Genomic DNA, 105,633 nt, shown 5'->3' on the forward strand with positions numbered 1-105,633 from the left:
GCCCGGTGACCTGTTTCCCCTCGCCGGGCGCGGAGGGAACCGACCCGGCGGGGTCCTACGCCGCTACCAAGGGCGGGAGCGCCGTCGTCCTGGGCAGCCCGGACCTGATCGCCAACGCCACTGTGACGGACGAGGGCAACGCTGCCCTTGCCCTGCGCTCGCTGGGCGCGGACGAAACCCTGGTGTGGTATCAGGCCGGGCCGCAGGACATCGCTGCCGCAGAGCGGCCCGCGGACCCCTTCGACTATCTGCCTCCCTGGGTTTATCCGCTGGGGGCCTGGCTGGTGCTGGTTGCCGGATTGGCCGCCTTCTGGCGCGGGCGCAGGCTCGGGCCGCTGGCCGAGGAACCGCTGCCCGTGGTGGTGCCCGCTGCGGAGACGGTTGAGGGCCGTGCCCGCCTCTATAGGGGCAGCAACGCCGTGAGCCATGCAGCGGCAAACCTGCGGGCAGCAGCCATGACGCGGATGGCAGCGCATCTGCGGCTGGGACCGGGGGCTGACGCCGACGCAGTAACAATGGCCGCAGCCTCCGCCACCGGCCGCAGTTATACCGCGGTCGACCACCTGCTCAACCAATCGATGCCGGGGACAAGCGCCGAACTGGTGCGCTGGACCTGGGACCTGCAAGACCTAGAGGAAGAAGCAACGTCATTATGAGCCAGCAGTACGAGCCCTACCCGGCGGCGCCCGCACCATCCCGGTCCTCAAACGGAGCCGCAGCCGCGCCGCCCCTGCCTCCGGGCGGCGACCCCGTCCGGGCCGCCCTGGCCCAGGTCCGCCGTGAAGTGGGCAAGGCGGTGGTGGGGCAGGACGCTGCCGTGACCGGCCTGATCATTGCCCTGCTGGCTCGGGGCCACGTGCTGCTGGAGGGTGTGCCCGGCGTGGCCAAGACACTCCTGGTCCGGGCCCTGTCCGAAGCGTTGAGCCTGGACACGAAACGGGTGCAGTTCACTCCTGACCTGATGCCCGGCGATGTCACCGGCTCGCTGATCTATGACAACCGCTCCTCCGGGTTCTCCTTCCGGGAAGGACCCGTTTTCACCAATATCCTGCTGGCAGACGAAATCAACCGCACGCCGCCAAAAACTCAGGCTTCCCTGCTGGAAGCCATGGAGGAGCGGCAAGTAACGGTGGACGGGACAACCCGTGCCCTGCCCGAACCGTTCATTGTCGCGGCTACGCAGAACCCCGTGGAGTACGAGGGGACCTACCCGCTCCCCGAGGCGCAGCTGGACCGTTTCCTGCTGAAAATGACGTTGGACCTGCCCGGGCGGGAGGATGAGATCGAAGTGATCCGCCGGCACAGCAGCGGCTTCGATCCGCGCAACCTTGCGGCCGCTGGTGTACGGCCCGTCGCATCGGCGCGGGACTTGGAACTGGCCCGCGAAGCCGTAGCCCGGGTGGCCGTGGCCCCGGAAGTCCTGGCCTACATAGTGGACGTGGTGCGTGCCACCCGGTCCGCGCCGTCCTTCCAGCTGGGCGTCTCCCCGCGCGGGGCCACAGCGCTGCTGAACACGGCACGTGCCTGGGCCTGGCTTTCGGAGCGTACATTCGTCACCCCTGACGATGTGAAGGCCCTGACCCTTCCGGCCCTGCGGCACCGGGTGGCGCTTCGGCCCGAAGCCCAAATGGACGGCGTCAGCGTTGACCAGGTGCTGGGAAGCATCCTGGCGACCGTCCCGGTACCCCGGTAACCGGGACTTCGGATGGCTGTTTCCGGACGGTTGGTCCTGCTGGCGTTTCTTGGCGCCGGTGCCGTAATCCTTTATCCCGGGACTGCGTCCATTCTCCTGTGGCTGCTCTTCCTTGCTGCCGCGGCAACCCTGGACCTGCTCCTGGCTGCCCCGGTGAAGTCCCTGCGGATAGACCGGCGGCTGCCGGACAGTGTGCGCCTGACCGAGGCGACGGTCGGCACCCTGGTGGTGCGCAACACCGCAGGACGGCCGCTGCGGGCGGTGATCCGGGATGCCTGGCAGCCCTCCGCCGGGGCGCGGGACCCCGAGCAGCGGCTGGCGGTCCCCGCGGGTGAGGCCCGCCGGATGGACGTGCATCTTCAGCCGGCTCGGCGGGGCGTGCTGACCAGCAGTTCCGTGGCAGTGCGCAGTTTCGGCCCGCTGGGACTGGCTGCCCGGCAGCGCACGCTTCCGGTGGCCGCGCAGTTGAGGGTGCTGCCGCCGTTCCGGTCCAAACGGCACCTGCCCTCCAAGCTGCGGCGGCTGCGCGAACTGGACGGCAACACCTCCGTCCAGCTGCGCGGGGCCGGCACGGAATTCGATTCCCTGCGCGAATACGTGCGCGGCGACGATGTCCGTTCCATCGACTGGCGCGCCACCGCCCGCAGGCGGGAAACCGTGGTGCGGACCTGGCGGCCGGAACGGGACCGCCGGGTGGTCATAGCCCTGGATACCTCCCGGACTTCGGCGGCCCGGATCGAGGACGAACCGCGGCTGGACACCGGCATCGAGGCATCGCTCCTGCTCGGCGTGCTGGCCGGCAGCAGCGGTGACCGCGTGGATTTCCTGGCCTTCGACCGCCGCATCCGGGCCAGGGTGGATTCGGGCGGCAAGGGAAATATGCTGAGCCGGCTGGCCACGGCCACCGCCCCGTTGACCCCCGAGCTCATCGAAGCGGACTTTTCCCTGCTCCCCGCTGCAGTGCAGCAGATCTCGGGCCGCCGCTCCCTGGTGGTGCTGATTACCGCCCTTGACTCGGGCGCATTGGAAGAGGGCCTGCTTCCGGTACTGCCCCGGCTGCTGGAGAAGCACGTGGTGGTGGTTGCCTCGGTCCGGGACCCCGGCCTGGACGAGCTGCGCAGGGCCGGCGGCACGACGTCGTCGGTGTTCCGCGCCGCTGCCGCCGAACGCGCGCTGCTGGACCGGGCTGCCATGGGGGAACAGCTGCGTTCAATGGGCGCCGAAGTGGTGGACGAACCGCCGCACGAGCTGCCGCCGAAACTCGCGGATATGTACATTCGGCTCAAGGCCGCCGGGAGGCTGTAAGAATTAAGCATGGTGTCCGTCTACCGCACCGTCCTGGGCTCCTCCTTCGAGCGGCTGCAACCCGAACTCCGGGAATATTTCGGCCTGCACGCAGGCTCCGGGTGGTTCGGTGAGGGCACCGGCGTGTTCAGCCGGGCGGGCTGCCCGCGGCGCTGGCTGCGGCCCCTGCTGCCGCTGGTCCCGGTGGCCAACGCCTTTTTCCCCGACTACGGGGAGGACATCCCCTTCACCATCCGCAACTACCCGCATCTGGACCCCTGGGGCCGGCCGGCACTGACCGCGGTGCGGACCTTCGGGTTTCCGGGCGTGCAGCGCATCTTTGAGGACACCACGGTGCTGACGGCGCCGGGGGTGCTGACGGACTATCTGGGCCGGCGCCGCAATATGGCTACGGACCTGCTGCTTCGGGTATCCGCAGACGGACACCTGCACATGGATTCACCGGGCAGCCGCCTGTTCCTCGGCCGGCTGCGCCTGCCCCTGCCGCACTTTGCCGGAGCGGATGCCCGGGTGGAGCAGTGGTGGGACCCCGCACAGCAGCACTTCCGGATCAGCGCCCGGGTGGTGCAGCGGCAGGTGGGTACGGTGTTCGAGTATGACGGCGCCTTCACCTACGCCTACCGGGAGTTCGACGGCGTGCTGCCGGCCGGCGCGGAACCGGACCGCTGGGAGCGCCGCACCTAGGGTTGCGCAATCCGGTATCCGGTTAGCCCTCTGCTGCCACCTGGTCCAGGGCTGAGGCTGTCTGCGTCAGCCGGGCCAGGACCTTGCGGGCAGCGTCCGGTGACAGGCCGGCCAGGTCCGCTGCCGGCAGCAGCCCCAGTGACGGCAGGTCCTTCACGGAGAGTCCGAGCTTGCGCCAGGGGCGCAGCACCTTTTCCGCCAGGGCCGTGACCTGGGGAAGCGGCGCTCCGGCAGGCGGGAGGGACAGCACGCCGAGCCATACCCGCTCTCCGTTTTCCACCGCCTCGGCGATGCCCTCCCAGTCCCGGGCGTCGAGCCCGTCGGTGACCAGGGCCGTACCCTGCACTCCGGCGCTGCGGGCCAGCTCGAACGGGGACTGGACACCGGAACGCAGCGGGCCCAACTCCCCGGCACGCGGCAGCGCCAGCACGGTGTCCGCCCCGGCAGCACCAATCGCCTCGCGCAGCTGCTGCCAGGCGGCGGCAACCTCCCCCGACGCCACGGAGCGCAGCGTGCGGTAGCCGCTGGCCGTGGGGATACCTCCGGCGAGGATGGCGGCGATCTCCGGTTCGTCCACCTGCACCGTGATGCGGGCCCCGGGCACGGACGAGGCGGCCCGGGAAATGTAGCTCCCGACTCCGGCCGCAAGTGACTGCGCCAGTTCCCGCCGCGCACCGGCGTCGGCAAGGGCCCGTTCGCCGTTATGCAGGTGCAGGTTCGCGGCCAGGGACAGCGGCCCCCGCAGGGAAATTTTCAGTGCGTGCCCCGGGGACTCCTCGGCACCGGCTACGTCGGCCAGCGCATTCAGGTCCTGGCCGAGCAGTGAGACCGCACGCCGGTGCTCCTTGCCCGGGCGTTCCACGAGGCGCCAGCCGTGCGGCTGGATGTCCGCGAAGAGGTCAACCAGCAGGGAGGCGGAACGCCCCACGGCCTCCGCTTCCGGGCCCCGCTGGGGCAGTTCCATCAGGAACGGGAGATGCGGATCCCCCAGCTCACCGCGGATAACCCGGCTGGATTCCACCGGATCGGTTCCCGGCCAGCCGCCGGCCGCGCTTGCGGTGACGGTGCCGTTGCGGGTTGGAGCTTGCTGCGCCGGCTGAATCTGCCCCTGCGGGGTCCTGTCCTGCTCAGGCATCGGTGGCACCCGCGGACGCAGAGCCGGACTCAGGGCCGGCCGCGGGCCCGGCGGGTCCGCCGTTGCGCGTCTGGGAGATGGCCTGATGGTGGCGGATGACCTCACGGATGATGAAGTTCAGGAACTTCTCCGCGAACGCCGGATCCAGGTGCGCATCTGCCGCCAGCCGGCGCAGCCGGGCAATCTGCGCCACTTCGCGTCCCGGGTCCGCCGGCGGCAGGTGGTGCTCGGCCTTGAGGTGGCCCACCCGCTGGGTGGCCTTGAACCGCTCGGCCAGCAGATACACCAAGGTGGCATCGATGTTGTCGATGCTGCTGCGCATGGCGAGGAGTTCGTCCATAACGTCCTGGGCGACTTTCCCGGAGAGGGAGCTTGCCCGCGGATCGAATTCTTCGTCCGGTGATTCAGGTCCTGTATGGCTCATTGGACCAGTTTAGGCGGCAACGCTTAACCCCCGCGGCACGTTACGTACGGCCGTGCTAGGAAACCGCGGCCGGATCCCACTCGAGGGACCGGGCCGAGTCGATGGTTGCCTGGCCCAGCACCCGCGTGCCCTGGTACAGAACCATGGACTGGCCGGGGGCCACCCCGCGCATCGGTTCGGTGAGCCGGACCACCAGTTCCCCGCGTACCGCGCCGGTCGCTTCATCGGCCACGTCTTCCATCCAGCCGGTGGCCGCGACGGGGTCGCCGTGGGCGCGGACCTGTACCGTGCAGTCGAACCGGGTGCGGGCGGCGATCTCGGGGATCGGCACACCGGCCCAGGAAATCTTGGTCCCGCGCATCTGGTCGATGTTCAGCAGCTGCTCCGGTCCGACGACAACCTTGTTTTCCTTGGGCCGGATCTCCAGCACGAAGCGCGGTTTGCCGTCCGCCGCCGGAGTGCCGAGCTTCAGGCCGCGGCGCTGGCCCACGGTGTAGGCGTTTGCGCCGGGGTGGGTGCCGAGCTTCTGGCCCGTTTCATCGACGATGTCGCCTTCGGACATGTCGATGCGCTCTTCGAGCCAGCCGCGGGTGTCGCCGTCGGGAATGAAGCAGATGTCGTGGCTGTCCGGCTTGTTGGCCACGGACAGGCCGCGGCGTTCGGCTTCGGCCCGCACTTCGGCCTTGGACGGGGTTTCCGCCAGGGGGAACATGCAGTGCCGCAGCTGCTCTTCGGTCAGCACGCCGAGCACATAGGACTGGTCCTTCGCCCAGTCCGCGGCGCGGTGCAGTTCCGGGTTGCCCTCCGTGTTGGTGATGACCTTGGCGTAGTGGCCGGTGCAGACGGCGTCGAAGCCCAGGGCCAGTGCCTTCTCCAGCAGCGCGGCGAACTTGATCCGTTCGTTGCAGCGCATGCAGGGATTGGGTGTGCGGCCGGCGGCGTATTCGGCCACGAAGTCGTCCACCACATCTTCCTTGAACCGCTCCGAGAAGTCCCACACGTAGTAGGGGATGCCCAGGATGTCGCAGGCCCGCCACGCGTCCCGGGAGTCCTCGATGGTGCAGCAGCCGCGGCTGCCGGTACGCAGGGTTCCCGGCATCCGGGACAGCGCCAGGTGGACACCGACGACGTCGTGCCCTGCCTCCACTGCCCGTGCCGCTGCCACAGCGGAGTCCACTCCGCCGCTCATTGCTGCCAAAACCTTCATGAAGTCAAACCTGTTCCTGCTGTCTGGATGCTGCTTACGTGTCCGGCCATCCCGGCCTTCTTGGCCCGCTCATATGCTTCGGGCAGTACCTGCAATAACGTGTCAACGTCTTCGGCCGTGGTTGTATGCCCGAGGCTGAACCGCTGCGCTCCGCGGGCCTCGGTTTCGCTCAGCCCCATGGCGAGCAACACATGCGAAGGCCGCGGCACCCCGGCAGTGCAGGCCGAGCCGGTGGAGGATTCCACGCCGGCCAGGTCCAGGAGGAAAAGCAGCGAGTCCCCCTCGCATCCAGGGAAGGTGAAGTGAGCGTTGCCCGGCAGCCGGCGCCCGCCGTCGTCGTCGCGCACACCGCGCAGCACGGCGTCCGGGATGGCCCGCTCGACGCCGGTGATGAGGTAGTTCCGCAGGGTGCGCAGGCGTTCAGTCTCGTCCCCCAGATGCTCGACGGCGTCTTGGGCTGCCGCCGCGAACGCCGCGACGCCGGCCGTGTCCAGGGTGCCCGAGCGAATGTCGCGCTCCTGTCCTCCCCCGTGCAGGACCGGTGTGAGCTTGACCGACCGGCCCACCACCAGTGCCCCGGTGCCTACCGGTCCGCCAATCTTGTGGGCGCTCAGCGCCATGGTGTCCAGCCCGGAGGCACGGAAATCCACGGGCACGGCGCCGAAGGCCTGGACCGCGTCGGAATGCACCGGCACACCGTATTCGTGCGCCAAGGCGGCAACGGTCCGCACATCCTGCACGGTGCCGACCTCGTTGTTGGCCCACATAAGCGTGAGCAGGGCGATGCTGTCGGCGTTGGCTTCGAGCTCCCGGCGGACTGCGTCAAGGGAAATAACGCCGTCACCGTCCACCGGGATCCATACCGGGACGGCACCTTCGTGCTTTTCCAGCCATTCCACGGTGTCGAGCACTGCGTGGTGTTCGATGCCGGAGACCAGGATCCGGGTGCGGGCCGGATCGGCGTCGCGGCGGGCCCAGAACAGGCCCTTCACGGCCAGGTTGTCCGCTTCGGTGCCGCCGGACGTAAAGATGATTTCGGAGGAGTGGCAGCCTGCGGCGGCAGCAAGGATCTCCCGCGATTCCTCCACCACCATCCGGGCGCGCCGGCCCGAACCGTGCAGGGACGAGGGATTGCCGCTGCGGCTGAGTTCTGAAGTGAGTGCGGCGAGGGCCGAAGCCGAAATCGGCGTGGTCGCCGCGTGATCTAGATACACAGGCACCAGCTAATTCTAGCCGCCATAGCGGTCAGCACCCATTCGGCGGGCTGGGATTTTCCTGAGGGTTGGCCCACAGGTGCCGCCGCGCGCGGCGGGCTTCGGGATATCATCCTGCCGTGCGGCCAACCCCAACACCCCCGCTGACTGTTCCCCCGGGCCCGCCCGCGGACCGGAACACGGTCCTTGCTCACCTGGCCCGGGTGCTCCTGGCGCTGCAGCCCTCCTCCCGGTTGCTGATGGCCTTTGACGGCGTTGACGGCGCCGGGAAGACCACTTTCGCCGACGAACTCGCTTCTGCCCTCCGCGCGTCCGGCGCAGCCGAACCCCGCCAGGTCCTGCGGGTGGGCCTTGATGATTTCCACAACGTGCGCGGGGTCCGCTACCGGCTCGGCCGCAGCTCACCGGACGGCTTCTGGCTCGATTCCTACAATCTGGGCCAGTTCAAGGAGTACGTGCTGGACCCCTTGACCAAGGGGGCGCCGGCATTCCGGGACCGCGGCCATGACCTCGAGACTGATGCGGTGCTGGACCCGGCTCCGGTGCCGGCAGCACCCAACGCCGTCGTCCTGGTTGACGGGATGTTCCTGCACCGGGACGAACTGCGGAACTTCTGGGACTGCTCCGTGTTCCTGGACGTACCGTTCACGGTGACCGCTGCCCGGCTGGCTGTACGCGACGGTTCACCCTCAGTGCACCCGCACCGCCCGGGCCGGGACCGGTACGTGGGCGGGCAGCAAAGGTACTTCGCCGCAGCGGATCCGGCCGCCCGGGCGTTTCTGGTGCTGGAGAACTCCTGCGAAAGGACGCTGCAGGTGATTGATCCGGCAAACGCGACGTACCGGGCGGGGAAACAGCCGGGCGGGGAAACAGCCGGGCGGGGAAACAGTCGGGGAAAGTGAACAGCAGCGGTCGGTAGAATTGCCGCACTGGACCCCGAACCGTGCCGAAAGGAACCGCCGTGAGCCCGTCAGGCCGGACACTCTATGAGGTCTTGGGCCTGCTGCCCGGGGCGTCAGCTGCTGAAATCAAGTCCGCCTACCGGAAGGCTGCCCGCCAGACGCACCCCGACCACGGCGGCGACAGCGAGCGCTTCGACCGGGTTGCCGGTGCATACCGGGTGCTTTCCGATCCGGTTCGGAAAGCCGCCTATGACCGGCAGCTGGGCAGTGCCGGCAGTGCCCCGGCACGCAGCAGCGCGGCACGAACGGGCCGGGCTGCCGGAGAGGCCGCTGCCCCCGGCGCCGCAGCCGGCAGGACGGCAGCAGCGGATCTGGACCTTCCTCCAGTGTTTGTCCCGGACTTCTCCCCGCAGAATCCGCCGCTCATCCCCCTGACCATGGCCGGGCAGCAGATCCACGGCGCTCCCCGCCGTCCCGGCTTCTTCTCCCGGCTCGGCTCCACCGGCAGCCGGTTCGACGCCGAGAACCTCACCATTGCGCTGCTGGACCGGGAGCTGCTGGACGAGTACCCCGCCGCGCGGCTGGTCAACGGGCTGCACATTCCCGACGCCGGGCCGCGGGGCGGGAACCTCGACGTCGGCCATGTGCTGCTGGGCGGCTACCGGATGGCGGTCCTGGGCTCGCTTATGGCCGCTCCCGGGAACTACCGGTGGGACGGACGGCATCTGCTGCACCGCGGACGGGAAGTGTCCACGCTGCGGCTCGCCGATACGGTGCGGACCATGCAGGCCCGCTTTCCCACCTGCAATGTCGCCGGCTGGCTGGTCCTCCACAGCCCCAACGGCAACCCGTTCGAGCCCATCATCGATTACCCGCCCACTTTGAGCAGGTCCGCGCCCGCCACCCTGCACACAGCCAACCCGGGCGGCCTGGTCCGGGAGCTCCGCCGGTTCTTCGCCGAAGGGCCGACGCCGAACACGGTCCAGCTGCCCGTGCTGGGCCCGCTCATTGACGCTTCGGCACGCTGAGCCGTGCGTCTGCCCGGCCGGTGCCGGGCTTAGGATGGAGCTGTGTTCCGCATCCTTTTCCACTCCCCTGAAATCCCGGGCAACACGGGAAACGCCATCCGCCTTGCCGCCATTACCGGCGCCGAACTCCACCTGGTGGAGCCGCTGGGCTTCAGCCTGGAGGACTCCAAGCTGCGCCGCGCCGGCCTGGACTACCACGACCTCGCCGTCCTCCACGTGCACAAAAGCCTCGAGGACGCCTGGGAAGCCCTCGCACCGGAGCGGGTCTATGCCTTCACTTCCGACGGCGATACGTCCTACACCGATATCGAGTATCGTGCCGGTGACGTGCTGATGTTCGGCCGCGAGTCGGTGGGACTATCAGATGAGGTAAAGAAGGACCCGCATGTCACCGCACGGGTACGGTTGCCCATGCTGCCGACGCTGCGGTCCCTGAACCTGGCAAATTCCGCATCCATTGCCGTTTACGAAGCCTGGCGCCAGCATGGCTTCGCCGGTGCCCAGCTCTAGCTAAGGACATATCCCATGCCTGCACGCCACATCGGCACTGCCTACGACGACGGCGCCGCGGACTTTGAGCGCCTCGCACCATCGCTGTGGAATCCCATGGGCAATGCGCTTGCGGCGGCTGCGGACATCAGCCTGGGCGACCGCGTCCTGGATGCGTGCTGCGGCAGCGGTGCCACCACCATCCCTGCCGCCCAGTTCGCCGGACCCGATGCGACCGTTGACGGTGTGGACCTCAGCGGAGAGCTGCTGGCCCTGAACCAGGCGAAGGCGGACACCCTGTCCCTGAACGGCGTGCGGCTTTTCAAGGCCGATGCCGCTGGATGGCAGTCCGGGGATCCCTACGACGCCGTCCTCTGCGCCTACGGGCTTTTCCTCCTGCCCCAGATGGACGCCGCTGCGGCCCACCTGGTTTCGCAGCTGCGCTCCGGCGGACGGTTTGCCCTCAGCGTGTGGCAGGAAGGCGCCGGGTCCCCCTTCAGCGAACTGCTGTGGAAGGCCTGCCTGCAGGAACGTCCGGAACTGGCGGATGCCCCGCAGCCGAAGACGGACAACCTCCGGCGGATCAACACGCCGGAGAAACTTTCGGCCTGGCTCGAGTCCCTCGGCCTCACCGACGTGGCGGTAACCCCCACGCAGGGACGGGTCCAGCTCAGCGGTTCGCTGGCGTGGTCCCTGGTCATGGGCAGCACCTTCCGCGAACTCCTGCCTTCCGCGCCGGACGCGGTGGAACGGGTGCGTACAAACTTCCTGGCCGAACTCGGTGAGGACTTCGAGCTGAACGCCGACACCCTGATCGCCACCGGCGTCCGCCCCTAAGAGGGGCTGGCCGGCCCGGAGGCTGGCCAGCCCGGAGGGGGCTGGCCGGCCCGGCAGCCGGTTTAGAACCCGGCGATCGTCTCGGGCGTATTGACGCCCACCACGTGGAAGACCTCGGCGCTGGAGCCCTCGGACATACCGTGGCGGCGTGCGTTGTCCTGCAGGAACCGGCGCACCGAGGCGTCCATGCCCTCAATGTCCGGGTGCTGGCTGGCATGCACCCGGATGGCGGCGAGCTTGGTGTCCACGGTGGCGCTGACATCCACGGCCCGGTTCTCCCGCTCACGCGGCGCACCGTAGAACCACAGCCACGGCACCTTGTACGCCTGAAGTCCCCGCTCGGCCAGTTCGGGATAGGCGAAGGGGTTCTCCGCCGCGGGATACACCGCCCGGGTCACTATTTCGCCGCAGGCGAGGTGGTCCGGATGGCTGGCCTGCAGGCGGTCCCAGTTCCGTTCCGGGTGCATTGCCAGCACTACGTCCGGCCGTACGCGGCGGATCTGCTCCACTGCCCGGGCGATCACCGAGTGGTTCACCTCCAGGTAGCCGTCCCGCTCCCCCAGGAACACCACGTCCTGGGCCCCCACTGCGCGGGCTGCGGCGCGCTGTTCCTCGCTGCGCAGCTCACTGACCCCGGTGCGGTCCGCGGGGTCGAATCCCCCGGCGTCCCCGGAGGTCATGATGCAGTACGTGATCCGGGCGCCGTCGGACGCCCAGCGGGCCAGCGTGCCGGCGGCACCGAAATCAATGTCATCCGGGTGGGCGGCGAAGGCCAGGACCCGGCCGGGCGTTGGGAACTGGTCCACGCTAGGCCCTGCGCTTCCGGATTTCCGCGGCCGCCTGCGGCAGGACCGAGAACACGTCGCCCACCACGCCGAAGTCGGCAATTTCGAAGACCGGCGCATCGGCGTCCTTGTTTACCGCCACAATTACCTGCGCTGTCTGCATGCCCGCCTTTTGCTGGATCGCCCCGGAAATGCCGGCGGAAATGTACAGCTGCGGAGACACGGTCTTGCCGGTCTGGCCCACCTGCGCGGAGTGCTCTATCCAGCCGGCATCCGTGGCAGCGCGGGACGCTCCCACGGCCCCGCCCAGCAAATCCGCAAGCTCTTCGACGGGACCGAAGTTCCCGTCCATGCCGCGGCCGCCTGCCACAATCACCCGCGCTTCGGCCAGTTCGGGCCGCCCGCTGACACGTTTGCCGGTACGCCCGGTCACCCGTGCCGCGGGGCCGGCCTCGGGAACCGGCAGCTCGATCCGGGCCGGTGCACCGGCTTCGACGGCGTCGGCGGGCTCAACGCTGTTGGCCTTCACCGTGATGATCGGCGTTCCGGCCTGCACCCGGCACGTGGAGGTCCAGGACCCGGCCAGCACCGACTTGGTGACGGCGAGATCGGGGGCAACGGCAACGGCGTCGGTAATCACGCCGGAGCCCAGTTTGATCCCGGTGCGAGCGGCAATTTCGCGGTCTTCGAAGGAATTGCCCAGCAGGATCGCGGCCGGCTGCTCCGCGGTGGCCGCTTCGGCAAGGAAGGCCGCCTTGGCGGCAACCAGGACGGTATCCAGGTCTCCGGCAGGCTCGTAAACCTTCCGTGCGCCGTGCGCAGCCAGCGCTTCCGCCAGTTCCGTCTCCAGCGGTCGGGCGGAGGCAACCACCGGTTCACCCACGCTGCCCGCAAGGGTCAGCAATTCGCGGGCGGCCCGCGGCAGGGGCGGGGCAGGGACATCTAGGAAAACGAGGACGGACGCCATGGGATGCGCTCCTTCGGGACGTGGGCGGCGGCGCGCGGGTAGCGCCGGTGCAAGGGTCGGGGGGTCTAGATCAGTTTCTGCGCGGCAAGGTAGTCCACCAGCTGCACGCCGGCCGATCCGTCGTCGGTAATGATGGTTCCCTGTGAACGGGGCGGCCGGGGTGCCGACGCGGCGACGGTGGTCCAGGCCCCGTCGCGGCCCACCTGGCCGGCCTCAATGCCCAAGTCTGCGAGGCTGAGCACCCGTACGGTCTTTTTCTTCGCGGCCATGATGCCCTTGAAGTTGGGGTAGCGCGGATCGTTGGCCTGGTCCGTCACCGAGACCAGCGCCGGCAGCGGCGCCTCGACCGTCTCAGTAAAGGAGTCGCCGTCGCGGCGGGCCTTGACGAGCGGGCCGTCAGCGCTGTCGGCTACCTCCAGCTCGGACGCGAAGGTTACCTGCGCCAGCTGAAGCCGTTCGGCCAGCTGCGCCGGCACCAGGGAAGTCTCACCGTCGGTGGATGCCATCCCGCTGATGACCAGGTCCACCGGCCCGTCTGCGTCGGCGATGGCGCGCACGGCCGCGGCGAGCGCGAGCGACGTCCCGGCGGCGTCGGAGCCGGCCAGGGCTTCGTCGGAGAGGTGGACGCCGGAGTAGGCACCGATCTGCAGGGATTTCTTGACGGCGTTGACGGCTGCCGCCGGCCCCATCGAGAGGGCAGTGACGCGGTTTCCTGCCGCTTCGCCGCCTCGTGCCTCGGCCAGCTGCAGGGCCGCTTCCAGCGCGTATTCGTCCAGCTCGGAAAGGATGCTCTCGGAGCGGTCCAGGGTGTGTCCCGGGCCGGTGAGGTGCCGGTCAAACTGTGCGTCGGGGACATGCTTTACCAAAACAACAATGTTCAGCGGACGGTTGGCTGCTTCCTGCATTCCGCGCCTTTCCGGTAGGAAATCGGTTCCCGGCGGCCGGGAATGCTCCCGCCGACGCGCGCCTTCCGGTGGGACGGCGCGATTAAAGCTAATCACACCATGCTCCCCGGATGCCCCCGGTACGAAGGAAGGACCGCCTCCGGGGATTTCCGGAAGCGGCCCTTCGCCCGCTGGAACGGTTAGCCGTCCCTGGAATTACTCGTGACGGGTTACTGCTCGGCGGAGTCGCCGAGCGTAACGTCGGTGCTGGCGGCCATTCCGTCGCGGGTGTAGTCAATGGTGACCTTGCCGCCCGCGGGCTGCATGCGGATGGCTGCAGTCAGTGACTGTGCATCCGTGACCGGCATACCGTTCACCGAGGTGACCACGTCGCCCTTCTTCAGGCCTGCCTTGGCGCCCGGGGACCCGGAGACAACGTCGGCCACATCTGCGCCTACCGTGAAGGTAGAGGAGGAGTTCGACGCCGTGGCCGGCTTCACGGACACACCGAGATAGCCGTGGGAGGCCGATCCGTTGTCGATGATTTCATCCGCGATGCGCTGGGCGTAAGTGATCGGAATCGCGAAGCCGACACCGATGCTGCCGCTCTCCTCCCCTGCGCTGCCCGAGGCCGCCGAGGCGATGGCGACGTTGACGCCGATCACCTCGCCGCTGGTGTTCACCAGTGCGCCTCCCGAGTTGCCGTGGTTAATAGCCGCATCCGTCTGGAGCACGTTCAGGAAGATCGAGCTTTCACCGGAGCTCTGGTCCTGCGAGGAACCATCCGGCGGAGCGAAACGGAAACCGTTGCCGTCATCTTCGGGCACCTGAGAAGAGTCCGAGTCCGACTCCGGAGCCGCGGAGGACTGGACGCTGATGGTGCGGTTGAGCGTGGAGACGATGCCGTCGGTGACGGTTCCGGCCAGGCCGAGCGGCGCACCGATGGCGATCACGGTGTCCCCGACGTTCAGTTTCTCCGAGTCCCCCAGTGCTGCCGGCGTCAGGTCCGTGGCGTCGACCTTGATGACTGCCAGGTCCGACACCGGGTCGGTTCCGACGACGGTCGCCTGCAGGACCCGGCCGTCCGAGGTCTGCACTTCCACCGTCGGGTCGGCGGCGGTACCGCCGAGGGTCACCACGTGGGTGTTGGTCAGGATGTGTCCCTCATTGTCCAGGATGATCCCGGAGCCCGTACCCGTGCTGCCTGATGCGGCAACCTCGATGGTCACCACGCTGGGTGAGGCCTTGACCGCTGCGGCGGTCACGGCGTTGACGCTGTCCTTGTTGTTGACGACAACGGTTTCGGACTGGCCGGTCTGCCCGGCGCCGTTCGAGTCGCCATCCATAAGGCTGTTGGCACCTACGGCGACGCCGCCGCCCAGGAGGCCCGCCAGCACCATGCCGGTCACCAGCGCTCCGGCGCCGAACTTCTTTGCCCGTCCCGGGTGTTCCTGCCCCGTTCCGGCCGGCGCCTGGAATGCCGTGCCTTCTGACCCGTCGGCAGGCGGTCCGTACGGGGAAGAGCCGTACGTTGCCCCGTACGTCGGTCCGGTACCCGGTTCGGCGGACGGCTGCCCGGTCCCCGGTTGTGCAGATCCCGGCTGCGCAGATCCTGGCTGCGCAGATCCTGAGTATGACGACGGCGGCGCCGGCGGCCGGGGAGGCAGGTGGCGCTCAGGGCCGTCGGTTCCCCCGTGTTGCTCAGTCATGTGGGTTTCCTTTCCAAATTCGGTGTACCCATGGTGTAGCCACAACGTTTACGTATCCACTATGACAGCGGATTCTGGGACCTGCGCGCATGATTGCTGGACATCTGCTGTGAAGATCCCGAATGCCGGTTCCGATATGCCGCGGCATCCCGCACCGGCACAACTCCACTGCAGCACCGACGAACCGGCAGGTCAGAGGGGGTGCGCAGCCACGGCAGCCGGGCGGAGCGCGGTGGACGGGGGTTAGGGCTGCCCCTAGAATCGGTACCAACGTCGAATCGGCAACAGGCAGTCGCAACAGCAGTCACAACACAGTCTGCGGTCGGCCTGCGCGACCCGCAACCAGCGGGCAATAACCAAAGGATGTTTTATGCGGTCACGGAACAGGTTGGGGGCCGTGTTCGGCCTGAGTGCGGTTGCGATCCTGTCCCCCGCGGCGGCGTCGGCGGCGTCCTCTGCCCTTGACCCGGCGTCGTCGTCCGTATCCTCCGTGGTTGCGCCTGCCGCAATGGTGCAGTCCGAATCCCCCGTCCGCATCCCGCCGGGAGAGGTTGTTGTGGACCCGGCCAATGTGCTGGGCGGCGAGGCGTCCAAGGTTGAACAGGCCATCAACGATGTGCAGCGCAGCACCGGCTACACGCTGTACGTGGTGTATGTGGACTCCTTCACCAGCCCCTCTGATCCCACGGCCTGGGCGCAGCAGGTAGTGGACGCCAAGGGGATGGGCAGCAAGGAAGCGCTCCTGAGCATCGCCACAGAGGACCGCAAGATCGAGGTCTCCACCGGAGACCAGAGTGTCCTGACCGAAGCCCGGCGCAACGCGATCCTGGCCGCAGCCACCGATCCCCTGCTCGGCTCCCGGGACATTTCCTCCTCCCAGTGGGCCACTGCCGCCCTCAACGCCACCGATTCCCTGGCAGACATAGCCCGCGGCGGCGACGGAGAAGTTGCTTCGTCCTCCGAATCCGGCGGCACCAGCGTGGCCCCCCTGGTAGTGGGCGGCGTCGTAGTGGCCGGCGGCGTGGGGACCGCACTGCTGCTGCGCAGCCGCCGGCGGAAATCGCCGGCGTCCGTTCCCGCTCAGCAGCAGGGACCGGCGGCTCCCGTGGATCCACTGGACACCATGAGCGTGCCTGACCTGCGCAAGCGGGCCGGCAGCCTGCTGGTCGCGGCCGACGACGCGATTAAGTCCAGTGAGCAGGAACTGGCCTTTGCGATGGCCGCGTACGGCGAAGACGCCGTCACCACCTTCTCCGAAGACCTGGCGGCCGCACGGAACCACATGGGTGAATCCTTCAAGCTGCAGCAGCAGCTGGATGACCACATCCCCGACACCGAGCAGCAGCAGCGGACCTGGCTCAAGGACATCATCCGCCGGTGCGAGGCCGTCAACGATTCACTCCAGGCGCACAAAGCGGAGTTCGACGAGCTGCGTGAACTGGAGAAGAACGCGCCCGCAGCGCTGGCCGCAGCACAGGCCGCGGCAGACCAGACCGCTTCCCGCCTCAGCACCTCTGCGGCAGCTTTGGACTCGCTGCGTGCCCGCTACGCGGCCTCCGCGGTGAACCAGGTCAGCGACAACATCGACCAGGCGAACGAGCGGCTCGCCTTCGTCTCCAGTGCTGCAGCCACGGCCAACGAAAAGCTCGGCGAGGGCGACACCTCCTCCGCGGTGGTTTCCGTGCGGGCCGCCGAAGAAGCCGTTCACCAGGCCAATGTGCTGCTCGACGCCATCGACAAGCGCGGACAGGAACTGGACGCCGCGCACCAGGAACTGCAGCGAGCGATTGCCGACGCCAACCAGGACCTCGCCCAGGCGGAAGCTTTTGCCGCCGGCGGCGGAAACCCGGGGCTTGCCGGACCTGTCGCAGGCGTGCGCGCCGCAGTGGATGCAGCCCGCCAGGCCATGGCAGCCGGCCCGGTTGATCCCGTGGATCTGCTCCGCCGGCTCGAAGCAGCCAACAGCCAGCTGGACGCCGCACTCGAGGGCATCCGGGACCGCCAGGAGCAGGAGCGCCGTGCACGGGATTCCCTGCAGCACGCCCTCATGGCCGCGCAGGCCCAGATTTCCGGAACGTCGGACTACATCCGTGCCCGCCGCGGCGGCGTGGGCAGCGAAGCGCGGACCCGGCTCGCCGAGGCCGAACGAAACCTGCAGCAGGCGGTAGCCCTGCAGGCGTCAGATCCAGTCAGCGCCCTCGCCTATGCCCAGCAGGCCAATGCGCTGGCGGCCCAGGCCGCAGATATGGCCCAGCAGGACGTTGACGGGTTTGACGGCGGGTTCGGCGGGGGCGGTTTAGGCGGCGGCTACGGCGGACGCGGGGGCAGCGGCCTGGGCGGCGCGGTCCTCGGCGGCATCCTGATCGACTCCATCCTGCGCGGCGGCTCCCACGGGGGCGGCTGGGGCGGCGGCGGATTCGGCGGCTTCGGCGGCGGAGGATTCGGCGGCGGCGGTTTTGGCGGCGGCGGAGGCTTCGGTTCCTCCGGAGGAAACTTCTAGCACTGCAGGGGCCAAAGCCCCGAAAGTACACCAAGATGTACCCGTAACGGTTTCATGGCGAACGCGGGCAATTCCGAACACAGCATATTGAAAGGCAGACACCGTGGTTAAGCAGTCAATTTTCGGACGTATCACCCAGTTGGCCAAGGCCAACATCAACGCGATCCTCGACCAGGCCGAGGACCCGCAGAAAATGCTCGACCAGATGGTGCGGGACTACAGCAACAACATCGCCGAAGCTGAAAGCGCCGTCGCCCAGACCATCGGCAACCTGCGGATGCTTCAGGACGATTACAACGAAGACATCCAGAACGCGCAGAACTGGGGCAACAAGGCCCTGGCCGCCTCCCGCAAGGCGGACGAATTCCGCGCTGCGGGAAACACCGTGGACGCCGAAAAGTTCGACAACCTTGCCAAGGTGGCCCTCCAGCGCCAGATCGCTTCCGAGAACGAGGCCAAGGGCGCCCAGCCGACCATCGCTTCCCAGGAAGAGATTGTCGAGCGGCTCAAGACCGGATTGAACCAGATGAAGGGCAAGCTGGACCAGCTCACCAGCAAGCGGGACGAGCTCATCGCCCGCGCCCGGAACGCCGCCGCGCAGACGCAGATGCACGACGCCATGAAGAGCATCGACGTTATGGACTCCACCTCCGAGGTGGGACGCTTCGAAGAGAAGATCCGCCGAGAAGAAGCCCGGGTCCGCGGTGCCAACGAACTGACCGCCTCCAGTCTGGACGCCCAGTTTGAAAGCCTGGAAGACCTCGGCGAGCAGACGGAGGTCGAGGCTCGCCTGGCCGCCCTGAAGTCCTCCGCGGGCACCAAGCAGTCCGCAATCGAGGAATAGCCCCACACGCACCTGCCGCTGCGGCAGCGGGCAGAAAGGGCGGACGCCTACCGGCGTCCGCCCTTTGCCGTCCGGGCACGCAGGGCACGGCGCCGCAGCACCTGCGGCAGCACCAGCCACAGCAGGGCCACCACCATCCCCACTGCCAGCGCCGCCACGGCACCGGCGGCTCCCGACAGCACGATGTCGAAGATCAAACCGATGGTCCCGACCAGGATCAGTCCCACCAGCACCAGCGTCCAGCGCAGCAGCATGTCCGAATTGTTGACCAGGGCGCGCTTGATCCGCTGCTGGAAAAAGGTCCGGTGCATAACCACCGTTGACATCAGCAGCGCCGTCACGAGCACGGAAAGCACAACCAGCGCAAGGTAGAGGCCGATCTGGATCCGGTTGAGGCCGGCGAAGCGCTGCTGGAACGGCAGCGTCAGCAGGAATCCGGTGAGGATCTGGATACCCGTCTGGAGCACCCGGAGTTCCTGCAGCAAATCGGTCCAGTTGCGGTCCAGTTTCTGCAGCATGGTCTCACCGCGGTCCGGATCACGCTCCACGGGTCGCTGTCCCATAGGTGGAAGTCTAGAACGCGGCGGGAGCGGATATAAGGAAAGTCCCCCGAGGTTCCTTGCGGATCCTCGAGGGACTTTCCTTTTGGTTGCGGGGGCAAGATTTGAACTTGCGACCTCTGGGTTATGAGCCCAGCGAGCTACCGAACTGCTCCACCCCGCGGCGTGATATCTAACTCTACCCGCCGCGGGGTCCGGGTGCAAACCGGCCGGATATGGCTGCCCGCCTAGTCGCCGCTGCCGCTGTCTGCAGCCGGTGCGCTGGCACCGTCGGTGGGAGCAGCGGGTGCTCCGCCGGCTTCGCCGCCGCTCTCCATCTGCTCCTGCGCCGCGGTGGCCCGGGTAATTGCGTCCTTCAGCCTTGCCTGCGCCTCGCCGTAGGCCGCGAAATCTCCGCGGCCCAGGGCGGACTGGCCGTCCTGGATGGCCTTGCCTGCATCAGACAGGGCGGTTGAGAGCTCCGACTGTGCCGTCACGTCGGTACCGGGTGTTTCCGGGGTGGCGCCCACGTTGCCGGAGTCGCCGGTGTCCGCACCGGAGTCTCCCCCGAAGATCTGGTTCAGCGCTTCGTCCAGGGTGGGAGCGAACCCGACCTTCTCACCGAAGTTGACCAGCACCCGCTGCAGTGTCGGATAGGACGACGCACCGGAGGACTGCACATAGACCGGCTGGACGTACAGGATGCCGTCGCCGACCGGCAGGGTGAGCAGGTTGCCGTTGATGACTTCCGAAGCACCCTGGCGGAGCAGGTTCAGTGCATTGGACACGGTGGGATCGGAGTTGAAGGTGTTCTGCGCCTGGCCCGGTCCGGGCACGGCTGTGTCCGTAGGCAGCGACAGCAGGCGGAGCTTTCCGTAGTTCTCGCTCTTCACGCCGGCTTCGCCTGTTCCCGCGTCCGCATCCGCGGAGAGGAAACCGTAGAGCACGTTCCGGGCCTCCCCGCTTTCGGTCACGAACGGAATGAACGGGGTCGTCAGCGAGAACGTGGCCTCATCCTGGCCCGGCATCTGCAGGGACAGGTAGTACGGCGGCTGCTTGACACTGGAGTTGCCGCCGGTAGGGTCGGAGGGCACGCTCCACGCGTCGTCGTTCTTGTAGAACGAGTCCGGGTCGGTCACGTGGTATTTGCCCAGCAGTTCACGCTGGACCTTGAACTGGTCCTCCGGGTAGCGGACGTGGGCCAGCAGATCAGCCGACATCTCGCTGTAGGGCTTCAGCGTGGACGGGAAAACGCTCTGCCAGGACTGCAGCAGGGGGTCCTGGTCATCCCATGCGTACAGGGTGACCGAGCCGTCGTAGGCGTCCACGGTGGCCTTGACGGCGTTGCGGATGTAGTTCACCTGCTCCTGCGGCAGCGCAGCTGCACCGGGGGTCAGCGAGTCGGTGGTGGCATCCTGCAGTTCCTGCTGCGTGGAGTACGGGAAGTACTTGCTGGTGGTGTAGCCGTCCACGATCCACTTCACGCGGCCGTCGATGACCGCCGGGTAGGCATTGCCGTCCACGGTCAGGTACGGAGCGACCTTTTCCACCCGCTCGCGGGGGTCGCGGTCGTAAAGGATCTGTGATTCGTCGTTGATGGCGTCGGATAGCAGCAGCTCGGTGGACTGGAACTTGATCGCGTAGACCAGCTGGTTGAAAAGGTTTCCGACGCTCGGGCCGCCCTCTCCGCTGAACGTGGTCTGCGATTCCTCTTCCGAGTTGCCGGTCTGCGGCCGGTCGATCTCCACCGGGTCGCTGCCCTCGGGGGCACCCACCACGGAGTACTGCGGAGAGTTCTCACCGAAGTAGATCCGCGGTTCGTAGGATCCGTCTTCCGTCAGCACACCGGTGGACGGTATGCCCGATTCCATGAAGCTGGGCTTGCCGTCGGCCTCGACGGTGGAGCCCCTGGCGGCCACCACGCCGTAACCGTGCGTGTAAAGGATGTGTTCATTGACCCAGCCGGTGGGCACACCGCCCACGTTGAGCTCACGGACCGCGATGACCGTGTCCTGGACTTCGCCGTCGATCTCGTAGCGATCCACATTCAGGGTCTGCGGGAACTGGTAGTACTGGCGGAACTGCTGCAGCTGGCTGAACGCGTCGGATACAACGTTCGGATCGAGCAGCCGGATGTTGGAGGTGGTGCCGGCATCCTGGGCCAGGGCACCGGCATTGGCATTGACCGTGGCGTCATAGGGAATGACCTCGGTGTCGGTCAATCCGTACGCTTCGCGGGTGAGGTCGATGTTGCGCTGGATGTACTCGCGTTCCAGGTTCAGCTCCGAGGGCTGGACCTGGTAGCGCTGGACAATCCAGGGGTAGATGCCGCCGGCCACGATGGCGGTGATGATCAGCATGGCGGTGCCGATGATCGGCAGCCGCCACCGGCCGATCACGGCGGAGAGGATGAACAGCACGGCAACGATGACCGAGGCGACGGCCAGGATGGCCTTGGTGGGGATAACGGCTTCGACGTCGGTGTAGAGCGCGCCGGTCCAGGTTCCGGAGGTGCTCAGCAGGGTGTCGTAGCGGTCCAGCCAGAAGTTCACGGCCTGCAGGATCAGGAACGCTGCGGCAATGATCGCCAGGTGCAGGCGCGCCGGGCGGCTCACGAAGACACCCTTTTCCTCCAGCCGGATGCCCCCGTACAGGTAATGGGTCAACAGCCCGGCGATGCCGGCAATCACCACCACGCTGATCAGGAAACCGACGAGGAACCCGATGAAGGGCAGGGTGTTCAGGTAGAAGCTGTAGTCCATGTTGAACTGCGGGTCGGTTTCCCCGAAGTCCTTGCGGTTGAAGAAGAGCAGTGCCTGCTGCCACATGGACATGGCCGCCGTGCCGGCGAACCCGCCCACCACAATGGGGATGCCGATCATCAGGAGCTTGCGGACCGGTTCAAGCTGGGCCTGGTACCGGTTCAGGTTGTCCTGCAGGGCGCTGTCCGGGGCATAGATGGGCCGCGATACATAGGCCACCCGGATACTGGTGAACACCCCGGCGGCCATTACGAGGAAAGCGGCGAGGAACATGCAGATCCGGGTCAGGTTCTCCTTGACGAAGACTTCCAGGTAACCCAACTGGTTGAACCACAGGACATTGGCATACACCTGGGAGAAGTACACGAAGCCAATGACGAGCACGGCCACAACAATCAGCGTGGCGATCAGCGGGCTGCGCCGCCGTCGCCTGCCGGTGGCAGTTGCTGCGCCGGGTCGGGAGAATGGGCCGTTTGGTCCGGAAGTCACAGTTACCTCATCGTTCGGTGCGTCGGCTCGCGGCCTCGCCGGGTTGCACCGGTGGGAGTGGTTCCGGGGGCATTTTCAACCCCTTTTCCCCGCCGGAAGGCCCTGAAGCCGTCCCTACTCATTCTGCCTTGGATTGTTCCCCGGCTGCCACTTCCTGCGGACTCCGATTCCAAGCTTGTCCCGATCGTAACGAGGCCGGGCCGGTCAGCTACCCGTTTACGCTACAAGCTGCACTGCGGCAGATCGGCCGGGTTAGTACCGGCCGCGAGTTTTTCGACGGCGTCCCTCGCCTCGTCCAGCGTGGACACCTTGACCACTGCCAGTCCTTCGGGGATGTGGTCCACCACCTCGGCGCAGTTCGCCTCCGGGGCCAGGAAGAATTCCGCACCCGCGTCCGAGGCGCCGATGAGCTTCTGGCGGATTCCGCCGATGGGCCCGACGTTGCCCGCAGCATCGATGGTTCCCGTACCGGCAAAGTGCCTGCCGCCGGTGAGCTGCTCCGGGGTGAGCCGGTCCACGATCCCCAAGGCGAACATCATGCCGGCGGACGGGCCGCCCACCCGGTCCATTCCCTCACCGATCCGCACCTCGAACGGAAAATCGAAGGTCGTCGCCAACTCGATTCCGAGCTGGTAGACGCCGGAGTCCGACTTTCGGGGCGTCAGCGTCTCCATGACCTCGGAGCCGCCGCGCCGGACCGTGACATCCACCGGTGACCCGCCGGCGTCGTTCAGCGCGGACCGGAGGGTGTCGATGCCGTCGACAGGCGTGTCCCCCACTGCCAGCACAGTGTCGCCGGCCTGCAGCACGCCCTCGGCGGGGGCACCCTCGACGACGGACCCCACGGAGAGCTCCTGGGTATACGGGATCTCCAACAGCGTCAGTGCTGCTGCCACGGCGGACTCCTGGGACGAGGTCATGGCAGCGGCGTTCTCTTCATCCACCTGCTCGCCGGTAGTTCCCGGCGCGTAGAGGAAATCGGCGGGGTACACGACGTCGTTGGTGTTCACCCAGCCCCCCAGGGCCTGGAAAATGCTGATGTTGGTGCTGGGACCGCCGGCCACGTAAACCGTGGTCAGGTCCAGCTCACCGTCAGTCGGGTAGCTGCGCTCCCCTTCGATTTGGATGATGTCCTTGCCGCCGGCGGTTCCGAGCGTGTTGAACGTGGGTCCCGGGGACTCCACCACGTACTGGGCCGGCAGGAGCAGCCCCGCCCCGCCGAGGACAAACGCGAGAACGCCCGAAACGAGGATGCCGCGGGACCGGGGCGAGCGCTTGGCCGGCACCGGCTTTCCGTCGCCCAGACCCTGGTAGGGGTAGACGGAGTAGCTGCCGTCAGGCTGCGGTGCCGGGGCGCCCGGTCCCTGCGGGCGGGAGTTACCCGTTCCGCCTCCCCCGTACCCCGCGCCGCTGCCGTCTTCATGTGTGGGGCGCAACTGTCCAACCTTTTCCTGCGTTTGTGCCGTGCATATAGCCGGACATGTGTGTGTGCCGTACGTGTCTGCGTACCCGCCTTGTGTTGCCGGGCACCACCCTGCAAGCCTACGCCCGCACCGCAAGCCGGGCGTGCAGCCGGGCTTTGCCTACAGCGAACGAAATACGGCCGTGCGGGACAGGCCTCGGGCACTGCCGGTAACGTAAAGGCAATATGGTCGGCTGCTGCCGGGCATCGTAAGCGTTATCCTCTTATCTCCTTCCACAGGACCGGTGGTATCCCATGAGTTCCAATCCTTCCGACCGCGGGGACAACCCCCAGGATCCGCTGTCCGAAATGCTTGCGCGCCTGTTCGGCGGCGGCGGTGCCGGCGGCATGGACCCCTCCGAGCTGGCCAAGGCAGCGGGACTTCCCTCTGATCCGAATGCCATGGCGATGATTTTCCAGCAGGTGCAGGCCATGTTCAGCACCCCCTCCGACGGTCCGGTGAACTGGCAGCTGGCCAAGGACAATGCACGCCGGGTGGCCGCGACCGGCAGTGATCCCTCCACCGGCCCCGCCGCGGCCCGCGAGGTCGACGAAGCCCTGCACCTGGCCGAGCTCTGGCTGGACCCGGCCACGGACTTCGCATCAACTGCCGCCCTCGGCCGGGCCTGGTCCCGCGCCGAATGGGTCGAGGCCACCATGGACTCATGGCGCCGCCTGACGGAACCGGTGGCCGTCAGCATTTCCGAAGCGCTATCCAACGCGATCACCACCCAGATGCCCGAGGAAATGAAGTCCATGATGGGCGGGGCGTCCTCCATGCTCGCGAACATGGGCGGGGCGATGTTCGGCATCCAGCTCGGCCAGGCCGTGGGTGCCCTGTCCAAGGAAGTGGTCAGCTCCACCGACATCGGCCTGCCGCTCGCCGCCGGGACCATGGCACTGCTGCCGGCCAACGTTGCCGCTTTCGGCGAGGGCCTGGACGTCCCCGACACGGAAATCCGGCTTTACCTCGCCGTCCGGGAAGCAGCCCACGCCCGGCTGTTTGCCCATGCTCCGTGGCTTGCCTCGCACCTCTTCGGTGCCATTGAAAGCTACGCCCGCGGCATCCACATCGACATTTCCAAGATCGAAGAAGCCGCCCGCGACATTGATCCCGCGAATCCCGAATCCATCCAGTCCGCCCTTTCCGGCGGGGTCTTCCAGCCGCAGCGCACACCCGCCCAGGACGCCGCCCTGGAACGGCTGGAGACGGCGCTGGCCCTGGTGGAAGGGTGGGTGGACGAAGTCACCGCCGCAGCCACCGCCAACCTGCCGTCCGCAGGAGCACTGCGGGAAATGATCCGCCGGCGCCGGGCCAGCGGCGGCCCGGCCGAGCACACCTTCGCTTCGCTGGTGGGCCTGGAGCTGCGTCCGCGGCGGCTGCGCGACGCAGCCGCCCTGTGGGCGCACCTCACCGAGGAACGCGGCATTGAAGGGCGCGACGCCGTTTGGCAGCATCCGGACCTGCTTCCCACCTCTGAGGACCTGGACGATCCCAAGGGCTTCAGCAAGCGGCGGGAACTACTCGAAGCGGCAGACTCCGACGTCGATGCGGCGTTGAAGCGCCTGCTGGAAGGCGGCTTCGATGAGCCCGCCGAAGATGCTGCTCCCGAAAACCCCGAAGAGAACGCTGCCGAAGACACCGGCGCCGACGGGAACGCTGCCGACGCGGGCCCTGCCGACGGCGATCCGGAAGAAGGCACCGAGGAGGACGGCAACCCGAAGCCGGGCTCCAACTAAAACCCCGGTCCCACTAAAACCGGGTTCCAACGGATCCCGGCTGGACCGGCAAGAGGACTGGTTCCGGCGGGCACAGCCCGCTGGCGCTAGTCCTCTTCCATTTCCCCCTTCAGCCCGCGGGCGCTGGCAAAGGCTGCTCCGGACAGGAACGCCTTGGCGGTTTCCGTTTGCGGGTACGTCTCCAGCAGCCGCCAGAACGCGGCTCCGTGCGAGGGCACAATCAGGTGTGCGAGTTCGTGCAGCAGCACATAGTCCACCACCCACTCCGGCATTCCCTGCAGCTTGTCCGACAGCCGGATGCTGCCCCGCGCCGGGGTCGCAGAACCCCAGCGGGAGTTCTGGTTGCTGACCCAGCGGACGGACTCGGGCCGGGCCTTCCCGGCCAGGTAGGTGCGGGACAGTTCCCCCGCCCGCGCCATCAGCCGGCTGTCGCTGGTCTGGGGAGTCGATTCCCGGGCCACGCGCTGTTCCAGCCGGGCAACCATGCGCTGAACCCATTCGGCTTCCTGCTCGCGGCTGAAGTGGGCCGGGATGGACACCAGCGCCACCCCGTCCCGGAAGACGGCGTTCACGGTCCGCTTGCGCCGCGCGGAACGCCGCACCTGGATGGGGATTCCCGAGCTGGTGGTAGCAGGGACGGACGCGCCGGCGGAAGGATGAGGCATATTTCCAGCCTAGACGGCGCCGGTGACGGTCCTGCACCTTGTGGATAACCGCCGGCGGCAAGCCGTCCCGTGCCAGCATGGTCAGCACCCCGCCCGCGGCGGGCCATGGACTGGACACATCAGGCCACACCGGGACACAAGGGAGCACAGCCATGCGGATCAATCCGGGAGTGCACGTATTGGAAGTATCGCCCGGTGCCAGGCAGCTGGGCATCGGCGCCGGATCGCTGCTGCTGCGCAACCTCCAAGACGCCGACGTCGCGTTCCTGGCGGCCCTGCGCAGCGGAGTCCCGGACGGCACGGAGCAGGATGCTGCGGCGGGTGTGTCACTTTCCGCGGAGCGGGCTGCGTCGCTGCTGGAGGTTTTGGAGCCGCTGCTCATTCCGCAGGAAACCACGGCCTCTCCCGTCCCTTCCCTGCGTTCGGAACGCCTGCAGCCGGATGCCCAGCGGCTGGCAGCGGCTTACGCCGCCAACGGGGAGGAATCGGTCCGCCGCCGTGCGGCGGCCACCGTGCTGGTCGAGGGCCTGGGGCGGACCGGTGCCCTCCTCGCCCGCACACTGGCTTCCGCCGGCGTCGGAACCCTGCTGTTGGCCGACCCGGCTGCCGTGGCCCCGACGGATGTGGGTGCGTCCTATGCGATGACGGATATCGGCATGAACCGCGCGGCAGCGGTCAAGCGCCACGTGTTCCGGATCGACCCCACCCTGCAGGTGCTGGTGCACTCCGGTATCCGGGTCCGCTCCGAGCCTGTGCCGGTGGATCTGGCGGTGACGGTCCAGGCGGCAGGCTTCGGTGCGGCAGGCGGCCGTCCGGCCGAGCCGACGGCGGCTGCCGACGGCATTCCCCGCTTGGTGGTCTCCGCGCAGGAGGACGGGTGGGATGTGGGTCCGCTGGTGGTTCCGGGGGCCACTGCATGCCTGGAATGCCTGGACCTGCACCGCGCGGACACCGACCCCGGCTGGTTCGCGGCCGCGGATGCCCTGGCCCGCCGCGCCGGGGGCCCGGCTGCCGGCACCGTCTTGGACTGCTCGGGTCCGGACGGCGAGGAGACCGCCGGATCCGTGCTGGCGGCAGGGACCGCGGCCACGGCGGCCCTGGTGTTCCTTGACGGGATTAACCGTCCGGCGCTGTATTCCGCTGTCCTGCAGGTGCGGGCCTCGGACGGCTACTCCCGGCTGCAGCAGCTGGATTACCACCCGGCCTGCGGATGCCGGCTACAGCACCGCCTGAACCGGGTGGCCTGACGGCCAGGAAGGGTTTTCGTCCAGCGGCGCCTATGATCCGGCGCTGGCCTCGAGTACCTTCAGCACCTCTTCGCCGTACTTTTCGAGTTTGGACGGGCCGACGCCGGGCAGCGTGGCCAGCCGGTTCAACGACGGCGGCCTGTCCTCGGCGATGGCAACCAGTGTCGCGTCGGTGAAAACGACGAACGCCGGGATGCCTGCTTCCGAGGCTGCCTCCCGCCGCCATTCGCGCAGCGCCTCGAATGTTGCTTCCTCATAGGTCACCGGGCAATCCGCACAGCGGCCCACCTTGCGTTCGGCACCGGTGTTCAGCAGGGCACCGCAGCTGCGGCACTTCGCCGGGCCGGTGACCTTGCGCCGGGCCTGCCGGGCCGGGCCGGCCGTCCGGCCTGCGTCGCGTTCGGTGCGCGGACGCAGCCCGTCCAGGAACCGGGACGGCTTCCGGTTGGCCCGTCCGCCCGGTGTACGGGCGGTAGACCAGGACAGGGCAAGGTGGACACGGGCACGGGTGATGCCGACGTACAGCAGACGCCGTTCCTCGTCCACGGCTTCGGGCGTATCAGCGAAGGAAATGGGCATCAGGCCCTCGCTCAGTCCGACCAGGAACACCGCGTCCCATTCCAGGCCCTTGGCCGAGTGCAGGGAAGCCAAGGTGACGCCCTGGACCCGAGGCGCGTGCTGCGCAGCTGCTCGTTCCTCAAGTTCGGCCACGAAGTCCTGGAGCGTGAAAATGGCCTCGGGGTCCCGGGTCCGGGTCACCTGCAGTTCTTCGGACAATGCCACCAGGGCGGCGAGTGATTCCCACCGCTCGCGCGTGGCCCCGCCGCCGGCCGGCGCCTCGGGGGTGTAGCCCAGCGACGCAAGGATGTCCTTCACCAGCTGCGGCACCGGTTCATTGCCGACGGAGCGTGACGCCGCGCGCAGCTGAAGCACGGCATCGCGGACCTCGCGGCGGGCAAAGAACCGCTCGCCGCCGCGCAGCTGGTAGCCGATGCCGGCCGAAGCCAGTGCCTGCTCGTAGGCCTGCGACTGCCCGTTGGTCCGGAACAGTACGGCGATCTCACTGGCCTGGACGCCCTCCTCCAGGAGAGCCTTGATGGACGACGCTACGTGCGCCGCTTCGGCTTCGTCGTCGGCGCATTCGGTGAACGTCGGTTCCGGTCCCGCCGGCCGCTGCGCCACCAGTTCCAGGGGCGTTGGCCACGGCGGCGCCGTGCGGTTGCGCTCCCCCTCGGCCGTCCGGGCCGCGAGGATCCGGTTGGCAAGGCCCACCACCTGCGGGGTGGAGCGGTAGTCACGGACGAGCTTGACGACGTCGGCGTCCGGGAACCGCTTGGTGAAGTCCAGCAGGTGCCGGGGTGTGGCGCCGGTGAAGGAGTAAATGGTCTGGCTTGAATCGCCCACCACGCACAGCTCGTCCCGGGCACCGAGCCACAGGTCCAGGAGGCGCTGCTGCAGCGGGGAGACGTCCTGGTACTCGTCCACCACGAAGTGGCGGTACTGGTCCCGTACCATGGCCGCCACCCGCTCATCCTCCTGCAGGATTCCCACCATGATGAGCAGGACATCCTCGAAGTCGATGATGTTGCGGTCCACCTTGACGTCTTCATAGGACTGGAAGATGCGCGAGATAGCGGTCAGGTCGAAGCCCGCCGGCGGCTCCCGGTCCGCTGCCGCACGGACGTAGCTGTCCGGGGTGAGCATGGACACCTTGGCCCATTCGATTTCGGCAGCGACGTCGCGGATGGCCGCGCGGTCCGTGGATAGCCGGAGGCGGCGGGCTGCCTCCGCGATGATCTGTGCCTTGTGGTCCAGCAGCCCGGGCATGGCACCGCCAACGGTGTGCGGCCAGAAGTACTGCAGCTGCTTCAGGGCCGCGGCGTGGAAGGTGCGGGCCTGGACACCGTTGGCGCCCAGGTCCCGCAGCCGGGTCCGCATTTCCGCCGCGGCGCGGGCAGTAAAGGTCACGGCCAGCACCTGCTGGGGTTTGTACACACCGGTGGCCACGCCGTACGCCATGCGGTGGGTGATGGCACGGGTCTTACCCGTGCCGGCGCCGGCCAAGACACACAGCGGGCCCGTCAGGGTGGTGGCGACTGCCCGCTGCTCGTCGTCGAGCCCGGACAGGATGAGTGCTTCGGGTGATTCGCTGCTCATGGGCGGGCGCCGGCCTCCGGTTCGGTTATGGTCCCGCCGTACCAGCGCTCGATCAGGTTCCGGGCAATGGAAATGGGGCCTGCAATGGTGATTTCTCCGCTGGACACTGCGGCTGCGAGTTCGGACCGGCTGAACCAGCGGACATCGGACATTTCCACACCGTCCGCCCGGGCAGCCGGGTTGGCGGTGCGGGCCGTGAAGCCCAGCATCAGTGAACAGGGGAAAGGCCACGGCTGGGAACCCAGGTACTGCGGGGAGTGGACAACCACCCCGGACTCCTCCTCCACCTCCCGGACCACGGCTGCTTCCAGCGACTCCCCCGGCTCCACGAATCCGGCCAGGGTGGAGTACCGGTTACCCGGCCACGCCGCGGCGGAGCCCAGCAGGATACGGTCCTGCTCATCGGTGACCGCCACGATGATGGCCGGATCGGTGCGCGGAAAGTGCGAGCTTCCGTCTTCGGGGCAGCGCCGGACCCAGCCGCCCTGCTCGGGCACGGTGGGCGCACCGCAGCGCGGGCAGTGGGTGTGCACTGCATGCCAGTTGGCAACTGCGGCAGCTTCAACGAACAGTCCCGCGTCCAGGGCCCCGAGTTCGGTGGCGGATTCGCGCAGGCTGGCCCAGGCTGCGCCGTCGACGGCGAACGCCGGATCGGGTTCCGGCAGCGTGACCAGCACGATGTCCGATCCCAGCGGCACCTGCGCGTCTTCCAAGGTGCGGCCCAGGTAGACGGGTGCGTCGCCGAAGCCGTCTGCCGGCGGGTCCAACAGCACCAGGGCGGAGTCCCGGACCAGGGCACGGCCCTTCGCAAAGTACATAACGCGGGTGGCGGCATCCGCCCGGATGGTCTCGAAAAGGTCGGGAGCGATCCGGCGCTCGGATCCGCGGTCCACCGCCGTCCGGGCCAGCGGTAACAGTCCAAGGGGGGAAACAAATGCTGCCGGTGCCGGAATACTCATACCACCTACCGTACTGACTCCCTCCCCCCAAACTGTAGTTGGCCCCCGGCCCCGGGGGCTGCTTGAGGTTTTCCTCACGGTTTGGACGACTCGCCGCCGCACTGCGGTTATTCAGGACACATCTGCCCATACGGTTGAAGATGTGAAACGGACCCCCATGGAATTGGCTGCAATGGCCAGCGCTGCCGTCCCAGGGCTGACCCCAACCGGCGTTGCCGGTTCCCCCGACGACGCCGCGGATTTTGACGCCGCGCTGCTCGTGGACGACGCCGGACGCAGGTGGCGGGTCCGCTCACCCAAGCACCTTGAAGCGAGCATGCGGCTGGAGACCGAGCTGCTGGTCCTGCGCACCTTCGTCCCTGCGGTCCGGGCCGAGCTGCCGTTTGTGCTGCCCTACGTGGCCGGAACCGTCCGCCAGGGTGAACTATGCACCTTCGTCTACTCCCACCTGCCCGGGGCTACCCGCAGCATCGATACGCTGATGACCTCCGGGCGTGCCGTAGCGGCGGAGATCGGCCGCGCCATGGCCGCCGTCCACGCTTTGCCACGGGAACTGGTCACCCGCGCCGACCTACCCAGCTACACCGCCAACGAATTCCGGCAGCGACGCCTGAACGAACTCGACCAGGCTGCCACCACCGGGCTGATTCCCTCAGTCCTGCTGCGGCGCTGGGAACATGCCCTGGAAGACGTGTCGCTGTGGCGGTTCAAGCCCACGGTGGTCCACGGGGACCTGCATGAAGACAACATCCTGCTGACCGGCGAGCGGGTCAGCGCCGTCACGGGCTGGACCGACCTCCGCGTGGGCGACCCGGCCGACGACTTTGCCTGGCTGATTGCCGCCAACGATCCGCGGTTCACCGAAACGGTCCACGGCGCGTACCTGGAGGCAAGCACCGATCCGGAGGATCCGCACCTGATCCGCCGCGCCGCGCTCTCTGCCGAATTCGCGCTGGCCCAATGGCTGGTCCGCGGTGTCGCGGCGGAAAACTCCACCATGGTGGATGAGGCCGTGGAAATGCTCGCCACCCTCGAGGAGGATGTGCTGGAGCAGGAAGCGGCGGACCAGCGGGCTGGCCAGTACCGTGCGGCAGCGGACGCCGTCCCCCGGACCGTCAACGTGCCCGTCGATGCTGATGCTCCCGCCGATGCTCGCGCGGCTGCCAAGCCTGACTCCGCCAAGGTTACTGTGGCTCCCATCGAGCCCGCCGGGGAGCAGGCCGATGGCACCGAAGACGGACCCGACGAGGGCACCGAGGCCGGAATTGAGGCTGCCGATACCGACGGTGACCGCCTTGCTGCAGACGACGACGAGACCCGAGCCTCCGGCAGTGCGCAGGGTCCGGGCCTGGCAGAAGTCATTGTGCTGCCGGCACGCGGCGCCGCAGTCCCGGCCGGGGACACGGACGCCGAAGCCGACGCGGGGAGCGAAGACTCCGAGGCCGCAACTGCGGAAGCGGAAGCGGAACCCGAGGCAGCAGAACCCGATGCACAGACGGAGGACGGTGCAGAGACGGCACCCGATGCAGAGGCCGCCGTCGATACTGCTCCGACCGGCGCCGACGGTGCAGGAACCGGGAGCGACACCGCTACCACCGCACTGCCTCTGATTCCGGTTCGGAAGCAGTAGCCCGCCTTCAGCCCGCAGCCCGAAGTGCCCCGCCGATTTCCGGCGGGGCACTTTCTGATCAGAACCCGGCTGACGGACGTTCGGCTGCCGCGCCGATGATCTGCTCCAGTTCGGCCTCGTCCGCCAGGTTGTAGGGCCGGATGACCTTGTCCGCCGCCACGTAGTAGAACGCGGCACTTACCTTTTCCAGGGGCACGCCCTTCAGCCGGGACCAGGCCAGCCGGTACACGGCAAGCTGTACCGCCCGAACATCGAGCTTGGCCGACGACGGCGGAGCGCCGGTCTTCCAGTCGATCAGGTCCCACGTGCCGTCGGCATCCTGGAAGACGGCGTCGATGCGGCCGCGCACGACGACGGCGTCCACCTTGGTCTCCACCGGCACCTCAATGTAGGCCGGGGTCCGCTGCGCCCACTCCGAGGACTCGAACGTGGCGATCATGTCCTCGAGCTGGTAGGCCTCGTCCACGTACGCATCCGCGGCCCCGGGATACTCATCGATGTCCAGCATGCCGCTGGTGCCGAAGAACTCTTCCACCCAGGCATGGAATGCCGTTCCCTTGCGCGCGGCCATGCCGGGCTGGCGGGGAACCGGGCGGCGCAGCTGCCGGGTCACCTCAGCCGGGTCGTCCTTCAGGTCCACCAGCATGGACGCCGAGATGTGGGCGGGCAGTTCCACCTGCACCACCTCATTTGGCGGGCGGTGCCGGGCAAGCAGCAGCTGCGTCTCCCGGCTCCAGCGTCCGGGCGCCTGTCCAGCCGGATCGTTCCCTGCGCCCTGTTGCTGTTGCTGTTGCTGTTGCGCGGCGCCTATAACGGCCTGCGCTGCCGCTTCCATCCGCTGCCGGCGGGAGCCCAGCGGATCCACCGGCCATACTGCGCGTTCAGCCTCGGCAAGGGCGGGATTCTCCGTGCCCTCTTCCTCTGGTGTGACCCAGCGTTCCAGGTGGTAGCCCGGCGCCCCCGCCTGTTCCAGTTCGTACAGGTCCTGGAGGTAGCGCGAGGGGCCCAGCGGCTTGGAGCGTCCGCCGCCCCAGGCGGAGGAGGTGCAGATCAGCACCGACTTGGCCCGGGTAAAGGCGACGTAGGCCAGCCGGCGCTCCTCCCGCTCGGCGTGGCCCTTGGCGTCTTCGCTGAAGAGCTTCTCGCTCTCCAGCCAGGACTTCTGGTCAACCTGTTCCCAGTCCCACTGCGGCAGGTCCAGGCTGTCGCCGCGCAGGGTCCACGGCACCGAGGAGTCGCCGCTGCTCCAGCGTGAATCCTTGTCGCTGGGGAAGGATGCTTCGTTCAGGCCCGGAACGGCCACAATGTCCCATTCCAGCCCCTTGGAGGCATGCACGGTCAGCAGCTGCACCGCTTCCCGGCTGGGTTCGAGCGGGGTCACGGGCAGGCCGTTTTCTTCGGTGTTCGCTGCTTCCAGCCAGGCCAGGAACGCGGCCAAATCCACCCGTTCCGAGGACGAGCTGAAGGTTGCTGCGGCGTCGATGAAGGCGTCCAGGTTGCGGCGGGATTCGTGCAGGGTGACGCCGGGCTTGGCTGCCACCTCGATGTCCAGCAGGATCCGGCGCTCCACTTCCCCGATCAGGGTGGTGAGGTCCTCCCCCACAAAGCCGCGCAGGTCCCGCAGCTCGTTGCGCAGCAGCGTCAGCCGGCGCAGTCCTTCCTCGGAGAGGGACCGGCCGGCATTGGACACCCAGCCCGGGCGCGGCAGGGAATCCACCGCTTCAACCAGGCTGCCGGCTTCCACCAGGTCCGCCTCGACCACCAGATCCGGCCCTTCGTCAGGTCCGTGGATGTCTGCTGCGTCCGCCACCCGGACTGCGCGTTCGCGGACCCGCACCAGGTGCCGGGACCAGTCGGCCAGGGCCATCAGGTCCGCCGGGCCCAGGCGCCAGCGGGCTCCGGCAAGGATGCGCAGCATGGAGTCCGAGCGTCCCGGGTCCCCCAGTACCCGCAGGACGGCCAAAAGATCCACCACTTCCGGTGTGGACAGCAGCCCGCCCAGGCCCACAATCTGGACCGGAATGCCACGCAGTTCCAGTTCCTTGCGGATGGGTTCGAACTGCTTCCGGCCCCGGCAGAGGACCGCGACGGTGGGCCACAGGACGTTGCGGCGGTCGTCGTACTCCGCCTTTTGCTGCCGGTGCTTGGCCACCAGTTCGGCTACGGCTTCGGCTTCGCCCAGGATCCGTTCCTGGCCGTGCCGGCCCGGTTCCACGGAAACGTCGCTGAGGTAGCGTCCGAGGTACACCTCGCCGAGGGGCGCGCTGGGCCGGGCCTGCAGCTCGGGAACATACGGCAGCCGCTGATGCTTGAGCCACGGGGCCACGCCGTTCAGCGGGGAGGACACGGTGTTGGCGGCTTCCAGCACGGAGGTGGCGTTGCGCCAGGCCACGGACAGGTTCGCCAGCGGCGCCAGCGCCCTCCCCTCCTGAGTGGTCAGCGGGAACTTCTCCCGGAAGGTGCCCAGCTGCCCGGCGGACGCGCCGCGGAATCCGTAAATGGACTGGTGCGGGTCTCCCACCGCCGTGACCGAACGCCCGTCGCCGAACAGCTTGGAAAACAGGACCATCTGCGCATGCGACGTGTCCTGGAATTCGTCCAGCAGCACCACTTTGTATTTGGCGCGTTCCATCTCCACGGCTTCCGGGATGGTGGACGCAATGCGGGCGGCCAGTTCCACCAGGTCGCCGAAGTCCAGCTGCCGGCGCTCGGCCTTGGCCTGCCGGTAGGCCTCCACCAGTTCGGTGACGGAAATGCGGGTACGCAGCCGGTTGAGCAGCTTCCGGGCCGCCTGGGTGGGTTCCTTGGGCTTGCCGAATTGGTACGGCAGCACGGAAACAGCGTCCACATGTGCCTGCAGTTCCGCCCGCACCTCGGCCGGGGTGCGCAGGTGTTCGGAGCATTCCCCGGCCATCTGCAGCACGGCCGAGACCAGGGTCGATTTGGCTGCGGTGAAGTGTTCGTAGTCCCCCGAGTACGCCTCCACCACTTCGTTGGCCAGCTGCCAGGACTGCGCGCCGCCAAGCATCACGGAATCACGTTCCACGCCTATCCGCAGGCCGTAGTCATTCACGATTCCGTTGGCGTAGGAGTGGTAGGTGGAAACAGTGGGTTCCATCCGCTCCTCGCCGCTCTCGTCCGGCTCGCCTCTCCCGCCCGCGCCGTCGAGCTGGCGGTACAGCATGTTCAGGCGCCCGCGGATCCGGGTGGCCAGCTCACCGGCGGCCTTGCGGGTGAAGGTCACCCCGAGGATCTGCTCGGGCCGGACCAGTCCGTTGGCAACGAGCCAGACGACCCGGTCCGCCATGGTTTTGGTTTTGCCCGACCCGGCACCGGCAATCACCAGCAGCGGTTCCAGCGGGCCCTCGATAATGCCGATCTGGTCTTCGGTGGGGTACTGCACCGGCGCGTGGGGTTCGGTATGCAGCAGCTCCGCCAAATCCCGGGCGGAGTAGCGGGGAGCCCCTCCCTCCGGCAGGGCGCCGCCCGGGCGCTCATTGGTTCCCGATACCTCGTCGGTTACGGAGGCACTCACTCGGTGACCTGCTTTCCTTCAGCGCAAAGTGGACAGATTTCGGGCAGCCGGCAGCCGTTGCCGCCAAAGCCGCTCCGGCCGGGATCATGGACAGTTTCGAAGAACGCGGCCGACATCAGCCGCGCTGCCTCGGCCACCATGTCCCGCGCCGTGGTGTCGTTCGGGTCCAGTGCCGGCTGCTCCTGCACGGATACTCCCTTGTTGGAGGTTCCCAGCTGCACGAGGGCCGCTCCTCCCGGTACCCGCGGGGCATCGGGCAGCGCCCCCTCGCGCACGGCTTCCTGGTAGGCCGCCAGCTGCGGGTGGCCCTGCAGGTCGTCCTTCTTGGGCGCCGATTTCCCCGTCTTCAGGTCGACAATGAACAGCCGTCCTTCAGCGTCGACTTCCAGGCGGTCGATCTGGCCGCGGAGCAGGGCAGTACGCACCGCGCCGTCGATTTCCACCGGCAGCTCCACCTGGAAGTCCTGCTCGACGGCAGCCAGCGAGCGGCCGCTGCGGCGCATGGTGATGACGTATTCGGCCAGTTTGCGGACCATGGATTCGGCCCGCTGGAGGTCCATCCGGCCTTGCCAGTTGTCCTTCATGCCCAGCGACGGCCAGCGCTTCTCCAATTCCGCCACATACTCGTTCCCAGTAGCGTCCGGCATGTCCTGGGCGATGGCATGCACCAGGGTTCCCAGCGAGCGGGCGAAATCCGTCGCCTGCTCGCCGCCGGCCGCGGAAACGAACCAGCTGAGGGGCGATTTCAGTACGGCGTCCACCTTGGAGGGCGAAACGGGGATGGCAGCTTCCGGAGGAAGGATGGGCGCTTCGGTGGACAAGGGCGCCAGCCCCCACCACTGGCGCGGATCCGCCGCCGGGACGGGCACCTCGTGGTTGAGCATGGTTCCCAGGTGATGCGCTGCTTCGGCAGCGCCGTCGGGGTCGATGTCCGGCTGCTGGACAAACCGGCGCAGCTCCGAGACCAGGGAACGCAGCGTGCTGGGGCGCAGCACCTCGGTGCGTTCACGTTTCTCGGCCCCGGGTTCCAGCGGCGCCACCAGGTCCAGGAACTGCGAGGGCTGCTCATCCTCGGAGGAGACAGCGGTGCAGATCAGGAGTTCACGGGCACGCGAAACGGCGGTGGAGAAGCTGCGCAGCTCGTCGAAGCGGATGGACTGCATCAGGGTCAGCGGGCTGCGGTGGGCACGGAAATTATCCCCGTGTTCCACTGCCGCGACCAGTTCGCCGCTGCCCAGCAGTTCACCGCGCAGCCGCAGGTTGGGCCACACATCCTGCTGGATGCCGGCAACAATCACTACGGGCCACTCCCGGCCCGCCGCACTGGCCGGTGTCAGCAGCTCCACGGCCTCGCGCCGCTGGGCGCGTGCGGCCAGGGTGTCCATGGGCAGTTCCGAACTGGTGAGGTAGTCCAGGAACTGCGCAGGGGTGGAACCGGGCAGCTGGTCCACATAGCGTTCGGCGGTCTGGAACAGGGCCATGATGGCGTCCAGGTCCCGGTCTGCCCGGGAGGCCGTGGGCCCGCCGGCCAGGGCGGCCTCGGCCCACTTCTTGGACCACCCGGAGGCGGACCACAGGGCCCACAGCACGGTTTCGGCAGTGGCGCCGGGTTCGACGGCGGCGCTGCGTCCGGCCGTGATCATGCCGGCAATGCGCTGGGCGGCCAGCCGCGCATCCCAGGTGAGCCCTGCCAGCGCGCGGCCCGACGCGGATTCCGGCTCCAGCAGCGATTCCACCAGCAGGGCGTCGCTGGTGCGTCCGCCGCCGGCACCAAGTTCTTCCCGGCGGAGCGCCTGCCGCAGGCGGCGGAGTTCCAGTGTGCTGGCACCACCGATGCGCGAGGTCAGCAGGGACACAGCGAGTTCGGGGGTGAGCAGGTCCGGGTCGAGGACGACGGCGTACGCGTCCAGCAGGGGCCGGACCGCGGCTTCGTCCCGCACGGCTTTTTCAGCCACCGGCACCTTGACCTCAATGCCCTGCCCGGTGAGGTACCGCTGCAGGGCGGCCAGCTGGCCGCCGGTCCGGACAATAACGGCGATGTCCTCCAGCGAGCGCCCGTGCAGCAGTTGCGCTTCAAGGATCCGCTGGGCCACGTAGCGCTGCTCGTGCATGGGCGAGTCCACCACGTGTGCCTCGGCGGCCGGAACTTCCGGGGCTGTCCCGCCCGTTTCAACTGCGCCCGTAACGGTGTCATCAGTAACCTCGTCACCCGGGTGGGCAGGGCCGGCAGCGTCAGCGGTGGCAGCAGTCCCCCGGTGCCGGGCATCGGCAACGGCGCTGCGGTAGGACGGCAGCCCGCCCACAACGGAGATGCGCGATGCAGTGCGCGTCCAAGCCCCGGCAAGCGGACCGGTCAGCCGGTGCGAGGTGGTCAGCACCCGGGTCTGCAGCCGGCCGCCGAACCGTTCGCCCAGCCGGCCGACCAGATCCGGCCGGGCCCCGCGGAAGCCCTGGACCACGGTGTCCGGGCAGGCTGCGGCGATGGAATCCCCCGTGCCGGCCAGCACGGCATAGAGGCTGTGGATGGCCGGGTTGGCTTCCTGCAGGTCATCCACCAGGACCAGCTGCTGGCGTTCTTGTTCCGCGGCCAGGAACTCCGGGTCGGAGCGCAGGATGTTCAGGGCGGAGGTGATGATGCCGGCCGGGTCGAAGGACTCGGGCATCCGCAGGTCCAGGACGTCCCGGTACTCGGCGTAGAGCGCAGCAGAGGCCACCCAGTCCGGCCGGCTGTGCCGCTCCCCCAGCTCCCGCAGCTCCCCGGCGGAGATCCCGTACTCGATGACCCGGTCGAACAGCTGCCGGATCTCCTGCCGGAAGCCCCGCGTGCCCAGGGCCAGGTCCAGGCCCTCGGGCCAGGGCAGCTGCGGGACGCCCTGCTCGCCGTGGCCGGCCAGCAGTTCCTTGATGATTACATCCTGTTCGGCACCGGAGAGCAGCTTGGGTGCACGGGTGATCCAGGGCAGCCGGCCCTCGGTCTTGGCCCGCCGGATAAGGTCGAAGGCATAGGACGCCCAGGTCCGGGCCGGCGCGGTACTCAGCGTGCCCTGCAGCCGGGCCGAGAGCGCGTCCCGCAGGGAGGCTGCGGCCAGCCGGGAGGGTGCCAGCAGCAGCATGCGGGAGGGATCCAGCCCGTCCCGTTCAATCCGGGCGACGGCGGCTTCCACGAGCACGGTGGACTTTCCGGTGCCGGGGGCGCCGAGGACCAGTACGGGCCCGCTGCCGGTCTGCAGGTCCACCACGGCCTGCTGGTCGGCGCTGAGCTGCGGCGCCTCTGCTGCCGCTGCCGCCGGTCCGACTAGTTGGAGTTCAACGCTCATGGTTCCACTTCATCATGTCCCGCTGACATTCCTGATATTGCGGTCCCGTCCGGTCCCGACGCGCCGCCGGCGTGCGGCGAGGGGTGCAGCGACATGTGCAGGGCCTGCACTGCCGCCCATTCCGCATCGTTGGGCTGCCAGCGGGCGGCACCGATCAACACGCGGTAACCGGCGCCGTCGTCGTCGGCAGTTCCGCGCACGGGCGTGCCCTCGCGCCGATAGTGTTCCCATGCCCGGGCCTCGTGGCACCGCGGCGGCTGCCCGGATGCGCGCAGCACCCGCCACCAGCACACTTCCGAGCCGCGGGCCGACAGTACGGCGCCCACCTGGCGCGGCCCTCCTGCGCCGAGCAGTTCGGCAATGTCACCGTAGGAGAGCACCTTTCCGGGCGGAATGAGATCCGCCACACCCAGCACGGCATCGGCATAGTCCCTGCGCATATCCGTAGCGTACCGAGCACCCGCACGCCCCGCGAATTCCGGGAATGTCACTGCCCGCCGGTAGGTTTGTTGCATGAACAGCTGGCATGAACTTCCCCGGGCGGCATTCGACCTGGAGACCACCGGACGGGACCCGCAGACCGCACGGATTGTTACCGCATCCATCATCCTGGTCAACGGCAGGGGCGAAACCCTGCAGCACCACGAGTGGCTGGCCTGCCCGGAAATCCCCATCCCCGAGGAAGCCGCCGCCATCCACGGCATCAGCAATGAACGGGCCCGCGCAGAAGGCGGAGACCCCGCGGCCGTCACGGCCGAGGTTGCCGATGTGCTGGCCGGCATGTTCGCCGCCGGCATTCCGGTGCTGGCGTTTAACGCCTGCTACGACTTCACCGTGCTGGCCCGCGAGTGTGAGCGGTTCGGGCTGGCCGTTCCGAATCCGGTACCGGTCATTGACCCGTACATCCTGGACAAGCAGGTGGACCGGTTCCGCCGCGGCAAGCGCACGCTCACGGCCATGGCCGAGCACTACGGCGTGGGTTTCGAGAACGCGCACACGTCCGCTGCCGACGTTGCCGCCACCTTGTCCGTCGCCGCGGTGATGGCGCAGAAGTACCCGGAGCTGCAGTGCGACGCCGTCACGCTCCACCAGGCGCAGGTCGGCTGGGCGGCCGGCCAGGCCGCCAGCTTCCAGGAATTCCTGCGGCGGCGGGAACCGGAAGCCGTGATCGACGGCAGCTGGCCGTTCCGTCCGGCCCCCGCATCCGCACCCCTGTCGGTCCTTGACCCGGCCTAGCGGGCGCCGTCACGGTTCTTCACAGGCGCCCGCCGTGGCGGGGCGCCGGTTGCCTACATGCCATACTGGATGTTGTGTTTGGCGCTGATGGCGCCCCAGGCGGACCGCGCTTCTGCGCGCACCTACCGTCTCGCGCCACGTGATTGGCAGACACCCTCCGCACGGCCGGCGTTTAGGCACGGCACGATTATGTGCCTTCCTCCACCATGCCCCCGGTCCGGCCGTTTACGCACATGACGAGGACCAATGATTACAGTTTCCGACCTCCGCAAGGTTTACCGGCAGGGAGAGCGCACCGTCACGGCCCTGGACGGAGTAAGCCTGCGCGTGCCGAAGGGCTCCATCCACGGCATCATCGGCCATTCCGGCGCCGGCAAGTCCACCCTGGTGCGGTGCCTGACGCTGCTTGACCGGCCGACGTCGGGCTCGGTCACCATTGACGGCCGCGAGCTCACCGCCGTGAAGGACTCCGAGATCCGCGCCGCCCGCCGCCGGATCGGCATGGTGTTCCAGCACGCAAACCTGATGGATTCCCGGACCGCGGCAGCGAACATCGCGCATCCGCTGGAACTGGTCGGAACCAAAAAAGCCGCCATTGAGGTGCGCGTCCAGGAGTTGCTGAAGCTCGTTGGGCTGGAGGGTTTTGCCGGCGCCTATCCCGCGCAGCTCTCCGGCGGCCAGAAACAGCGCGTTGGCATTGCCCGTGCCCTGGCCGCGGACCCGGATGTCCTGCTCTGCGACGAGCCGACGTCCGCCCTGGACCCGGCCACCACCGATGACATCCTGGACCTGATTTCCGACCTCACCCGCCGCCTGGACCTGACCGTGCTGATCATTACGCACGAGATGAACGTGGTGAAGCGGATCTGCGACTCGGTGTCACTGCTGGAAGCCGGACGAGTCGTGGAACACGGCCCGCTGCGCGAGGTCGCCTCCGACCTGCGCGGCCGCCTGGCCAAGCAGCTCATTCCGCTGCCGTCCACTCCCCCGAGCCCGGGCGGTCCCGTGCTGGAACTGCTCTTCACCGGGCAGACCACTTCGGACCCCGTCCTTTCGGCCCTCACCCGCCGGTTCGACACCGACGTCAATGTCCTGGCCGGCAGCGTCGAACTCCTGGCCGGCACCCGTTTCGGCCGCCTGCGCATCCAGCTGGATACCCACACAGATATGACCGCCGTCCATGAATACCTTGCCCTGCAGGGCGTCGCCGTGGAGGTGGCCGCATGAACTTCCTGACCGAACTGTTCGACAATCCCGGGATCACCAAAGCCCTTCCCGAAGCAGTGGTCGAAACCCTGCAGATGGTCGGCATCTCCGGCTTCTTTACGCTCCTGATCGGCCTGCCGCTCGGCGTTTTCCTGCACACCAGTGCGCCGGGCGGGCTGGCGCCCCTGCGCGTCATCAACCGCATTGTCAGTGACGTCATCGTGAACATCACCCGGTCGGTTCCGTTCGCCATCCTGATGGTCACCCTGATTCCGCTGGCCCGGCTCGTCACCGGCACCTCCATCGGCCCGGTGGCCGCCTCGGTGTCGCTGAGCATCGCCACCATCCCGTTCTTCGCGCGGCTGGTGGAAAACGCCTTGCGCGATGTGTCCGGCGGCAAGATCGATGCAGCCCTGGTGATGGGATCGACCAAAATGCAGGTCATCTCCAAAGTGCTGCTGCGTGAAGCCCTCCCGGGCCTCGTGGCTGCCCTGACCACCACGCTGGTGACCCTGGTGGGCTACTCCGCGATGGCCGGCATCATCGGCGGCGGCGGACTGGGCCGGCTGGCCTACAACTACGGCGTGCAGCGCTTCGACACCCAGGTCATGGTGGTCACCATCGTCATCATCGTGGCCCTGGTGCAGGTCATCCAGCTCGGCGGTGACTGGTTCTCCCGCCGGGTAGACCACCGGTCCGCTTCAGGCTCCGCACGACGGCGCCGCCCGGCTGCCGCGGTAACCGGCCTCGGGCCCGCCGCCACGCGCGCCGGCGGCGACCGCGAACAGACCAAGGTCTAGCCCCCAGTTTTCGGAAACGGTCTGACGGCCTGCCGAAGGACCGTTTCCGATTCTGCAGCCAGTAGCCGCTAGCTGCACAGCACCCGAACAGCGGAGTTCCGCCTCGGGTTACCCGAAAGGAACGCATTCGATGCGTAAAGCACTTACCCTCGTTGCCACCGGTGTGGCCACGGCTCTGGCGTTGACGGCTTGCGGTGGATCCGATTCCACCCCCAGCGCCGTGGAGAGCCTGGACCCCGCCAACCCGGTAACCCTCACCGTGGGTGCCAGCCCGGCACCGCACGCGCGGATCCTGGAATTTGTCCGTGACAACCTGGCCGAAGAAGCCGGGCTGGAGCTGGAAATCCAGGAGTTTGACGACTACATCACGCCGAACATCTCCTTGAACGACGGCGACAGCGACGTCAACTACTACCAGCACCTTCCCTACCTCGAGTCCCAGATGGAAAGCCAGGGCTACGAGTTCGAGCACGGTGCCGGCGTCCATGTGGAGCCGTACGCTGCGTTCTCCGAAAAGCACAAGGACGTCGCCTCCATTGAAGACGGTGCCCGTGTGATGGTCACCAACGATCCGTCCAACCAGGCCCGTGCCTTGAAGATGCTTGAAGAGGCCGGGCTGGTCGAGGACATCGCCGATGATTCCTCGGTGCTGACCCTGACCGATGAGCAGAACCCGAAGAAGCTGGATTTCCAGGAGAACCAGCCCGAACTGCTGGTCAATGACCTGGGCGATCCCACCGTGGACCTCGCGATCATCAACGGCAACTACATCCTGGAAGCCGGCCTGAGCACCGATGACGCGCTGGTGGTTGAATCCGTGGAGGACAACCCCTACGCCAACTTCCTGGTCTGGAAGGCCGGCGCCAGGGATGCCCGGATCGACAAGCTGGAAGAACTGCTGCATTCCCCCGAGGTGAAGGCCTTCATCGAAGAGACCTGGCCCAACGGCGACGTGACGCCCGCGTTCTAGCAGCAACGCGAAATATGCCCCGCACCGGTTCCGGTGCGGGGCATATTTTGTTTACTGCTGTTCCGGCTTCGCCCTGTTATTCCGGCTTTGCCTGCGCTGCAGCCTTCGCAGCGGCCGGCAGCGCCTCGTAGATCCGGTTCATCGCGGCGTCGTCGTGGGCGCCCGAGAGGAACCAGGCCTCGAACACGGACGGCGGCAGGTACACGCCGGCGTCGAGCATCGAGTGGAAGAACGGCCGGTAGCGGAAGGCTTCCTGCGCCTGGGCCTGCTCGTAGTTGTGCACGCCGGTGGCGGAGGTGCCGAACGCGACGCTGAACAGGCTGCCGGCCCGCTGGATGCTGTGGTCTACGCCGGCCTTGTCCAGCTCGGCGGACACCGCGGCGGAGAGCTCGGCGGAGCGGGCGTCCACGGTGGCATAGACCTCTGCGGTGGCGGCCTTCAGCGTGGCCACGCCGGCTGCCATGGCGATCGGGTTACCCGAGAGGGTGCCGGCCTGGTAGACCGGTCCCAGCGGCGCCAGGTAGTCCATGACGTCGGCGCGGCCGCCCAGTGCGGCCACAGGCATGCCGCCGCCGATGACCTTGCCGAAGGTGAACAGGTCCGGTGTCCAGCGCTCCGTTGTGCCGGCTGCGCCGCCGGTCAGGCCCCAGTAGCCCGCCGGCCCCGTGCGGAAGCCGGTGAGGACCTCATCCAGGATCAGCAGGGCGCCGTTTGCGGCGGTGATCCGGGACAGGGCGGCGTTGAAGCCCTCGTCCGGGGTGACCACGCCCATGTTGGCGGGAGCGGCTTCGGTGATGACCGCGGCAATATCCGTGCCGTGCTCGGCGAATGCCTTTTCGACGGCGGCAACGTCGTTGTACGGCAGCACCAGCGTTTCGGCGGCCGTGGCTTCGGTGACGCCGGCAGAGCCGGGCAGTGCCAGCGTGGCCAGGCCGGATCCGGCGGAGGCCAGCAGCCCGTCCAGGTGGCCGTGGTAGCAGCCGGCGAACTTGATAACCAGGTTCCGGCCGGTGTAGCCGCGGGCCAGCCGGATGGCGGTCATGGTGGCTTCGGTACCCGTGGAAACCATCCGCAGGCGCTTGACGGCGGGCACCCGGTCCATGACCAGCTGGGCCAGCTCGGCTTCAGCCGGGGTAGAGGCACCGAAGGACAGGCCCCGGTCCACCGCGGCGTGTACGGCGGCCAGCACATCCGGGTGGGAGTGGCCCACGAGGGCCGGACCCCACGAGCAGACCAGGTCCACGTACTCGCGGCCTTCGGAGTCCGTGATGTACGGGCCCTTGGCCGAAACCATGAACTTCGGCGTACCGCCCACGGAGCCGAACGCCCGGACCGGGGAGTTCACGCCGCCGGGCATCAGGGCCCGGGCACGGTCAAAGAGTGCTTCGTTGGACGAGGGTGATACAGGTGAGGACATTACTTGCTTTCCTTCAGCCAGGCCGCCAGCTCGGTGGCCCAGTAGGTGAGAATCATGTTCGCGCCGGCACGCTTGATGCCCAGCACGGACTCTTCGATGGCCCGGCGGCGGTCAATCCAGCCGTTGGCGGCGGCAGCTTCAATCATCGCGTACTCACCCGAAATCTGGTAAGCGCCCACCGGGACCGGCGACATGGCGGCGACGTCGGCCAGCACGTCCAAGTAGCTCATGGCCGGCTTCACCATCACCATGTCGGCACCTTCTTCAAGGTCCAGCTCCACCTCGAGGAGAGCTTCGCGGCGGTTCGAGGCGTCCATCTGGTAGGTGCGGCGGTCGCCCTGCAGCTGGGAGTCAACGGCCTCGCGGAACGGGCCGTAGAACGCCGAGGCGTACTTCGCAGCGTAGGCGAACAGGGACACATCCTGGTGCCCTGCCTCGTCCAGTGCCTGGCGGATGACGGCAATCTGGCCGTCCATCATGCCTGACGGGCCGAGCACGTGGGCACCGGCGCGGGCCTGCTCCACGGCCATCCGCCCGTAGATTTCCAGGGTGGTGTCATTGTCCACCACGCCGTTTTCATCCAGCACGCCGCAGTGTCCGTGGTCGGTGAATTCGTCCAGACATACATCGCTCATGATCACGAGCTCGTCGCCGACTTCCTCGCGCACGGCTGCGATGCCGCGGTTGAGGATGCCGTTGGGATCGGTGCCGGCGCTGCCGACGGCGTCACGCTCGGCCGGGATGCCGAAGAGCATGATGCCGCCCACGCCCAGCTCCACGGCTTCGGCGGCGGCCTTCTTCAGGGAATCCATGGTGTGCTGGACGACGCCGGGCATGGAGGTCAGCGGGTTGGGTTCAGTAATGCCCTCGCGGACGAAGGCGGGAAGGATCAGCTCGGCCGGATCCAGCCGGTATTCGGCAGTGAGGCGCCGCATGGCGGGGGTGGTGCGGAGCCGGCGGGGACGGTGCTGGGGGAAGCTCATAGAGGTAATCTGCCTTCCGGTAAAGAGAGGGAACTAGGTGGTAGGACCCGTAGACATAGCAACGGAGAGTGCCTGCGCTATTCCCGCCGGGGTCGGCTGCTTCGCCACAGCATGCGGGCCGGCGCCCAGCTCACGCATCCGTGCGGCAGTGCTCTCGCCGATGGCTACCAGCAGTGTTCCGGACGGGACGGGGGAACAGCGGCGGACAAAGCGGCGGGCGATGCTCGGGGAGGTCAGGACGACGGCGCGCTTCCCTGCCGGTGCGGACGCGGCGAACGCGTCGGGGTCCAGCAGGTCCGCTCCCTCGGCGGCGGGGGTGAAGCGGACGCCGGGGGCCGGGTAGTCCACGGTGCAGTAAGCGGTCACCGCCCGCACGTCCCAGCCGAGCGAGGTCAGCGCCTCGTTCAGGGACGGGTCCGCGATGTCCGCCTGGGGCAGCAGGACCCGCAGGTCTCCGCCCTCCGGATCGGAGCCGGACGGGTCCGGCCAGGACGCCGCCAGGCCGCGGGCGGACTGGTCCGCTTCCGGCATGAAGTCGATGTCGAAGCCGATCTCCTCCAGTGCCTGCCGGGTGCCGGCGCCCACCGCCGCAATCCGGGTGTCCGCGGGAACGACGGCGGCCGGGCTGATGCCCAGCGCGGCGCAGCGCCGGGTGACGGCCCGGACGGTGGTGACGGACGTGAACACCACCCACGCGAACCGCCCGGCCCGCAACGAGTTCAGCGCCCGGTCCAGCGCGGCGGTGTCCACCGGGAACTGGAAGTCGATCAGCGGCATCAGGGCCACCTTTGCCCCGCAGTCCTGCAGCTCCCGGACCATGGCCGAAGCCCGGTCCGGGGTGCGGGGAAGGACAACATTCAGTCCGGCGAGGTCCGGGCCGTGGTGTTTGGCTGCCATGTCAGCAGGTCCGGATGCGTTGCATCAGCTGGCAGGCAGGTCGGTGAGCGAGGCAGCTCCCGCCGCCAGCAGCTCCTCGGCCACCTGCACGCCCAGCGCACGGGCAGCATCTTCGGTCAGCTCTCCGGCGACGGCCGTCCGGCGCAGCAGCCGGGTGCCGTCGTCGCTGCAGACCACGGCCTCCAGCGTGATGCTTTCGCCGGCCACGCGGGCCAGCGCTCCCACGGGGGCCGTGCAGCCCGCTTCCAGGCGGCCGAGCATGGCTCGTTCGGCGGCCACGGTAAGGCGGCTGTCGCGGTGGTCGTAGGCTTCGAGGGCCTTCGCCAGCGCCCCGCCGTCGGCGTCCTCGTCCCGGCATTCCACGGCGAGTGCGCCCTGCCCGGGAGCGGGCAGCATGACGGCGGGATCGATGAATTCGGAGACCATGTTCAACCGGCCCAAGCGGGCCAGGCCGGCCGCGGCCAGGACGACGGCGTCAAGGTCGCCGGGGGCGCCTTCCACCAGGCCGGCTACCCGTCCCAGGCGGGTATCAACGTTTCCGCGGATATCCACAATCTCCAGGTCGGGGCGGGCTGCGCGCAGCTGGGCGGCGCGGCGCGGGGAGCCTGTGCCGACCTTCGACCCGGCCGGCAGCCCGGCCAGGGTCAGGCCGTCACGGGCACACAGGACGTCGCGGACATCCACGCGTTCGGGGATGGCAGCCAGGGCCAGTCCGGGGGCCGCCGCGGTCGGCAGGTCCTTGAGCGAGTGCACGGCGACGTCGCAGTCCCCGCGCAGCAACGACTCGCGCAACGCAGCAACGAACACGCCGGTGCCGCCGATCTGCGACAGTGCCGCACGGTTGACGTCGCCTTCGGTGCGGACCCGCACCAGTTCGACGCCGAAACCGCCCAGCGCTGCCAGGGATTCGGCCACGGTGGTGGTCTGCGTGACCGCCAGGGCGCTGCCGCGGGTACCGACCAGGACGGGCGAGTGTGCCACTACTGGATGCCCACGGTGGAATCGGCGCCGGCAATCGTCGGCTTCTCGCCGCGCAGGTTCGCGCAGCAGCCGGGACGGCAGACGTCGTACCAGGGACCGAGCTTGGTCATTGCGGGCCGCTCGGAGATGTTGTTCTCCACGGTGCGTTCCTCCACGAGGTCCACGAGGCCCGACACAAAGGTGTCGTGGATGCCGGGGGTCGGTGTGCGGTCAGCGGCCAGGCCCAGTTCCCGGCACGTGTCCATTGCTTCGGTGTCCAGGTCCCAGAGCACTTCCATGTGGTCGCTGACGAAACCGAGCGGAACAATGACGACTCCGTTGACGCCCTTGGCCGGAAGCTCGGCAATGGCGTCGTTGATGTCCGGTTCCAGCCAGGGAATGTGCGGGGCACCGGAGCGGGACTGGTAAACCAGCTGCCAGTCCATGCCGGCTGCTTCCGGAATCCGGTCGATGATGGCCCGGGCGTTGGCCAGGTGCTGGGCTACGTAGGCGCTGCCCTCTTCGAATTCGCGGTCGCGCGGTCCGGAAGCCTCGGCGTCCGCCGTGGGGATGGAATGGGTGGAGAAAAGGATTTCGATTTTCCCGTCCGTGATGCCCCGGGAGTCAAGCTCCGCACGGACCTTGGCCACGGATTCACGCACGCCTTCCACAAACGGCTCCACGAAACCGGGGTGGTCGAAGTACTGGCGGACCTTGTCCACCTGCAGCTTCTTGTCCAGCCCGGTCTTGAGCAGGTTCATGCCCAGGTCCTCGCGGTACTGGCGGCAGCTGGAGTAGGAGGAGTACACGCTGGTGGTGACCATCAGCAGGCGGCGGTAGCCGGCGGCGTAGGCGTCCTTGAGTACGTCTTCAATGTAGGGATCCCAGTTGCGGTTGCCCCACAGGACCGGCAGTTCGACACCGCGGCGGGCAAGTTCGCCCTCCAGCGCAGCCTTCAGGGCGCGGTTCTGTTCGTTGATGGGGCTGATGCCGCCGTTGGCCCGGTAGTGGGTGGCCACTTCCTCGAGCCGTTCATCGGGGATGCCGCGGCCGCGGGTGACGTTGCGCAGGAAGGGAATGACGTCTTCCTGGCCTTCCGGGCCGCCGAAGGAGGCGAGCAGGATGGCGTCATAGTGCTTCGGGGCCATGCGGCCGTTTTCGTCCACGCCCTCCAGCGGGTTGAACTCGGCGGGCTCGTTGGAAACGGCGGATGTCATTTGAGTACCTCGGCAACTTCGGCGGCCGGAATACGCCGGCCGGTATAGAACGGGACTTCTTCACGGACGTGGTTGCGCGCCTCGGTGGCGCGCAGGTGGCGCATCATGTCGACCAGGTCAACCAGGTTGGGAGCTTCGAGGCCCAGGATCCATTCCCAGTCGCCCAGCGCAAAGGAAGCGACGGTGTTGGCCAGGACCTGGGGGAATTCGCGGCCCAGCATGCCGTGGTCGCGCAGCATCTTGCCGCGTTCCTCGGCGGGCAGCTGGTACCACTCGTAGGAGCGTACAAACGGGTAGACGCAGATCCAGGCCTCCGGATCAATGCCGCGGGCAAAAGACGGCCAGTGGTTCTTGGAGAACTCGGCGTCGCGGTGCACGCCCATGGCGGACCAGGCGATCTCGGTGCCGGCGAACAGCTCGCTGCGGCGGACCTCGCGCAGCGCCGCCTGCAGTGCTTCCGGTGCACTGCCGTGCAGCCAGACCATCACATCGGCGTCCACGCGCATGGCGGAAACGTCGTACAGGCCGCGCAGCGTGACGTTGCCGGCACCCAGGCTCTCGGCAAGGGTTTCGAAGGCTTCAACGGCGCCGTCGGAAACGGGTGCTTTCGGGGTGGAGGACCGCTTGAAAACGGTCCAAAGGGTAAAGAACTGTTCTTCGCTGCCGGCGGCTTCGGCGGCGCTCGTTTCCATCGTCTCACTCATGATTAACAGTCTGCCCTTTGCAAATAGGTAAGTCGAAACAATGTACTTCTACAAGGCGTAGAAAGTGCTGAACATCACATCCGAAGCAGTGCCTGCGACAGGCCTGCCATCCGGGTGCGGGTGTCGGCCGTAACGGCGGCGAGTCCGGTGCCGGCCAGCCAGGCGCCGACGGCCTCCAATCCGGGGACCTCGGCTACGGCGGCCCGGACCCCTGCCACCCGGTCCTTGTGTCCCACGGCTGCCGAGGGCAGGGCGCCGACCCAGCGGACCACGTCCCAGCCCACCACGTCGTCGGTTCCGATGGTCACCTGCAGCAGGGCCGAGGCGTCCGCCACGGCTTGGCGGAACAGGTCTTCGTCGGCACGATCCACCTGCGAGGGGCCGGCTGCGGCATCGTCCGCGGACAGTGCCCGGCCGTAGGACAGGCGCATCACGTGCGTGCCCGGACCGGTGGATTCGGCCAGCCACTGCCACTTGGCGGTGGCGTGGGTCAACGCCTTGGCGTCCACGCCCTGGACTTCGCGCGCCACCAGGACGCCGGTGCCGCGCGGCATGGCATCCAGTTCCGGCAGGTCCACCACAAGGGTCACCAGCGCGACGCCGGGACCCGGGGAGGGTCGGTAGGCCGACACTTCCGGCAGTGCCTGGGACATCAAGTCCACTGCGGCGGGGCCGTCGGAAGCCACAACCACGGCGTCGGCGTCGAGCTCCTGCGTCCCTGATCCGTCAGTGACGCGCACCCGCCAGCCGGCGTCACCGCGGACCAGCGCCTCGGCGCGGGTTCCGGTGAGCAGGCGCACACCTGTTTTTTCCAGGTCCCGGACCAGGGCGTCGGTGAGCGTGCCCATGCCGCCTCGGAGCCCGGCCACGGCCGAACCGGCGGGAGCGGCGGCGCGCAGGGCACCGGCTGCTGCGGCAAGGGAACCGTGGCGGGCCACGGCGGCACGCAGTCCCGGCGCCACCGAATCAACGTCCAGCGCATCCGGATCGGAGGAATAAACGCCGCCCACCACGGGGGCAACCAGCCGGCGGAGCACTGCCTCCCCCATGCGGGTGCGGACCAGTTCGCCCAGGCTCATTGACTCCCGCCGGTTCAGGGAGCCAACCGGCAAAACCTTGTCCAGGGCGGCACGGGCCGCACCCACGCGTCCCAGGGCGTGGACAATGTCCGGGTCCCGCGGATCGGCGGGGATGCCCAGGATGCCGCTGGCAGGCATCCGCTGCGCTCCCGAGGGGAGGTCCTCCGCGGGCAGCTGCAGCCAGGAACCGCCGGGATTGGGCAGGACCACGGCGTCCGCCAGGCCCAGTTCATTGATCAGCTCCGGGACGGCGGTGGACCGGGTGGCGAATGATTCGGCGCCGCTGTCCAGGCGGATGCCGGCTACTTCGTGCCCGCCGACGCAGCCGCCAAACCGGTCCGCTGCTTCGAGAACCGTGACGCTGATCCCGGCACCGGCCAGGTCACGCGCCGCGATCAGGCCCGAGATGCCGCCGCCTATGACAACGGCCGAGCGACCGGCGGTGCCGGGCCGGGCAGCGGCTTTGCCGGACTTGTCCGGTTTGGCAAGGAAACGGTTGGGCATGGTTACGGCTCCACCGAATGAATCAGTTCAACCACCCGCGTCAGCACGGCGGCATCGGTTTCCGGCGGCACGCCGTGGCCCAGGTTGACCACGTGCCCCGGGGCGGAGGCACCGGCGGCGAGGACGTCGCGCACGTGCGCTTCGAGGATGGGCCAGGGGGCGCTGAGCAGTGCCGGATCAATGTTGCCCTGCAGCGGCGTCGTGCCCCCGAGCCGGCGGTTGGCTTCGTCCAGCGGCAGCCGGTAGTCCACGCCTAGCACGTCCACGCCGACGTCGCGCATGGCTACCAGCAGTTCCGAGGTGCCGGTACCGAAGTGCACCAGGGGTGCGCCGAGGCCGCGCACATGGTCCAGGGCGCGCGCCGAGGCGGGCGCCACATGTTTGACGTAGTCAGCCAGGCCCAGGGAACCGGCCCAGGAGTCGAAGAGCTGGCCGGCACTGGCACCGGCTTCAAGCTGCGCGCGCAGGAACATGCCCGAGGCGTCAGCCGCCCAGTTGGTCAGCGCCTGCCACGCAGCAGGGTCGGCGTGCATCATGGTGCGCGGGCCCAAGTGGTCCCGTGAGGGCTTGCCTTCCACCATGTAGGCGGCAAGGGTGAACGGGGCGCCGGCGAATCCGATCAGCGGCTTGCTGCCCAGTTCCGCGACGGTCAGCCGAACCGCTTCGCGGATGGGTTCCAGCGCCTCTTCGGTCAGCTTCGGCAGGGCGGCGACGTCGGCCGCAGTGCGCACGGGCGACCCGAGGACGGGTCCGACGCCGGGGACAATGTCCACGTCCACGCCGGCCAGCTTCAGCGGAATCACAATGTCGGAGAAGAAAATGCCGGCATCCACGTCGTGGCGGCGAACCGGCTGCAGGGTGATCTCCGCTGCCAGCTCCGGCCGCAGGCAGGATTCCAGCATGCCGATCCCCTGCCGGGCCTGCAGGTATTCAGGCAGGGACCGCCCGGCCTGACGCATGAACCATACCGGGCGGCGGCTCGGCTTGCCGCCGCGGTAGGCAGTGATCAGGGGGGAATCGGCCGTGCGGCCATCCTGCAGGGGATGAGTGGCGCTAAGAGTCATACCTTGATTCTCTCCAAAATCCGGGCCAATCGATAACCGGCACCTCCGAAGGACCGCCGGTGTCCCTTCTCACACCCTTAAAGCCCGGTTTCGGACCGGGCCGGTTAAGGGATCCTGCCGGGGGTGGCTACTATTGACCTACTGTGGTTCTACTTTCCCTCATTGCTACGCACACCGACGTAGACCTGGAAACTGTCGCCCGCCTTAGCGCCGGCGCATCCGAGGTCCCGTCTTCGCTGGTCGATTCCGGAACCGCCGTTACCGGCTCCGTTGTCCTCGCTACCTGCAACAGGTTGGAGGTGTATTGCGAGGCACCCTCGGAAGCCGACGTTGAAGCAGCCCGCTCCGCCGTCGTTGCGGAAATCAGCCGGCAGTCCGGCATGAGCGAGGACAAGGTGTCCCGCTCCTTCGCCACCAACACCGGCGAATCCGTGGCCCAGCACCTTTTCGCCGTAGGCGCCGGACTGGACTCTGCCGTGGTCGGGGAACGCGAAATCGCCGGACAGGTGCGCCGGGCCCTCATCGAGGCGCAGGAAAAAGGCACCGTCTCCGGCGGCCTGAGCAGGCTGTTCCAGACCGCTTCCCGCACTGCCAAGGACGTTGGCGCACTAACCGCCCTCGGCAAACGGGGGCTTTCCATTGTTTCCGTTGCCCTGGGCCTGGCCACGGACCTCTCCGAGGACACCGACTGGTCACGGAAGTCTGTGGTGGTCTTCGGCACCGGAGCCTACGCCGGAGCCACCATGGCCCTGCTCAAAGAGCGCGGCTGCACCGACATCAGCGTCTACTCCTCCTCCAACCGGGCCGAGTCCTTCGCAGCATCCCGCGGCGGCCGGCCGCTGACCCGCAAGTCGCTGCCCGCAGCGCTGGCGGGCGCCGACGTCGTCATCGGCTGCAGCGGCAGCGACAGCCAGGTCAGCGCCGAGGACGTACGCAAGGTCCGGGAAGCGGCCGGCAAGCCGCTGATCATCATCGACCTGGCCCTCACGCATGACTTCGATCCCGAGGTCCGCGAGATCGACGGCGTCGAACTCATCACCTTGGAGTCCGTCCGCCTGGCTGCTCCCGCGGAGCAGGTCGAGTCCCTCAAGCAGGCCTCCGCCATTGTGGCCGACGCCGCGCAGAACTTCTCCAAGCAGCAGCTCAGCCGTGAAATGGACTCGGCCATTGTGGCCCTGCGCCGGCATACCCTGGACGTACTGGATTCGGAGCTTGAAAAGGTCCGCGCCCAGCACGGCTGCACCGGTGCTGCCGAGGAAGTGGAGTTCGCCATGCGCCGCATGGTCAAGCAGCTGCTCCATGTCCCCACGGTCCGGGCACGGGAGCTGGCTGCCAGCGGCCAGCAGGAGGACTACATCCGGGGCCTCGAAGCCCTGTACGGCATCACTGTGGGCCGCGCCGACGCCGGGACCGGCAAGACCGACCCCAAGGCTGCAGAGCCTGAGGCCGCCGGCGGCGACGACACCGTGGAGCCCAAGTCCGCCTAGCACCATTCCGGCAGATGCCGGCTGCGCCTCAGTAGACCGGTTTTTCCGGCTCCACCCTGCGCACCCATTCCAGGATCCCGCCGCTGACGTTGTAGACCTCCGGGTAGCCCTCGCTGCGCAGGTAGGCGGCCACCTCCGCGGACCGTCCGCCGGACTTGCAGTGGATGTACAGCGGCCGCCCGTGCTCAGGCCGGATCTCCCCCGCCAGCACCGAGGCCCGCGGCGCCAGCCGGGCGCCGTTGATGCGTACAATCTCGTACTCCCCCGGTTCGCGCACGTCCAGCAGCTCGAAGTCCCGGAGCCCGGCGTTCCGCTCCGCCAGCAGCTCATGCAGCTCCGCCACATCCACCTCGGCGGCAGGGTCCGCCGGCTCCGGCGGCGCGATCCCGCAGAACGCCTGGTAATCGCCCAGCTCAGTGACCGGCGTTGCCGCCGGGTCCCGGCGCACCTTCAGCTCCCGCCAGCTCATGTCCAGGGCGTCGAAAACCAGGACCCGGCCCAGCAGGGTGCGGCCGGTGCCGGTGATCAGTTTGATGGCCTCGTTGGCCATGACCGACCCGATCTGCGCGCAGAGCACTCCCAGCACCCCCCCTTCCGCGCAGGAGGGTACCGAACCGGGCGGCGGAGCCTGCGGGAAGAGGTCCCGGTAGGTGGGACCGTGCGCGCCCCAGAACACGCTGACCTGCCCGTCGAAGCGCAGGATGGAGCCCCATACATAGGGCTTGCCCAGGATCTCGGCGGCGTCATTGACCAGGTAGCGGGTGGCGAAGTTGTCCGTACCGTCCACCACCAGGTCATAGCCGGCGAAAATGTCCAGCGCGTTGGAATTATCCAGGTGCTCCCGGTGCAGGATGACGCGCACCAGCGGGTTCAGCTCGGCAATGGCTGCCGCGGCGGATTCTGCCTTCGGCGTTCCGACGTCGGATACCCCGTGGATCACCTGGCGCTGCAGATTGGAAACGTCCACGACGTCGTCGTCCACGATGCCCAGGGTCCCCACGCCCGCGGCGGCCAGGTACAGCAGCACCGGCGAGCCCAGCCCGCCGGCCCCGACCACGAGCACCTTCGCGTTCTTCAACCGCCGCTGCGCGGGTGCCCCGAACCCGGGGATGATCAGGTGCCGGGAGTAGCGTTCGGTTTCTTCCCGGGTCAGTTCCCCGCCCGGCGCCGCCAGGGCCGGCAGCCGGCCCGCGGAGTGGGGCGTGCTTGCTATGGTCATGAAGTCCAATCTAAGCCACGGGTATGGCCGTTGGCCCTGTCGCCGCCAAGACCCGTGGGTAAACTAATGGTCATTGTCCGTGCAGCTTCAGTGCTCCGGAACTGTTGAGAGGTCCACCAGTGAGTAACCAAGCAGCCGGCAAACCGGTCCGACTCCCCAGGGAGGAACGCCGCCGGCAGCTGCTGAACGCAGCCCAGGAGGTGTTCGTCAGCAACGGCTTCCATGGTGCCGCCATGGACGAGATCGCCGAAGCGGCGCATGTGAGCAAACCCGTGCTGTACCAGCACTTTCCCGGCAAGCGCGAGCTGTACATGGCTCTGCTGGACAACCATTTGAACACCCTGACCGAGTTCCTGGACACCGCCTTGAAATCCACGACGGACAACAAGCTGCGCGTCCGGGAAACCATGCGTGCCTATTTCCGCTTCGTGGCCCAGGACAGCCAGGGGCACCGGATGGTTTTCGAGTCCGACCTGACCTCGGACGCAGAGGTCAGCGCCCGGATCGAGGAATTCAATGCGCGCTTCGCCAGCAGCATTGCCGGGGTGATTGCCGAAGACACCAAGCTTTCGCAGGTGGAGGCCACCTTGCTCGGGCGTGCCCTGGCCGGCATGGCGCAGGTGAGCGCCAGGTACTGGCTGGAAACCGACGGCGACTTGGACATCGATGCCGCGTCCGAGCTGGTTTACCGTTTAGCTTGGCGCGGAATCAGCCGGTTCCCCAAAGAGATCTAGAGTAGATTTCGAATTAGTTCTTAATCGTTAACAGGAGGCACCACGGTGGAAGTAAAAATCGGCATTCAGAACGTAGCCCGCGAAATTGTCTTCGAGTCCGGCCAGAGCGCCGATGAAGTTGCCGACGCCGTGGAGCAGTCCCTGGCCAGCGGCGCACTGCTGCGGCTCAAGGACGTCAAGGGCCGGCTCATCGTCGTTCCCGGCGCCTCCATCGGCTACGTGGAAATCGGTGCCGAGGAAGTACGCCGCGTCGGTTTCGGCGCCCTCTAACCCGCGTCCCCATGCTGAGCCTGATCCTCGTTACGCTGGTGGCCCTGGCCGCGGGCTTCGCTGTATGGGCTGCCGACCGGCACCGCGACCGGTACGGTGCCCTCCTGCTCCCCGGCATCTCCGTAGTTGCGTCCCTGCTGACGTGGCTGGGGCTGCAGGCTGCCGGCGCGGCGTCTTTCGAAGCTGACTGGTTGGGCTGGGCCGTTCCGGCGGCCGTAGCCGTCCTGGCTCCCATGGTTGCCGCCGTTCCCATCGGCCGCAGCCGCGGGGCCGCAGATGCATCGGAGACCGAACGCATCCTGCGGCTCTGACGCACGGTAGAACGCTTCAGCAAAACTTCCGCGGGAGGCGGCGCGATGCGCCGCCTCCCGCTGTGCTTGGTTCTCCGGGTTTTTTGGGTTGCGCCTCAGGCGGTCAGGCCGAGCAGGCTCATGCGCTTTGAGTGGTTGCGGGTCAGCTGGGCGGTAAGGCGCTTGATCTCGGCGTCGAGGACTTCCTGTCCCCCGCCGTCGACCAGCCCGGCCAGGAAGGCCCGCTCGATCGCCACGCGCTGTGCCTGGGTGAGTGCTTCGCCCACCAGGCGCCGCCCCCACAACGCCAGCCTCGAGGCCAGCCGGGGGTCATCCGCCAGCGCTTCCCGCAGCCGGGACAGGAGGATTTCGCCGGGCTGCTCGGTGGCCTTCAGGCCCTGGATCAGGCTGTTGGTCTCGGCGTCCAGGCGCGAGGCGGCGGCGGCGTAGAAATCGTCGGAGATGGCGTCGGTAACGTAGAACTTCATCAGCGACTCGTACCAGTCGGCGGGCCTGGTCCGGTCGTGGAAGGCATCCACGGAGGGCTGGAAAGGCCGCATGGCTGCTTCCGGGTCCACTCCCATGGCGCTCAGCCGCTCGCAGATCAGTTCGAAGTGTGCGTACTCGTGGACGGCCAGGCGTCCCAGCGTTGCCCTGTCATGCAGGGTGGGCGAGAACCGGGCGTCGGAGGACATGCGCTCAAAGGCCGAAAGCTGCCCGTAGGCGATGGCCCCGAACAGATCGGTCAGGAAGCGCTGATAGGTCTCGCCGGCGGCTGCCGGGCCGGAGGCAACCTCCGGCAGGTCCGAATGGTGCCCGTTAGTCATACCCGCCAGCGTACCTTCCCGCAGGTATCCCGGGCGCAGCGGCGGCGCCTGCACCGGCGCGGCATGCGCTGACGACCAGGGGGTGTGGGTAGACTGGGAGTGTAGTTATTGGATGCCCGGTCGTTTTTGAATCTTTGACCAGACCCGCAAACCCTACGCGATCTTGAATTTTCGGCCGCCGCCGTAGCCAACGGAGCACTAGGCGGCCCGCAGTTGTTAGCCCGCGATCGGCTTCCGCTGGACGCACCGCGTGCGTGCCATCCGCTCCGGGATGGGCTGTATCTATCAGCCACTCGTCGAGCCTGGTGCCCCGCGCTGCCTAAACTGAACGGTATTTAATTGAACACTGAACTTTCCCAGGCTGACGATCGTCACCTCACAGCTGATGACAGCACCGAAGAACTGAAGGTTGCCGACACTCTGGCCACCAAGGCCGAGGCGGCGGAAATTCCCGAACTGACCTTCGCCGACTTCGGCGTCCGCGCGGACATTGTGGAGTCCCTCGCGGATGCCGGCATCACCCACCCCTTCCCCATCCAGTCCATGACGCTGCCGGTTGCCCTCGGCGGCCACGACATCATCGGCCAGGCCAAAACCGGTACCGGCAAGACCCTCGGCTTCGGCATCCCGGCGCTGCAGCGCGTGGTGGCCCCCGGAGACGAGGGCTACGCAGACCTCGCCGTTCCCGGCGCCCCGCAGGCCCTGATTGTGGTTCCCACCCGCGAACTCGCGGTCCAGGTGGCCGGAGACCTGACCACTGCGGCCCGCCGCCGCGGCGCCCGCGTGGTCACCATCTACGGCGGCCGCGCCTACGAACCGCAGATCGAGGCCCTGGCAGCCGGCGTCGAAATCGTGGTCGGCACTCCCGGCCGCCTGATCGACCTCTACAACAAGAAGCAGCTCTCCTTGAAGAACGTGCGCATTGTTGTCCTGGACGAGGCCGACGAAATGCTGGACCTCGGCTTCCTGCCGGACGTGGAGACCCTGATGGCCGCCACCCCCGCAGTGCGCCAGACCCTGCTCTTCTCCGCCACCATGCCCGGCGCCGTCGTCTCCATGGCCCGCCGCTACATGACCAAGCCCACCCACATCCGCGCCGCTGATCCGGATGATGAAGGCCTGACGAAGAAGGACATCCGCCAGGTGGTCTACCGGGCCCACAACCTGGACAAGAGCGAAGTGGTGTCCCGCATCCTGCAGGCCCGCGGCCGCGGCCGGACCATCATCTTCACCAAGACCAAGCGCACCGCCGCCAAGCTTTCCGAAGAGCTCGTGGACCGCGGCTTCGCCGTGGCCGCCATGCACGGCGACCTGGGCCAGGGTGCCCGCGAGCAGGCCATGCGCGCCTTCCGCAACGAAAAGGTGGACGTGCTGGTGGCCACCGACGTCGCCGCCCGCGGCATCGACGTCGACGACGTGACCCACGTGATCAACTACCAGTGCCCCGAAGACGAGAAGACCTATCTGCACCGCGTGGGCCGCACCGGCCGCGCCGGCAACAAGGGCACGGCCGTCACGTTCGTGGACTGGGACGATGTCCCGCGCTGGGGCCTGATCAACAAGGCCCTGGGCATGGACCAGGCGGAGCCGGTGGAAACCTACTCCTCCTCGCCGCACCTGTACACGGACCTGGACATTCCCGAAGGCACCAAGGGACGCCTGCCGCGCAACAAGCGCACCCACGCCGGCATCGATGCCGAGAAGATCGAGGACCTCGGCGAAACAGGCAAGTCCGGCGGACGCGGTACCTCCCGCGAGGCTGACCGCGGACGCAGCCGGTCCCGCGAGGGTGGACGCAGCACCTCCGGCCGCAGCTCTGACCGTGCACGCAGCGGCGGCCAGCGTGAAGGATCCCAGCGCGAAGGATCCCAGCGCGGCGAGTCACGCTCCGGCGAGTCACGCAGCACCGAGTCCCGCAGCACCGACCGCGCCGCCGAGACGCGCACGGCCGAAGCACGCACAGCAGCACCGGCTGCCGAAGGCACCGCCGCGGACCGTCCGCGCCGCAGCCGGACGCGCCGCCGCAACGGCGAGGTAGTCGGCAACTCCAGCCCGGCCGCTGAATAGCCGAGCCGCAGCACGGCTATGAGCATCCCTTTGTGGACGCCGGACGGCGGGTCGCTGGTGGTTCACGCGGATAACGCGGAATTCCTGCCGACCCTGCCGGACGGCTCCTTCACGATGATTTACGTGGACCCGCCCTTCAACACGGGGCGGGCCCAGCGCCGGCAGCAGACCACCATGGTCCGCAGCATTGACGGCAGCGGGGACCGGGTCGGGTTCAAGGGCCGCAGCTACAGCACGGTCAAAGGGCTGCTTTCCAGCTACGACGACGCCTTCGAGGACTATTGGGCGTTCCTGGAGCCCCGGCTGGCCCAGGCGTGGCGGCTGCTGGCCGACGACGGCACGCTCTACGTGCACCTGGACTACCGCGAAGTGCATTACGCGAAGGTCATGCTGGACGCCTTGTTTGGCCGGGACTGCTTCCTCAACGAAATCATCTGGGCCTACGACTACGGCGGACGGGCGAAGAACCGCTGGCCGGCGAAGCACGACAACATCCTGGTCTACGTCAAGAACCCGGATAAGTACCATTTCGACAATGCCGAAGTGGACCGGGAACCGTACATGGCCCCGGGGCTGGTGACACCGGAAAAGGTGGCACTGGGCAAACTGCCCACCGACGTCTGGTGGCACACCATTGTGTCCCCCACCGGCCGGGAAAAAACCGGCTATCCCACGCAGAAACCGGAGGGCCTGCTGCGCCGCGCAGTAGCGGCCAGCAGCCGCGAAGGCGACTGGGTGCTGGACTTCTTTGCGGGGTCGGGCACCCTGGGCGCGGTGGCGGCCAAGCTGGGCCGCAGGTTCGTCTGCGTGGATGCCAACCCGCAGGCCATCGAGGTCATGGCCCGGCGCCTGGGCACCGCGGCCACGGTGGTTTCCGCCGAAACGGGCGAACCGCTGCCGGCCGCAGGGAACTAGCGCTGCCGCCGCCCGGGCCGTCAGCCGGGCAGATCCCCGACCAGGGCGCTGCCGGTTCCAAGTCCGGCGATCTGTGCCAGGACCGCGGGGTCGGTGGTGTTTTCCGCCAGCCGGTTCGGTTTGCCCGTGCCGTGGTAATCGCTGGATCCGGTGACGAGCAGGTTGTGGTCCTTCGCCAGCCGGCGCAGCCAGTCCCGCCCGGCCTCCGGATTGTCCCGGTGGTTGACCTCCACCCCCAGCAGGCCGGCGTCGATCATCTCGTGAAACGTTCCCTCCCCCACCACCCGGCCGCGGGAGGAAGCCACGGGATGCGCGAACACCGGCACACCGCCGGCCTGCCGCACCAGTTCCACGGCGCGCGCTGGATCCGGGGCGTAGTGCGCCACGAAGTACGGGGACCGGGCAGTCAGGATGCCGCTGAACGCCGCCGAGCGGTTGGGCACCACGCCGGCTGCCACCAGTGCGTCGGCAATGTGCGGACGCCCGATGGTCGCTCCCGGCGCCACCTGCTCCTGCACCGCATCCCAGTCGATGGGGAAATCCTCCGCCAGGCGCTTCACCATCAATTCGGCCCGGGACACCCGGGCCGCCCGTGAGCGGGCAATTTCCTCCAGCAGGCCTGGGTGGGCCGGATCATGCAGGTAGGACAGCACGTGGACGCTGATTCCCTCGCTGCTGCGGCAGGACACCTCCATGCCCGGCACCATGGTGATCCCCAGCTTCCGGGCCGCCGCCGCCGCCGGCTCCCAGCCCGCTGTCGTGTCATGGTCGGTCAGCGCGATGGCGTCCAGTCCCTCCCGCGCGGCCGCGGCCAGTACATCGGCCGGAGGTTCGGTGCCGTCGGACACGCTGGAGTGGGTGTGCAGGTCGATTCTCACGCTTACAATCTACGCCCTGCGCGCCTGGCTTCCGTCCGCGCGGACGGGGCACGTACGTGCGGGGTGTTTTGCCGCCCCGCGGGGCGGTGAGACCATGGAAGGGTGACTACAGACGCTAACGCCTTCCCCGAGAAGACAATGACAGAGAACACCCTGCCCGAGCCCTCCGAAGGCCAGCCGCTGGAGGACCGGGTCAACAACCGTTCCCAGCGGCCCTCCTCGGAGGCCTTCAAGAAGTTCATGTCCTCCGGCTGGGCCCCCGAATCCGGCGCCCTTCCCGAGCGCGACGCCGTCGCCGGGTTCGCAGCCCGCCGCCGCCGTGCGCTGTCCGAACGTTTCCCGGGCGAACGCCTGGTGATTCCGGCCGGCCCGCTGAAGGTCCGCTCCAATGACACGGACTACCGTTTCCGCGCGCACTCCGGCTTCGCGCACATGACCGGCCTGGGGCTGGACCGCGAGCCCGACGCCGTCCTGGTGATGGAACCGGTGGAAACCGGCACGGGCGACGACGGCGGCAACCACACTGCCGTCCTGTACTTCCGTCCGCTGGCCGGCACTGACAGTGACGAGTTCTACTCGAACGCCCGCTACGGTTCCTTCTGGATCGGGGACCGCCTTGGTCTTGAAGCGGTCAGCACCATGCTGGACCTGCCTACCCGGCACCTGGACGAGGCTGAAACCGCTATCACCCGCAACGTGGGCGACCCGCAGTTCGGCGGCATCTCCGTCCGCCTGCCGCGCGGCGTGGACGAAATGGTGGACGCGCTGGTGGACACCGTCCGCTACAACACCGCCCTGGACCCGGAGAACGCCGACCTCAGCGCCCTGGACGCACTGGACGGCGAGCTCACCGAGGCCCTCTCCGAACTGCGCCTGGTCAAGGACGAGTGGGAAATCGAGCAGATGAAGGCCGCCGTGGCGGCCACAGTCAACGGCTTCACCGAAGTGGTCAAGGCACTGCCCCGGGCCATCTCGCATCCGCGCGGGGAACGCGTGGTTGAGGGCGCCTTCTTTGCCCGCGCCCGCGAAGAGGGCAACGACCTCGGGTATGACACCATTGCCGCGGCCGGCAACAACGCCACGGTCCTGCACTGGATCCGCAACAACGGCGCCGTGAACGCCGGTGACATGCTGCTGCTCGACGGCGGCGTGGAAGCCGATAGCTTGTACACCGCCGATGTCACCCGCACCCTGCCGGTCAACGGCACGTACAGCGAGGTCCAGCGCAAGGTCTACCAGGCCGTCCTGGACGCCGCCGACGCCGGTTTCGCCGCCGCCAAGCCCGGCGCCAAGTTCCGCGACGTGCACGCTGCCTCCGTGAAGGTGCTGGCCGAGCGCCTGGATGCCTGGGGGCTGCTGCCCGTGCCGCTGGAGGAAGCACTGTCCCCCGAAGGCCAGCAGCACCGCCGGTGGATGCCGCACGGCGTTAGCCACCACCTGGGCATGGACGTGCACGACTGCGCGCAGGCCCGCGCCGAGCTCTACCTGGACGGCACCATCACCGAGGGCATGGTCTTCACCATTGAACCGGGCCTCTACTTCAAGGACACCGACCTTTCGGTTCCGGAGGAGTACCGCGGCATCGGCGTGCGGATCGAAGACGACATCCTCATCACCGCTGACGGTCCCGTGAACCTCAGTGACGCCCTGCCGCGCAACCCCGACGACGTCGAGGACTGGATGGCCGGCATCTACGCCGCCGAGTAGTTCATCCCGGAATAGTTTCGCCAACAGATAAGGCCCGCATCCGAAAGGATGCGGGCCTTATCTGTTGGCGGTGAGGTTACTGGCGCGGCTGGCCGCTGTCGCCGTTGCCCGGCTGCAGGGCGTGGCTGCCGGCCGGGTCCGGAGCCGTTCCGGGGTTCTCCTGCCCGTTTGGCCTTTGGCCGTTTGAAACCGGCCCGTTCGGGCGGCGAACGCCGTACTGCGGACGGCCGTCCGGAAGGTCGGGGAACTGGCCGCGCCGGGTGCTTCCACTGACCGGTTCCTGTTCACCCGCCGGCGCCTGGCCCGGCCTGTTCGGATCCGCCGGGGCGGAGTCTGAGGCAGGGCGCCCGTACGGGTTGGTCCAGCCGGAGGGGCGTTCCGGTGCCTGTCCGGTACCGCTTGCCGGCGGCCCGACCGGCGGCACGCCGGGCTGCTGCTGGTTGCGGGGTGCCTGCGGGTGGCCGGCCTGGCCCACCATGGGCAGCTGGTGCAGCAGGCGCCGGGCGTCGTTGGCCGCCTCCGGCGCCACAATCACGTCGTAGCTGGTGGCAATGACCTGGCTGGTGGACGTGAAGTCACGCCTTCCGCGCTGCAGGGCATAGGCCAACACCCCAAAGAGCAGCCAGAAGACGGCGCCCAGGGCCATGGAGGGAATCAGGGAGATGGCGGCGGCGCTGCCGCCGAAGAGCATCAGGGCCAGGCCAACAAACAGGCCGAACCAAGCGCCGGTGGCGGCGCTGGACAGGGCCACGCGCGGATAGCTCAGGCGGCCGGTGACGCGCTCCACGGATTTGAGCTCGTTTCCCACAATTGAAACCAGCTGCACCGGGAACTTGCTGTCCGCCAGGTAGTCAACCGCCTTTTGCGCGTCCAGGTAGGCCGTGTAGCGTCCCACCGTTTCGCCCTTGGGCAAGCTGCGGGCCGCTTCACGCGGAGGTGTGGCACCAAATAGGTTCGACATTGCTCCATTCTCGCGCATTCCGGCGCGGGACGGGGGAGGTATCGCTTGCAGTGAACGGGGCGCCGTCGTCGTACCTCTTAATACGCCGTTAGCTCCGGCTACAAAGTAGCCTTATATGGTGAGCACAAATCCTACCCGCGTCTTTATCGCCCGCCTGCTTGGCCTTGACGTTTTCGACCCCCTCGGAGACAGGCTCGGCCGGCTGCGCGATGCGGTCGTGCTCGACCGGGGTCCCGGCCGCCCGCCGCAGGCCGTGGGCATTGTGGTGGAAGTGCCGGGCAAAAAGCGTGTGTTCGTGCCCCTGACCCGCATTACCTCCATGGACCCCGGACAGATCATCTGCACCGGCCTGGTCAACCTCCGCCGCTTCGAGCAGCGCGGCGCGGAGATGCTGGTGGTCGGCGAGCTCTTCGACCGCCGCGTGGAACTGCGCGACGGCAGCGGAGCAGCCACCATCGAGGACATCGCCATTGAGCAGAACCGGGCCGGCGACTGGCACGTTTCCAACCTCTTTGTCCGCCGCGGCGGACAGGAATCGCGCCTGCGGCCCCTGCGCCGCCGCGGCGAGCAGATGATTGTGGACTGGAAGGACATCATCCACTGGGATACCTCCGGTCCGCAGGCTGCCACCTCCTTCGTCGCGCAGAACGATGACCTCAAGGCTGCCGACTTCGCCGACGCCCTGCATGAAATGAGCGGCAAGCGCCGCATCGAGGTCGCGAGCGAGCTGCAGGACGAACGCCTGGCGGACGTCCTGCAGGAACTGCCCGACGACGACCAGGTCCAGATCCTGCAATCCCTGGACGTGGAGCGCGCGGCGGATGTGCTCGAGGAGATGGACCCCGACGACGCCGCGGACCTGCTCAACGAGCTGCCCGAGGAGCAGAAGGAAGAGCTCCTGCAGCTGATGGAGCCCGAGGACGCCCGCGACGTGCGCCGGCTGCTGAACTATGAAGAGGACACAGCAGGCTCGCTGATGACTCCGGTCCCGGTCATCCTGCCGCCGGAGGCAACGGTGGCGGAAGCACTGGCGCACGTGCGCAGGGAGGAACTCACCCCTGCCCTCGCCTCCTCCATCTACGTTTGCCGGCCGCCGCTGGAAACGCCCACCGGCAAGTATCTGGGCGTTGTGCATATCCAGGCACTGCTGCGGTCGGCGCCGCCGGAGGCCCTGGGCAACATCCTGGACACGGACCTGGAACCGGTCCGGGACTACGCGAGCATCAGCGAGGTTTCGCGCATGCTGGCCACTTACAACTTGAACTCTCTGCCGGTCATCAATGACACCGGGCGCCTGGTCGGGGCGGTGACGGTGGACGACGTGCTCGACCACCTGCTGCCGGACGACTGGCGTGTTTCCGATGAGACCGGCCCGATAACGCAGCAGGGAAGGACAAATGGCTGAAAAGATCAAGTCGACAACCCGCGGCCTCGACACTCCCCGCACTGCACGCACCCGGTGGCTGCCGCGGCTGTCCCCGAACCCCGACGCGTTCGGCCATGCCACGGAGAACTTCGCCCGGTTTATGGGTACCCCGCAGTTCCTGGTCTACATGACGGTCTTTTGCCTGGTGTGGCTGGCCTGGAACACCTGGGGTCCGGAAGCTGCCCGCTTCGACAGCGCCGCGCTGGGCTTTACCGTGCTGACCCTGATGCTGTCCCTGCAGGCCTCCTACGCCGCACCGCTGCTGCTGCTGGCGCAGAACCGGCAGGATGACCGCGACCGTGTTTCGGTGCGCCAGGACCGGGAACGCGCCGAGCGCAACCTGATGGACACCGAGTACCTCACCCGGGAAATCGCGGAGCTTCGCATTGCACTGCGCGAGGTGGCCACCCGTGACTACGTCCGCTCCGAGATCCGCGGGCTGCTGGAAGAACTGCTGGAGGCCAATGACGACGACGGCGGAACCAACCGCCGCCGGCGCCGGTCCCCGGAGACGGCCGATGCCATGCCCAAACTGAATCCCGGCGGAAGGGAACACTAGCCCGTGCCCGTATCCGAACCGGCTTCCAACCTGGAAGCGCAGGTGCTCCGTGCCCTGGATACCGTCCAGGACCCGGAACTGCGCCGGCCCATCACCGAACTAGGCATGCTCAAGGGCGTCACAGTGGACCCGTCGGGCGCGGTCCGCGTCGAAGTGCTGTTGACCATCGCCGGCTGCCCGCTGCGCGGCACGATCACCACCGACGTCGAAAATGCGCTGGCGGCCGTGCCCGGTGTCAGCAGCGTGGCCGTCGGCCTGGACGTGATGACCCCTGAGCAGCGCAATGCGCTGAAGGACCGGCTGCGCGGAGGGGATCCGGTGCGGACCATTCCGTTCAACCGTCCCGGTTCGCTGACCCGCGTCTACGCCGTGGCCAGCGGCAAGGGCGGTGTCGGGAAGTCCAGCGTCACCGTGAACCTCGCCGCAGCCATGGCGGCCACCGGACTGCGGGTGGGGATTGTCGACGCCGACGTGCACGGCTTCTCCGTGCCCGGCCTGCTGGGCATTACCCGTCCGCCCACCCGCGTGGATGAAATGATCCTCCCCCCGGTGGCCTACGGCATCAAGACCATTTCCATCGGTATGTTCGTCGAAGGCAACCAGCCCGTGGCCTGGCGCGGGCCCATGCTGCACCGGGCGCTGGAGCAGTTCCTTACCGACGTGTACTTCGGTGACCTGGACGTGCTTTTCCTCGATCTTCCGCCGGGCACCGGCGACATTGCAATCTCCGTTGGCCAGCTGCTCCCGGACTCTGAGATCCTGCTGGTGACCACACCGCAGAGCGCCGCCGCCGACGTAGCCGAGCGTGCCGGCAGCGTGGCCAAGCAGACCGGGCAGAAGGTTGCCGGAGTGATTGAAAATATGTCCTGGCTGGCCCTGCCGGGCGGGGAACGCCTTGAGGTCTTCGGCTCCGGTGGGGGCGCCGCCGTCTCCGGACGGCTCACAGGCACCCTCGGCTACCCGGTACCGCTGCTGGGAAGCATCCCGCTCGACGTCGCCCTGCGGGAAGGCGGCGACGGCGGACGCCCGGTGGCCCTGGACGGGCTGGAAAGCCTGGCCGGTGATGACGCTGCGGCAGGCGGAACTGCTGCCGGCACCGCTGCGGCGGAACTGCGCCGGATTGCGCGGAACCTGGCGCACCGGCCGCGCGGACTGGCCGGACGGAACCTCGGGGTCAGCCCCGCGTAGGGGCGATCGCCGCAGGACTCAGGTGGCCTCGATGTCGAAGGGCGCCGGTTCTCCCGGCGCCAGGCGTTCGAGGGGTTTGACGGCCGGCGGGCGGGCAGCCGCCGGAACGGGTGCGGCACCGGAAGCAGAAGCCGGTGTCGGCGGCTGCGGTGCGGGGGCAGGCGCAGAACCCGCCCGGGCAGCCGGAGGCCGGCCCTTCGCGGCCTGCGCGGCGTCTTCGAAGTCATCCAGCAGCGCTTCCTTGATGATGCGCCGCGGGTCGTATTGCCGGGGATCCAGCTTCCGCCAGTCCACCTCGTCTATTTCCGGGCCAACCTCTTCGCGCAGCTGCTCGCGGGCACCGCTGGCCATCCGCCGGACTTCCCGGACCAGCCTGGCCAGCTGGGAGGCATATTCGGGCAGGCGTTCGGGGCCCAGTATCACTACGGCGAGTATCGCCAGGATAATGAACTCGTAACCGTTGATTCCTACCACTCTTGAAGACTACCTTTTCCCGGGATCAGCAAGCCACTTTCGGGCATCCTAGATGCTCCAGCCCGCACGGGCGAACACGGCAAGCCCGCGGGCAATGCGTTCCATCGGTTCCGCGCCTGCACCGGGCCGGGCCAGCCGGGAGGACTCCAGCAGGGACAGTTCTTCCACTGCCCGGGGCAGTGACTTCACCGGCATGGTGGATTCGAAAGTATAGGTAACGCTCCCGGCGGCGACGACGGTCTGCCCGGGGTGCTCGTCGGAGCTGAACACCGCGGGGCCTTTGTCCGATCCAAGCGCCGTGAAACCGTCGGCGGCCACGGAATGGCCGGTAAAGGCGTTGACCACCGGCTGCCGGTCCTCCTCCGGCAGCGGGTGCTGCTCCACCAGCCGAATCCGCTCACCGGCGCCCGCGAAGACCATTTCGACGGCGGGGTGGCCCTGCACCTGCAGCGAACGCGCCGATTCAAGTTCCAGCCCCAGGTCCGCCAGTTCAGGGCAGGACCATCCGTGGCCCCGCAGCGACTGCAGCTGGTCCGGGCTGAGGGCAGCGGATCCGGAACCGGTCACTTCCTCCCAACCGGCCGCCATGGCCGTGCGCGTGCCTGTCTCCGGCGGAACTTCCAGCACAGTGCCAGCCGCGTAGGCCCCGCCCAAAAGCATTGCCGCTGCTGCAGCAACGGCCACACCCGCAGCAACAGCATGGCTGCGGCGGTCCAGCGGCGCCCCTTGCCGCTGGCTTCCGGTGACGGCGCCGCCCGCGGTATTGGATCCGTTCCCGGGTTCCCCACCGGCCTCCTGGTCCGCGCGTTCGGCGGTGGCTGCCGCAGTACCGGCTATCCGGGCAGCAAGGTCCGGCCCCGCGGCGGGAACACGCAGGGCCCGCAGCCGGCTGCGCAGCCGGCGCTCTTCGGCTACTGCCGCGCGGCAGGACGCACAGCGGGCGAGATGGGCTTCCACGGCATGCTGCCGCTCCGGCGTCATTTCGGCATCAACGTAGTCCCGCAGATACCTGGTGGGGTGTCGCACGGGTCAGTTAGCTCCCGCAACGCGAGGCAGTTTCAGCCGTGGCCGGGACAGCGGACGCTGCCGCGGGTCCCGGTGTGAAAGCTTCTCCTTGAGCATGGCCCGTCCGCGGTGGATCCGGGAACGCACCGTGCCGAGCTTGACGTCCAGCACCTGCGCCACCTCGTCATAGGAGAGCCCTTCGAGGTCGCACAGCACTACGGCCGCCCGGAAGTCCGGCGGCAGTTCCTCCAGGGCGCGGGCAATGTCCACATCCAGGTTGTTGAATTCGAAGCTGCGCTCTGGGCCGGGACCGTTGCTGGGCAGCCGGCTCTGGGTTTCCTCGGTCATCCCGTCAAAGCGGATACGGCTGCGGCGCCGGGCCTGGTCCAGGAAAAGGTTGGTGGTGATGCGGTGCAGCCAGCCGTCCAGCGTGCCCGGCTGGAAGTTTGCCAGGGAACGGAAAACGCGGACGAAGACTTCCTGCGTCAGATCCTCGGCATCATGCTTGTTGCCGGTCAGCCGGTAGGCCAGCCGGTATACCTTGGCGGAGTGTGCCTCCACCACTTCCTCCCATGAGGGGCGCACCCAGTCCGCAGCCATGTCTGCGGCTGCCGCATCCGGCGTCGTTGCCATAGTCTTCCTCCTTCCTTCCAGCATGCTTGGACCTGCTCGTTACTGCGTGCATCGTGACTGTGCGTTGTGACTGCGTCTATTGTGCTTGCGTCTATGGTGCCTAGCCCCAAATACCACGCGGAGCACCGATTAACAATGTTTACGCACCAATCTGGGAGTTGGCTGTTAGCACGCATGAACTTCCCGCACAAGACGCTCCGGCAGCGTGTACGGGGTTCGGCTGCGCTTGGCCTTAAGCTTGTGGAAGCAGCACCCCCTCCGCACCAGTACCGAAAGTGAAAACATGCGCGCCGACAAGCAGACCAGTTGGTCCTACACGGAGGCCCTGCCTACCGAGGATGAGGTCCTGCTCCGCGCGCGTGAACGGTCCTATGAGCTCGGCGTCAGCGCGGTGTCCAGTGGCGTGGGAGCCGCGCTGACCGTATTGGCCGCCGCAAGCAAGGCGGCCACCGTAGTGGAAGTAGGCACCGGAGCCGGGGTGTCCGGGGTGTGCCTGCTGCGCGGCCTGGGCTCAAACGCTGTGCTCACCACCATTGATTCGGACGTGGACCACCTCCGCGCAGCGCGGGAAGCCTACGCCGAAGCGGGGATCCCGGGCAACCGGACCCGGACCATCTCGGGGCGGGCCGCGGAGGTCCTCCCCCGGCTCACGGACGCTGCGTATGACATGGTGTTTATCGACGCCGACAAGCCGTCCTTCCCCCTCTATGTGACCCAGGCCGTGCGCCTGCTCAAGCGCGGCGGGCTGCTGGTGGTCAATGACGCCCTGGACCACGGCAAGGTTGCCGACCCGGCGGTCCGCGAAGCAACCACCAACACCATGCGCAAGGTCGGCAAGGCCATCCGGGAAAACGAGGAGCTTGCCTCGGCGCTGCTGCCCACCGGCGACGGCCTGCTGCTGGCCGTCAAAACCGCCTAGGCGGCGCCGCCGGAACGGTATCCGGCCAGGTACGCCAGCAGCAGGCGGACGCCAAACCCGGTGGCACCCTTGGTCTGCTCCCGGCTGTCCTTCGGGGCACGGGAGGGACCCGCAATGTCAACGTGCGCCCACGGGACTCCGGCGGTGAATTTCTCCAGGAACAGTGCGGCCACAATGGCGCCTGCACCGAACTTGGCCTTCACAGGCGCAATGTGGGACAGATCGGCGACGTCGGAATCCAGGATGCCGGCGTACTCCCGGACCATCGGCAGCTGCCACACGGCGTCGCCGGAAGTCGTACCCGCCGCTTCCAGCGCCGCCACCAGGGCCGGGGCGTTGCCGAACAGTGCGGCGTGGTTCAGGCCTAGCCCCAGGGCAGCCGCACCGGTGAGCGTGGCGACGTCGACCAGCACGTCGGGGGCCAGCTCGGCCGCTGCGTAGGCAAGGGCATCTGCGAGCACCATCCGGCCCTCGGCGTCGGTGTTGCCCACTTCCACGGTGGTGCCGTCATAGGTCCGGACCACATCGGCCGGACGGTAGGCGGCGCCGCCAATGGCATTTTCCGCAAGGGCCAGCACGGCGGTGACCCGGACGGGCAGTTCAAGTTCGGCTGCTGCTTCTGCCACGGCCAGCACGGCGGCAGCACCGGCCATGTCCGTTTTCATGGTCATCATCGCGTCCCGCGGCTTGAGCGATATGCCGCCGGAGTCGAAGGTGATGCCCTTGCCCACCAGGACCACGTGCGGTGCGGCCTTCTCCCCTTTGGGGACGTAGGCAACCTCCACCAGCCGCGGCGGGTGCTCGGATCCGGAGCCCACGGCGAGCAGGCCGCCGAAGCCCTCGGCCCGCAGTTCATCCTCGGTGCGGACCCGGACCTGCAGGCCGCTGCGGACCGCGGCGGCCCTGGCCTGTGCTGCCATCCATTCCGGCGTGGCAGTATCGGCGGGGGTGTTCGTCAGGTCGCGGGCGTGCCACACGGCCCGGGCGGTGGCCAGAGCCCGGGCAGCGGCACCGGCTTCGAGTCCGGTCAGTTCCAGGTGCTCGGCGATCGGGGCCGGCGCCTGGGTAACTCCGGCCCGCGGCGGCCGGTAGCCCCCGAGCAGGAACCCCTCAAGGAAAGCTGCCTGTGCGTCCGGACCGAGCCCGTCCACCACGGAGCTGCGGATCCTTGCGCAGCCCATGGTGGCACGGGCGAGGGCAGCCCCGGCACGCCTCAGCGCTGCCGGGGATTCGTCACCCGTGCCCACAAAAAGCAGTTTGCCGGGCAGGGCTGCTGAATCCCGGGGCGGTTCGATCACGAGGATCTCCCCGGCCCGGCCGGTCACTTTGGCGCTGCGCGCCCGGGCGGCAATGTCGGCGCCGTAGCGGACAGCTGCTTCCACCGCGCCGCGCCGCGGCTCCGGGACCGGATACGCCGCCTCTTCCGCATCGTCCTGTCCTGCCTCCACGGGAGCCGGGGCGATGGCCACGGCCAGCACGTCCACGCGCTCCTCCGCAGCCGGCTGCAGTCCGCTGCCGTTACCGGCCCTGCCTGTGCGTGCGTCCAGTCCGGCCAGGGCAGTGACTCCCGGCAGCGGTGCGGACACAAAGGGCGAAGCCGGAACGGAGCCGGTCTTGGACGAAGGCTTGGGAGGCAACTGCATGGGTTAAGGCTAGCCCGTCACACCCAAGAGGCAGTCCTTCAGCTTGCCCGCCTCTTCTGCGTTGAGCTCGACCACCAGGCGCCCGCCGCCGTCGATCGGCACCCGCAAGATGAGGCTGCGCCCCTCCTTTGTAACCTCCATGGGCCCGTCGCCCGTGCGTGGTTTCATCGCAGCCATTTCAGATTTCCCCTTTCACAGTGCGCCGGTTATCCCGGATCACCTGTAATCCGCTGCCGACGAAAGTAAAATATCCCTTCGGCAATTGCTGTCATTATTCCGTACAAGTACCGGGCAAACGAAATTTCGTGTGTTGCGCGCCACAACTCAGGGTGGATAGTCCCCTCCGCCGGGTAATTCCGTCCACCTCCATAGCCAAACAACCCACACAATCTGCAGGACGGCGAAGGCTGCAGCGACCGCTCCGCGGTAGGCCCTGGAGCGGCTGAGCCAAGCGGTGGAAAGGGCCAGCGGGAACAGGGGTAGCAGCAGTCGGAACGTGCTGGTTTGCGGATTCAGGAATACCAGCAGGTAAAGCACGTAGCTGGCGCACCAAAGCTGAAGTTCCAGTCCCAGGCGGCGCACGGACGCTGACGAAAGGTAAACCGCGGCGGCCAGCACCAGAACCGCCAGCAGCACCGGTCCGAAGACTGAACCAAACAGGTGCTGCGACATGGTCAGCCACGGCTTAAACGGGATCAGGTCTCCGTACCGCCAGGCACTCTCGGTGTCCGTGTACGCCCGCAGGTCCCCGGTAAAGGCCCAGGCGATCGCCGGCCAGGCCAGTGCCGATACTCCGGACACGGCTGTCAGGGCAACCAGCCGCCAGGCCTGCCCGGGTGCCGGTTCCGTGTGCCGGCGGCGCGCCAAGCGCACCACGAACACCAGCCCGACGGCGAGCGCAAAGGGCACCCCCACCGGCCGCGACAGGCACATCAGGACCACCACCGGAATGGCAGTGAGGTAACGGCGGGAAACCAGCAGGTACAGGGCTGCGGCCAGCAGCAGCAAATTCAGGGATTCGGCATAGGGAACCTGCAGGATGGGCGACACGGGAAACACGGCCACAAACGCCAGGCCCCACATTGCGGTCCCGTGTTGTGCCCGCAGCCGGAACAGCCGGTAGACCACCAGCGCGGCGGCGAAGCCCGCCAAGGTGGCGGCAACCGGTGCCAGCACGTTCCACCCCAGCCCGGTGAGGGCGTCGAGGCCACGGACCAGCACGGGGAACAACGCGTAGAACGCCCACTCGTTTTCCTGCGCTTTTCCGGTAGGGTCCCGGGGCACAGCAGCGGGGTATCCGTCTTCGTAGATCCTCGAATACCACTGGGCGTCCCAGATGTTGATGAACTCCCCGTACGACGGCGACGCCTCGCCCCAGGGCCCGGCGGGCTGGAAGCGGGCCGCGGCAACCAGCACAGCGGCCGAGAACAGGCGGGCCGCGGCCCACAGGGCCAGGACCTGCGCGTACCAGGGCCACCGGGCCAGGGTGCCGGCCGCCCGACCCGCCAGGCCGGCCAGCTGCCCGGCCGGCGAGGGTGCACTGCCGCCGGGGCCCTCCGTGCGCCGATCAACAGCGCTGTGGTCTCCGGATTCCTCAGCCATTGCGCACCCAGCATCCGGCCAGATGGTCATTGACGTATCCGGTGGCCTGGAGCATTGCATAGGCGGTTGTTGGTCCAACAAACCGGAACCCGCGTTTTTTCAGGTCCTTGGCCAGTGCCGTGGATTCAGGGGTGATGGCCGGGATATCGGCGGCCGTCTGCGGTGCGGACCGCCCGTCCGGGGCACGGTATCCGGCCAGGAGGCCGGAGAGGCTCTCCCCCTCCGGCAGTGCCAGCAGTGCCCGGGCGTTGCCGATCACCGCGTCGATCTTGGCCGCGTTGCGCACAATGCCGGTGTCGGCCATCAGGCGGGCCCGGTCGCCGTCGTCGAACGCCGCCACGCGCACGGGATCAAACCCGGCGAAGGCGGCCCGGAAAGCTTCGCGCTTGCGCAGGATGGTGATCCAGCTCAGTCCGGACTGGAAGGCCTCCAGGCTCAGCCGTTCAAAGAGCGCCGCCTCGCCCACCACCGGGCGGCCCCATTCAGTGTCGTGGTAGTGCGTGTAGTCCTCGCTGGCCAGCGCCCAGCCGCAGCGCGCCAGTCCGTCCGGGCCCGGCACCGCGCTCATTTCCTGTCCCCGTCCGGGGCGGTGCCTGTTTCCCGCGCGCCTGGTTCCCGCGCGCCTGCTTCCAACGCGCTGATCTTCGCATCGCGTGCCGCCAGGGCTTCCGCCAGCCGGTCCAGGACCGCGTCTACCTGGTCCATCCGGTAGCCGCGCAGGGCAACGGAGAACCGGAGCCCGCCCACGTCACCGGCGTCGGGGTGTTCGGGCAGCAGGACCGGCGGCAGGCGGGGATCCGGCTCCGGCAGGCCCTGTACAGCGTCCGCTGCGGCTTCGGCAGGACTGCCGGCCCGCAATCTGCCCGCACCGAGTACGGCCGCCAGGCCCAGGACGGCAATGGCTAGGAAAACCAGGAGGAGTGTCACACGACCATGGTGCCAGATGCCCCCGATGCCCCTAGGGCGCGACGTGCCCGGCGCTGTCGTTGATCATCAGCCGGACCGCTTCGGAGGGATCGTCCACCACGTGCAGGAGCCTGAGGTCAGTCTCGGACACCATGCCCTCCGCGAGCAGGCTGTCCCGGACCCAGTCCAGCAGCGGATTCCAGAAGTCTGAGCCGACCAGCACAATCGGGAAGGACGTGACTTTTTGCGTCTGGACCAGGGTCATCGCCTCAAACAGTTCATCCAACGTGCCAAACCCGCCCGGCAGCACAATAAAGCCCTGCGCGTACTTCACGAACATGGTCTTGCGCACAAAGAAGTACCGGAAGTTGACGCCCAGGTCCACCCACTCGTTCAGGCCGGTTTCAAAGGGCAGTTCGATGCCCAGGCCTACGGACAGCCCGTCCGCTCCCACGGCACCCTTGTTGGCCGCTTCCATCGATCCGGGTCCGCCGCCGGTAATCACGGCCAGCCCGGCTTCAGCGAGCAGCCTGCCCACTTCTTCACCGAGCTTGTAGTACCGCGAGCCGGGCACGCTCCGGGCGGAACCGAAAACGCTGACGGCAGGCCCCAGCTCGGACAGGGTGCCGAATCCCTCCACGAACTCGCTCTGGATCCGCAGCACCCGCCAGGGGTCGGTGTGGGTGAAATGCGTCGCGTCGGCGGAGTCCAGCAGGAAACGGTCCGACTGCGGCGTCAGGGCCGCACCCCGGCGCAGTTCCACCATCCCCCGCTTGCGCGGGCGGTCCGGGGACATGGAACGGGGGTCTTCGCTGATAGGCATGCCTCTAGGCTAACCGTCATACCGCTGCTGGCAACGAGCTTGGCCGCATCGGATCCCAAGGTCCGGGTTTGATTGCTCTTACGTCACAATTTCCCGTCGACGTGGCACGTGACACATACTGGCAACAATGTCTGGTTAGATTTTCCTTATGACCAGTGACACATCCCCAGGCACGTCCGCGCCTGAATCCGCTGCACCGCTTGTTTCGCTGAAGAACGTAAACAAGCATTTCGGGGACCTCCACGTCCTGCAGAACATCAATCTCGACATTGCCCGCGGCGAGGTCGTCGTCGTGATCGGCCCCTCGGGATCCGGCAAGTCGACGCTGTGCCGCGCCATCAACCGCCTGGAGACCATCGACGACGGCGAAATCACCGTTGACGGCGCCGTCCTGCCGGCCGAAGGCCGCGCACTGGCGAAGCTCCGCGCCGACGTCGGAATGGTCTTCCAGTCCTTCAACCTGTTCGCCCACAAGTCGATCGTGGACAACGTGGCACTGGGACCGGTGAAGGTCCGCAAATCCAAGCCGGCTGAAGCCAAGAAACTGGCCATGTCCCTGCTCGAACGCGTGGGCGTAGCCAACCAGGCCAACAAACTGCCGGCGCAGCTTTCCGGCGGCCAGCAGCAGCGCGTGGCCATTGCCCGCGCGCTGGCCATGAAACCCAAGGTGATGCTCTTCGACGAGCCCACCTCGGCCCTGGACCCGGAAATGATCAACGAGGTCCTCGACACCATGGTGGAACTGGCCAAGGACGGCATGACCATGGTGGTGGTCACCCATGAGATGGGCTTCGCCCGCAAGGCAGCGGACCGCGTGATCTTCATGGCCGACGGCCAGATCATCGAAGAAGCCACCCCGGAGGAGTTCTTCACCAATCCCAAGAGCGACCGGGCCAAGGACTTCCTCGGCAAGATCCTCTCGCACTAGAGAGTTCACCGCACCACCGGCAGTACCGCAGTACCGGGGTTTCACCAGTTGGGGGAAATCCTTATGAGGCTAGGTGCCCCGTTCACCGGGACACCGCAATGCAAGGAGAAATCATGCGCAAGACCCGTTACGCGGCGGCAGCCATTGCTGCCGTTGCAGCCCTTACCCTGTCCGCCTGCGGCAGCGATTCCGGTTCCGAGTCCGGGTCCGGCAGCTCCGAATCCGCCGGCGAGAAAATCCGCATCGGCATCAAGTTCGACCAGCCGGGCCTGGGCTTCAAGGACGGCAGCGAGTACACCGGGTTCGACGTGGACGTCGCCAAGTACGTTGCCAACGAACTGGGCTACCCCGAAGACCAGATCGAGTTCATTTCCAGCCCCTCCGCCCAGCGCGAGAACATGCTCGAGAACGACCAGCTGGACATGATCTTCGCGACCTACTCCATCACGGACACCCGCAAGGAAAAGGTGGCCTTCGCCGGTCCGTACTTCGTGGCCGGCCAGGACCTCCTGGTCCCCTCCGACAGTGACATCTCCGGCCCCGAGGACCTGGAAGGCAAGAACCTGTGCTCGGTCACCGGTTCCACCTCCGCGCAGAAGATCAAGGACAACTACGCCGCGGGCGTGAACCTGCTGGAGCAGCCGAGCTACGCCGAGTGCGTGACTGCCATGCAGGGCGGCCAGATCGACGCCGTGACCACTGACGACATCATCCTCGCCGGCCTGGCCTCCACGGACGCCAACAAGGGCAAGTTCAAGGTTGTCGGCAACACGTTCTCCGAGGAGAAGTACGGTGTGGGCCTGCCGAAGGAAGGCGGGATCGTCAAGTGTGAGGACATCAACGCCGCGATCACCAAGATGATGGACGACGGTGCCTGGGAAGAAGCCATCAAGAAGAACACCGAGGGTGCCGACTACACCTTCAACGCAGAGCTGAACCCGCCAAAGATGGACGCCTGCGCCTAACCAGTTCCACAGGTGCTGCGGCACCTTCCGTTCCACCCCGCGGCCGGGAAAGCCACCCGCTTTCCCGGCCCGGGCTTCGTCCACCATAAAGAGGTGAAACATGGAGGGTTTTACTGCCCTCTTCGAGCAGTACGACGTCGTCGGCGCTTTCTGGGTCAACATCCAGCTCACGTTCTGGGCGGCTCTCTGGTCGCTGATACTCGGCACCGTTCTGGCACTGATGCGGATCTCGCCGATCCCCAGCCTGCGGTGGTTCGGTGCCGCCTACGTGAATATCTTCCGGAACACACCGCTGACCATCATCATGGTTTTCGGTTCGCTTGCGCTCTGGTCGCAGCTGAATATCAGCTTGTCCACGGACTTCACCACCAACTTCTTCCGGCTGGCGGTACTCTCGCTGACCATCTATCACGCGGCTTTCTTCTGCGAAGCCATCCGCAGCGGCGTGAACACCGTCCCCATGGGGCAGGCTGAAGCCGCCCGGGCCATCGGTTTGGGCTTCCTGCCTGCGGCACGGATCATCATCATGCCGCAGGCCTTCCGGGGAGCCATTGCCCCCATGGGCAACGTGCTGATCGCCCTGGTCAAGAACACCACCGTGGCCGCCACGGCGGGCGTAGCCGTGGAGACCTCCAGCACCATGAAAACCATGATCGAGTTCTACCCGAACCTCATGACGCAGATCTTCCTGACCTTCGCCATCGGGTACGTCATCATCGTTATCCCCATTGGCCTGCTCACCACCTGGGCCTCGAAGAAACTGGCGGTGGCACGATGAGCACACAGAACGTCCTGTTTGATGCCCCGGGGCCCCGCGCCCGGCGGACCATCATGTTCGCAAACATCCTTGGTGTACTGCTGGTCCTCGGACTGCTGTGGCTGGTGGTTTCGGCGCTGGCGGACAAGGGCCAGTTCGAAGCAGCCAAGTGGACGCCGTTCCTTGAGTGGAGCACTTGGCAGTTCTACCTGCTGCCCGGCCTGCTCTCCACGCTGAAGGCCGCAGCCGTTGCCGTAGTGGCATCCATTGTTTTCGGCCTGCTCTTCGGCATCGGCAGGCTCTCCCCCTTCAAGCCGCTGAACTGGGCCTGCAGCATTGTGGTGGAATTCTTCCGGGCCGTGCCAGTGCTGCTGATGATGGTGTTCTTCTACCAGTTCCTCTCCAAGTCCACGTCCGTGGACCCGGCTCAGGTTCCCTTCTGGGCAGTAGTCATTGCGCTGACCCTGTACAACGGTTCGGTGATTGCCGAACTGGTCCGCTCCGGTGTCTTCGGCCTGCCCAAGGGCCAGCGCGAAGCCGGCCTGGCCATCGGCCTCACGCCGGGCCAGTCGCTGCGGAGCATCGAGATTCCGCAGGCGCTGGTTGCGATGCTGCCGGCTCTGTTGAGCCAGTTCGTGGTGATCCTCAAGGATTCCGCACTGGGTACCTTCATCGGCTACACCGAACTGCTCGAAAATGCCCGCCGCCTCGCTTCCGGCGAGGGCAACATCCTGCCGGCCCTGCTGGTCACCGCGGCCATCTTCATCCTCCTGAACTTCCTGCTGACGTTCGCCGCCCAGCGCCTCTCCCGGCGTTTGGGGGCACGTGCTGGCAAGCTCCTCAAGATTGAAGACACCATTGAACCCGAGGGCGTCGAAGCCCCGGCCGGTGCCCGGTAGCCCAGCCCGGTAGCCCAGCACGGTAGCCCAGCACGGTAGCCCAGCCCGCACAAGAAAAAGGGGAGGACAGGCATCGCCTGTCCTCCCCTTTTGTGTTCCCCGTGTTCCCGGACCCTTCTGTGTTCCTCCGGTGTCAGGGCGGCGCTGCCGCTTAAGCCAGCCAGGACCGCAGCGCGGCCAGGCAGTCCCGGATCGCACCGGCATGCACATGCTCGTTGTCCGTGTGGGCCAGCAGAGCATCGCCGGGCCCGAAGTTCACCGCCGGGATGCCCAGTTCACTGAACCGGGCGACGTCGGTCCAGCCATACTTGGGCTTGGGCTCGGCCCCGACGGCGGCCACAAAGCTGGCGGCGGCGGGCATGGTCAGTCCCGGGCGGGCGCCGGCGGCGGCGTCGGTGCGGACCAGGTCGAAACCGGCCAGCAGGTCCCGCACGTAGGCTTCGGCCTCGTCCACGCTTTTGTCCGGGGCGAAGCGGTAGTTGATCTCCACCGTGGCGGCATCGGGAATAACGTTGCCCGCCGTACCGCCCCAAATCCGTACGGCGTTCAGGGATTCGCGGTAGTCCAGGCCTTCCACGGACACGGTGGCCGGGGTGTGGTCCCGCAGCCGCACCAGGATTTCGGCCGCGCCGTGGATGGCGTTCTCTCCCATCCAGGCCCGCGCCGAATGCGCAGCCCGCCCGGCGGTGGTGGCATGGAACCGCATGGTGCCGTTGCAGCCGCCTTCCACAGTGCCGTTGGTGGGCTCCAATAGGATGGCGAAATCGGCCTTCAGCCAGTCCGCATGGCTGACGGCCAACCGGCCCAGCCCGCTGAGGGAGGCCTCGACTTCTTCATGGTCGTAGAAAACGTAGGTGATGTCCCGGGTGGGTTCGGTGAGTGCAGCGGCCAGCGCCAACTGCACCGCAACCCCGCCCTTCATGTCCGTGGCACCGCGGCCGTACAGGACGTCGCCGTCCCGGGAGGACGGCACGGTTCCCCGTGATCCGGGCACTGTCGGCAGGGGCACGGTATCCAGGTGGCCGGCGAGGATGACCCGCTCTGTCCGGCCAAGATTGGTCCGGGCCACCACGGAATCCCCGTCCCGTGACACCTCCAGGTGCGGGTAGGCGCGCAATGCCGTTTCGACGGCGTCGGCGAGGGCCTTTTCATTGCCCGAGACGCTCTCGAAATCCATCAGGACTGCCGTCAGCCGGGCTACGTCGTCGGTCAGGTCCAGGGAAGTTGTGTCAGTTTCGGTCACCTTCCCACAGTACCGCTCGGTAGACTGGGGCCCATGACTTCAAGCCCTGCCCCAGCCCCCACTGAAGCAAGCACGGACTCCCGCACTGCCTCCGGCCTCGGCCTCGCCACGGTTGCCGCCGACGGCGCGGTGCTCGATGTATGGTTCCCCCGCCCGGTTCTCGGTGAGTCCGCCGCGGACTCCGCCCTGCACAGTGAACTGGAGGCCGCCGCCGGGGCGATGGCCGACGGGATCCGCGGCACGCACGGCGAAGTGCTGGACACCCGGATTGACCTCGATGCCGCACCAGCCGGTACCGCCGACGCCTACCTGCGCCTGCACCTGCTCTCCAGCCGCCTGGTCCGCCCCAACACCATCAACCTGGACGGGATCTTCGGCTCCCTGCCCAACGTGGTCTGGACCAATTACGGGCCCTGCGCCGTCGCGGACTTTGACGCCGTGCGGCTGCGGCTGCGCAGCCGCGGGCCGGTGACGGTCTTCGGCGTGGACAAGTTCCCCCGCATGACCGACTACGTGCTCCCAGCGGGTGTGCGCATAGCCGACGCCGGGCGGGTGCGCCTCGGCGCGCACCTGGCTGAAGGCACCACCGTGATGCACGAAGGCTTCGTGAACTTCAACGCCGGAACGCTGGGCACCTCCATGGTGGAAGGCCGGATTTCGGCCGGCGTGGTGGTCGGCGACGGCACCGACGTCGGCGGCGGCGCCTCGATCATGGGCACGCTGTCCGGCGGCGGCAAGGAAAAAATCACCCTCGGTGAGCGCGTCCTGCTGGGCGCGAACTCCGGCGTGGGCATCAGCATCGGCGACGACAGCGTGGTGGAGGCCGGCCTGTACGTCACGGCCGGTACCCGCGTCACGGTGCTCGGCGGCGGGGAGCCCCGCCAGGTGAAGGCCGCCGAGCTGTCCGGCGTGCCCAACCTGCTGTTCCGCCGCGACTCGGTAACCGGAGCCGTCCAGGCCCTGCCCCGCAACGGACGCACCGTGGAGCTGAATTCCGCGCTGCACGCGAACTAAGCGGCACCGGCATGCAACGGCTCCAGCAGCATGAGACCCGCAGCTTCCGGCTCCTGGTCCTGCTGCTGGGGCTGTGCCTGGCCGCGTTCGTCTCGCTCTTCGCGGTGGCGGCCCTGAACGGCAAAAAACAAACCCCCGTCATTACCGAACGCTGCATCGCGTCGGTGGGCGGAGCGGAATACTCGCTGACCCTGGAACAGGCACGCAATGCCTCGATCATTTCCGGTGTGGCGGTGACCCGCGGCCTGCCGCCGCGCGCCGTGTCCATTGCACTGGCCACCGCCATGCAGGAATCCGGGCTGCGCAACTTGGATTACGGGGACGACGCCGGCCCGGACTCCCGCGGCCTGTTCCAGCAGCGTCCCAGCCAGGGCTGGGGCAGTGAAGAGCAGGTCATGGACCCCGTGTATGCCGCCAATGCCTTCTACAACGGGTTGGAGAAGGTGCCGGGTTACCTGGACCTGACGATTACCGACGCCGCCCAGGCCGTCCAGCGCAGCGCCTTCCCCGAGGCATACGCCAAACACGAAGGACCTGCCCGGGCGTTCGCCTCCGCCCTTACCGGCCAGACTCCTGCCGCGTTGTCCTGCACCCTGCGCCCGCCGTCGGTTTCCGCCGATGCCGGCGCCAGCGCGTCCGCCGTCGAGGAAATCTACGGTCCGCTGAACGGCTCGGTGCTCGGCCCGCTGTACCTGGCCGACGTCGAGGGAACCTACGGCTGGTCCGTTGCGCAGTGGTTCGTGGCAAATGCCCAACTGCTCGGCATCGAGTCGGTGGCCTACGACGGACGCACCTGGCAGCTGGGCAGTTCCGTGTGGGAGCAGTCTTCTGCGGACGCCGGCCAGGTTGCCGTCACCGCCTACAGCGTCCCCGAGGAATAGGGCACGCCGGACCGCCGGATGGGGAACCCGGCGACCGACCGATTAGGCTAAGGGCATGCGTATTCTAGTCACCGGTGGCACCGGCTATATCGGATCCCACACCACGCTTGCCCTGCTGGAAGCAGGCCATGACGTGGTGGTCCTGGACAACCTGATGAACTCCAGCGAGGAGTCGCTTCGCAGGGTCCAGGAGCTGAGCGGCCGCAAGGCCGAGTTCGTGAAGGCGGATCTGCTGGACGAAGCAGCGCTGGAAACGGTCTTCAACGGCGCCGCCATTGACGCGGTTATCCACTTCGCCGGGCTCAAGGCCGTGGGCGAATCCGTAGCCAAGCCCCTGTACTACTACCACAACAACGTGGTGGGCACCATCAACCTGCTGCGGGCCATGGACCGGCACAACGTCCGCACCCTGGTCTTCAGCTCCTCCGCCACCGTGTACGGTGCCTCTGAGGAGGTCCCGCTGACCGAGGACTCCCCCATGGACGCCGTCAATCCCTACGGCCGCACCAAGGAACAGATCGAAGACATCCTCAGTGATCTGGGCGCCGCCGACGGCCGGTGGAACATTGCGCTGCTGCGTTACTTCAACCCTGCCGGTGCGCACGAATCGGGCCGGATCGGTGAAGATCCCACCGGCATCCCCAACAACCTGCTGCCGTTCGTGGCGCAGGTGGCCGTGGGCCGCCGGGAGAAGGTCATGGTCTTCGGCAACGACTACCCGACCCCGGACGGCACGGGTGTCCGCGACTACATCCATGTGGTGGACCTGGCAGCGGGCCACCTCGCCGCCTTGAACTTCCTGGCCGGCAACGGCGGAGTGCACCGCTGGAACCTGGGCACCGGCAACGGGTCCTCCGTCCTCGAGGTCCTCACCGCGTTCTCCGCTGCCGCGGGCCGGGATGTCCCCTATGAGTTCGCGGCCCGCCGTCCAGGCGACGCCGCCGTCAGCTACGCCGATCCCTCCGCAGCGCACGCGGACCTGGGCTGGCGTGCCGAGCGCAGCCTGGCCACCATGTGCGAGGACCACTGGCGCTGGCAGAAGAACAACCCCGAGGGTTACGCCGCGTCCTAGCGGTTCAGCTGGACGGACCGAATCCGCCGAAACACCAAAAGAGAAGGTCCCCGGAAACATCCGGGGACCTTCTCTTTTGGCGTTTTACGGCCGGAACAATCAGCGCTGCGGGTAGTTCCGCTCGGGGGCGCCAGTGTACAGCTGGCGCGGGCGGCCGATCTTCGTCTGGGGATCCTGCATCATTTCGCGCCACTGGGCAATCCAGCCCGGCAGGCGGCCGATGGCGAAGAGGACGGTGAACATCTTCTCCGGGAAGCCCATGGCCTTGTAAATGAGGCCGGTGTAGAAGTCGACGTTCGGGTACAGCTTGCGCTCGATGAAGTAATCATCGGCCAGGGCCTTCTCTTCCAGGCGCATGGCGATATCCAGCAGCTCGTCGTTGCCGCCGAGCTTGGACAGGATTTCGTGGGCGGTGGCCTTGACGATCTTCGCCCGCGGATCGTAGTTCTTGTAGACGCGGTGCCCGAAGCCCATGAGCTTCACGCCGTCTTCCTTGTTCTTGACCTTCTCCATGAAGGTTTCCGGCTGCATGCCCGTGGCCTGGATGTCGCGGAGCATGTTCAGCACTGCTTCATTCGCGCCGCCGTGCAGCGGGCCGAAGAGTGCACTGATGCCGGCGGAGACGGACGCGAACATGTTCGCGTTGGAGCTGCCGACCAGGCGCACAGTGGAGGTGGAGCAGTTCTGCTCGTGGTCCGCGTGCAGGATCAGCAGCAGGTCCAGGGCCTTCACCAGGTCCGGATCGATTTCATACGGCTCGGCCGGCAGGCCGAAGGAGAGCCGCATGAAGTTCTCCACCAGGTTCATGGAGTTGTCCGGGTAGAGCATCGGCTGGCCGATGGACTTCTTGTGCGCGTACGCAGCAATGACCGGCAGCTTGGCCATCAGCCGGACGGTGGACAGTTCCACCTGTTCTTCGTCGAACGGGTCCAGCGAGTCCTGGTAGAACGTGGACAGCGCGCTCACGGCCGAGGACAGCACCGGCATCGGGTGGGCGTCGCGGGGGAAGCCGCCGAAGAAGCCCTTGAGGTCTTCGTGCAGCAGGGTGTGGCGGCGGATCCGCTGGTCAAAGTTCTCCAGCTCGGCGGGCGTCGGCAGTTCCCCGTAGATCAGCAGGTAGGACGTCTCGAGGAAGCTCGAGTGCTTGGCCAGCTGCTCAATCGGGTAGCCGCGGTAGCGCAGGATCCCCTGGTCGCCGTCGATGTACGTGATGGCGGATGTGGTGGCCGCGGTGTTCATGAACCCGGGGTCGAACGTAACGGTGCCGGTCTGCTTCAGCAGCTTGGAAACGTCGAGTCCGTCGTTTCCCTCCGCTGCGGCAACGCGGGGCAGCACAAGCTCGTCTTCCGGGTTTGCCCCGTACTGAAGCTTGGCACTGGGTTGCTCAGTCATTAAGTCTCCTTTAGGAGTTTTCGAAACCGCCGCTATGTAGCCGCTTCCGACGGGACATAGTGCATTCCGCTAAACTATTTCGCTAAAACGCTACCGGTATCAGTGCCCTTACCACTAATCGGAGCGGGCACCGTTGTACAAGCGCAACATAGGCACGGACGGTATTCCGGTGCAGTGCCTAATACTATTCCTGCCGGGGCCGCCCGCGGTCCAATTCCGCCGCGGCCAAGAGCCGGTCCGCCGCGGCACGGATATCGGCATCCGAACCGGTCAGCGCGATGCGGACATATCCCGCACCGGCATCACCGTAGAAAACACCGGGACCAACAACAATTCCCAGGTCCGCGAAACGGGAGACCGTTGTCCAAGTGTCTTCACCGGCGGTTGCCCACAGGTACAGGCCGGCCTCGGAATGCTCGATCTTCAACCCGAAGCCCTCCAGCGCCGGGACCAGCTGTTCGCGGCGGGCCCGGTAACGGTCCTTCTGCTGGGCCACATGCTCGTCGTCGCGCAGTGCTGCCGCCATGGCAGCCTGCACCGGGGCAGGGACAATCATTCCGGCATGCTTGCGGCTGTTGACCATATTGGCGATGATCGCCGGATCGCCGGCGGTGAACGCCGCCCGGTAGCCGGCCACGTTGGACTGCTTGCTCAGCGAGTACACGGCGAGCAGGGAATTGCTGCTGCCGCCGCTGACGCGGGGGTCAAGGATGCTGGGCACCGGTTCACCGCCGCGTGCGGGGTCCCAGGGGCCCCAGCCCAGTTCGGCATAACACTCATCGGAGGCCACCACGGCGCCGATTTCCCGGGCCTGCTCCACCAGGGTGCGCAGCGAGGACGCAGTCCGCACAATGCCGGTGGGGTTGCCCGGGGAGTTCACCCAGATCAGCCGCACGCGGGAACGGGTTTCCCCGTCCAGTTCGTCAAGGTTGTCGGCGGCCACCGCCGTCGCCCCGGCAAAGACCGCCCCCATGTCGTAGGTGGGATAGGCAACCACGGGGCGGACCACAACGTCCCCCTCCCCCAGCCCCAGCAGCAACGGCAGCCAGGCCACCAGTTCCTTGGAGCCGATGGTGGGCAGCACGTCCGCCGGGTCCAGGCCCGGCACCCCGCGCCGCCGGGCGAACCACTCGACCACTGCGTTCCGCAGGTCTGCGGTGCCGTGGGTGGTGGGGTAACCCGGCGCGTCAGCGGCGGCGCTGAGGGCTTCGCGGACGACGGCGGGGGTCGGGTCAACGGGCGTGCCGATGGAGAGGTTCACGGCACCCTCAGGGTGCTCTGCGGCCCGTCGCTGGTACGGGGCCATGGCGTCCCAGGGGTATTCCGGCAGGTCGAGCCCGAAGGCCCTTGATCCTGCCGGGCTCATGCCTGGTTCTGCGGAGGCAGGGCAGCGATGATGGGGTGGTCCTTATGGGTGTTGCCCACCTTGGCCGCACCGCCCGGGGATCCCAGGTCATCAAAGAACTCGACGTTGGCCTTGTAGTAGTCGGCCCATTCCTCCGGGGTGTCATCCTCGTAGTAAATGGCCTCTACCGGGCATACAGGTTCACAGGCGCCACAGTCCACGCATTCGTCCGGGTGGATGTAGAGGGAGCGTTCACCTTCGTAGATGCAGTCCACGGGGCATTCTTCGATACATGCCTTGTCTTTCACATCTACGCACGGCTGCGCAATTACGTACGTCACGTCCCTTGCCTTCCTGATCTGCGTCCCGCCTGCCGGAGGCCGGCGGTTCCGCTGGGTGTTGGTTCCACGTTAGTAGCCGAAGCCATTATCTCCCAGCCGGGACGGCCCGGCGCACGGCCCGGGTCCGGTCTGGGACCCGCCGCATAGGATGGTTCAATGAACTTTTCCGAACCGGCAGCCCTGCTGCGCAGCCTGCAGCCGGGGGTCCGCGTGGTGGTGCGCTACCGGATCGACGGCGGTTTCACCGACGCCCTGGGCACACTGGGGGCCGTGGGCGATACCGAATGCACAGTTGCGACCCGGCGCGGCGACGTCGTTATTGCCTACCCGCTGGTCACGGCCGCCAAAACCGTGCCGCCGCCTCCCCCGCGCCGCGCTCCCCGCAGGTCCTGAGAAAAAACGGCAAAGGCCGCCGGAACAGTTGTTCCGGCGGCCTTTGCCGCTCTTACACGCTTTTCCGGCTGCGCTAGGCAGCCTTGGCGGCGGCCCGGTCCCGGGCAAGCACCCTGGTGCAGGCCAGGACTGCGCCAACCGTGGCTACGGCCTGGCCGAACAGCCACACCAGTCCCGCTGTAACAACGGGCGGCTGCTCCTCGGCGGCAGCGCCGGTCACGATCAGCGGGGCCTCGTTGAGCAGGTCCAGGGAGAACAGCCCCAGCAGCAGATACGTGATGACGCCGGCGGCGGCACTGACCGCTGCGCTGCGCTGCCAAAGGCCGGCCAGCAGCGCCACAGCGCAGCTGAACACCACCGCCAGCACTGCGCCGACCGGAAGCCCGGTGTCGCCGGCATACACCACCTGGTTATGCAGCGAGGTGCCGAGGACAGCCGCCGTGATTCCGCCCAGCACGGCGACCAGAGGCCCCCGCCAACGCGGGAGCCTCTTGCCGGTGTCGGCCGTTGCGGTGATGACTAAGCCTTGGCGCGTGCGCGGTTGGCCTTGGCACGGTCGTTGGCGTTCAGGACCAGCTTGCGGATGCGGATCGATTCCGGAGTGACCTCGACGCATTCGTCCTCACGGGCGAATTCGAGCGACTCTTCCAGGGTGAGCTTCCGCGGCGGTGTCAGGTTCTCGAAGGTGTCCGAGGACGCAGCACGCATGTTGGTGAGCTGCTTTTCCTTCGTGATGTTCACGTCCATGTCATCGGCGCGGGAGTTCTCGCCCACGATCATGCCTTCGTAAACCTCGGACGTGGGCTCCACGAAGAAGGAACCGCGTTCCTGCAGCTTGATCATGGCGAACGGGGTAACAACGCCGGAGCGGTCAGAAATCAGCGAACCGTTGGTGCGGTATTCGATCGGACCGGCCCACGGCTCGTAGCCCTCGGCGATGGACGAGGAGATGCCTGCGCCGTGGGTTTCCGTCAGGAACTTGGTGCGGAAGCCGATCAGGCCGCGGGCGGGGACGATGAATTCCATGCGGACCCAGCCGGTGCCGTGGTTCGCCATGTTGACCATGCGGCCCTTGCGGACTGCCATCAGCTGCGTGACGGCTCCGAGGTATTCCTCGGGTACGTCGATGGTCATGTGTTCCATCGGCTCATTGACCTTGCCGTCAATGAGCTTGGTGACGACCTGCGGCTTGCCGACAGTCAGTTCGAAGCCTTCGCGGCGCATCTGCTCCACCAGGATGGCCAGGGCGAGCTCGCCGCGGCCCTGTACTTCCCAGGCGTCCGGACGCTCGGTCGGAAGGACCTTCAGCGACACGTTGCCGATCAGTTCCTTGTCGAGGCGGTCCTTGACCTGGCGGGCCGTGACCTTGGCACCCTTGACCCGGCCGGCGAGCGGCGAGGTGTTGATACCGATGGTCATGGAGATGGCGGGGTCATCCACGGTGATCAGCGGCAGCGGCTTGGGGTTGTCCACGTCGGTGAGGGTTTCACCAATGGTGATGTCCTCGATGCCGGCGACGGCGACAATTTCACCGGGGCCGGCGGATTCGGTGGGAACACGGTCCAAAGCCTTGGTGGCCAGCAGTTCGGTGATCTTGACGGTCTTCATGGTTCCGTCGTGGCGGGCCCATGCAACCATCTGGCCCTTGCGCAGGGTGCCGTTGAAGATACGCAGCAGGGCCAGGCGGCCCAGGAACGGCGAGGCGTCCAGGTTGGTAACGTGCGCCTGGAGGACGCCTTCGGGATCGTACGTGGGAGCGGGGATGTGCTCCAGGATGGTCTGGAACAGCGGCTCCAGGTTGTCGTTCGCGGGAGCTTCGCCGTCGGCCGGCTGCTCCAGGGAAGCAGCACCGACGCGGGCTGCGGCGTAGACAACGGGAACGTTCAGGATCAGGTCAAGGTCCAGGTCCGGAACTTCGTCCGCGAGGTCGGAGGCCAAGCCGAGCAGCAGGTCCATGGACTCGCTGACGACTTCGTCGATCCGGGCATCGGGACGGTCGGTCTTGTTGACCAGCAGGACTACCGGCAGCTTCGCGGCAAGTGCCTTGCGCAGCACGAAGCGGGTCTGGGGCAGCGGGCCTTCAGAGGCGTCCACCAGCAGCACAACGCCGTCGACCATGGACAGGCCGCGCTCGACCTCGCCGCCGAAGTCGGCGTGGCCGGGGGTGTCGATGACGTTGATGGTGATGGTTTCGCCGTTGGCAGCCGGGCCGTTGTAGAACACCGTGGTGTTCTTGGCCAGGATGGTGATGCCCTTTTCGCGCTCCAGGTCACCGGAGTCCATCACGCGGTCTTCCACGTCTCCGTGGGCAGCAAACGAGTTCGTCTGCTTCAGCATGGCGTCGACGAGGGTCGTCTTACCGTGGTCAACGTGGGCCACAATAGCAACGTTGCGGAGGTCGCTTCGCACTGCGCTGTTTACAGCCGTGTTGGTTTCTGACATGCGTGAGGACTCAATTCATAGGAGATCAGTTCGGGGTGTTTCTTTTCCACCGGAGGGGCTCCGGCGTATCCGGCTGTTCTGTACGAATGCTGATTCAATCTCTTGCTCAATCACCAGTCAGAATCCACCGAAGGCCCCGCCGTCAGCGGGCACGCTAACATTCTAGTCGCAATACCATGTCTGCCCTAATGCGGCTTCACCGAGGGCGCAAATCCGGGGCAGGGCGGGGGTCTCACAGCGGGGTCTCACAGCTGGGTCGCACAGCCGGACGCACAGACGCAGAAGGCGGGGAACCCGTTGGGGCTCCCCGCCTTCCGTGCAGTTCTGCGGTGCGCTGTTAGGCGACTGCCGGCGGCAGTTCCAGGCGTGAGCCCGGGATGGCTGCCAGCAGGGCCTGGGTGTAGGCCTGCTGGGGCGCGTCGAAGACGGCGTCCGTGGAACCGGTTTCCACGAGCTTGCCCTTTTCCATCACGCAGACGTAGTCGGCAATCTGGCGCACTACGGCCAGGTCATGGGTGATGAACAGGTAGCTCAGCCCCAATTCCGACTGCAGGTCAGCGAGCAGGTTCAGGATCTGGGCCTGCACCAGCACGTCCAGTGCCGAAACGGCTTCGTCGCAGATAACCACTTCGGGATCCAGTGCCAGCGCGCGGGCAATCGCAACGCGCTGGCGCTGTCCGCCGGAGAGCTCGTTCGGGAAGCGGCGCATCACCGAGGACGGCAGGGCCACCTGGTCAAGCAGTTCGCGGACCTTGGCCTCGCGGCTCTTGGCGTCGCCGATCTTGTGTACCCGCAGCGGTTCTTCGATGGTGCGGAAGATGTTGTACATCGGGTCCAGGGAACCGTACGGGTCCTGGAAGATCGGCTGCACCCGGCGGCGGAACTCGAACAGGCGCTTGCTGTTCAGCGTGGTCATGTCCACCCCGTTGAACAGGATGGAACCGCTGGTAGGCGTCTCCAGGTTCAGCACCATGCGGGCCACCGTTGACTTGCCCGAACCGGACTCGCCCACCACGGCCGTGGTGGTGCCGCGCTTGATGTTGAAGGACACGTTGTCCACGGCGGTGAAATCCGTGGACCGGCCAATGCCGCTGCGCAGCTTGAAGACCTTGGTCAGGTCCTTGACCTCAATAACGTTGTCCGCGGCCTTCAGCTTGTCCTCGTCTTCGGAGGTCAGCAGGTCCGCGCTTTGCAGGCCCAGGCTCTTGGCGGAGTCAATCCGCTTGGAGGCCAGCGACGGGGCCGACTCCACCAGCTTGCGCGTGTAGGGGTGGCGCGGGTTGGTGAGGATTTCGAGGGCCGGCCCGGCTTCCACCACGCGGCCCTTGTACATCACCACTACCTTCTGTGCACGCTCTGCGGCCAGGCCGAGGTCGTGCGTAATCAGCAGTACTGCTGTTCCCAGTTCATCGGTCAGGGTGCCCAGGTGGTCCAGGATCTGCCGCTGCACGGTAACGTCCAGGGCCGACGTCGGCTCATCGGCAATGAGCAGGCGCGGCCGGCAGGAAAGGCCGATGGCGATCAGCGCGCGCTGGCGCATGCCGCCGGAGAACTCGTGCGGGTACTGCTTGGCCCGGCGCGCGGCGTCGGGCAGTCCGGCCTGCTCCAGCACCTTGGCGATATCCGCCGGAGCGTGCGGCAGGCCGTTGGCCCGCAGTGTTTCCTTGACCTGGAAACCGATCTTCCATACCGGGTTCAGGTTGGACATGGGGTCCTGGGGAACCATGCCGATGGAGTTGCCGCGCAGTTCCTGGATCCGCTTGGCACTGGCGTTGGAAATGTCTTCGCCGTCAAACAGGATCTGTCCGGAGCTGACGCGTCCGTTGCCGGGAAGCAGGCCGATGGCCGCGAGGGCCGTCGTCGACTTGCCCGAACCGGACTCCCCCACAATGGCCACGGTTTCGCCGGGCATGATGGTCAGGTGAGCATCGCGGACGGCCTCGACGTCGCCGTTTGCCGTGGCAAACGTGATGGCAAGGTCGCGGATTTCAAGCAGCGGCTGAACAGCCGTTTCTTCAGTATTGGTGGTCATCGTTTGCGCGCCTTCGGATCAAGAGCATCACGGACCGCGTCACCGAGCATGATGAAGCTCAGCACGGTAATGGACAGGGCGGCAGCAGGCCAGAGCAGCGTTGACGGATTGGACCGCAGCGAGGTCTGGGCAGCCGAAATGTCATTGCCCCAGGACATGATGCTGGGCGGCAGGCCAATGCCCAGGAAGGACAGGGTGGCCTCGGCAACAATGAAGGTGCCCAGCGAGATGGTGGCGATAACGATTACCGGTGCCATCGAGTTCGGGATGACGTGCTTCATCAGCGCCGAGAACTTCGAGACGCCCAGTGAGCGGGAGGCCACTACGAAGTCGGCATTGCGGACCGAGATCACGGCGCCGCGCGTGATGCGGGCAACCTGGGGCCAGCCGAAGATCAACAGCGTGAAGACCACCGTCAGGGTGGTCCGGTTCTCGCGGAACGCGGGCAGCTGCATGATGATGATGGCGCCGAGGATCAGCGGGAGAGCGAAGAAGATGTCGCCGAGGCGTGCCAGGACAGCGTCCAGCCAGCCGCCGTAGTACCCGGCCAGCGCACCCAGGATTCCGCCGATGATAACGACGGCGATGGTGGTCAGCAGGCCGACCAGCACGGAGGCGCGGGCGCCGTAGATAACGCGGGCGTACACGTCGCAGCCCTGGAAGGTGTAACCGAGCGGATGCCCGGCGGCGGGTCCGCCGTCGGAATTATCCAACAGGCAGCCTTCGTCCGGGGACGCGCTGGTGAACAGGCCCGGGAAGGCTGCCACGGTGAGGATCAGCAGGATCAGCAGCGCCGAAATGATGAAGAGCGGCTGCCGGCGCAGGTTCCGCCAGGCCTCCCCCCAAAGGCTCAGCGGCTGCACGTCATCCTTGACGCTGTCGGTTGCGGCCAGAGGGGTTTCCTCCAGCGGAGCAACATAGTGCTCGATGCTTGTGGTGTCTTTATTCATAACGGATCCTCGGATCAAGCCAGGCGTACAGGAGGTCTACAAGGAGGTTGGCGATCACGTAGACGAAAACGAGAACGCTGACGATCGAGACGATCGTGGGACCCTCTCCCCTGACGACGGACTGGTAAAGTCGCTGTCCCACTCCGGGGACGTTGAAGATGCCTTCGGTGACAATCGCGCCGCCCATCAGCGCACCCAGGTCTGCTCCGAGGAACGTCACCACGGGGATCAGCGAGTTGCGCAGGATGTGCACCGTGACAACGCGCGGGCGGGAAAGGCCCTTGGCCGTGGCGGTGCGAACGTAGTCGGCGTTCATGTTTTCAATCACCGAGGTGCGGGTCAGGCGCAGCACATAGGCGAAGGACGCCAGGCCGAGCACAAGCGCCGGCAGTATCAGGTCCGCAAACCCGGCATCGCCGCCCACCGTTGGGGACGTCCACTGGAGTTTCACACCCACCAGGAACTGCAGCAGGAAGCCCAGCACGAAGACCGGAATGGCGATCACGATCAGGGAAACAACCAGGACCGTGCTGTCGAAGATCTTGCCCTTCTTCAGGCCGGCAATCAGGCCGAAGGCAATGCCGAAGACAGCTTCGAAGATCAGCGCCAGGATGGCGAGACGGATCGTGACCGGGAAGGCCTGGGCCAGGACGTCGGTTACCTGGCGGCCGGAGAAGTCAACGCCCAGATCGAAGGTGACCAGGTTCTTCAGGTACAGGAGGTACTGGACGATGAAGGGCTGGTCCAGGTTGTACTGGCTGCGCAGCTGTGCGGCAACGGCTTCGTTGACCGGCTTGTCTCCGAAGAGTGCTGCAATCGGGTCGCCCGGAAGGGAAAACACCAGGAAGTAAACAAGGAAAGTGGCCCCGAAGAAAACGGGGATCATTTGAAGGAACCGTCGAATGACGTAGCCGGCCATCAGGGGTGGCCTCCGGCCAGCTTGTGGGGATTGTGGTCTCGCATTTTTTGTATGCCTGTTCTTGGGGGTAAGAACCCGAATACAAGCCGGGGCCCGGCCTTTTGGCCGGGCCCCGGTTGGGTCGGTCTAGATTCTGCTACTTGGCGGTGACGTTGTAGTAAACCGGAACGCCGTTCCAGCCGGTCTCAACGTTGTCCACGTTCTCGCTCCAGCCGGACTGTGCCACCTGGTACCACAGCGGGATGACGGGGAGATCCTTGAGCAGGACTTCCTGCGCCTGGTTGAAGATCTTTGCGCCGTCTTCCGGAGTGGAAGCGGCAAGGCCTTCGCCCAGCAGCTTGTCGAACTCTTCGCTCGAGTAGTCGCCGTCGTTGGAACCTGCACCGGTGCCGTACAGCGGGCCGAGGAAGTTGTTCAGCGACGGGTAGTCAGCCTGCCAGCCGGTGCGGATGGCACCGGTCAGGGTCTTGGCGGTAGCGTCTGCGCGCAGTTCCTTGAACGTTGCGTAGGGCTTGCCTTCAGCCTTGATGCCGAGGTTGTTCTTCAGGCCGTTGGCGACGGCGTCGACCCATTCCTTGTGGTTTGCGTCGGCGTTGTAGCCAATGGTGAAGGTTTCATCTGCGGGCCACGGCGAGATCTTGTCTGCCTTCTGCCACAGTTCCTTGGCCTTCTCCACGTTGAATTCGAGCACCTCGTTGCCGGGGACGCTGTCGCTGTAGCCCTCGATCACCGGAGCGGTGAATTCCTTGGCGGGCTCACGCGAACCGGAGAAGACAACATCGGTGATCTGGTCGCGGTTGATGGCCATGGAGATGGCCTGGCGGCGCAGTTCGCCGGCTTCGCCGGAGAACGCCGGCAGGTAACCGGGGATGGTGATGGTCTGGTTGCCGGCGTACGCCTTCTCGGAGTAGCGGCCTTCACCCAGGTCAGTCTTGAACGTCTTCAGGGCAGCATTGGGCATGGTGTCCAGGATGTCCAAGTTGTTGGACTGCAGGTCAGCGTAAGCTGCGTCGAACGAGGAGTAGAACTTGAAGGTCACTCCGCCGTTCTGCGGAACGCGGCTTCCGGTGTAGTCCGGGTTGGTGACCAGTTCGATCTGGACCTCGTGCTGCCAAGCGTCGTCGCCGGCGAGCATGTACGGGCCGTTGCCGACCGGGGTCTCGCCGAACTTGGCCGGATCCGTGACGGCTTCAGCCGGCAGCGGGAAGAAGGCCGTGTAGCCAAGGCGCTGCGGGAAGTCGGACTCGGGCTGGCTGAGCTTCACGGTGAACGTGTTGTCATCAACAACGGTCAGGCCGCTCATGGTGTCGGCCATTGCGCCTTCTGCGCTGACCTCGTCGTAGCCTTCGATGCTCTCGAAGAAGTACGAGTTCAGCTGGGCGTTCTTGGCGGCTGCGCCAAAGTTCCAGGCGTCCACGAAGGACTTGGCCGTGATGGCCTCGCCGTTGGTGAACTTCTGGTCAGCCTTCACCTTGATGGTGTACGTCTGGGAATCTTCGGTGTCGATGGACTCAGCGAGTTCATTAACAGTGTTGCCGTCGGCGTCGTAGCTGACGAGGCCTTCGAAGAGCAGGTCCATGATGCGTCCGCCGCCAACTTCGTTGGTGTTCACGGGCATCAGCGGGTTCTGCGGTTCGGTGCCGTTGGCCGTGATGATCGCGGTGCTGTTGCCCTCGGTCTCACCCGAGCCTTCGGCCGATTCGTCGGATCCTCCACCGCAGGCGCTCAGCGCAAGTGCGGCAACGGCCGCTACGCTCAGCATTTTGGAAGTGCGTGTGACGCGCATTCCGCCTCCTAGTTCTGTTCGGTTCCGGCGTGAATGACGCCGGTGTTGCGGCTCCGCCAAATGGTGAACCGACTCACAAAGCCAAAAGCATAAGCCCAACTTGTTTCCGGACGGTAACAAAGACAGGGTGCTTTGCGGGGGCGGGGCCGCCAAGTGCCGCCCGAGGGCCGCGAAAGGCGCTCCCCACTTGGGTTTAGGTGCGGCAAAACCTCCCGGTAACGATTTGGCATACAGGCGGCGTAATACATGCGTTGGCATGTCACATTGGGCTGTTCAGTGCGAGACTCGCGCGATGTTTGCCCGATGATGGGAAGCACCCCCGCCCGCTGAAACCCGAACTGAGGACCTATGAAAATCACCATTGTGGGCGGATCCCATGGCACCGGCGCCCATTTGGCGTCCTTGGCGCAGGAGGCCGGCCACGAGGTTACTGTCCTCTCGCGAAGCGGCGGCGCGCCTGCGGGCGTCCGTGCAGTCGCCGGTGACGCAACAGACCCTGCCGTAGTTGCCGGCGCCGTGACCGGAGCCGACGCCGTCGTCGTAACTGTGGGCGGCGCAAGGGGCGTGAAGCATCAGCGTGCCGCAGTGACCGGAACTGCCATCAAGGCCATGCAGGACGCCGGCGTGCGGCGACTCGTGGTCCAGTCCTCGTTGGGGGCGGGGAATTCGTCATCCCAACTGCCCGGTCCAATGGGACTGATCACCCGGGTGGCGCTTGCCGCTCCGCTGGCTGACCACAATGAGCAGGAGTCCCTGGTGACGGACTCAGGGTTGGACTGGACCATCCTGCGGCCAACCGGCCTCACCAACAAGGAACCCGCCGGCACCTGGCGGGCGCTCGAGGTGGGGAACCCGGAAAAGCTGCGGGGGTCTGTGCCTCGAAAGGACCTGGCGGCCTGCATGCTCAAAATTCTCGAAGACGATTCCGCCGTCGGGAAGGCGTTCGGGGTGAGCGGCTAGGGGCGCGCCCGTCCACCAGTGCCGGCGCCTGTCCCCCGGCCTGCCGGTCTCTCGCGTGCCACCCCGGCTCGCTTCACACCAGGTGGGAAGTTGTAAAGAGCACGATCAAAGCTCAGTCCTCTTGGTTGAGCGGGTGCTCCTCGGTCTGACCTGTGCGCGCCCGTTCGTAGGAGTCGAGCAGACGGCGGGCGTTGGCGGGCGAGCGGAAGAGATACGCGGTTTCCTGCCAAGCGGCATACTCGTCGGCTGGCATCAGGACAGCACTACCCTTTGGGGAAACAATCTCAACAGCTTCACGATCGTCATTGATGCGCTCGATGAGCTGGAACAGCGTCTTTCGCGCCTCACGCTCTCAGGGGATTTGCTGTCCACATGCCGAAGGAAACACCTGTTGGATCGCAGTAGATACCGAACCAGCGATCGTCGCCACCCAGCTCCACACGCGAACGCTTCACGGATCCCCCATAGGCAACGACTCGATCAAGCGCAGACTCGAGGTCGTCGACCGCTACGTACAGGCGCGGACCCGCAGCCGGAGAAGTCGCAGGCGTTGAGGCTCGCTGGAGGCCTCCGATCTCAGATCCGTCAGCGTGGATCACCCAGTAGTCTGCGCCGAGCTCCGTCCCAGCGAAGGCAGGCTCGAACGACCATCCCGACAGTTCCGAGTGGAACCGCATGAACTCCTCAGGATCGGACGTTTCGATTTCCCACCACACGATTCTGCTCATACGCCGATGGTATGCATCCGGGCACGAATCACTCGGCGTATCCGCTCCGTGCCGACCTGGAACAAAGTTCCGTCCGTTTCGTCTCGATTCGCTCGCTCGACGTCGAAGGGCTAGACGTTGAACTGGAACTCCACTACGTTGCCTAGCCGAATGCCCTCTGGAAGCTGCCAGTCCAGTACAAGTTCGACGCGAAACTAGGCATCGATGGGTCACAGGTGAAGATCGAACCCACCGGCCCAGGGTCGTTTCGCGTGACTATGCCTGAATTCATCGGCATCGGCTTTGACGATCCCGTGTTCGAGGACGCCCTCGAGAGCAACAACGCGCTTAGCTGGCTGGCACCGCCAGCCGTTCAAACTCGCATGATCAACAACATTCTCAGTAACGAGAACAAGCAGAAGTACATCAGCGAAAATGAAGCAGAATTGAAAGATAAGGCCAAGTCCTTCTACTCCGGAATCATCACAAGCATCGACCCCGAGATCACCGTCGCCTTTGAGTTCGCAGGGTAGATGCCCGCAGCACCGCGTCCTTGTTTAAACTAGGTTTTTCGGGTGCCAGGCTTGCCCCCGATATAGAAATGCCGCCCTCTAACGTCTTCACGGAGGGCGGCATTTCTATTGATTCAGGTGAAGAATCTAGACGTTGAAACGGAATTCCACCACGTTCCGTAGCCGATCAACCTCTTACATTCGCAGTCAGATTACCTTCGAGGTAGGGGAAGCCGAGCGCTACGTCCCGGTTGATCTGAGGAATGTCTCCGGCGGCGGCAGCATGGGCCGCTGACGGAACCCGCTCCCGCGCCGGAGGTCCTGCCGCCGCCGCGCGGCACCGGACCCTGCCAGCGGCGCCGCCGTCCTTTGCCACCTGGGCGCTTCTTGGTATCAGCGACTGGTTTGGAGTGCCTCAGTGTAGAGTTTCGGGTCGTTCCTGGTTTCAGCTGAGATGACAAGATGACTGGCGTTGAGACGCTGCGCAAAGTACCCCAAATAGGGCAGTACGATGATCGTCGTGAGCCCGTCTTGCCATGCCTTAACCAGCGCCGGAAGGCTATCTTGTTCGGACCGGGAAGGAAAGTTCGGCGTTGTCTGTTTATCCCACGTATTGAAGGCCACCAGATCTACCCCATCCTCGCCGTATTCGACGGGCCAGAATGGTGGCACAATCGGGTGGAGTTCCTGTCCAGGGCTCGAGAGTTTTTGCATCTCTTCCTGTGAGATCGGTTCGTTTTGAACTGTGCTTATGTTGAACCAGTCCCAGCTGCGGTCCCATTGCTGCTTCCAGCGTTCATCCCATACCTCACGGCTTGCTGACGCCGGGATCTTCGATGCACCCGTCGCAGGCACAGGGCTGAGTTCCGGAATTTCGATGTCCTGGGCGATCATCCATGCCTTTCGGATATAGAGAAGCATCTTCAGGTTCTGCGCGTGGTCATCAATCCGGATGGTCATTTCTTTTGGCCAAACAGCCCGCAGTCTAAGCCCTATTCCCCACATAGAGACTCCTTGATTTGTCGGCCGGACGGAGAACAGTCGTTGGTGCCTAGCATCGCATTCGACCTGCCTTCAGTAAATGGTTCGCTCAAAGCTAGAGGCCCCGATCGGAAATGTCCGCTGGGATCGGGGCCTCCGGAGGCGAACTAAGTCGTGACCCGTGTTGGCTATTCCTCTTCAAATGCTCGTGGGCGGTACCGCACGAGATCCACGAAGGCTGGTGACGATACAACCCTCGATCCGTAAACAAGAAATGCCGCCCTCATACGTTTTCCGGAGGGCGGCATTTCTATTGAATTAGGCGAAGAATCTATACATTAAATCTAAATTCCACCACGTCGCCGTCGGCCATAACGTATTCCTTGCCTTCGATGCGGACCTTGCCGCGGGACTTGGCCTCAGCCATCGAGCCGGCGTCAACGAGGTCTTCGAAGGACACGATTTCTGCCTTGATGAAGCCGCGCTGGAAGTCGGAGTGGATGACGCCGGCAGCTTGAGGCGCGGTGTCACCCTTGCGGATGGTCCAGGCACGGGTTTCCTTAGGGCCTGCCGTCAGGTAGGTCTGCAGGCCGAGAGTGTGGAAACCGACGCGTGCAAGCTTGTCCAGGCCGGATTCCTCCTGGCCGCTCATTTCGAGCATCTCGCGGGCTTCTTCTTCGTCCAGCTCCACCAGATCTGCTTCAAGCTTGGCGTCGAGGAAGATGGCGTCCGCCGGTGCCACCAGTTCACGCAGCTCGGCCTGGCGCTCCGGGTTGCCCAGGACGGCGTCATCCACGTTGAAGACGTAGATGAACGGCTTGGCCGTGAGCAGGCTCAGCTCGCGCAGGTGCTCCATGTCCAGCTTGTCGCTGGCCACGGAGGAGAAGATCGTGTCGCCGCGCTCCAGCACAGCCTGGGCGGCCTGCATGGCAGCCAGCTGCGCAGCATCGCGCTTCTTGATCTTCACTTCCTTCTCCACCCGAGGGATCGCCTTTTCCAGCGTCTGCAGGTCAGCGAGGATCAGTTCGGTGTTGATGGTTTCCATGTCCGAGCGCGGGTCCACCTTGCCGTCCACGTGGATGACGTCGGGGTCATCGAACACGCGGATAACCTGGGCAATGGCTTCGGCCTCACGGATGTTGGCGAGGAACTGGTTGCCCAGGCCTTCACCTTCGGAGGCGCCCTTCACGATCCCGGCGATGTCCACGAAGGACACGGTGGCCGGGAGGATGCGTGCGGAACCGTGGATTTCGGCCAGCTTGGCCAGGCGAGGGTCCGGCAGGGACACGACGCCGACGTTCGGTTCGATGGTGGCGAACGGATAGTTCGCCGCCAGCACGTTGTTGCGGGTCAGCGCATTGAACAGGGTTGATTTGCCGACGTTGGGCAGGCCGACGATGCCAATAGTAAGAGCCACGTTAGTAAATGATACCGGGAGTGAGGCCGGAACTCTCACGGCCCGGAGTGCCCGGCAGCGGTGGCGCGGTCGATCGGTAGCGGTGGCCAGTGGGAGTGGTGGTGTCGACCGTGTGGCTGGCAGAAGCCACCGGGGTGCTTGACGGCGATGGCGGCGGATCTTTCCTGTGCCCCCGGCGCCGGTCCGGATGGACAACGGTCGCCTTCCAACCGGGAGCCTCCTTCGCGTGGTTGCACGCCTCACACAGCCCCTGGATATTGGCCACCTCCGTAGGACCGTCGTGACGGCGCGGCCGGATGTGGTCCTGGTGCCGGATCGGCGCATCACACCACGGGGTGCGGCAGGTCTGGTCCCGTGCCGTGACCAGACGGGCCAGGGACGCCGGCACGAACCGGGCCTTGGAATCCATGGCCAGCAGCTCCCCAGAACTTGGGGCGGTGTAGACGCGGCGGACCCAGATACCGGCAGGGTCAGACGAGTTGTTCGAAGAATCGCCCGAAGCGTTATGTGAGGGCGGCTTCCCCGGGTTCCCGACGCCCTGACGCACCATTTCCCTCGCCCACGGAGCCGGAACCACCCCGTACCCGGCCAGGTATGCCGGCTCCCGATCCCCGGCCAGCAAGGTTCGGTCCGTCATCACCAACTGCACCTCCACCGGCACCTGCTCAGCCTTTGCCTGGCCCGTGATGCGTTCGACCATGGTGTCGGCCATGATCTGGCCCCGGCCGCGGGCATCACCCCGGGCCCGCAACGAATCAGCAGCACGGCTCAGCGCCGCATACACCGCAACCCCCTGGGCCACCGGCAGCAGACCCGTCAGGTAGGTCATGGTGTCCGGAGCCGGACGGCAGGACACAAACCGGTCCGCCTCCGCCTTCGCCGCCCGCCGCACCAGCGCGGCCTGATCAAGCCGGTACGTGATCTTCCGGATCCTCGCGATCAGGCGTCCATCCCCCAACCCGTCCAATCCGTCCAACCCGGCAGGATCCCCGGCGATTTCCTGATCTACCAGTTGCCGGTCCGCCACGGACAGGCAGGCAGTCTCGCGGACCAGCAGGGTCGCCCGCCACTCACTGATGTGGCCCTCCGACAACGCTTTGAGCGTGCACGGCATCTCCCTGGTCAGGGCCTTGGCGAAGCCCAGGATCCGTCCGCCCCGGGCAGGAGATTCCCGCCGGGCCAAGGCCACCTGCGCTCCAACGCCCACACCCTGTTTCTCCGCGGGCAGCCCGGCCCGGGCATGAGCCGCACGCACGGACACATCAAATGCTGCCGCGACCCGCGCCTGCGCCGCACACGCAGCAGCCTTCAGCTCCTCCAAAGCACGGAGCCGGTCAACAAGCCCTGCATCCGAATCAGCAGCAATCGCGGCCAGGGATTCCTCGGAGGCGAGCGCCCGGCACCAGGACGCCACCTCGACAGCAGACGCTGCCTCAGCCGCGCGGGCCGCGTGCGGGCCTGACGCAGCTTCGCCTACGCGGTCCGACACGTCCTCCAACCGTCCGGACGTCGGCGACGAACCGGGCGACGTTGTTGGGATCGTCCGCTTTGCCCTTGCCGGTGCCGGTGCCGATCCCTTTGCCGGAGCCGGAGCAAAGGCCAAAGGTGTCGCCGCAAGCCTGGAAACAGGCACTATTTGAGGACTGACTGCGTCAGCCTGAAGGGAGTTGGCCAGCTCCAATGATTCGAACATGTGTTCGATAGTAACGGCGGCCCAAGGCCGTAACAACGGGTGTTTTCGAGCCTGTGGAAAAGTACTTGGACGAACGGGTACTGGCCTTCCGGCGCGTCGCGGAGTGTCCGGCGGACCTTACGATCCGCGGAAACCTGCGGCATTCTAGGCTGCAGTCCAAGACCCTGGGAGCAAACCTTGGGACCAGGACCCCGGCGTCTGACTCCCTGGCATCTGGCATGGCGGCTGGCCCGGCGCCCGCACCCCGGTGCCTGGACCCGCCCCTGGCCCACGCGCTGGCCCTAACCCCCGCCCCCAGCCCCGCGGAACCGAACCTACCCCTGGACGTCGTCCCCGCGGCGTCGTCCGCCCAGTCCGCGGGAGGAGTCGCCCATGGCCTTCAGCGTGGCGCGGATTTCCTTGGGCAGGGAGAACATGATGTCCTCTTCGGCCGTCACTACTTCTTCGACGTCGCCGTAGCCGTACTGCGCCAGCAGGTGGAGCACATCCTGCACCAGGTTCTCGGGAACGGAAGCACCTGAGGTCACACCTACGGTGGCCACGCCCTCGAACCAGCTTTCGTCCACCTCGTTGGCGAAGTCCACTCGGTAGGAGGCCTTGGCTCCGTATTCCAGCGCCACCTCGACCAGCCGTACGGAGTTGGAGGAGTTGGCCGAGCCGACCACCAGCACCAAGTCCGCCTCGGGGGCGATCTTCTTGATGGCCGCCTGGCGGTTGGAGGTGGCGTAGCAAATGTCGTCGCTGGGCGGGTCCTGCAGGGACGGGAAACGCTCCCGCAGCAGGTTCACGGTGTGCATGGCTTCGTCCACGCTCAGCGTGGTCTGGGACAGCCAGATGACCTTCTCGGGGTCCCGTACGGTGACCTTGTCCACGTCTTCGGGACCGTTGACAATCTGCATGTGTTCCGGCGCTTCGCCGTACGTGCCTTCGACCTCTTCGTGGCCGGCATGTCCGATCAGCAGGATGTCGAAATCGTCGCGGGCAAAGCGCACGGCTTCGCGGTGCACCTTGGTGACCAGCGGGCAGGTGGCGTCAATGGTCTGCAGGTTCCGGTCCTTGGCGGACTGGACGACGGCGGGCGACACACCGTGGGCGGAGAAAATCAGGCGGGCGCCTTCGGGCACCTCGTCGGTCTCGTCCACGAAAATGGCGCCCTTTTCCTCCAGGGTCTGGACCACGTGGAGGTTGTGCACAATCTGTTTGCGGACGTAAACGGGCGGCCCGTAGGCTTCCAGCGCCTTCTCGACGGCGATGACCGCGCGGTCCACTCCGGCGCAGTAGCCGCGCGGTGCCGCCAGCATCACGCGCCGGGGCCCGTAGACGGGAGCGGCTGCAGCCACTTCATCGGGGGTGCGGCGCCGCCGGGGCACGGTGGGCATAGGCACGGAGATTACAGTGCTGGTCATGCACCCATGCTATCGGGTATAGCTGTCCTTCCCGGGCCTTCACACCGTGCGTACGCTCACAGCGTGACCTACCGCCGCGAGCCGCGGACCACCCGTGCCAGCAGTCCCACCACCAGCGCGGCAGCCCCTGCGAGCATCAGCCCGATGGTCCAGGTGCGCATGCTGTCTGTCACCTGGCCGGCGAAGGCCTCGGCAAAGGAAGATGCCACGGCGCTGCCGAACTGCTGAGCGGCAACCCGGTCCGGGAACATCCCGGCAGCCAGCCACAGCACCGCCCCGGCGAGCGCCACGCCCAGGCCGATCAGCGCAAAGGTGGTGGAGCGGCGCCGGGCAATCAGCAGGGCCAGGATCCCCGCCACGCCTGCAGCCAGGGCAAGGACCGGCCAGGCCTCCCCGGCACGCTGGACATTGGCCAACAGCTGCGCCCGCCCCGCGGCACTGACCTCCACCGGCACCTGCTCGGGCGCCGGAACGTCCACATTCAGTTCCCCGCCCACGCTTCCGGTGACTAATGACACCAGGGGCGCGACGTCGAGGGTCAGCGTGCCTGCCGCGGCCGACCCGCCGTCCTCGGCGAAGGTCAGCGCATGCGAGCGGCGCAGGGTCTCGTTCCAGGCCTGCGGATATTCCGGCAGCGCCTGGACGCCTTCGACGGCGGAGGTGACCAAGGGCTCCACCATTCCGGCCAGCGGGCCGGGAAGGTCCACGGATTCCGCGGCCCGCGCGGAAATCGCCGCAGCGAGTTCCTGCTGGAGCTGCGCGTCTTCGGCCAGCGGCTCCCCCAGGGCGGCAAAGCCGTCCTCGGACGCCACGTTGGTGTTCAGCCATGCTCCCGTGAAGGCAGCTGCGGTGAGCAGGACCGCCAGCAGTCCGAATACCGCTGAGGCGAATGTGCGCATAAATTGCTTCCTTGTCCGTTGCCGCCGGCCCGCCTGCGATCAGGGCCGGAACCGGACCGGGGGATGCACCTGATAGACATTAAGCCTGTGCCGGTTTTCCATCCCGGCCCGAGAGCCAGTTCCAATCCACCGCGGGAGCATCCAGATGCAAGACGACAGCGGACCTTTGAGTCCCGAGAATACCCCGGAGAAGACAACCCTGCCCGCAACGGCCGCGCAGACCACCCCCGAGAACCCTTGGCCGCTGGCGCTGCTCTCCAAGAACCTCAAAAGCTACATTGACCGCGCGCCCGCCACCTGGGTGGAGGGCCAGGTCATTGAGCTCAACCGCCGCGCCAACGCCTCTTACATCACCCTGCGCGACGTCGACGCCGAGGTCTCGCTCTCGCTGACGGTGTGGAGCACAGTGATGAACAGGCTGGAACTGCCGCTCGAGCGCGGGGCCCGGGTGGTGGCGCAGGTGAAGCCCGACTTCTGGGTCAAGACCGGCCGGCTTTCCATGCAGACCCGGGACATCCGCCCCGTGGGGCTGGGCGACCTGCTGGCGCGGATTGAACGGCTGCGGCATGCCCTGGCGGCCGAAGGCCTGTTCAGCGAGGACCGCAAGCTGCCGCTGCCGCTGCTGCCGGGCAGGATCGGGCTGATCACCGGCCGGAACTCCGATGCCATGAAGGACGTCATGCGCAACGCCGCGCTGCGCTGGCCCGCCGTCGCGTTCGAGGTGCGCGAGGTCGCGGTCCAGGGCGTGAACGCCGTGGCCGAAGTGACCCGGGCGCTGGCCGAGCTGGACGCCATGGCGGAAGTGGACGTGATTGTCATTGCCCGCGGCGGCGGTTCCCTGGAGGACCTGCTGCCGTTCAGCCATGAGGACCTGGTCCGGGCTGTCTCCGCGGCGCAGACCCCGGTGGTGAGCGCCATCGGCCACGAAGCGGACCGGCCCCTGCTGGACGAGGTCGCCGACCTGCGCGCGTCCACGCCCACCGACGCCGCCAAACGCATAGTGCCCGACGTCGGCGAGGAACTGGCCCGTGTGCGGCAGTCCCGGGCGCAGCTGCGACGGATACTGACCATGCTGGTGAGCCGGGAAACCGACCGGCTGAACCACATCCGCTCCCGCCCCGTCCTGGCCGCACCGCAGTCCATGGTGGAGCGCCGGGAGGAAGAGATTTCCCGGCTGCGTTCCCGGGCACTGGCATCCGTTACCGCCGAGGTGCGCCGGGATGCCGACCGGATCGGGCCCCTGCGCGCGCAGGTGCGGGCCCTGTCGCCGCAGAACACGCTGGACCGCGGCTACGCCGTCGTCCAGCTCCAGGCAGACGGCAGCGTGGTCCGCGACGCCGCCGCGGTCCCGCCGGCGGCACGCCTGCGGATCCGGGTGGCCGTGGGCGAACTGGCCGCCACCGAGGGCGCCTGACGGGACAAGCCGTCCGCGCCAGCCCAGCCAGCTTTCAAACCAGCACCGAGAAACAGCAGAGGACAAGACATGAGTGAAACACCCGCAGTACCGGCCGACATCGAAGCCATGAGCTATGAGCAGGCCCGCGACGAACTGGTGGCCGTGGTTGGCCGGCTGGAAACCGGCGGCGCCAGCCTGGAGGAGTCGCTGGCCCTCTGGGAGCGCGGCGAGCTGCTGGCCACCCGCTGCGAGTCCTGGCTCGAGGGTGCCCGCAAGCGCCTCGACGCCGCCCGGGAGCATGCTGCCGGCGAGTAGGCCTTAGGGCTTGTAGCTGCCCAGGAACTCGGCCAGCCGGGTCATGGCGTCCTCGATGTCTTCCACGCTGGGCAGGAACACCATCCGGAAGTGGTCCGGACGGACCCAGTTGAAGGCCGTCCCCACGGAGATCAGGATTTTCTGCTGCTTGAGCAGGTCCAGGGCAAACTGCTCGTCATCCTTGATGGGATAAACGTCCGGATCCAGGCGCGGGAAGAGGTACAGCGCGCCCTGCGCCGGTTCGCAGCTGACCCCGGGGATGTCATTGAGCATTTGGTAGGCCTTGTCCCGCTGGGCGCGCAGCCGCCCGCCGGGCAGGATCAGGTCGTTGATGCTCTGGTAGCCGCCCAGGGCGGTCTGGATGGCATGCTGGGCCGGCACATTTGCGCACAGGCGCATGTTGGCCAGGAGATTAATGCCTTCGATGTAGTCCGCAGCGTCGCGCTTCGGGCCGGAAATTGCCATCCAGCCGCTGCGGTACCCGGCTATCCGGTAGGCCTTGGAGAGCCCGCTGAAGGTCAGGCAGAGGACATCGTCGCCGGTGAGGGCGGCGGAGTTCACGTGCACGGCGTCGTCGTACACGATCTTTTCGTAAATTTCGTCCGAGAAGATGATCAGGCCGTGCTTGCGGGCCAGTTCCACGATCGACTTCACCACGTGCTCCGGGTACACCGCGCCGGTGGGGTTGTTCGGGTTGATCAGGACAATGCCTTTGGTCCGGTCCGTGATCTTGGCGGCGATGTCGTCGACGTCGGGCCACCAGTTCCCGGCCTCGTCGCACATGTAATGCACCGCGGTGCCGCCGGCCAGGGAGACGGACGCCGTCCACAGCGGGTAGTCCGGAGCGGGCACCAGGATCTCGTCACCGTTGTTCAGCAGCGCCTGCAGCGACAAGGTAATCAATTCGCTGACCCCGTTGCCGAGGTATACGTCGTCGACGTCGATGTTGTTGATGCCGCGGCCCTGGTAGTACTGCACTACGGCCGTACGGGCGGAAAAGATGCCGCGGGAATCGCTGTAGCCCTGGGCTGTGGGCAGGTGGCGCATCATGTCCACCAGGATCGCCTCGGGGGCTTCGAAGCCGAAGGGCGCGGGGTTTCCGATGTTCAGTTTCAGGATCCGGTGGCCTGCGGCCTCCATCTGCTGCGCGTGCTGCAGCAAGGGTCCCCGGATGTCATAGAGGACGTTGTGGAGTTTGTGCGACTGCTTGAATTCGGCCATTTCCTTAGGATGCCATAAGCCGGCGCCCCCGCCGCCTATGTTTAGCTGCCGGGGCGCCGGGGGGGTACAAAAACGGGCGGACGGATCA

General features: G+C 67.0%; 95 protein-coding genes, 1 tRNA gene and 1 pseudogene (1 of these 97 only partly in view). 40 read left to right on the plus strand and 57 right to left on the minus strand.

The genetic code is table 11. The features are described 5' to 3' along the window. The 4 genes in view from LOC57_RS00505 to LOC57_RS00520 are tightly spaced (at most 12 nt apart) and all read left to right on the plus strand, a layout consistent with a single transcriptional unit that may run on beyond the window. Nucleotides 1-656 carry the 3' portion of a DUF4350 domain-containing protein gene (locus LOC57_RS00505; protein WP_229957511.1) on the plus strand. The gene continues 640 nt to the left of window position 1, outside the view, so 656 of the gene's 1,296 nt are visible here — the last part of the coding sequence; the start codon falls outside the window, past its left edge; it ends in the stop codon at nucleotides 654-656. Further along, nucleotides 653-1,693 (plus strand): AAA family ATPase, encoded by a 1,041-nt coding sequence (locus LOC57_RS00510; RefSeq protein ID WP_229957513.1) that lies wholly within the window; start codon nucleotides 653-655, stop codon nucleotides 1,691-1,693. The genes LOC57_RS00505 and LOC57_RS00510 overlap by 4 nt, the downstream gene beginning before the upstream one ends. Nucleotides 1,694-1,705: 12 nt before the next feature. Continuing rightward, nucleotides 1,706-2,998: a DUF58 domain-containing protein gene (locus LOC57_RS00515; RefSeq protein WP_229957515.1), complete on the plus strand. Its 1,293-nt coding sequence runs from the start codon at nucleotides 1,706-1,708 to the stop codon at nucleotides 2,996-2,998. A gap of 9 nt (nucleotides 2,999-3,007) precedes the next feature. Next, entirely contained in the window at nucleotides 3,008-3,682 is a 675-nt protein-coding gene (locus tag LOC57_RS00520) for a DUF4166 domain-containing protein (RefSeq protein ID WP_229957518.1), read from the plus strand. Nucleotides 3,683-3,704: 22 nt separating this feature from the next. Here LOC57_RS00520 and LOC57_RS00525 read toward each other — a convergent pair whose 3' ends face one another. The 4 genes from LOC57_RS00525 to LOC57_RS00540 are packed head-to-tail and all read right to left on the minus strand — an operon-like array spanning nucleotide 3,705 to nucleotide 7,668. Beyond that, nucleotides 3,705-4,817, minus strand: a complete 1,113-nt coding sequence (locus tag LOC57_RS00525) for a hypothetical protein (RefSeq protein ID WP_229957520.1) — start codon at nucleotides 4,815-4,817, stop codon at nucleotides 3,705-3,707. Continuing rightward, on the minus strand, nucleotides 4,810-5,241 hold the full coding sequence (locus tag LOC57_RS00530; protein ID WP_227913676.1) for a chorismate mutase: 432 nt from the start codon (nucleotides 5,239-5,241) through the stop codon (nucleotides 4,810-4,812). The genes LOC57_RS00525 and LOC57_RS00530 overlap by 8 nt, the downstream gene beginning before the upstream one ends. A gap of 55 nt (nucleotides 5,242-5,296) precedes the next feature. Continuing rightward, nucleotides 5,297-6,448, minus strand: a complete 1,152-nt coding sequence (mnmA, locus tag LOC57_RS00535) for a tRNA 2-thiouridine(34) synthase MnmA (RefSeq protein ID WP_227913674.1) — start codon at nucleotides 6,446-6,448, stop codon at nucleotides 5,297-5,299. Beyond that, on the minus strand, nucleotides 6,445-7,668 hold the full coding sequence (locus LOC57_RS00540) for a cysteine desulfurase family protein (protein ID WP_227924993.1): 1,224 nt from the start codon (nucleotides 7,666-7,668) through the stop codon (nucleotides 6,445-6,447). The genes mnmA and LOC57_RS00540 overlap by 4 nt, the downstream gene beginning before the upstream one ends. 113 nt (nucleotides 7,669-7,781) lie before the next feature. Here LOC57_RS00540 and LOC57_RS00545 point away from each other — a divergent pair, with 113 nt between their 5' ends. From LOC57_RS00545 to LOC57_RS00560, 4 genes are read left to right on the plus strand one after another with little or no spacing between them, the layout of a single operon-like run. Continuing rightward, a complete protein-coding gene (locus tag LOC57_RS00545; protein ID WP_229957522.1) occupies nucleotides 7,782-8,564 on the plus strand; it encodes a uridine kinase in 783 nt (260 codons plus the stop codon). 59 nt (nucleotides 8,565-8,623) lie between these two features. After that, complete coding sequence (locus LOC57_RS00550; protein ID WP_229957524.1) at nucleotides 8,624-9,592, plus strand: J domain-containing protein; 969 nt, start codon at nucleotides 8,624-8,626, stop codon at nucleotides 9,590-9,592. A gap of 42 nt (nucleotides 9,593-9,634) precedes the next feature. Next, complete coding sequence (locus tag LOC57_RS00555) at nucleotides 9,635-10,102, plus strand: tRNA (cytidine(34)-2'-O)-methyltransferase (protein ID WP_227913669.1); 468 nt, start codon at nucleotides 9,635-9,637, stop codon at nucleotides 10,100-10,102. 15 nt (nucleotides 10,103-10,117) lie between these two features. Further along, entirely contained in the window at nucleotides 10,118-10,918 is an 801-nt protein-coding gene (locus LOC57_RS00560) for a class I SAM-dependent methyltransferase (RefSeq protein WP_227913667.1), read from the plus strand. A 62-nt stretch (nucleotides 10,919-10,980) separates the two neighbouring features. On the opposite strand, the gene LOC57_RS00565 is transcribed toward LOC57_RS00560, so the two are convergent. The 4 genes from LOC57_RS00565 to LOC57_RS00580 form a co-directional block, all read right to left on the minus strand. Then, the gene (locus LOC57_RS00565; RefSeq protein WP_229957526.1) at nucleotides 10,981-11,724 is read right to left on the minus strand and encodes a PIG-L deacetylase family protein; all 744 of its coding nucleotides are present in this window, start codon (nucleotides 11,722-11,724) and stop codon (nucleotides 10,981-10,983) included. A 1-nt stretch (nucleotide 11,725) separates the two neighbouring features. Then, on the minus strand, nucleotides 11,726-12,670 hold the full coding sequence (locus LOC57_RS00570) for an electron transfer flavoprotein subunit alpha/FixB family protein (protein ID WP_229957528.1): 945 nt from the start codon (nucleotides 12,668-12,670) through the stop codon (nucleotides 11,726-11,728). A gap of 65 nt (nucleotides 12,671-12,735) precedes the next feature. After that, nucleotides 12,736-13,575 carry an electron transfer flavoprotein subunit beta/FixA family protein gene (locus LOC57_RS00575; RefSeq protein WP_227913662.1) on the minus strand — a complete coding sequence of 280 codons (840 nt, stop codon included), beginning with the start codon at nucleotides 13,573-13,575 and terminating at the stop codon, nucleotides 12,736-12,738. A gap of 209 nt (nucleotides 13,576-13,784) precedes the next feature. Beyond that, nucleotides 13,785-15,263, minus strand: a complete 1,479-nt coding sequence (locus LOC57_RS00580; protein WP_229957531.1) for a S1C family serine protease — start codon at nucleotides 15,261-15,263, stop codon at nucleotides 13,785-13,787. A 370-nt stretch (nucleotides 15,264-15,633) separates the two neighbouring features. Between LOC57_RS00580 and LOC57_RS16400 the strand changes: the two genes are divergently transcribed. Continuing rightward, entirely contained in the window at nucleotides 15,634-17,763 is a 2,130-nt protein-coding gene (locus LOC57_RS16400; RefSeq protein WP_269437436.1) for a TPM domain-containing protein, read from the plus strand. 103 nt (nucleotides 17,764-17,866) lie between these two features. Next, nucleotides 17,867-18,607: a PspA/IM30 family protein gene (locus LOC57_RS00590; protein WP_227913659.1), complete on the plus strand. Its 741-nt coding sequence runs from the start codon at nucleotides 17,867-17,869 to the stop codon at nucleotides 18,605-18,607. Nucleotides 18,608-18,654: 47 nt separating this feature from the next. Here the strand turns inward: LOC57_RS00590 and LOC57_RS00595 are convergent, their stop codons facing one another. The 4 genes from LOC57_RS00595 to LOC57_RS00610 form a co-directional block, all read right to left on the minus strand. Further along, on the minus strand, nucleotides 18,655-19,170 hold the full coding sequence (locus LOC57_RS00595; RefSeq protein ID WP_229957533.1) for a DUF6328 family protein: 516 nt from the start codon (nucleotides 19,168-19,170) through the stop codon (nucleotides 18,655-18,657). A gap of 83 nt (nucleotides 19,171-19,253) precedes the next feature. Then, a tRNA-Met gene (locus LOC57_RS00600) sits at nucleotides 19,254-19,330 on the minus strand. A gap of 64 nt (nucleotides 19,331-19,394) precedes the next feature. Further along, a complete protein-coding gene (locus tag LOC57_RS00605) occupies nucleotides 19,395-22,397 on the minus strand; it encodes a UPF0182 family membrane protein (protein WP_442860181.1) in 3,003 nt (1,000 codons plus the stop codon). Nucleotides 22,398-22,618: 221 nt separating this feature from the next. After that, the gene (locus tag LOC57_RS00610; protein WP_229957535.1) at nucleotides 22,619-23,833 is read right to left on the minus strand and encodes a YlbL family protein; all 1,215 of its coding nucleotides are present in this window, start codon (nucleotides 23,831-23,833) and stop codon (nucleotides 22,619-22,621) included. A 281-nt stretch (nucleotides 23,834-24,114) separates the two neighbouring features. Here LOC57_RS00610 and LOC57_RS00615 point away from each other — a divergent pair, with 281 nt between their 5' ends. Next, nucleotides 24,115-25,599: a zinc-dependent metalloprotease gene (locus tag LOC57_RS00615; RefSeq protein ID WP_229957537.1), complete on the plus strand. Its 1,485-nt coding sequence runs from the start codon at nucleotides 24,115-24,117 to the stop codon at nucleotides 25,597-25,599. Between the two features lie 86 nt (nucleotides 25,600-25,685). Here LOC57_RS00615 and LOC57_RS00620 read toward each other — a convergent pair whose 3' ends face one another. Beyond that, on the minus strand, nucleotides 25,686-26,264 hold the full coding sequence (locus LOC57_RS00620; RefSeq protein WP_227913653.1) for a M48 family metallopeptidase: 579 nt from the start codon (nucleotides 26,262-26,264) through the stop codon (nucleotides 25,686-25,688). 152 nt (nucleotides 26,265-26,416) lie between these two features. On the opposite strand from LOC57_RS00620, the gene LOC57_RS00625 reads away from it, so the two are divergent. Further along, nucleotides 26,417-27,511 carry a ThiF family adenylyltransferase gene (locus tag LOC57_RS00625; RefSeq protein ID WP_227913651.1) on the plus strand — a complete coding sequence of 365 codons (1,095 nt, stop codon included), beginning with the start codon at nucleotides 26,417-26,419 and terminating at the stop codon, nucleotides 27,509-27,511. A gap of 30 nt (nucleotides 27,512-27,541) precedes the next feature. Here the strand turns inward: LOC57_RS00625 and LOC57_RS00630 are convergent, their stop codons facing one another. Together LOC57_RS00630 and nudC are read right to left on the minus strand one after the other, a co-directional pair. Beyond that, the gene (locus tag LOC57_RS00630; RefSeq protein WP_227913650.1) at nucleotides 27,542-29,668 is read right to left on the minus strand and encodes an ATP-dependent DNA helicase UvrD2; all 2,127 of its coding nucleotides are present in this window, start codon (nucleotides 29,666-29,668) and stop codon (nucleotides 27,542-27,544) included. Next, nucleotides 29,665-30,627 (minus strand): NAD(+) diphosphatase, encoded by a 963-nt coding sequence (gene nudC / locus LOC57_RS00635; RefSeq protein WP_229957539.1) that lies wholly within the window; start codon nucleotides 30,625-30,627, stop codon nucleotides 29,665-29,667. The genes LOC57_RS00630 and nudC overlap by 4 nt, the downstream gene beginning before the upstream one ends. Before the next feature lie 157 nt (nucleotides 30,628-30,784). Between nudC and LOC57_RS16480 the strand changes: the two genes are divergently transcribed. Further along, nucleotides 30,785-32,257, plus strand: a complete 1,473-nt coding sequence (locus LOC57_RS16480; protein WP_331460619.1) for a phosphotransferase — start codon at nucleotides 30,785-30,787, stop codon at nucleotides 32,255-32,257. Nucleotides 32,258-32,315: 58 nt separating this feature from the next. Here the strand turns inward: LOC57_RS16480 and LOC57_RS00645 are convergent, their stop codons facing one another. The 3 genes from LOC57_RS00645 to LOC57_RS00655 are packed head-to-tail and all read right to left on the minus strand — an operon-like array spanning nucleotide 32,316 to nucleotide 39,549. Beyond that, nucleotides 32,316-35,792, minus strand: a complete 3,477-nt coding sequence (locus tag LOC57_RS00645) for an ATP-dependent helicase (RefSeq protein WP_229957541.1) — start codon at nucleotides 35,790-35,792, stop codon at nucleotides 32,316-32,318. Next, complete coding sequence (locus LOC57_RS00650) at nucleotides 35,789-39,109, minus strand: ATP-dependent helicase (RefSeq protein WP_229957543.1); 3,321 nt, start codon at nucleotides 39,107-39,109, stop codon at nucleotides 35,789-35,791. Before LOC57_RS00650 ends, LOC57_RS00645 begins: the two co-directional genes overlap by 4 nt. Then, nucleotides 39,106-39,549: an MGMT family protein gene (locus LOC57_RS00655; RefSeq protein ID WP_227913646.1), complete on the minus strand. Its 444-nt coding sequence runs from the start codon at nucleotides 39,547-39,549 to the stop codon at nucleotides 39,106-39,108. Before LOC57_RS00655 ends, LOC57_RS00650 begins: the two co-directional genes overlap by 4 nt. Before the next feature lie 73 nt (nucleotides 39,550-39,622). Between LOC57_RS00655 and LOC57_RS00660 the strand changes: the two genes are divergently transcribed. The 4 genes from LOC57_RS00660 to LOC57_RS00675 all read left to right on the plus strand — a co-directional run bounded on the left by LOC57_RS00660 (nucleotide 39,623) and on the right by LOC57_RS00675 (nucleotide 43,321). Further along, complete coding sequence (locus tag LOC57_RS00660) at nucleotides 39,623-40,345, plus strand: 3'-5' exonuclease (RefSeq protein ID WP_227913645.1); 723 nt, start codon at nucleotides 39,623-39,625, stop codon at nucleotides 40,343-40,345. 246 nt (nucleotides 40,346-40,591) lie between these two features. Beyond that, nucleotides 40,592-41,572 (plus strand): methionine ABC transporter ATP-binding protein, encoded by a 981-nt coding sequence (locus LOC57_RS00665; RefSeq protein ID WP_227925005.1) that lies wholly within the window; start codon nucleotides 40,592-40,594, stop codon nucleotides 41,570-41,572. Beyond that, entirely contained in the window at nucleotides 41,569-42,351 is a 783-nt protein-coding gene (locus LOC57_RS00670; protein ID WP_227913642.1) for a methionine ABC transporter permease, read from the plus strand. The genes LOC57_RS00665 and LOC57_RS00670 overlap by 4 nt, the downstream gene beginning before the upstream one ends. 130 nt (nucleotides 42,352-42,481) lie before the next feature. Continuing rightward, nucleotides 42,482-43,321, plus strand: a complete 840-nt coding sequence (locus LOC57_RS00675; RefSeq protein ID WP_227913641.1) for a MetQ/NlpA family ABC transporter substrate-binding protein — start codon at nucleotides 42,482-42,484, stop codon at nucleotides 43,319-43,321. A gap of 76 nt (nucleotides 43,322-43,397) precedes the next feature. Here the strand turns inward: LOC57_RS00675 and hemL are convergent, their stop codons facing one another. From hemL to hemE, 8 genes are all read right to left on the minus strand, one after another. Then, on the minus strand, nucleotides 43,398-44,738 hold the full coding sequence (hemL, locus tag LOC57_RS00680; protein ID WP_227925008.1) for a glutamate-1-semialdehyde 2,1-aminomutase: 1,341 nt from the start codon (nucleotides 44,736-44,738) through the stop codon (nucleotides 43,398-43,400). Then, nucleotides 44,738-45,721, minus strand: a complete 984-nt coding sequence (gene hemB, locus LOC57_RS00685) for a porphobilinogen synthase (protein ID WP_227913638.1) — start codon at nucleotides 45,719-45,721, stop codon at nucleotides 44,738-44,740. Before hemB ends, hemL begins: the two co-directional genes overlap by 1 nt. A gap of 33 nt (nucleotides 45,722-45,754) precedes the next feature. Continuing rightward, nucleotides 45,755-46,618: a uroporphyrinogen-III synthase gene (locus tag LOC57_RS00690; RefSeq protein WP_229957545.1), complete on the minus strand. Its 864-nt coding sequence runs from the start codon at nucleotides 46,616-46,618 to the stop codon at nucleotides 45,755-45,757. A 24-nt stretch (nucleotides 46,619-46,642) separates the two neighbouring features. Then, complete coding sequence (gene hemC, locus LOC57_RS00695; protein ID WP_229957547.1) at nucleotides 46,643-47,599, minus strand: hydroxymethylbilane synthase; 957 nt, start codon at nucleotides 47,597-47,599, stop codon at nucleotides 46,643-46,645. Further along, nucleotides 47,599-48,795, minus strand: a complete 1,197-nt coding sequence (locus LOC57_RS00700; protein ID WP_442860696.1) for a ferrochelatase — start codon at nucleotides 48,793-48,795, stop codon at nucleotides 47,599-47,601. Before LOC57_RS00700 ends, hemC begins: the two co-directional genes overlap by 1 nt. After that, nucleotides 48,792-49,499: a hydrogen peroxide-dependent heme synthase gene (gene hemQ / locus LOC57_RS00705; RefSeq protein ID WP_229957549.1), complete on the minus strand. Its 708-nt coding sequence runs from the start codon at nucleotides 49,497-49,499 to the stop codon at nucleotides 48,792-48,794. Before hemQ ends, LOC57_RS00700 begins: the two co-directional genes overlap by 4 nt. Before the next feature lie 74 nt (nucleotides 49,500-49,573). Next, on the minus strand, nucleotides 49,574-51,082 hold the full coding sequence (hemG, locus tag LOC57_RS00710; RefSeq protein WP_229957551.1) for a protoporphyrinogen oxidase: 1,509 nt from the start codon (nucleotides 51,080-51,082) through the stop codon (nucleotides 49,574-49,576). Between the two features lie 2 nt (nucleotides 51,083-51,084). Further along, the gene (hemE, locus tag LOC57_RS00715) at nucleotides 51,085-52,146 is read right to left on the minus strand and encodes a uroporphyrinogen decarboxylase (RefSeq protein ID WP_229957553.1); all 1,062 of its coding nucleotides are present in this window, start codon (nucleotides 52,144-52,146) and stop codon (nucleotides 51,085-51,087) included. A gap of 143 nt (nucleotides 52,147-52,289) precedes the next feature. On the opposite strand from hemE, the gene LOC57_RS00720 reads away from it, so the two are divergent. Continuing rightward, nucleotides 52,290-53,633, plus strand: a complete 1,344-nt coding sequence (locus LOC57_RS00720) for a glutamyl-tRNA reductase (protein WP_331460620.1) — start codon at nucleotides 52,290-52,292, stop codon at nucleotides 53,631-53,633. A gap of 28 nt (nucleotides 53,634-53,661) precedes the next feature. On the opposite strand, the gene moeB is transcribed toward LOC57_RS00720, so the two are convergent. Further along, nucleotides 53,662-54,852 (minus strand): molybdopterin-synthase adenylyltransferase MoeB, encoded by a 1,191-nt coding sequence (moeB, locus tag LOC57_RS00725; RefSeq protein ID WP_229957555.1) that lies wholly within the window; start codon nucleotides 54,850-54,852, stop codon nucleotides 53,662-53,664. Between the two features lie 119 nt (nucleotides 54,853-54,971). On the opposite strand from moeB, the gene LOC57_RS00730 reads away from it, so the two are divergent. Genes LOC57_RS00730 through LOC57_RS00740 form a run of 3 tightly spaced genes read left to right on the plus strand, consistent with a single transcriptional unit; the run spans nucleotide 54,972 to nucleotide 56,167 of the window. Continuing rightward, complete coding sequence (locus LOC57_RS00730; RefSeq protein WP_227913629.1) at nucleotides 54,972-55,586, plus strand: TetR/AcrR family transcriptional regulator; 615 nt, start codon at nucleotides 54,972-54,974, stop codon at nucleotides 55,584-55,586. 45 nt (nucleotides 55,587-55,631) lie between these two features. Further along, nucleotides 55,632-55,856, plus strand: coding sequence for a DUF3107 domain-containing protein (locus LOC57_RS00735; protein ID WP_227903616.1), 225 nt, complete (start codon nucleotides 55,632-55,634; stop codon nucleotides 55,854-55,856). Between the two features lie 11 nt (nucleotides 55,857-55,867). Next, nucleotides 55,868-56,167: a hypothetical protein gene (locus tag LOC57_RS00740; protein ID WP_227913628.1), complete on the plus strand. Its 300-nt coding sequence runs from the start codon at nucleotides 55,868-55,870 to the stop codon at nucleotides 56,165-56,167. Nucleotides 56,168-56,262: 95 nt separating this feature from the next. On the opposite strand, the gene LOC57_RS00745 is transcribed toward LOC57_RS00740, so the two are convergent. Further along, on the minus strand, nucleotides 56,263-56,973 hold the full coding sequence (locus tag LOC57_RS00745; protein WP_229957557.1) for a ferritin-like fold-containing protein: 711 nt from the start codon (nucleotides 56,971-56,973) through the stop codon (nucleotides 56,263-56,265). Between the two features lie 402 nt (nucleotides 56,974-57,375). Here LOC57_RS00745 and LOC57_RS00750 point away from each other — a divergent pair, with 402 nt between their 5' ends. Beyond that, nucleotides 57,376-59,040: a DEAD/DEAH box helicase gene (locus LOC57_RS00750; RefSeq protein WP_442860697.1), complete on the plus strand. Its 1,665-nt coding sequence runs from the start codon at nucleotides 57,376-57,378 to the stop codon at nucleotides 59,038-59,040. 18 nt (nucleotides 59,041-59,058) lie between these two features. Then, nucleotides 59,059-59,955 (plus strand): DNA-methyltransferase, encoded by an 897-nt coding sequence (locus tag LOC57_RS00755; RefSeq protein ID WP_227913625.1) that lies wholly within the window; start codon nucleotides 59,059-59,061, stop codon nucleotides 59,953-59,955. 20 nt (nucleotides 59,956-59,975) lie between these two features. On the opposite strand, the gene LOC57_RS00760 is transcribed toward LOC57_RS00755, so the two are convergent. Then, nucleotides 59,976-60,833, minus strand: coding sequence for a PHP domain-containing protein (locus LOC57_RS00760; RefSeq protein ID WP_227913624.1), 858 nt, complete (start codon nucleotides 60,831-60,833; stop codon nucleotides 59,976-59,978). 138 nt (nucleotides 60,834-60,971) lie between these two features. Between LOC57_RS00760 and LOC57_RS00765 the strand changes: the two genes are divergently transcribed. Then, a complete protein-coding gene (locus LOC57_RS00765; protein ID WP_229957598.1) occupies nucleotides 60,972-62,540 on the plus strand; it encodes an aminopeptidase P family protein in 1,569 nt (522 codons plus the stop codon). A 76-nt stretch (nucleotides 62,541-62,616) separates the two neighbouring features. Here the strand turns inward: LOC57_RS00765 and LOC57_RS00770 are convergent, their stop codons facing one another. Further along, complete coding sequence (locus LOC57_RS00770; RefSeq protein ID WP_229957561.1) at nucleotides 62,617-63,501, minus strand: general stress protein; 885 nt, start codon at nucleotides 63,499-63,501, stop codon at nucleotides 62,617-62,619. A 118-nt stretch (nucleotides 63,502-63,619) separates the two neighbouring features. Here LOC57_RS00770 and LOC57_RS00775 point away from each other — a divergent pair, with 118 nt between their 5' ends. The 3 genes from LOC57_RS00775 to LOC57_RS00785 are packed head-to-tail and all read left to right on the plus strand — an operon-like array spanning nucleotide 63,620 to nucleotide 66,674. Next, nucleotides 63,620-64,906: a magnesium transporter MgtE N-terminal domain-containing protein gene (locus tag LOC57_RS00775; protein WP_229957563.1), complete on the plus strand. Its 1,287-nt coding sequence runs from the start codon at nucleotides 63,620-63,622 to the stop codon at nucleotides 64,904-64,906. Then, nucleotides 64,899-65,486 carry a DUF1003 domain-containing protein gene (locus LOC57_RS00780; RefSeq protein ID WP_227913621.1) on the plus strand — a complete coding sequence of 196 codons (588 nt, stop codon included), beginning with the start codon at nucleotides 64,899-64,901 and terminating at the stop codon, nucleotides 65,484-65,486. Before LOC57_RS00775 ends, LOC57_RS00780 begins: the two co-directional genes overlap by 8 nt. Before the next feature lie 3 nt (nucleotides 65,487-65,489). Further along, entirely contained in the window at nucleotides 65,490-66,674 is a 1,185-nt protein-coding gene (locus tag LOC57_RS00785; RefSeq protein WP_227913620.1) for an Mrp/NBP35 family ATP-binding protein, read from the plus strand. An 18-nt stretch (nucleotides 66,675-66,692) separates the two neighbouring features. Here the strand turns inward: LOC57_RS00785 and LOC57_RS00790 are convergent, their stop codons facing one another. From LOC57_RS00790 to sigE, 3 genes are read right to left on the minus strand one after another with little or no spacing between them, the layout of a single operon-like run. Continuing rightward, entirely contained in the window at nucleotides 66,693-67,148 is a 456-nt protein-coding gene (locus tag LOC57_RS00790; RefSeq protein WP_227925021.1) for a Sec-independent protein translocase TatB, read from the minus strand. A gap of 48 nt (nucleotides 67,149-67,196) precedes the next feature. Then, nucleotides 67,197-68,174, minus strand: coding sequence for a zf-HC2 domain-containing protein (locus LOC57_RS00795; protein ID WP_227913618.1), 978 nt, complete (start codon nucleotides 68,172-68,174; stop codon nucleotides 67,197-67,199). 3 nt (nucleotides 68,175-68,177) lie between these two features. Beyond that, nucleotides 68,178-68,786 (minus strand): RNA polymerase sigma factor SigE, encoded by a 609-nt coding sequence (gene sigE / locus LOC57_RS00800; RefSeq protein ID WP_227913617.1) that lies wholly within the window; start codon nucleotides 68,784-68,786, stop codon nucleotides 68,178-68,180. Between the two features lie 283 nt (nucleotides 68,787-69,069). On the opposite strand from sigE, the gene LOC57_RS00805 reads away from it, so the two are divergent. Then, nucleotides 69,070-69,705, plus strand: coding sequence for an O-methyltransferase (locus tag LOC57_RS00805; RefSeq protein ID WP_227913616.1), 636 nt, complete (start codon nucleotides 69,070-69,072; stop codon nucleotides 69,703-69,705). On the opposite strand, the gene LOC57_RS00810 is transcribed toward LOC57_RS00805, so the two are convergent. The 6 genes from LOC57_RS00810 to LOC57_RS00835 all read right to left on the minus strand — a co-directional run bounded on the left by LOC57_RS00810 (nucleotide 69,702) and on the right by LOC57_RS00835 (nucleotide 74,679). Then, complete coding sequence (locus LOC57_RS00810; RefSeq protein WP_229957566.1) at nucleotides 69,702-71,348, minus strand: leucyl aminopeptidase family protein; 1,647 nt, start codon at nucleotides 71,346-71,348, stop codon at nucleotides 69,702-69,704. The genes LOC57_RS00805 and LOC57_RS00810 overlap by 4 nt on opposite strands. A 9-nt stretch (nucleotides 71,349-71,357) precedes the next feature. Next, nucleotides 71,358-71,525 (minus strand): DUF3117 domain-containing protein, encoded by a 168-nt coding sequence (locus LOC57_RS00815; RefSeq protein WP_227913614.1) that lies wholly within the window; start codon nucleotides 71,523-71,525, stop codon nucleotides 71,358-71,360. Nucleotides 71,526-71,672: 147 nt separating this feature from the next. Further along, on the minus strand, nucleotides 71,673-72,950 hold the full coding sequence (locus tag LOC57_RS00820) for a hypothetical protein (RefSeq protein ID WP_227925025.1): 1,278 nt from the start codon (nucleotides 72,948-72,950) through the stop codon (nucleotides 71,673-71,675). Then, nucleotides 72,943-73,518, minus strand: a complete 576-nt coding sequence (locus LOC57_RS00825; RefSeq protein WP_229957568.1) for a DNA-3-methyladenine glycosylase I — start codon at nucleotides 73,516-73,518, stop codon at nucleotides 72,943-72,945. The genes LOC57_RS00820 and LOC57_RS00825 overlap by 8 nt, the downstream gene beginning before the upstream one ends. Beyond that, the gene (locus LOC57_RS00830; protein WP_229957570.1) at nucleotides 73,515-73,877 is read right to left on the minus strand and encodes a DivIVA domain-containing protein; all 363 of its coding nucleotides are present in this window, start codon (nucleotides 73,875-73,877) and stop codon (nucleotides 73,515-73,517) included. The genes LOC57_RS00825 and LOC57_RS00830 overlap by 4 nt, the downstream gene beginning before the upstream one ends. A 31-nt stretch (nucleotides 73,878-73,908) precedes the next feature. Further along, nucleotides 73,909-74,679 (minus strand): TIGR00730 family Rossman fold protein, encoded by a 771-nt coding sequence (locus tag LOC57_RS00835; RefSeq protein WP_229957572.1) that lies wholly within the window; start codon nucleotides 74,677-74,679, stop codon nucleotides 73,909-73,911. Between the two features lie 148 nt (nucleotides 74,680-74,827). Here LOC57_RS00835 and LOC57_RS00840 point away from each other — a divergent pair, with 148 nt between their 5' ends. The 4 genes from LOC57_RS00840 (at nucleotide 74,828) to LOC57_RS00855 (ending at nucleotide 78,228) form a co-directional block, all read left to right on the plus strand. Next, on the plus strand, nucleotides 74,828-75,607 hold the full coding sequence (locus tag LOC57_RS00840) for an amino acid ABC transporter ATP-binding protein (RefSeq protein ID WP_229957574.1): 780 nt from the start codon (nucleotides 74,828-74,830) through the stop codon (nucleotides 75,605-75,607). A 113-nt stretch (nucleotides 75,608-75,720) separates the two neighbouring features. Next, complete coding sequence (locus LOC57_RS00845; protein WP_227925028.1) at nucleotides 75,721-76,572, plus strand: glutamate ABC transporter substrate-binding protein; 852 nt, start codon at nucleotides 75,721-75,723, stop codon at nucleotides 76,570-76,572. A 100-nt stretch (nucleotides 76,573-76,672) separates the two neighbouring features. Continuing rightward, on the plus strand, nucleotides 76,673-77,350 hold the full coding sequence (locus LOC57_RS00850) for an amino acid ABC transporter permease (RefSeq protein WP_227913608.1): 678 nt from the start codon (nucleotides 76,673-76,675) through the stop codon (nucleotides 77,348-77,350). Continuing rightward, nucleotides 77,347-78,228, plus strand: coding sequence for an amino acid ABC transporter permease (locus LOC57_RS00855; protein WP_227913607.1), 882 nt, complete (start codon nucleotides 77,347-77,349; stop codon nucleotides 78,226-78,228). The genes LOC57_RS00850 and LOC57_RS00855 overlap by 4 nt, the downstream gene beginning before the upstream one ends. A 151-nt stretch (nucleotides 78,229-78,379) precedes the next feature. Here LOC57_RS00855 and dapE read toward each other — a convergent pair whose 3' ends face one another. After that, nucleotides 78,380-79,471, minus strand: a complete 1,092-nt coding sequence (gene dapE, locus LOC57_RS00860) for a succinyl-diaminopimelate desuccinylase (RefSeq protein ID WP_331460621.1) — start codon at nucleotides 79,469-79,471, stop codon at nucleotides 78,380-78,382. Between the two features lie 33 nt (nucleotides 79,472-79,504). Between dapE and dapD the strand changes: the two genes are divergently transcribed. Genes dapD through galE form a run of 3 tightly spaced genes read left to right on the plus strand, consistent with a single transcriptional unit; the run spans nucleotide 79,505 to nucleotide 82,438 of the window. After that, nucleotides 79,505-80,485 carry a 2,3,4,5-tetrahydropyridine-2,6-dicarboxylate N-succinyltransferase gene (dapD, locus tag LOC57_RS00865; RefSeq protein WP_229957576.1) on the plus strand — a complete coding sequence of 327 codons (981 nt, stop codon included), beginning with the start codon at nucleotides 79,505-79,507 and terminating at the stop codon, nucleotides 80,483-80,485. 11 nt (nucleotides 80,486-80,496) lie between these two features. Then, a complete protein-coding gene (locus tag LOC57_RS00870; protein ID WP_229957578.1) occupies nucleotides 80,497-81,366 on the plus strand; it encodes a hypothetical protein in 870 nt (289 codons plus the stop codon). Nucleotides 81,367-81,421: 55 nt separating this feature from the next. Further along, nucleotides 81,422-82,438 (plus strand): UDP-glucose 4-epimerase GalE, encoded by a 1,017-nt coding sequence (gene galE / locus LOC57_RS00875; protein ID WP_227913603.1) that lies wholly within the window; start codon nucleotides 81,422-81,424, stop codon nucleotides 82,436-82,438. 99 nt (nucleotides 82,439-82,537) lie between these two features. On the opposite strand, the gene LOC57_RS00880 is transcribed toward galE, so the two are convergent. From LOC57_RS00880 to fdxA, 3 genes are all read right to left on the minus strand, one after another. After that, nucleotides 82,538-83,830 carry a citrate synthase gene (locus LOC57_RS00880; protein ID WP_227913602.1) on the minus strand — a complete coding sequence of 431 codons (1,293 nt, stop codon included), beginning with the start codon at nucleotides 83,828-83,830 and terminating at the stop codon, nucleotides 82,538-82,540. A gap of 184 nt (nucleotides 83,831-84,014) precedes the next feature. Beyond that, the gene (gene dapC / locus LOC57_RS00885; protein WP_227913601.1) at nucleotides 84,015-85,196 is read right to left on the minus strand and encodes a succinyldiaminopimelate transaminase; all 1,182 of its coding nucleotides are present in this window, start codon (nucleotides 85,194-85,196) and stop codon (nucleotides 84,015-84,017) included. Then, on the minus strand, nucleotides 85,193-85,516 hold the full coding sequence (gene fdxA / locus LOC57_RS00890; RefSeq protein WP_227903680.1) for a ferredoxin: 324 nt from the start codon (nucleotides 85,514-85,516) through the stop codon (nucleotides 85,193-85,195). The genes dapC and fdxA overlap by 4 nt, the downstream gene beginning before the upstream one ends. A gap of 156 nt (nucleotides 85,517-85,672) precedes the next feature. Between fdxA and LOC57_RS00895 the strand changes: the two genes are divergently transcribed. After that, on the plus strand, nucleotides 85,673-85,909 hold the full coding sequence (locus LOC57_RS00895; protein ID WP_227913600.1) for a putative acetyltransferase: 237 nt from the start codon (nucleotides 85,673-85,675) through the stop codon (nucleotides 85,907-85,909). A gap of 73 nt (nucleotides 85,910-85,982) precedes the next feature. Here LOC57_RS00895 and LOC57_RS00900 read toward each other — a convergent pair whose 3' ends face one another. The 6 genes from LOC57_RS00900 to LOC57_RS00925 form a co-directional block, all read right to left on the minus strand. After that, nucleotides 85,983-86,366 carry a hypothetical protein gene (locus LOC57_RS00900; protein ID WP_227913599.1) on the minus strand — a complete coding sequence of 128 codons (384 nt, stop codon included), beginning with the start codon at nucleotides 86,364-86,366 and terminating at the stop codon, nucleotides 85,983-85,985. A 62-nt stretch (nucleotides 86,367-86,428) separates the two neighbouring features. Then, on the minus strand, nucleotides 86,429-88,351 hold the full coding sequence (gene typA / locus LOC57_RS00905; protein WP_227913598.1) for a translational GTPase TypA: 1,923 nt from the start codon (nucleotides 88,349-88,351) through the stop codon (nucleotides 86,429-86,431). Between the two features lie 337 nt (nucleotides 88,352-88,688). Then, on the minus strand, nucleotides 88,689-90,383 hold the full coding sequence (locus tag LOC57_RS00910; RefSeq protein ID WP_227913597.1) for an ABC transporter ATP-binding protein: 1,695 nt from the start codon (nucleotides 90,381-90,383) through the stop codon (nucleotides 88,689-88,691). Beyond that, a complete protein-coding gene (locus LOC57_RS00915; RefSeq protein WP_227913596.1) occupies nucleotides 90,380-91,333 on the minus strand; it encodes an ABC transporter permease in 954 nt (317 codons plus the stop codon). Before LOC57_RS00915 ends, LOC57_RS00910 begins: the two co-directional genes overlap by 4 nt. Further along, nucleotides 91,326-92,252 carry an ABC transporter permease gene (locus LOC57_RS00920; RefSeq protein ID WP_227913595.1) on the minus strand — a complete coding sequence of 309 codons (927 nt, stop codon included), beginning with the start codon at nucleotides 92,250-92,252 and terminating at the stop codon, nucleotides 91,326-91,328. Before LOC57_RS00920 ends, LOC57_RS00915 begins: the two co-directional genes overlap by 8 nt. Before the next feature lie 136 nt (nucleotides 92,253-92,388). After that, entirely contained in the window at nucleotides 92,389-94,038 is a 1,650-nt protein-coding gene (locus tag LOC57_RS00925; protein ID WP_227913594.1) for a peptide ABC transporter substrate-binding protein, read from the minus strand. A 348-nt stretch (nucleotides 94,039-94,386) separates the two neighbouring features. On the opposite strand from LOC57_RS00925, the gene LOC57_RS00930 reads away from it, so the two are divergent. Beyond that, a complete protein-coding gene (locus LOC57_RS00930) occupies nucleotides 94,387-94,998 on the plus strand; it encodes an NAD(P)-dependent oxidoreductase (RefSeq protein WP_229957580.1) in 612 nt (203 codons plus the stop codon). Between the two features lie 112 nt (nucleotides 94,999-95,110). On the opposite strand, the pseudogene LOC57_RS00935 reads toward LOC57_RS00930, so the two are convergent. Both LOC57_RS00935 and LOC57_RS00940 read right to left on the minus strand, forming a co-directional pair. Beyond that, nucleotides 95,111-95,332: pseudogene (locus LOC57_RS00935) on the minus strand (type II toxin-antitoxin system Phd/YefM family antitoxin); the annotation flags it as partial. A 10-nt stretch (nucleotides 95,333-95,342) separates the two neighbouring features. Further along, nucleotides 95,343-95,726, minus strand: coding sequence for a VOC family protein (locus LOC57_RS00940; protein WP_229957582.1), 384 nt, complete (start codon nucleotides 95,724-95,726; stop codon nucleotides 95,343-95,345). Between the two features lie 215 nt (nucleotides 95,727-95,941). Between LOC57_RS00940 and LOC57_RS00945 the strand changes: the two genes are divergently transcribed. Then, nucleotides 95,942-96,238, plus strand: a complete 297-nt coding sequence (locus LOC57_RS00945; protein ID WP_229957584.1) for a hypothetical protein — start codon at nucleotides 95,942-95,944, stop codon at nucleotides 96,236-96,238. Between the two features lie 372 nt (nucleotides 96,239-96,610). On the opposite strand, the gene LOC57_RS00950 is transcribed toward LOC57_RS00945, so the two are convergent. The 5 genes from LOC57_RS00950 to LOC57_RS00970 form a co-directional block, all read right to left on the minus strand. Next, nucleotides 96,611-97,177, minus strand: coding sequence for a hypothetical protein (locus LOC57_RS00950; protein ID WP_227913590.1), 567 nt, complete (start codon nucleotides 97,175-97,177; stop codon nucleotides 96,611-96,613). 352 nt (nucleotides 97,178-97,529) lie between these two features. After that, nucleotides 97,530-98,615, minus strand: a complete 1,086-nt coding sequence (gene ychF / locus LOC57_RS00955; protein ID WP_227925049.1) for a redox-regulated ATPase YchF — start codon at nucleotides 98,613-98,615, stop codon at nucleotides 97,530-97,532. A gap of 1 nt (nucleotide 98,616) precedes the next feature. Beyond that, nucleotides 98,617-100,104, minus strand: coding sequence for an HNH endonuclease (locus LOC57_RS00960; RefSeq protein ID WP_229957586.1), 1,488 nt, complete (start codon nucleotides 100,102-100,104; stop codon nucleotides 98,617-98,619). A 518-nt stretch (nucleotides 100,105-100,622) separates the two neighbouring features. Then, nucleotides 100,623-101,714 carry a 4-hydroxy-3-methylbut-2-enyl diphosphate reductase gene (locus tag LOC57_RS00965; RefSeq protein WP_227925051.1) on the minus strand — a complete coding sequence of 364 codons (1,092 nt, stop codon included), beginning with the start codon at nucleotides 101,712-101,714 and terminating at the stop codon, nucleotides 100,623-100,625. A 68-nt stretch (nucleotides 101,715-101,782) separates the two neighbouring features. Then, nucleotides 101,783-102,613, minus strand: a complete 831-nt coding sequence (locus tag LOC57_RS00970) for a hypothetical protein (RefSeq protein ID WP_229957588.1) — start codon at nucleotides 102,611-102,613, stop codon at nucleotides 101,783-101,785. 145 nt (nucleotides 102,614-102,758) lie between these two features. On the opposite strand from LOC57_RS00970, the gene xseA reads away from it, so the two are divergent. Both xseA and LOC57_RS00980 read left to right on the plus strand, forming a co-directional pair. Continuing rightward, a complete protein-coding gene (gene xseA, locus LOC57_RS00975) occupies nucleotides 102,759-104,027 on the plus strand; it encodes an exodeoxyribonuclease VII large subunit (RefSeq protein ID WP_229957590.1) in 1,269 nt (422 codons plus the stop codon). 69 nt (nucleotides 104,028-104,096) lie between these two features. Further along, a complete protein-coding gene (locus tag LOC57_RS00980; RefSeq protein ID WP_227912905.1) occupies nucleotides 104,097-104,324 on the plus strand; it encodes an exodeoxyribonuclease VII small subunit in 228 nt (75 codons plus the stop codon). 3 nt (nucleotides 104,325-104,327) lie between these two features. Here LOC57_RS00980 and LOC57_RS00985 read toward each other — a convergent pair whose 3' ends face one another. Beyond that, a complete protein-coding gene (locus LOC57_RS00985) occupies nucleotides 104,328-105,545 on the minus strand; it encodes a pyridoxal phosphate-dependent aminotransferase (RefSeq protein WP_227912903.1) in 1,218 nt (405 codons plus the stop codon). Nucleotides 105,546-105,633: the final 88 nt, after the last annotated feature.

It is taken from the genome of Arthrobacter sp. zg-Y750 (genome assembly GCF_020907365.1).
Lineage (GTDB): Bacteria > Actinomycetota > Actinomycetes > Actinomycetales > Micrococcaceae > Arthrobacter_B.

Excerpts from the sequence above, each read along its gene's own strand:
- LOC57_RS00510 (WP_229957513.1), top strand. The coding sequence starts at position 653 with ATGAGCCAGCAGTACGAGCCCTACCCGGCGGCGCCCGCACCATCCCGG.
- LOC57_RS00515 (WP_229957515.1), top strand. The coding sequence starts at position 1,706 with ATGGCTGTTTCCGGACGGTTGGTCCTGCTGGCGTTTCTTGGCGCCGGT.
- LOC57_RS00520 (WP_229957518.1), top strand. The coding sequence starts at position 3,008 with ATGGTGTCCGTCTACCGCACCGTCCTGGGCTCCTCCTTCGAGCGGCTG.
- LOC57_RS00525 (WP_229957520.1), bottom strand. The coding sequence starts at position 4,817 with ATGCCTGAGCAGGACAGGACCCCGCAGGGGCAGATTCAGCCGGCGCAG.
- LOC57_RS00530 (WP_227913676.1), bottom strand. The coding sequence starts at position 5,241 with ATGAGCCATACAGGACCTGAATCACCGGACGAAGAATTCGATCCGCGG.
- mnmA (WP_227913674.1), bottom strand. The coding sequence starts at position 6,448 with ATGAAGGTTTTGGCAGCAATGAGCGGCGGAGTGGACTCCGCTGTGGCA.
- LOC57_RS00560 (WP_227913667.1), top strand. The coding sequence starts at position 10,118 with ATGCCTGCACGCCACATCGGCACTGCCTACGACGACGGCGCCGCGGAC.
- LOC57_RS00570 (WP_229957528.1), bottom strand. The coding sequence starts at position 12,670 with ATGGCGTCCGTCCTCGTTTTCCTAGATGTCCCTGCCCCGCCCCTGCCG.
- LOC57_RS00575 (WP_227913662.1), bottom strand. The coding sequence starts at position 13,575 with ATGCAGGAAGCAGCCAACCGTCCGCTGAACATTGTTGTTTTGGTAAAG.
- LOC57_RS00580 (WP_229957531.1), bottom strand. The coding sequence starts at position 15,263 with ATGACTGAGCAACACGGGGGAACCGACGGCCCTGAGCGCCACCTGCCT.
- LOC57_RS16400 (WP_269437436.1), top strand. The coding sequence starts at position 15,634 with ATGCGGTCACGGAACAGGTTGGGGGCCGTGTTCGGCCTGAGTGCGGTT.
- LOC57_RS00595 (WP_229957533.1), bottom strand. The coding sequence starts at position 19,170 with ATGGGACAGCGACCCGTGGAGCGTGATCCGGACCGCGGTGAGACCATG.
- LOC57_RS00615 (WP_229957537.1), top strand. The coding sequence starts at position 24,115 with ATGAGTTCCAATCCTTCCGACCGCGGGGACAACCCCCAGGATCCGCTG.
- LOC57_RS00620 (WP_227913653.1), bottom strand. The coding sequence starts at position 26,264 with ATGCCTCATCCTTCCGCCGGCGCGTCCGTCCCTGCTACCACCAGCTCG.
- LOC57_RS00625 (WP_227913651.1), top strand. The coding sequence starts at position 26,417 with ATGCGGATCAATCCGGGAGTGCACGTATTGGAAGTATCGCCCGGTGCC.
- LOC57_RS00630 (WP_227913650.1), bottom strand. The coding sequence starts at position 29,668 with ATGAGCAGCGAATCACCCGAAGCACTCATCCTGTCCGGGCTCGACGAC.
- nudC (WP_229957539.1), bottom strand. The coding sequence starts at position 30,627 with ATGAGTATTCCGGCACCGGCAGCATTTGTTTCCCCCCTTGGACTGTTA.
- LOC57_RS16480 (WP_331460619.1), top strand. The coding sequence starts at position 30,785 with ATGGAATTGGCTGCAATGGCCAGCGCTGCCGTCCCAGGGCTGACCCCA.
- LOC57_RS00650 (WP_229957543.1), bottom strand. The coding sequence starts at position 39,109 with ATGAGCGTTGAACTCCAACTAGTCGGACCGGCGGCAGCGGCAGCAGAG.
- LOC57_RS00655 (WP_227913646.1), bottom strand. The coding sequence starts at position 39,549 with ATGCGCAGGGACTATGCCGATGCCGTGCTGGGTGTGGCGGATCTCATT.
- LOC57_RS00660 (WP_227913645.1), top strand. The coding sequence starts at position 39,623 with ATGAACAGCTGGCATGAACTTCCCCGGGCGGCATTCGACCTGGAGACC.
- LOC57_RS00665 (WP_227925005.1), top strand. The coding sequence starts at position 40,592 with ATGATTACAGTTTCCGACCTCCGCAAGGTTTACCGGCAGGGAGAGCGC.
- LOC57_RS00670 (WP_227913642.1), top strand. The coding sequence starts at position 41,569 with ATGAACTTCCTGACCGAACTGTTCGACAATCCCGGGATCACCAAAGCC.
- LOC57_RS00675 (WP_227913641.1), top strand. The coding sequence starts at position 42,482 with ATGCGTAAAGCACTTACCCTCGTTGCCACCGGTGTGGCCACGGCTCTG.
- hemL (WP_227925008.1), bottom strand. The coding sequence starts at position 44,738 with ATGTCCTCACCTGTATCACCCTCGTCCAACGAAGCACTCTTTGACCGT.
- hemB (WP_227913638.1), bottom strand. The coding sequence starts at position 45,721 with ATGAGCTTCCCCCAGCACCGTCCCCGCCGGCTCCGCACCACCCCCGCC.
- LOC57_RS00690 (WP_229957545.1), bottom strand. The coding sequence starts at position 46,618 with ATGGCAGCCAAACACCACGGCCCGGACCTCGCCGGACTGAATGTTGTC.
- LOC57_RS00700 (WP_442860696.1), bottom strand. The coding sequence starts at position 48,795 with ATGACATCCGCCGTTTCCAACGAGCCCGCCGAGTTCAACCCGCTGGAG.
- hemQ (WP_229957549.1), bottom strand. The coding sequence starts at position 49,499 with ATGAGTGAGACGATGGAAACGAGCGCCGCCGAAGCCGCCGGCAGCGAA.
- hemG (WP_229957551.1), bottom strand. The coding sequence starts at position 51,082 with ATGCCCAACCGTTTCCTTGCCAAACCGGACAAGTCCGGCAAAGCCGCT.
- hemE (WP_229957553.1), bottom strand. The coding sequence starts at position 52,146 with ATGACTCTTAGCGCCACTCATCCCCTGCAGGATGGCCGCACGGCCGAT.
- moeB (WP_229957555.1), bottom strand. The coding sequence starts at position 54,852 with ATGACCATAGCAAGCACGCCCCACTCCGCGGGCCGGCTGCCGGCCCTG.
- LOC57_RS00740 (WP_227913628.1), top strand. The coding sequence starts at position 55,868 with ATGCTGAGCCTGATCCTCGTTACGCTGGTGGCCCTGGCCGCGGGCTTC.
- LOC57_RS00745 (WP_229957557.1), bottom strand. The coding sequence starts at position 56,973 with ATGACTAACGGGCACCATTCGGACCTGCCGGAGGTTGCCTCCGGCCCG.
- LOC57_RS00755 (WP_227913625.1), top strand. The coding sequence starts at position 59,059 with ATGAGCATCCCTTTGTGGACGCCGGACGGCGGGTCGCTGGTGGTTCAC.
- LOC57_RS00765 (WP_229957598.1), top strand. The coding sequence starts at position 60,972 with ATGACAGAGAACACCCTGCCCGAGCCCTCCGAAGGCCAGCCGCTGGAG.
- LOC57_RS00770 (WP_229957561.1), bottom strand. The coding sequence starts at position 63,501 with ATGTCGAACCTATTTGGTGCCACACCTCCGCGTGAAGCGGCCCGCAGC.
- LOC57_RS00780 (WP_227913621.1), top strand. The coding sequence starts at position 64,899 with ATGGCTGAAAAGATCAAGTCGACAACCCGCGGCCTCGACACTCCCCGC.
- sigE (WP_227913617.1), bottom strand. The coding sequence starts at position 68,786 with ATGGCAACGACGCCGGATGCGGCAGCCGCAGACATGGCTGCGGACTGG.
- LOC57_RS00805 (WP_227913616.1), top strand. The coding sequence starts at position 69,070 with ATGCGCGCCGACAAGCAGACCAGTTGGTCCTACACGGAGGCCCTGCCT.
- LOC57_RS00810 (WP_229957566.1), bottom strand. The coding sequence starts at position 71,348 with ATGCAGTTGCCTCCCAAGCCTTCGTCCAAGACCGGCTCCGTTCCGGCT.
- LOC57_RS00815 (WP_227913614.1), bottom strand. The coding sequence starts at position 71,525 with ATGGCTGCGATGAAACCACGCACGGGCGACGGGCCCATGGAGGTTACA.
- LOC57_RS00820 (WP_227925025.1), bottom strand. The coding sequence starts at position 72,950 with ATGGCTGAGGAATCCGGAGACCACAGCGCTGTTGATCGGCGCACGGAG.
- LOC57_RS00825 (WP_229957568.1), bottom strand. The coding sequence starts at position 73,518 with ATGAGCGCGGTGCCGGGCCCGGACGGACTGGCGCGCTGCGGCTGGGCG.
- LOC57_RS00835 (WP_229957572.1), bottom strand. The coding sequence starts at position 74,679 with ATGCCTATCAGCGAAGACCCCCGTTCCATGTCCCCGGACCGCCCGCGC.
- LOC57_RS00840 (WP_229957574.1), top strand. The coding sequence starts at position 74,828 with ATGACCAGTGACACATCCCCAGGCACGTCCGCGCCTGAATCCGCTGCA.
- LOC57_RS00845 (WP_227925028.1), top strand. The coding sequence starts at position 75,721 with ATGCGCAAGACCCGTTACGCGGCGGCAGCCATTGCTGCCGTTGCAGCC.
- LOC57_RS00850 (WP_227913608.1), top strand. The coding sequence starts at position 76,673 with ATGGAGGGTTTTACTGCCCTCTTCGAGCAGTACGACGTCGTCGGCGCT.
- LOC57_RS00855 (WP_227913607.1), top strand. The coding sequence starts at position 77,347 with ATGAGCACACAGAACGTCCTGTTTGATGCCCCGGGGCCCCGCGCCCGG.
- dapD (WP_229957576.1), top strand. The coding sequence starts at position 79,505 with ATGACTTCAAGCCCTGCCCCAGCCCCCACTGAAGCAAGCACGGACTCC.
- LOC57_RS00870 (WP_229957578.1), top strand. The coding sequence starts at position 80,497 with ATGCAACGGCTCCAGCAGCATGAGACCCGCAGCTTCCGGCTCCTGGTC.
- galE (WP_227913603.1), top strand. The coding sequence starts at position 81,422 with ATGCGTATTCTAGTCACCGGTGGCACCGGCTATATCGGATCCCACACC.
- LOC57_RS00880 (WP_227913602.1), bottom strand. The coding sequence starts at position 83,830 with ATGACTGAGCAACCCAGTGCCAAGCTTCAGTACGGGGCAAACCCGGAA.
- dapC (WP_227913601.1), bottom strand. The coding sequence starts at position 85,196 with ATGAGCCCGGCAGGATCAAGGGCCTTCGGGCTCGACCTGCCGGAATAC.
- LOC57_RS00895 (WP_227913600.1), top strand. The coding sequence starts at position 85,673 with ATGAACTTTTCCGAACCGGCAGCCCTGCTGCGCAGCCTGCAGCCGGGG.
- typA (WP_227913598.1), bottom strand. The coding sequence starts at position 88,351 with ATGTCAGAAACCAACACGGCTGTAAACAGCGCAGTGCGAAGCGACCTC.
- LOC57_RS00910 (WP_227913597.1), bottom strand. The coding sequence starts at position 90,383 with ATGACCACCAATACTGAAGAAACGGCTGTTCAGCCGCTGCTTGAAATC.
- LOC57_RS00915 (WP_227913596.1), bottom strand. The coding sequence starts at position 91,333 with ATGAATAAAGACACCACAAGCATCGAGCACTATGTTGCTCCGCTGGAG.
- LOC57_RS00920 (WP_227913595.1), bottom strand. The coding sequence starts at position 92,252 with ATGGCCGGCTACGTCATTCGACGGTTCCTTCAAATGATCCCCGTTTTC.
- LOC57_RS00925 (WP_227913594.1), bottom strand. The coding sequence starts at position 94,038 with ATGCGCGTCACACGCACTTCCAAAATGCTGAGCGTAGCGGCCGTTGCC.
- LOC57_RS00930 (WP_229957580.1), top strand. The coding sequence starts at position 94,387 with ATGAAAATCACCATTGTGGGCGGATCCCATGGCACCGGCGCCCATTTG.
- LOC57_RS00940 (WP_229957582.1), bottom strand. The coding sequence starts at position 95,726 with ATGAGCAGAATCGTGTGGTGGGAAATCGAAACGTCCGATCCTGAGGAG.
- LOC57_RS00950 (WP_227913590.1), bottom strand. The coding sequence starts at position 97,177 with ATGACCATCCGGATTGATGACCACGCGCAGAACCTGAAGATGCTTCTC.
- LOC57_RS00965 (WP_227925051.1), bottom strand. The coding sequence starts at position 101,714 with ATGACCAGCACTGTAATCTCCGTGCCTATGCCCACCGTGCCCCGGCGG.
- LOC57_RS00970 (WP_229957588.1), bottom strand. The coding sequence starts at position 102,613 with ATGCGCACATTCGCCTCAGCGGTATTCGGACTGCTGGCGGTCCTGCTC.
- xseA (WP_229957590.1), top strand. The coding sequence starts at position 102,759 with ATGCAAGACGACAGCGGACCTTTGAGTCCCGAGAATACCCCGGAGAAG.
- LOC57_RS00980 (WP_227912905.1), top strand. The coding sequence starts at position 104,097 with ATGAGTGAAACACCCGCAGTACCGGCCGACATCGAAGCCATGAGCTAT.
- LOC57_RS00985 (WP_227912903.1), bottom strand. The coding sequence starts at position 105,545 with ATGGCCGAATTCAAGCAGTCGCACAAACTCCACAACGTCCTCTATGAC.